Annotated in this window: 99 protein-coding genes, 2 tRNA genes and 1 other RNA gene (2 of these 102 only partly in view); 59 read left to right on the forward strand and 43 right to left on the reverse strand. The window is 65.4% G+C overall.

From position 1 onward, the window contains the following. The 3 genes from NX773_RS01485 to NX773_RS01495 all read right to left on the reverse strand — a co-directional run. Positions 1-1,716, reverse strand: the 5' portion of a protein-coding gene (locus NX773_RS01485) for an ABC transporter ATP-binding protein (protein ID WP_258854637.1). The gene continues 75 nt to the left of window position 1, outside the view; the window shows 1,716 of its 1,791 coding nt (coding positions 1-1,716); the start codon lies at positions 1,714-1,716; its stop codon lies beyond the left edge, outside the window. Beyond that, positions 1,706-3,457 carry an ABC transporter ATP-binding protein gene (locus NX773_RS01490; RefSeq protein ID WP_258854638.1) on the reverse strand — a complete coding sequence of 584 codons (1,752 nt, stop codon included), beginning with the start codon at positions 3,455-3,457 and terminating at the stop codon, positions 1,706-1,708. Before NX773_RS01490 ends, NX773_RS01485 begins: the two co-directional genes overlap by 11 nt. 96 nt (positions 3,458-3,553) lie before the next feature. Continuing rightward, positions 3,554-4,171 carry a phasin family protein gene (locus NX773_RS01495; RefSeq protein ID WP_258854639.1) on the reverse strand — a complete coding sequence of 206 codons (618 nt, stop codon included), beginning with the start codon at positions 4,169-4,171 and terminating at the stop codon, positions 3,554-3,556. A gap of 201 nt (positions 4,172-4,372) precedes the next feature. On the opposite strand from NX773_RS01495, the gene NX773_RS01500 reads away from it, so the two are divergent. Next, positions 4,373-5,647, forward strand: a complete 1,275-nt coding sequence (locus NX773_RS01500) for an amidohydrolase family protein (protein ID WP_258854640.1) — start codon at positions 4,373-4,375, stop codon at positions 5,645-5,647. 74 nt (positions 5,648-5,721) lie between these two features. Next, positions 5,722-6,237, forward strand: coding sequence for a GNAT family N-acetyltransferase (locus NX773_RS01505; protein ID WP_258854641.1), 516 nt, complete (start codon positions 5,722-5,724; stop codon positions 6,235-6,237). Between the two features lie 6 nt (positions 6,238-6,243). Here the strand turns inward: NX773_RS01505 and NX773_RS01510 are convergent, their stop codons facing one another. From NX773_RS01510 to NX773_RS01520, 3 genes are read right to left on the reverse strand one after another with little or no spacing between them, the layout of a single operon-like run. Beyond that, positions 6,244-9,147: an MGH1-like glycoside hydrolase domain-containing protein gene (locus NX773_RS01510; protein WP_258854642.1), complete on the reverse strand. Its 2,904-nt coding sequence runs from the start codon at positions 9,145-9,147 to the stop codon at positions 6,244-6,246. 6 nt (positions 9,148-9,153) lie between these two features. Further along, positions 9,154-11,454 carry an amylo-alpha-1,6-glucosidase gene (locus tag NX773_RS01515; RefSeq protein ID WP_258854643.1) on the reverse strand — a complete coding sequence of 767 codons (2,301 nt, stop codon included), beginning with the start codon at positions 11,452-11,454 and terminating at the stop codon, positions 9,154-9,156. After that, positions 11,451-13,319, reverse strand: a complete 1,869-nt coding sequence (locus NX773_RS01520; RefSeq protein WP_258854644.1) for a glycoside hydrolase family 13 protein — start codon at positions 13,317-13,319, stop codon at positions 11,451-11,453. The genes NX773_RS01515 and NX773_RS01520 overlap by 4 nt, the downstream gene beginning before the upstream one ends. Positions 13,320-13,847: 528 nt before the next feature. Between NX773_RS01520 and NX773_RS01525 the strand changes: the two genes are divergently transcribed. The 3 genes from NX773_RS01525 to NX773_RS01535 all read left to right on the forward strand — a co-directional run bounded on the left by NX773_RS01525 (position 13,848) and on the right by NX773_RS01535 (position 20,206). After that, the gene (locus NX773_RS01525) at positions 13,848-16,622 is read left to right on the forward strand and encodes a TonB-dependent receptor (RefSeq protein WP_258854645.1); all 2,775 of its coding nucleotides are present in this window, start codon (positions 13,848-13,850) and stop codon (positions 16,620-16,622) included. A gap of 138 nt (positions 16,623-16,760) precedes the next feature. Continuing rightward, complete coding sequence (locus NX773_RS01530) at positions 16,761-18,377, forward strand: L,D-transpeptidase family protein (RefSeq protein ID WP_258854646.1); 1,617 nt, start codon at positions 16,761-16,763, stop codon at positions 18,375-18,377. Positions 18,378-18,439: 62 nt separating this feature from the next. Further along, positions 18,440-20,206, forward strand: a complete 1,767-nt coding sequence (locus NX773_RS01535; protein WP_258854647.1) for a DEAD/DEAH box helicase — start codon at positions 18,440-18,442, stop codon at positions 20,204-20,206. Positions 20,207-20,317: 111 nt separating this feature from the next. On the opposite strand, the gene NX773_RS01540 is transcribed toward NX773_RS01535, so the two are convergent. Together NX773_RS01540 and NX773_RS01545 are read right to left on the reverse strand one after the other, a co-directional pair. Beyond that, a complete protein-coding gene (locus tag NX773_RS01540; RefSeq protein ID WP_258854648.1) occupies positions 20,318-21,166 on the reverse strand; it encodes an alpha/beta hydrolase in 849 nt (282 codons plus the stop codon). A 13-nt stretch (positions 21,167-21,179) separates the two neighbouring features. Beyond that, positions 21,180-22,448: an MFS transporter gene (locus NX773_RS01545; protein ID WP_258854649.1), complete on the reverse strand. Its 1,269-nt coding sequence runs from the start codon at positions 22,446-22,448 to the stop codon at positions 21,180-21,182. 207 nt (positions 22,449-22,655) lie between these two features. Between NX773_RS01545 and NX773_RS01550 the strand changes: the two genes are divergently transcribed. The 4 genes from NX773_RS01550 (at position 22,656) to NX773_RS01565 (ending at position 29,328) form a co-directional block, all read left to right on the forward strand. Then, positions 22,656-23,975 carry an MFS transporter gene (locus NX773_RS01550; protein ID WP_258855822.1) on the forward strand — a complete coding sequence of 440 codons (1,320 nt, stop codon included), beginning with the start codon at positions 22,656-22,658 and terminating at the stop codon, positions 23,973-23,975. Between the two features lie 89 nt (positions 23,976-24,064). Then, positions 24,065-25,696 (forward strand): alpha-D-glucose phosphate-specific phosphoglucomutase, encoded by a 1,632-nt coding sequence (locus NX773_RS01555; protein WP_258854650.1) that lies wholly within the window; start codon positions 24,065-24,067, stop codon positions 25,694-25,696. Positions 25,697-25,727: 31 nt separating this feature from the next. Beyond that, entirely contained in the window at positions 25,728-27,377 is a 1,650-nt protein-coding gene (locus tag NX773_RS01560) for an alpha-amylase family glycosyl hydrolase (protein WP_258854651.1), read from the forward strand. Between the two features lie 91 nt (positions 27,378-27,468). Continuing rightward, positions 27,469-29,328: a glucokinase gene (locus NX773_RS01565; RefSeq protein ID WP_258854652.1), complete on the forward strand. Its 1,860-nt coding sequence runs from the start codon at positions 27,469-27,471 to the stop codon at positions 29,326-29,328. 139 nt (positions 29,329-29,467) lie between these two features. On the opposite strand, the gene NX773_RS01570 is transcribed toward NX773_RS01565, so the two are convergent. Next, entirely contained in the window at positions 29,468-32,236 is a 2,769-nt protein-coding gene (locus tag NX773_RS01570; RefSeq protein ID WP_258854653.1) for an alpha-1,6-glucosidase domain-containing protein, read from the reverse strand. A gap of 173 nt (positions 32,237-32,409) precedes the next feature. Between NX773_RS01570 and NX773_RS01575 the strand changes: the two genes are divergently transcribed. Further along, positions 32,410-34,026, forward strand: coding sequence for an alpha-glucosidase (locus tag NX773_RS01575; RefSeq protein ID WP_258854654.1), 1,617 nt, complete (start codon positions 32,410-32,412; stop codon positions 34,024-34,026). Further along, positions 34,026-35,873 (forward strand): glucokinase, encoded by a 1,848-nt coding sequence (locus tag NX773_RS01580; protein WP_258854655.1) that lies wholly within the window; start codon positions 34,026-34,028, stop codon positions 35,871-35,873. Before NX773_RS01575 ends, NX773_RS01580 begins: the two co-directional genes overlap by 1 nt. 139 nt (positions 35,874-36,012) lie before the next feature. Here the strand turns inward: NX773_RS01580 and NX773_RS01585 are convergent, their stop codons facing one another. The 3 genes from NX773_RS01585 to NX773_RS01595 all read right to left on the reverse strand — a co-directional run bounded on the left by NX773_RS01585 (position 36,013) and on the right by NX773_RS01595 (position 38,685). Next, positions 36,013-36,468 (reverse strand): hypothetical protein, encoded by a 456-nt coding sequence (locus NX773_RS01585; RefSeq protein ID WP_258854656.1) that lies wholly within the window; start codon positions 36,466-36,468, stop codon positions 36,013-36,015. 89 nt (positions 36,469-36,557) lie between these two features. Continuing rightward, entirely contained in the window at positions 36,558-38,276 is a 1,719-nt protein-coding gene (locus NX773_RS01590) for a molybdopterin-dependent oxidoreductase (RefSeq protein WP_258854657.1), read from the reverse strand. A gap of 28 nt (positions 38,277-38,304) precedes the next feature. Then, positions 38,305-38,685, reverse strand: a complete 381-nt coding sequence (locus NX773_RS01595; RefSeq protein ID WP_258854658.1) for a DUF488 domain-containing protein — start codon at positions 38,683-38,685, stop codon at positions 38,305-38,307. Between the two features lie 200 nt (positions 38,686-38,885). Between NX773_RS01595 and sdhC the strand changes: the two genes are divergently transcribed. Genes sdhC through NX773_RS01610 form a run of 3 tightly spaced genes read left to right on the forward strand, consistent with a single transcriptional unit; the run spans position 38,886 to position 40,305 of the window. Next, positions 38,886-39,266 (forward strand): succinate dehydrogenase, cytochrome b556 subunit, encoded by a 381-nt coding sequence (gene sdhC / locus NX773_RS01600; protein ID WP_258854659.1) that lies wholly within the window; start codon positions 38,886-38,888, stop codon positions 39,264-39,266. Next, entirely contained in the window at positions 39,263-39,613 is a 351-nt protein-coding gene (sdhD, locus tag NX773_RS01605) for a succinate dehydrogenase, hydrophobic membrane anchor protein (protein WP_258854660.1), read from the forward strand. The genes sdhC and sdhD overlap by 4 nt, the downstream gene beginning before the upstream one ends. Beyond that, positions 39,610-40,305 (forward strand): succinate dehydrogenase iron-sulfur subunit, encoded by a 696-nt coding sequence (locus NX773_RS01610; RefSeq protein ID WP_258854661.1) that lies wholly within the window; start codon positions 39,610-39,612, stop codon positions 40,303-40,305. The genes sdhD and NX773_RS01610 overlap by 4 nt, the downstream gene beginning before the upstream one ends. A 113-nt stretch (positions 40,306-40,418) precedes the next feature. Here the strand turns inward: NX773_RS01610 and groL are convergent, their stop codons facing one another. Together groL and groES are read right to left on the reverse strand one after the other, a co-directional pair. Then, entirely contained in the window at positions 40,419-42,062 is a 1,644-nt protein-coding gene (gene groL / locus NX773_RS01615; RefSeq protein WP_258821331.1) for a chaperonin GroEL, read from the reverse strand. Between the two features lie 42 nt (positions 42,063-42,104). Further along, on the reverse strand, positions 42,105-42,395 hold the full coding sequence (groES, locus tag NX773_RS01620) for a co-chaperone GroES (protein ID WP_258821330.1): 291 nt from the start codon (positions 42,393-42,395) through the stop codon (positions 42,105-42,107). 228 nt (positions 42,396-42,623) lie between these two features. Between groES and NX773_RS01625 the strand changes: the two genes are divergently transcribed. The 7 genes from NX773_RS01625 (at position 42,624) to NX773_RS01655 (ending at position 45,955) form a co-directional block, all read left to right on the forward strand. Then, on the forward strand, positions 42,624-43,340 hold the full coding sequence (locus NX773_RS01625; protein ID WP_258854662.1) for a phosphoribosyltransferase: 717 nt from the start codon (positions 42,624-42,626) through the stop codon (positions 43,338-43,340). After that, positions 43,333-43,527 carry a hypothetical protein gene (locus tag NX773_RS01630; RefSeq protein ID WP_258854663.1) on the forward strand — a complete coding sequence of 65 codons (195 nt, stop codon included), beginning with the start codon at positions 43,333-43,335 and terminating at the stop codon, positions 43,525-43,527. The genes NX773_RS01625 and NX773_RS01630 overlap by 8 nt, the downstream gene beginning before the upstream one ends. Positions 43,528-43,833: 306 nt before the next feature. Further along, positions 43,834-44,067, forward strand: a complete 234-nt coding sequence (locus NX773_RS01635) for a hypothetical protein (RefSeq protein WP_258854664.1) — start codon at positions 43,834-43,836, stop codon at positions 44,065-44,067. Continuing rightward, entirely contained in the window at positions 44,064-44,375 is a 312-nt protein-coding gene (locus NX773_RS01640) for a cell division protein ZapA (protein WP_258821327.1), read from the forward strand. Before NX773_RS01635 ends, NX773_RS01640 begins: the two co-directional genes overlap by 4 nt. 45 nt (positions 44,376-44,420) lie before the next feature. Further along, positions 44,421-44,599, forward strand: a non-coding RNA gene (gene ssrS, locus NX773_RS01645) — 6S RNA. An 82-nt stretch (positions 44,600-44,681) separates the two neighbouring features. Beyond that, the gene (locus tag NX773_RS01650) at positions 44,682-45,149 is read left to right on the forward strand and encodes an EVE domain-containing protein (RefSeq protein WP_258854665.1); all 468 of its coding nucleotides are present in this window, start codon (positions 44,682-44,684) and stop codon (positions 45,147-45,149) included. Then, a complete protein-coding gene (locus NX773_RS01655; RefSeq protein WP_258854666.1) occupies positions 45,149-45,955 on the forward strand; it encodes a sulfite exporter TauE/SafE family protein in 807 nt (268 codons plus the stop codon). Before NX773_RS01650 ends, NX773_RS01655 begins: the two co-directional genes overlap by 1 nt. Position 45,956: 1 nt before the next feature. On the opposite strand, the gene lgt is transcribed toward NX773_RS01655, so the two are convergent. Further along, positions 45,957-46,766 carry a prolipoprotein diacylglyceryl transferase gene (gene lgt / locus NX773_RS01660; protein ID WP_258854667.1) on the reverse strand — a complete coding sequence of 270 codons (810 nt, stop codon included), beginning with the start codon at positions 46,764-46,766 and terminating at the stop codon, positions 45,957-45,959. A 2-nt stretch (positions 46,767-46,768) separates the two neighbouring features. Then, positions 46,769-47,656 (reverse strand): LysR family transcriptional regulator, encoded by an 888-nt coding sequence (locus NX773_RS01665; protein ID WP_258854668.1) that lies wholly within the window; start codon positions 47,654-47,656, stop codon positions 46,769-46,771. 248 nt (positions 47,657-47,904) lie between these two features. Here NX773_RS01665 and ilvD point away from each other — a divergent pair, with 248 nt between their 5' ends. Next, positions 47,905-49,590 carry a dihydroxy-acid dehydratase gene (ilvD, locus tag NX773_RS01670; protein ID WP_258854669.1) on the forward strand — a complete coding sequence of 562 codons (1,686 nt, stop codon included), beginning with the start codon at positions 47,905-47,907 and terminating at the stop codon, positions 49,588-49,590. Positions 49,591-49,700: 110 nt separating this feature from the next. Here ilvD and NX773_RS01675 read toward each other — a convergent pair whose 3' ends face one another. Continuing rightward, positions 49,701-49,922, reverse strand: a complete 222-nt coding sequence (locus NX773_RS01675) for a TIGR04438 family Trp-rich protein (protein WP_258821318.1) — start codon at positions 49,920-49,922, stop codon at positions 49,701-49,703. Positions 49,923-50,096: 174 nt separating this feature from the next. On the opposite strand from NX773_RS01675, the gene NX773_RS01680 reads away from it, so the two are divergent. Continuing rightward, complete coding sequence (locus NX773_RS01680; protein WP_258821317.1) at positions 50,097-50,411, forward strand: c-type cytochrome; 315 nt, start codon at positions 50,097-50,099, stop codon at positions 50,409-50,411. A 220-nt stretch (positions 50,412-50,631) separates the two neighbouring features. Here NX773_RS01680 and NX773_RS01685 read toward each other — a convergent pair whose 3' ends face one another. The 6 genes from NX773_RS01685 to folD form a co-directional block, all read right to left on the reverse strand. Further along, positions 50,632-51,768: a branched-chain amino acid ABC transporter substrate-binding protein gene (locus tag NX773_RS01685; protein ID WP_258854670.1), complete on the reverse strand. Its 1,137-nt coding sequence runs from the start codon at positions 51,766-51,768 to the stop codon at positions 50,632-50,634. A 217-nt stretch (positions 51,769-51,985) separates the two neighbouring features. Beyond that, positions 51,986-52,432, reverse strand: a complete 447-nt coding sequence (locus NX773_RS01690; protein WP_258854671.1) for a DUF2486 family protein — start codon at positions 52,430-52,432, stop codon at positions 51,986-51,988. Then, positions 52,429-52,854, reverse strand: coding sequence for a DNA polymerase III subunit chi (locus NX773_RS01695; RefSeq protein ID WP_258854672.1), 426 nt, complete (start codon positions 52,852-52,854; stop codon positions 52,429-52,431). The genes NX773_RS01690 and NX773_RS01695 overlap by 4 nt, the downstream gene beginning before the upstream one ends. A 1-nt stretch (position 52,855) precedes the next feature. Then, positions 52,856-53,506, reverse strand: a complete 651-nt coding sequence (locus NX773_RS01700; RefSeq protein ID WP_258854673.1) for a glutaredoxin family protein — start codon at positions 53,504-53,506, stop codon at positions 52,856-52,858. Positions 53,507-53,523: 17 nt separating this feature from the next. Continuing rightward, positions 53,524-55,611, reverse strand: a complete 2,088-nt coding sequence (locus NX773_RS01705) for a M3 family metallopeptidase (RefSeq protein ID WP_258854674.1) — start codon at positions 55,609-55,611, stop codon at positions 53,524-53,526. Positions 55,612-55,776: 165 nt separating this feature from the next. Beyond that, entirely contained in the window at positions 55,777-56,619 is an 843-nt protein-coding gene (folD, locus tag NX773_RS01710; RefSeq protein WP_258821312.1) for a bifunctional methylenetetrahydrofolate dehydrogenase/methenyltetrahydrofolate cyclohydrolase FolD, read from the reverse strand. A 462-nt stretch (positions 56,620-57,081) separates the two neighbouring features. Between folD and aceE the strand changes: the two genes are divergently transcribed. The 5 genes from aceE to NX773_RS01735 all read left to right on the forward strand — a co-directional run bounded on the left by aceE (position 57,082) and on the right by NX773_RS01735 (position 65,879). After that, positions 57,082-59,778 carry a pyruvate dehydrogenase (acetyl-transferring), homodimeric type gene (gene aceE, locus NX773_RS01715; RefSeq protein WP_258854675.1) on the forward strand — a complete coding sequence of 899 codons (2,697 nt, stop codon included), beginning with the start codon at positions 57,082-57,084 and terminating at the stop codon, positions 59,776-59,778. Between the two features lie 109 nt (positions 59,779-59,887). Continuing rightward, positions 59,888-61,219 (forward strand): dihydrolipoyllysine-residue acetyltransferase, encoded by a 1,332-nt coding sequence (gene aceF, locus NX773_RS01720; protein ID WP_258854676.1) that lies wholly within the window; start codon positions 59,888-59,890, stop codon positions 61,217-61,219. Between the two features lie 15 nt (positions 61,220-61,234). Further along, positions 61,235-63,040 carry a dihydrolipoyl dehydrogenase gene (gene lpdA / locus NX773_RS01725; RefSeq protein ID WP_258854677.1) on the forward strand — a complete coding sequence of 602 codons (1,806 nt, stop codon included), beginning with the start codon at positions 61,235-61,237 and terminating at the stop codon, positions 63,038-63,040. 156 nt (positions 63,041-63,196) lie between these two features. Further along, a complete protein-coding gene (locus NX773_RS01730) occupies positions 63,197-64,597 on the forward strand; it encodes a hypothetical protein (RefSeq protein WP_258854678.1) in 1,401 nt (466 codons plus the stop codon). A 406-nt stretch (positions 64,598-65,003) separates the two neighbouring features. Continuing rightward, entirely contained in the window at positions 65,004-65,879 is an 876-nt protein-coding gene (locus NX773_RS01735) for an NAD(P)-dependent oxidoreductase (protein ID WP_258854679.1), read from the forward strand. Between the two features lie 117 nt (positions 65,880-65,996). On the opposite strand, the gene NX773_RS01740 is transcribed toward NX773_RS01735, so the two are convergent. Then, positions 65,997-66,182, reverse strand: a complete 186-nt coding sequence (locus tag NX773_RS01740) for a hypothetical protein (RefSeq protein WP_258821306.1) — start codon at positions 66,180-66,182, stop codon at positions 65,997-65,999. 124 nt (positions 66,183-66,306) lie between these two features. Further along, positions 66,307-66,969, reverse strand: a complete 663-nt coding sequence (locus NX773_RS01745; protein ID WP_258854680.1) for a TetR/AcrR family transcriptional regulator — start codon at positions 66,967-66,969, stop codon at positions 66,307-66,309. A gap of 110 nt (positions 66,970-67,079) precedes the next feature. Between NX773_RS01745 and NX773_RS01750 the strand changes: the two genes are divergently transcribed. The 9 genes from NX773_RS01750 (at position 67,080) to NX773_RS01790 (ending at position 78,627) form a co-directional block, all read left to right on the forward strand. Next, positions 67,080-68,228 carry an HlyD family secretion protein gene (locus NX773_RS01750; RefSeq protein ID WP_258854681.1) on the forward strand — a complete coding sequence of 383 codons (1,149 nt, stop codon included), beginning with the start codon at positions 67,080-67,082 and terminating at the stop codon, positions 68,226-68,228. A 9-nt stretch (positions 68,229-68,237) separates the two neighbouring features. Continuing rightward, the gene (locus NX773_RS01755; protein WP_258854682.1) at positions 68,238-69,839 is read left to right on the forward strand and encodes a DHA2 family efflux MFS transporter permease subunit; all 1,602 of its coding nucleotides are present in this window, start codon (positions 68,238-68,240) and stop codon (positions 69,837-69,839) included. A 104-nt stretch (positions 69,840-69,943) separates the two neighbouring features. Beyond that, complete coding sequence (locus NX773_RS01760; protein ID WP_307728421.1) at positions 69,944-71,404, forward strand: efflux transporter outer membrane subunit; 1,461 nt, start codon at positions 69,944-69,946, stop codon at positions 71,402-71,404. An 87-nt stretch (positions 71,405-71,491) separates the two neighbouring features. Continuing rightward, positions 71,492-73,198 (forward strand): DUF8614 domain-containing protein, encoded by a 1,707-nt coding sequence (locus tag NX773_RS01765; RefSeq protein WP_258854683.1) that lies wholly within the window; start codon positions 71,492-71,494, stop codon positions 73,196-73,198. 177 nt (positions 73,199-73,375) lie between these two features. Then, positions 73,376-74,065 (forward strand): hypothetical protein, encoded by a 690-nt coding sequence (locus tag NX773_RS01770; RefSeq protein ID WP_258854684.1) that lies wholly within the window; start codon positions 73,376-73,378, stop codon positions 74,063-74,065. Positions 74,066-74,171: 106 nt separating this feature from the next. Then, on the forward strand, positions 74,172-75,395 hold the full coding sequence (locus NX773_RS01775) for a BON domain-containing protein (protein WP_258854685.1): 1,224 nt from the start codon (positions 74,172-74,174) through the stop codon (positions 75,393-75,395). Between the two features lie 152 nt (positions 75,396-75,547). Then, positions 75,548-76,387 (forward strand): HDOD domain-containing protein, encoded by an 840-nt coding sequence (locus NX773_RS01780; protein ID WP_258821298.1) that lies wholly within the window; start codon positions 75,548-75,550, stop codon positions 76,385-76,387. A gap of 94 nt (positions 76,388-76,481) precedes the next feature. Then, the gene (locus tag NX773_RS01785; protein ID WP_258854686.1) at positions 76,482-77,837 is read left to right on the forward strand and encodes an NfeD family protein; all 1,356 of its coding nucleotides are present in this window, start codon (positions 76,482-76,484) and stop codon (positions 77,835-77,837) included. A 1-nt stretch (position 77,838) separates the two neighbouring features. Continuing rightward, positions 77,839-78,627 (forward strand): slipin family protein, encoded by a 789-nt coding sequence (locus NX773_RS01790; protein WP_258854687.1) that lies wholly within the window; start codon positions 77,839-77,841, stop codon positions 78,625-78,627. Between the two features lie 157 nt (positions 78,628-78,784). On the opposite strand, the gene NX773_RS01795 is transcribed toward NX773_RS01790, so the two are convergent. After that, the gene (locus NX773_RS01795; RefSeq protein ID WP_258854688.1) at positions 78,785-79,693 is read right to left on the reverse strand and encodes a LysR family transcriptional regulator; all 909 of its coding nucleotides are present in this window, start codon (positions 79,691-79,693) and stop codon (positions 78,785-78,787) included. A 109-nt stretch (positions 79,694-79,802) separates the two neighbouring features. On the opposite strand from NX773_RS01795, the gene NX773_RS01800 reads away from it, so the two are divergent. Next, positions 79,803-80,372, forward strand: coding sequence for a cysteine hydrolase family protein (locus tag NX773_RS01800; protein ID WP_258854689.1), 570 nt, complete (start codon positions 79,803-79,805; stop codon positions 80,370-80,372). Here the strand turns inward: NX773_RS01800 and NX773_RS01805 are convergent. The 7 genes from NX773_RS01805 to NX773_RS01835 form a co-directional block, all read right to left on the reverse strand. Beyond that, a complete protein-coding gene (locus tag NX773_RS01805) occupies positions 80,369-80,854 on the reverse strand; it encodes a cupin domain-containing protein (protein WP_258854690.1) in 486 nt (161 codons plus the stop codon). The genes NX773_RS01800 and NX773_RS01805 overlap by 4 nt on opposite strands. 52 nt (positions 80,855-80,906) lie before the next feature. Next, positions 80,907-81,500, reverse strand: a complete 594-nt coding sequence (locus NX773_RS01810; protein WP_258854691.1) for an IMPACT family protein — start codon at positions 81,498-81,500, stop codon at positions 80,907-80,909. 72 nt (positions 81,501-81,572) lie between these two features. Next, a tRNA-Lys gene (locus NX773_RS01815) sits at positions 81,573-81,648 on the reverse strand. A gap of 126 nt (positions 81,649-81,774) precedes the next feature. Further along, a tRNA-Lys gene (locus NX773_RS01820) sits at positions 81,775-81,850 on the reverse strand. 64 nt (positions 81,851-81,914) lie between these two features. Then, on the reverse strand, positions 81,915-83,711 hold the full coding sequence (tfpB, locus tag NX773_RS01825) for a type IV pilus assembly ATPase TfpB (RefSeq protein ID WP_258854692.1): 1,797 nt from the start codon (positions 83,709-83,711) through the stop codon (positions 81,915-81,917). Next, positions 83,712-84,503 carry a spermine/spermidine synthase domain-containing protein gene (locus NX773_RS01830; RefSeq protein ID WP_258854693.1) on the reverse strand — a complete coding sequence of 264 codons (792 nt, stop codon included), beginning with the start codon at positions 84,501-84,503 and terminating at the stop codon, positions 83,712-83,714. Between the two features lie 106 nt (positions 84,504-84,609). Continuing rightward, positions 84,610-85,122 (reverse strand): glycine zipper 2TM domain-containing protein, encoded by a 513-nt coding sequence (locus tag NX773_RS01835; protein WP_258854694.1) that lies wholly within the window; start codon positions 85,120-85,122, stop codon positions 84,610-84,612. 352 nt (positions 85,123-85,474) lie between these two features. On the opposite strand from NX773_RS01835, the gene NX773_RS01840 reads away from it, so the two are divergent. From NX773_RS01840 to NX773_RS01860, 5 genes are all read left to right on the forward strand, one after another. Next, positions 85,475-85,873, forward strand: a complete 399-nt coding sequence (locus tag NX773_RS01840) for a barstar family protein (protein ID WP_258854695.1) — start codon at positions 85,475-85,477, stop codon at positions 85,871-85,873. Between the two features lie 184 nt (positions 85,874-86,057). After that, positions 86,058-86,675, forward strand: coding sequence for a phosphoribosylglycinamide formyltransferase (gene purN / locus NX773_RS01845; RefSeq protein ID WP_258854696.1), 618 nt, complete (start codon positions 86,058-86,060; stop codon positions 86,673-86,675). A gap of 12 nt (positions 86,676-86,687) precedes the next feature. Further along, positions 86,688-87,986, forward strand: a complete 1,299-nt coding sequence (locus NX773_RS01850; RefSeq protein WP_258854697.1) for an RsmB/NOP family class I SAM-dependent RNA methyltransferase — start codon at positions 86,688-86,690, stop codon at positions 87,984-87,986. 3 nt (positions 87,987-87,989) lie between these two features. Beyond that, the gene (locus NX773_RS01855) at positions 87,990-89,324 is read left to right on the forward strand and encodes a mechanosensitive ion channel family protein (protein ID WP_258854698.1); all 1,335 of its coding nucleotides are present in this window, start codon (positions 87,990-87,992) and stop codon (positions 89,322-89,324) included. A 109-nt stretch (positions 89,325-89,433) separates the two neighbouring features. Next, positions 89,434-90,645 (forward strand): DesA family fatty acid desaturase, encoded by a 1,212-nt coding sequence (locus tag NX773_RS01860; RefSeq protein WP_258854699.1) that lies wholly within the window; start codon positions 89,434-89,436, stop codon positions 90,643-90,645. Between the two features lie 183 nt (positions 90,646-90,828). Here the strand turns inward: NX773_RS01860 and NX773_RS01865 are convergent, their stop codons facing one another. The 5 genes from NX773_RS01865 to NX773_RS01885 all read right to left on the reverse strand — a co-directional run bounded on the left by NX773_RS01865 (position 90,829) and on the right by NX773_RS01885 (position 94,817). Continuing rightward, a complete protein-coding gene (locus tag NX773_RS01865) occupies positions 90,829-91,947 on the reverse strand; it encodes a hypothetical protein (protein WP_258854700.1) in 1,119 nt (372 codons plus the stop codon). A 172-nt stretch (positions 91,948-92,119) separates the two neighbouring features. Beyond that, the gene (gene rpmG, locus NX773_RS01870; protein ID WP_258811419.1) at positions 92,120-92,287 is read right to left on the reverse strand and encodes a 50S ribosomal protein L33; all 168 of its coding nucleotides are present in this window, start codon (positions 92,285-92,287) and stop codon (positions 92,120-92,122) included. 17 nt (positions 92,288-92,304) lie between these two features. Then, the gene (gene rpmB, locus NX773_RS01875; RefSeq protein ID WP_258821281.1) at positions 92,305-92,541 is read right to left on the reverse strand and encodes a 50S ribosomal protein L28; all 237 of its coding nucleotides are present in this window, start codon (positions 92,539-92,541) and stop codon (positions 92,305-92,307) included. Positions 92,542-92,713: 172 nt separating this feature from the next. Further along, complete coding sequence (gene radC / locus NX773_RS01880) at positions 92,714-93,385, reverse strand: RadC family protein (protein WP_258854701.1); 672 nt, start codon at positions 93,383-93,385, stop codon at positions 92,714-92,716. A gap of 100 nt (positions 93,386-93,485) precedes the next feature. Then, positions 93,486-94,817 (reverse strand): ferredoxin reductase family protein, encoded by a 1,332-nt coding sequence (locus NX773_RS01885; protein WP_258854702.1) that lies wholly within the window; start codon positions 94,815-94,817, stop codon positions 93,486-93,488. A gap of 208 nt (positions 94,818-95,025) precedes the next feature. Between NX773_RS01885 and NX773_RS01890 the strand changes: the two genes are divergently transcribed. From NX773_RS01890 to NX773_RS01915, 6 genes are all read left to right on the forward strand, one after another. Next, entirely contained in the window at positions 95,026-95,481 is a 456-nt protein-coding gene (locus NX773_RS01890; RefSeq protein WP_258854703.1) for an FKBP-type peptidyl-prolyl cis-trans isomerase, read from the forward strand. A 9-nt stretch (positions 95,482-95,490) separates the two neighbouring features. Further along, entirely contained in the window at positions 95,491-96,438 is a 948-nt protein-coding gene (gene ispH / locus NX773_RS01895) for a 4-hydroxy-3-methylbut-2-enyl diphosphate reductase (protein WP_258854704.1), read from the forward strand. 359 nt (positions 96,439-96,797) lie between these two features. Further along, entirely contained in the window at positions 96,798-97,727 is a 930-nt protein-coding gene (locus NX773_RS01900; protein ID WP_258854705.1) for a branched-chain amino acid ABC transporter permease, read from the forward strand. 14 nt (positions 97,728-97,741) lie between these two features. Further along, positions 97,742-98,953 (forward strand): ABC transporter permease subunit, encoded by a 1,212-nt coding sequence (locus NX773_RS01905; protein ID WP_258854706.1) that lies wholly within the window; start codon positions 97,742-97,744, stop codon positions 98,951-98,953. An 11-nt stretch (positions 98,954-98,964) separates the two neighbouring features. Then, positions 98,965-99,735, forward strand: a complete 771-nt coding sequence (locus NX773_RS01910; protein ID WP_258821274.1) for an ABC transporter ATP-binding protein — start codon at positions 98,965-98,967, stop codon at positions 99,733-99,735. A 1-nt stretch (position 99,736) separates the two neighbouring features. Then, positions 99,737-100,459: an ABC transporter ATP-binding protein gene (locus NX773_RS01915; RefSeq protein WP_258854707.1), complete on the forward strand. Its 723-nt coding sequence runs from the start codon at positions 99,737-99,739 to the stop codon at positions 100,457-100,459. A gap of 198 nt (positions 100,460-100,657) precedes the next feature. Here the strand turns inward: NX773_RS01915 and phaP are convergent, their stop codons facing one another. Continuing rightward, positions 100,658-101,218, reverse strand: coding sequence for a TIGR01841 family phasin (gene phaP / locus NX773_RS01920; protein WP_258821272.1), 561 nt, complete (start codon positions 101,216-101,218; stop codon positions 100,658-100,660). Positions 101,219-101,534: 316 nt separating this feature from the next. Here phaP and NX773_RS01925 point away from each other — a divergent pair, with 316 nt between their 5' ends. The 3 genes from NX773_RS01925 (at position 101,535) to pbpG (ending at position 104,409) form a co-directional block, all read left to right on the forward strand. Next, positions 101,535-102,425, forward strand: a complete 891-nt coding sequence (locus NX773_RS01925) for a DMT family transporter (RefSeq protein WP_258854708.1) — start codon at positions 101,535-101,537, stop codon at positions 102,423-102,425. Positions 102,426-102,433: 8 nt separating this feature from the next. Further along, positions 102,434-103,132: a nitroreductase gene (locus tag NX773_RS01930; protein ID WP_258854709.1), complete on the forward strand. Its 699-nt coding sequence runs from the start codon at positions 102,434-102,436 to the stop codon at positions 103,130-103,132. A gap of 164 nt (positions 103,133-103,296) precedes the next feature. After that, positions 103,297-104,409, forward strand: coding sequence for a D-alanyl-D-alanine endopeptidase (gene pbpG / locus NX773_RS01935; protein ID WP_258854710.1), 1,113 nt, complete (start codon positions 103,297-103,299; stop codon positions 104,407-104,409). A 98-nt stretch (positions 104,410-104,507) separates the two neighbouring features. Here the strand turns inward: pbpG and NX773_RS01940 are convergent, their stop codons facing one another. Continuing rightward, entirely contained in the window at positions 104,508-105,293 is a 786-nt protein-coding gene (locus tag NX773_RS01940) for an IclR family transcriptional regulator (protein ID WP_258821268.1), read from the reverse strand. 145 nt (positions 105,294-105,438) lie between these two features. On the opposite strand from NX773_RS01940, the gene NX773_RS01945 reads away from it, so the two are divergent. From NX773_RS01945 to NX773_RS01975, 7 genes are all read left to right on the forward strand, one after another. Next, positions 105,439-105,825: a diacylglycerol kinase gene (locus NX773_RS01945; RefSeq protein ID WP_258821267.1), complete on the forward strand. Its 387-nt coding sequence runs from the start codon at positions 105,439-105,441 to the stop codon at positions 105,823-105,825. 88 nt (positions 105,826-105,913) lie between these two features. Continuing rightward, positions 105,914-106,552: a peroxiredoxin gene (locus NX773_RS01950; RefSeq protein WP_258821266.1), complete on the forward strand. Its 639-nt coding sequence runs from the start codon at positions 105,914-105,916 to the stop codon at positions 106,550-106,552. A 199-nt stretch (positions 106,553-106,751) separates the two neighbouring features. Continuing rightward, the gene (locus NX773_RS01955; RefSeq protein WP_258855824.1) at positions 106,752-107,525 is read left to right on the forward strand and encodes a sulfite exporter TauE/SafE family protein; all 774 of its coding nucleotides are present in this window, start codon (positions 106,752-106,754) and stop codon (positions 107,523-107,525) included. A gap of 113 nt (positions 107,526-107,638) precedes the next feature. Further along, positions 107,639-108,487: a sulfate ABC transporter permease subunit CysT gene (cysT, locus tag NX773_RS01960; RefSeq protein WP_258821265.1), complete on the forward strand. Its 849-nt coding sequence runs from the start codon at positions 107,639-107,641 to the stop codon at positions 108,485-108,487. Next, a complete protein-coding gene (gene cysW / locus NX773_RS01965) occupies positions 108,484-109,383 on the forward strand; it encodes a sulfate ABC transporter permease subunit CysW (protein WP_258854711.1) in 900 nt (299 codons plus the stop codon). Before cysT ends, cysW begins: the two co-directional genes overlap by 4 nt. A gap of 1 nt (position 109,384) precedes the next feature. Continuing rightward, a complete protein-coding gene (locus NX773_RS01970) occupies positions 109,385-110,458 on the forward strand; it encodes a sulfate/molybdate ABC transporter ATP-binding protein (RefSeq protein WP_258854712.1) in 1,074 nt (357 codons plus the stop codon). Further along, positions 110,455-111,390, forward strand: a complete 936-nt coding sequence (locus NX773_RS01975) for a CysB family HTH-type transcriptional regulator (RefSeq protein WP_258854713.1) — start codon at positions 110,455-110,457, stop codon at positions 111,388-111,390. The genes NX773_RS01970 and NX773_RS01975 overlap by 4 nt, the downstream gene beginning before the upstream one ends. Before the next feature lie 267 nt (positions 111,391-111,657). Here NX773_RS01975 and NX773_RS01980 read toward each other — a convergent pair whose 3' ends face one another. The 3 genes from NX773_RS01980 to NX773_RS01990 form a co-directional block, all read right to left on the reverse strand. Next, a complete protein-coding gene (locus NX773_RS01980) occupies positions 111,658-112,704 on the reverse strand; it encodes an aldo/keto reductase (protein ID WP_258854714.1) in 1,047 nt (348 codons plus the stop codon). Between the two features lie 12 nt (positions 112,705-112,716). Continuing rightward, positions 112,717-113,754, reverse strand: coding sequence for a quinone-dependent dihydroorotate dehydrogenase (locus NX773_RS01985; protein ID WP_258854715.1), 1,038 nt, complete (start codon positions 113,752-113,754; stop codon positions 112,717-112,719). Positions 113,755-113,910: 156 nt separating this feature from the next. Next, positions 113,911-113,974, reverse strand: the 3' end of a protein-coding gene (locus NX773_RS01990; RefSeq protein WP_258854716.1) for an arginyltransferase. The gene runs 665 nt beyond the window's last position; only the last 64 of its 729 coding nucleotides appear in the window; the start codon falls outside the window, past its right edge; its stop codon occupies positions 113,911-113,913.

Raw genomic sequence — 113,974 nt, forward strand, 5'->3', positions numbered from 1 at the left:
GCCGCTTTCGGCGATGCGGCCGTGGTTGAGGACGATGATGCGGTCGGCGCTGCGGATCGTGGACAGCCGGTGCGCAATCGCGATCACCGTGACCCGCCCGCGCAGTTCGTCCAGCGCCTCCTGCACGACCTGCTCGGTCTGGCTGTCGATGTGCGAGGTGGCTTCGTCCAGCAGCAGGATGCGCGGGCTGCCGGCCAGCGCGCGGGCGATCGCCACCAGCTGCTTCTGGCCGGTGGACAGGCGCGAGCCGCTTTCGCCCAGCGGCGTGTCGTAGCCCTGTTCGAGCGCGGCGATGAAGTCGTGGGCGTGCGCGGCGCGCGCCGCTTCCTCGATGCGTTCCTGCGGCAGGCCGCGGCCCATGTCGATGTTCTCGCGGGCAGAGGCAGCCAGCAGGAACGGGTCCTGCGGCACCAGCCCGACCTCGGCGCGAAAGCGCTCGTTGCTGATGGCGGCCAGCGGCTCGCCGCAGATCTCGATGCTGCCGCTGGCCGGGGTGTAGTAGCGCAGCAGCAGCGACAGCAGCGTCGATTTGCCGCTGCCGGTATGGCCGACGACGCCAACAAAGGCGCCTTGCGCGATCTCCAGCGACAGGTCGTGCAGCACCGGCTGCCCCGGCACATAGGCAAAGTTCAGGCCGCGCACGCGTACCGCCGGGGCGTCTTGCCTTGCCACGCGCTGCGGTGCGCCGGCCGCGCGCCCGGCGCTGTGCTCGGTCGCCTCGGGTTCGGCCAGCAGGGCGTTCACGCGCGACGCGGCCACGATGGCCTGCTGCAGGCTGCTGAACTGCATCGTAATCTGGATCAGCGGCTCCACCACGCGGGTGATGTAGCTGATGAACGCGTACAGCACGCCGACTTCGACCGAGCTCATGGCGCGCTGGCCGAAGCTGTAGATCACCACCGCCAGCAGTATCACGTTGAGCAGGTCGAGCGCGGGGCGCAGCAGTAGCGCGTTGGCGCGCAGCTCGGCCACCCGGGCCTTGTAGTGGGCGGCATTGGTGTCGGCAAAACGCTGTCCGAAACGCTGCGCGGCATTGTTCGCCTGGAGCACGCTCATGCCGCCGATCGACTCTGCCATCTGGCCGTTGATGTCGCTGCGCAGGGCGCGCGCGCGCGTCACCGCGGGCGCGGACAGGCGCTGGTACAACCACACGATGAACAGCACCGCCGGCACCAGCGCGAGCACGATCAGCATCAGGCGCCAGTCGAGCCAGGCCATGGCGGCGGTGGTGCCGAGCACAACGATGCCGCTGTCCAGGATCACGAACAGCGCCTGGATGTACAGCCGCTTGACGGCCTCGGTGTCGTTGGTGACGCGGCTGACCAGCTGGCCGGTGATGGCGTGGTCGAAGAACGCCATCGGCAGGCGCAGCACGTGGCCGAACACCCATTCGCGCAGGCGCTGGACCGAGCGCATTGCCAGTCCCGACAGGCGCACCAGCTGCAGGTAGCGCAGCCATGAAGCGCTCCAGCTGAAGACCAGCACGCCCGCCAGCAGCATGGCCATGCGCGGCCAGTCGGCGCGGTGCGGCAGCAGGTGCTCGTCGATCAGCTTTTTGCCCAGCAGCGGGCCAAGCACCTCGAGCCCGGCCGCCACCACCAGCCACAGGATCGCCCAGGCCAGGTGCTTGCGGTCGGGGTGGGCGGCGCGGCGCAGCAGGCCAAAGGCTTGCCGGGCCTGGTTGCGGATATCGGTGCGGGAAGTTTCAGGTTGCATCCAGGCTGGCCTCCAGTTGTTGGTAGCGCCACTGGCTGGCGTACCAGCCGTCTTGCGCGAGCAGTTCGTCGTGGGTGCCCGATTCGGCGATGCGCCCGTCCTTCAGCACCACGATGAAGTCGGCATTGACCACACCCGACAGGCGGTGGCTGGCGATGATCGCGGCCAGCTCGGGGCGGGTGCGCCGTACTTCGGCCAGGTGTTCGAGGATGCGCGTTTCGGTCCCGGTGTCCACGGCCGACAGCGCGTCGTCCAGCAGCAGGAGCGAACTGTCGGCCAGCAGCGCGCGCGCGATCGCCACGCGCTGGCGCTGGCCGCCCGAGAGCGTGATCCCTTTCTCGCCCACCGGCGTATCGTAGCCCTGCGGGAAGCGCAGGATGTCGTCGTGGATCGCGGCCATGTCGGCCGCATGTTCGATCTCGGCGCGCGATGCGCCCGGCCGGGCCAACGCGATGTTCTCGGCGATGCTGGCCGAGAACAGGAACGACTCCTGCGGCACCCAGGCGATCGCCGCGCGCAATGCGGACAGGCGATAGCCGGCCAGCGCGCGGCCGCCCCAGGTGACCGTGCCCGCCTGCGGCTCGGCCTGACGCAGCAGCACCCGCAGCAGGGTGGACTTGCCGGAGCCGGTCGGGCCGACCAGGCCCAGCGTCATGCCCGGCTCCAGCGCCAGCGACACGTTGTCCAGCGCCGGCTTGTCGCCCTCGTGGTAGGCAAAGCGCACGCCGCGCAGCGCCAGCGTGCCGCGCTCGACCCGGGTGGCCGTGCCGTCGTCGGCCACGGCCAGCGGCGCGTCGAGCATCGGCTGCAGCCGCGCGAGTCCGGCCCGGCCCTGCGCCACCAACGACAGGACCCAGCCTGCCGCGAACATCGGCCAGATCAGCTGTCCGAGGTACATCGTGAAGCTGGTCAGCGCGCCGATGGTGAGCTGGTTGTTCCATACCAGGTAGCCGCCCACACCCAGCGTGAGCGCGCTGGCCGCGCCCAGGGTCAGGCCCACTGCGGGCTCGTAGGCCGCCTCCCACTTCTGGTTGTCCAGGCTGGCCTGGGCCGCGCGGCCGGCCAGTTCGGCGAACTGGCGCGCGCTGCGCTGCTCCAGCCCCAGCGCGCGCAGGTTGCGCACGCCGGCAAGGCTTTCCTGCACGTGGTCGTTCATGTGCGCAAAGCGCTTGAGCGCATCGTCCGAGACCACGTAGATGCGCCCCGTGATGCGCCAGAACGCGAGCGCCATGAACGGGAAGGGAATCAGCGCCACCAGCGTGAGGCGCCAGTCCACGCCCAGCGCCATGATGCCCAGCACAGTCACCAGCGTGAGCGTGCCGTCGAAACCGGCCAGCATCGCTTCCCCGGCCGCCTGCTCGATCGAGTCGATGTCGTTGGTGGCCAGCGCCATCAGGTCGCCGGTGCGCTGGCGCTGGTAGAACGACGGCGCCTGCGCGGCCAGCCGTTCATATAGCCTGGTGCGCAGCTCCACGCCCAGCTGGTAGGCCGCCGAATACAGGCGCGTGCGCCAGCCCACCCGCAGCACGTAGATGGCCACGCCCAGCGCAAGCAGCTCGGCGAGCTGGATCAGCAGGTCGTGGCGTGACATGCGCTGCGCCGCCAGGCCGTCGATCATCAACCCGACCTTGCGCGGAATCCAGGCGGTGCACACTGCCACGGCGACCAGCATCACCGCGGACGAAACATAACTTTGCCAGTGCCGGCGTACGAAGCCGCCGACCAGCTGTGCGAGACTCATTAATCGTTGTCCTTGTCCGGGTGGCCCAAAATAGAAAGCGGGCCGAAGCCCGCTAATTTACTATCTTTGCACCGGCCGCGCAGGCCGCCTTGGCAATTACTTCTTGCGCGCCTTGCGCGCGGTGGCCGGCTTCAGTTGGACCACGGCGGCGCCGGCCTCCATCTGCGGCTTCGGGTCGAGCACCGCTTCGATGGCGATGGGCGAGGCGGACGGCTTGGCCGCGCCGCGCTTGCCGGCGACCTTGCGCACGGCCTTGGCGATCGGCTTGGCCTTGGCCGGCAGTTCGGCGGCGGCCTGGCTGTCGGCGACCGCCACCGGCTTGCTCGGCGCCTTCTGCTGCGGCTCGGCGGCGGCAGGGGCGGCCGCCTGCTCCGTCTCAGGCTGCGGCGCGGGCATCTCGCCGGCGCTGCGCGACAGGTTCAAGCGTGCATCCGTGACGATGTTGAACAGTTCGCGGCCGTACTCCAGCATCGACGACAGCTGGTCCTGGGTGGTCGAGCCGAGCGTGAACAGGTCGCGCGGATCGCTGATCGACAGCAGCCGGCGAAAGGTGGAGGCAGTGCGCTCGACCTGGGCGCGCGAGGTGCTGATGTTCAGGGCCAGCACCTGCTCGGCGGTGGCAAACGCCTGGGCCGTCAGGGAGCGGGCAAACTCGAGTTGGGCGTCGAACTGACCCTTGCGTGCTGCGGACAACTGTTCAGAAAAAGCATTCATGTGATCCTCTTGGAGTTATGACGCGCTGCAATATTGTCTAGTGTATCGGCGTTTGTCGGGGTTGAAAAGCGCATTTTGTGGCGTTTTCGTCGCAAAATCTCGCATTGCAGCATTTTACTTGCGTTGGGCAAATTATTGTCGGCATTGAAACGGTGTGGCGCACGGTTACAATGCAGCGACCAGGCCAACCAAAGGACAACCATGCAGCTCGTGATCCGCAATGCCAGCCTGCCCGACGGGCGGCGCGGCATCGACATCGCCATCGACGACGCGCGCATCGTCGCCGTCGCGCCAAGCCTGCCGGTGCAAGGCGCGCGCGAGATCGACGCCGGCGGCGACCTGGTCACAACGCCGTTCGTGGACGCCCACTTCCACATGGATTCGACCCTGAGCTACGGCCAGCCGCGCGTGAACGCATCGGGCACGCTGCTCGAGGGGATCGCCTTGTGGGGCGAGCTCAAGCCGCAGCTGACGCAAGATGCGCTGGTCGAGCGTGCGCTGCGCTACTGCGACTGGGCCGTGGCGCGCGGCCTGCTGGCGATCCGCAGCCACGTGGACGTGTGCGACGACCGGCTGCTGGCGGTGGAAGCCCTGCTCGACGTGAAGAGGCGGGTCGGGCCTTATCTCGACCTGCAACTGGTCGCGTTCCCGCAGGACGGGCTGCTGAGGAGCCCGCACGCGTTCGACAATCTCAAGCGCGCCATCGCGATGGGCGTGGACGTGGTGGGCGGCATTCCTCACTTCGAGCGCACCATGGCGCAGGGCGCCGAGTCGGTACGCCTGCTGTGCGAGTTCGCGGCCGAGCACGGGCTGCGCGTGGACATGCATTGCGACGAGACCGACGACCCGCTGTCGCGCCACATCGAGACGCTGGCGTTCGAGACGCAGCGGCTGGGATTGCAGGGCAGGGTGGCCGGCTCGCACCTGACGTCGATGCATTCGATGGACAACTACTACGTGAGCAAGCTGCTGCCGCTGCTGGCCGAATCGGGCGTGGCGGCGATCGCCAACCCGCTCATCAACATCACCCTGCAGGGCCGCCACGACAGCTATCCCAAGCGGCGCGGCATGACGCGCGTGCCCGAGCTGCTGGCCGCCGGCGTGCCGGTCGCGTTCGGCCACGACTGCGTGATGGACCCGTGGTATGGACTTGGCTCGGGCGACATGCTCGAAGTGGCGCATATGGGCCTGCACGTGGCGCAGATGACCGGGCAAGAGGCCATGCACCAGTGCTTCCTGGCCGTGACCGAAACGCCGGCGCGCATCCTGGGCCTGGAGGGCTACGGCATCGCGCCCGGATGCCACGCCGACCTGGTGCTGCTGGACGCCGCCAGCACGGTGGACGCAATCAGGCTGCGCGCGGCGCGCCGGGCCGTGGTACGGCGCGGCGTGGTGGTGGCGGAGGCGCCGCGCGCGCACGCCGCCCTGCACCTGCAGGGGCGGCCGCAGGCGGTGGATTTCCGGCTCGGCAGCTGAACCGAAGCGGTGCTAAGATCGCGCAACCCAGCAGTATTGACGAACGTGGCCACCAGGCCAGGAACAGGACTCGCATGATCATCGCCGAAACCGAACGACTTCGCCTGCGTACCATCACGCTGGACGAGGAGGACGTCGCCTTCCATCTCGCGCTGCTGAACGATCCGGCGTTCATCGAACATATCGGCGACCGCGGCGTGCGCAGCATGGACGAATCGCGCCACTACATCACCGACGGTCCGGTGGCGATGCACGAGCGGCACGGCCACTCGATGTACATGGTCGAACTGAAGGACAGCGGCACGCGAATCGGCATGTGCGGCCTGATCAAGCGCGACTTCCTGGAAGACGTGGACATCGGCTACGCGTTCATGCCCGAGTACCGCGGCCGGGGCTACGCGCTGGAGGCGGCGCGCGCCACCGTGGAGCACGCGCGCGCCCTCGGCATCAGGCGGCTGGCCGGCATCACCAGCCCGACCAACACGGCGTCGATCGAGCTGCTGCAAAAGCTCGGGCTGCGATTCCAGCGCGTCATGTACAAGTCGCCGGAGGACACCGGCACCAACCTGTACCTCGCCGAGCTGGCCTGACGCCGCTCAGCGCACCCGCAGCAGGCGCACGCCGTAGATGTCGAACCGGTTCGATGGGCCCTCCACGCCGCCGGCCGCGCTGAAGCCGCTGTTGCTGCGCAGGTAGCTCATGTTGTAGAAGTCCGAGAGCTCGAGCCGGTAGCTGCCGGGTGTGAGCGTGGCGGCGATCGGGGTGGAATACACCGTCGGCGTGTCCGCTTTCTCGATGCGCGCGTGCGGCAGCTGCACCACGCCCCCGGCCACGACCCGTCCGCTCGCGTCCTTCAGCGCGAGCCATTTCACGCCGCCGCTGATCCCCAGGTTCACCTGGTTGGCGCTATTGTGGTAGCGCACCTGCACCGCGTATTGGCCGGTCTGCCCGATACGGATCGCATCGACGGCGAACCGGTCGCCAAAGCTGCCCCAGTCCTGGATGTGCGGCTGCGGGAAGCGCTGGCTTGGCGTGGCCCGCGGCACGTTGGACGAGACCCGTGCATCGGTAACAGGCACTTCGATGGCGGCGCCGATGCAGCGAGGGATGCCGTGGTGGCTGTAGTTGTTCGTGTCCGCATACACGGCTTCCACCGCGTAGCAGCCGGTGGCGCCGGTGCGATCGCCGGTCCACGCAGCGCTGGCGATGGCGGCGGCCACCAGCTTGCCGTCCCGGTACACGTTGTAGCGCGCATCGGTATTGCCGCCGTCCGCGATGTGGAGCACCGGCTTGCCGGCCGGCGTGCGTTCCACGCGCGCGATCTGCGGCTCACGCGGGGCAAAGACGGCGCGATCCTCCTCGTACGGGTTCGCGTTGACCCGGCGGATCGCCTGCTCTCCCGCTACGAGCGGGCCGAATTCGACGTCGATCGTACTGCCGTCCTTCAGTTCCTGCCAGGCGATGGCGGCGCGCGCCGGTTGGCCGTCGAGCGCGATGAGCGCCACGCGGTAGTAGCCGTTGCCCTGCTCGGCGCGTGGGAGATGCAGGCGCACCGTGAGCGCCTTGCCCCTTATGCGCAGGTTGTCGAGTGTGGCGAGGCTGGACTCGCCGAACGCGTCGCGCCGCAGCCGGGCCGTGATGAAGGGCTTGATCTCGATGCCGTTGGCGGCCAGGTGAACGCCGAATATGTCCTCGATCACCATGCCAAGGTAGGCGCCGACCGACCACAGTTGCCGTCTGGAGCTGATGACCGGACCGATCAGCGACGGGTGCTGTTCGTCGAGCAGCAGCGGCTGGCCGGACAGCCACTCCAGGTTCTCCATGTTCGACAGGTTCAGGGCGGCGCCGCGCATCAGGGTGGCGTAGGCCGCATCGGCCACGCTCACGTTGCCGGTGCGCGCCGCGGCCCTGAGACCGTACGCGGTGACGAACGGCCAGATCGCGCGGTTGTGATAGACGGGCATTCCTTGCTGCTGGGGCCAGATGACCGGCGCGCCCATCGGGCCGTGCGGATAGCTGGCCACGATGCTGCGCGCGCGGGCGGCGCCGGCCACCCCGGTGTCGATCGCCAGCGCCTGGCCGAGCCAGTCGAACTTGTGCATGGGCGCGCCGTCGAAATGGCCGGCGGTCAGGCTGCTGTACATGCCCGCATCGTTCAGCCACAGCCTGCGATTGATGGATTGCTTCAGTTCGCGCGCCCAGCTTTCGTACCGCCCGGCGCGCGACATGTCGCCCTGTTCGCGCGCCAGTTGCGCCGCCAGGGTCAAGGCCTTGTAGTGGCCCACGTTGGTGGACAGCGCCTTGGCGCTTGCCATCGACGCCAGGTCTGCTGGAATCCACGCGGCATAAGTCTGGTCGCGCCAGTCGAGGAAGGACTCTTCGCCTGTGTACAGCCCGGTGGCCTTGTCGAACGCGGCAAGCCGGTCGTTATCGATCGTGTTGGACAAGGCCGTGAGCGCCGTGCGGGCAAACGCGGCGCGTTCTGCCGGGGGCAGGGTGAGCAGGACCTTTTCGGCCGCGTAGGCCCAGGTGACGCGGTCGGTGCTGACCGGCCAGCTGCCGCCGCTGCCGGTGTCCTGCACGACCTGCAGGCCATCGCTGCCACCTGCAACGTGCGGCGCGCGGGTCACGCCCGGCCGCCAGCCAGAGAGCTTGAATTCGAGCGAATTCCTCACGCGCCGCGGGTCGAGCATGGCGAGCCCAAGGTCGGCCGCGTAGGATAGGTCGCGCGTCCACACGTAGTGCCACTTCTCGCCTGTCTCGAAGCACTCGCAGGGGATCGGCGCGTTGCCGTTGTAGTTGCCATCCCTGATCTCGTGCACCGAGTCCTGCAGCATTTCGGCGCCGGCCAGCGCGAACAAGCCATCGAAAGCGAGGTTCCCGCTGCGCACCCGCGGCAGCGATGCCGATTCGCGGTAGCGCACGTGCTGCGGGCCGGGGTCGCGCAGCTGCATCGTGGTCGATTGGGTGTAGGTCCGCAGCGGCGCGGCCGGGTCATCGGCCGAGAAGCGCGCGGTCTCCCGCTTGCCGTCCCAGGTGGAAAAGTCCATCGACACGGCTGTGTGCCCGGCATGCGGATCGGCGCCACTCACCGGTGCCGGACCCTCGACACGCGCGACGCGCAGCACGGGCCGGGCTGGATCGGACACGTCCACCGTAAAGCGCCAGGTCGAGGTCTGCTTGACGAAGAGGTAGTCCTCCGGCCCGGGGTGGGTGTCCATGCGGTAGGGCTTGCCCGGCTCCACGGCGACGCTGGCGGCCGGGTCGATCACCCATTCCGCGCCCCAGTCGCGGCTGCCGACCTTGAACGCATGGTAGCCGGGGTTGACGAGGATGTCCGCCTGGTAGATGCCGTTGCCGCGCCAGGCCATCACGTTATCGAGGCCCCAGCCGTTGAAGGCGCCGCGGATGTAGATGTCACCCTTCAGCGGCGTGCCGTCCGCGGCCAGTACCGCGGCGGGGATAAGGGCCGCGCCGAGCAGCCAGCGGAGTGGTTTCATATGAGCTTAGCGATATTCGTTTCGTTCGACGATGCCCTTCAGGACATCGCGCCCGCGCAGCATCGGGAATGCCTCGGGGCGGTAGGCCTTCGGTTGCACGAAGTGCAGGTTGCCGATCAGGCCCGCATAAGAAGGCTGCACCGCGGCCGCCTCGAGCCGCGCGCCGTCGATGCTGGCATGGCCGTTGGCGACCAGCAGCGTCGACGCTTCCCCTGGCGTGAGCGTGAACTCGACGCGGGCACGGCTCTTGTCCGGACGGAGAAACTCGAAGCGGACCTTGCGCGCAAGCTGTCCGTCGAGCCGGAAGGTCCAGCGTTCGCCATGCCGGCGCTTGAAGTCGATGCCGAGCGACTCACCCTGGCCAAACGGCAGGACGGCCGCAAAGCTGGTCCAGGCGGCGGGAATCGCGGGCGAGAACGCGAGCACGCCCTCCACCAGGTCCGGGTGAAAGCCCACGTAGTCCTGGTAGGCATTGCGCGTATATTCGGCCACGCTCCACGACTGCGCAAACGTGCCGGACGGCCTGAGCCGGCCGCCCTCGTGCGGCAGGGCGTCGAGCAATTCGCTCATATTGCCAAGGGTGCCCAGGTGCAGAATCTGGTCGCCCAGGTTCTGCGTCAGCTGCCACGACAAGTCCTGGTAACCGAATTTGTTCAGCGCGGTCACGGTGAAGCCTGCGTTCCAGCCCCACACCGTGCCCTGGTGGTAGGCGGCGTCCTTGTGGTGGAAGGCGGGATTCTCGTGGCGCGGGTGGAAGTAGGGATCGTCCTGGCTGAGCGAGGCGATGCCGTAAGGGTAGAGCAGCCGCGAGACCGCATTGCGCGTGACCTGCGCCTGCACGGCGCGCGGCACGAAGTCGTCGAACGGGATCGAGGCCACCATCAGCTGGTTGGGCCGCACCTTGGCGTCGCGGCTGCCGTCTTCGCGCAAGCGGTCCGCCATTGTGCGGCCGTCCCAGAACAGCCGCAGGAAACTGGCGCGTGCATGGTCCGCGCTCATGGTCCACGCGCGCGCGTGCTGCTCGTCCCCGGCTTGCGCCGCGAACCATGCTCCTGCCTGCAGGGCGGTGTACCACAGCGCCTGGATCTCGACCGCACGCGGGCCGCGTGCGGACCATGGCTGCTTGTTCTCGATGCGCGCATCCATCCAGGTGTCGGCCGAATCGTGGCGCAGCAGGCCGTCGCTGTCCACATAGTTGGCGAAGGCGCCGTCGAAGTAGGGCACGGCCAGCTTGAGCATTTGCGCTGCGAACTCGCGGTCGCCCGTGTAGCGCACGTATTCGAGCGCCTCGCGCAGCATCCAGGGCGTGCCGTCCACTGTGTTGTAGATGATGTCACCCAGGCCGACGCGGTTGGGAATGCGGCCGTAGTCGCGCCCGCGCGGCTCGCCCAGGTTCTGGTAGCGCGCAAAATTGGCGAGCACCGCGCGTGCCTGGTCGAACTGGCCGGAGACCAGCAGCGTGCCGGGCAGGGCGATGAAGGTGTCGCGGCCCCAGTTCTCGCGGAACCACGGCAGCCCAGCCCAGATGCCGGGGCCGTATTCATCGACCACGAACATGTACGACGCCGCCTTGGCCCAAATGAGCGCCTTGTTGTAGTCGGCGTCGCTGGTCTGCAGCCAGCTGCGGGTCAGGATCTGGTAGAGCGCCGCCTTTTCGAGTCCGATCGGGTCGCCCTGCGCGAGCGTGCGCGCCTTGCGTGCGGCCTCGTCAGCGGTGGCGGCAAACGCGGCCACGACCGTGAAGCGGCGCGCCGGAGCGGTGGTGCGCAGCACCAGCCGATCGTCATGGGTGAACGGCTGGTCCGCCGCCAGGGCCATGAACAGTGCCGCGCCGGGGCCGGGCGCGACGACGAGCACGCCGTCGCGCATCTCCACGGCGCCGCGTGTTGCCAGCAGCGGCTGCACGCCCAGCGTCTGTGAGGCCGGGCTGGTGACGGTGACCGCGAGCGCCTGCTGCTTGGACAGGAGCGCCATCTCTTCTGTTGCGCCGTTGTCAAAGCGCAGCCGGTGGCCGTAAGGCAGCACCTGCTCCTGCCCGCGCGCGCGGTCGTTTTCAAGATCGCCAGCGAAGGTGGCATAGTCGCGCAAGATCGTCCCGCTCTTGAAGACATAGCCCTCGCCCTTGCCGCGGCTGTGGGTGAAGCCTTCGTAATAGCCGGCCAGGTTGTCGCCCGCCACAAAGCGCGACTGCTGGCCGGCTGGCACGGTGATGGCCATCTGGTCGAACAGCGCGTCCATACCGGGGCGCTCGGCCGCGCCGAGCGGCAGTGCGCAGAGCGCGGCAACAGCAACGGCAACGCGCTTCATCGCGTGCCCGCAAGCTGCAGGATGATTGCGGCGTGGGGCGGCAGGACCAGTTCGGCATCCAGCGCATAGGTCTTGCCGGTCAGGACATCGACACCGGATGGCGCGCCCTGCAGCATCTCCTGGAAGCGGCTGGTGGCCAGCCGGGTTTCCTTTGCGCTGGCGTTCAATGCCACCATCACCTTGTCGTGCTCGTCGTAGCGGAACCAGACGTAGGCGTCGTCCTCGGGACCGTAGTGCATCAGCTTCCCGCGGTGGATCACGGGCTGCGTCTTGCGCCAGTTGACCAGCTTGCGCACGAATTCCCGGGCTTCTCGCTGGCGCGGCGTGAGCCCGGTCCCCGTGAAGGCATTCACCTTGTCGCCGGCCCAGCCACCGGGGAAGTCGCGCCGGTAGCTCGAATCGTCGCGCTCGCCCACGGTGCTGGTCATCAGGATCTCGTCGCCGCTGTAGAACTGCGGGATGCGCGGCATGGTCATCACGAACACCAGGTCCATCTTGTACTTGTCGAAGTCCTCGCCCACCACGCTGTACAGGCGCGCCAGGTCGTGGTTGCCGTCGAAGAGGACCAGGTTGCCCGGGTCGGGATAGAGATAGTCCAGCGACAGCGTCTCGTACACGTCGTTGAAGGTGTTCCAGGCTTCGCCCTTGCCCGACAGCGCCTTGCGCATCGCCTCGGCCAGCGGGAAGTCCATCATGCTCGGCATGTAGCTCGCGTAGCCGTCGAAGTTGGCCTTGCCGCGCTGCCAGCGCGAGACCACCGGCGGCAGCATGCTCCATTCCTCGCCAACCATGTTCAGGCGCGGGTATTCGTCGGTCAGGCGGCGCGTGTAATCGGCCAGGAAGCGGCCGTCCGAATAGCTGAAGGTGTCGATGCGCAGGCCCGACAGCGCGGCGTACTCGATCCACCAGATGTTGTTCTGAATGAGGTAATTGGCCACCAGCGGGTTGGTCTGGTTCAGGTCCGGCATCCCGGGTGCGAACCAGCCGCGCGTGAAGTTCTCGGCGTCCGCGCGCGCGGCGTACCGGTCCTGCACGGCCACCCGGTGGTGATGGGTCGGCACGAATTTGCCGCCGTAATTGACCCAGTCGGGTGTGGGCAGGTCCCTCATCCACCAGTGCCGGCTGCCGATGTGCGACAGCACCACGTCCTGGATCAGGCCGATGCCGTGCTTGCGCGCCTCGCGCGACAGGCGCAGATAGTCCTCATTGCTGCCGTAGCGCGGGTCGATGCGGTAGTGGTCGGTCGCGGCATAGCCGTGGTACGAGGCCGCCGGTTCATCGCTTTCCAGCAGCGGTGTGGGCCAAAGCTGGGTAAAGCCCAGGCCCGCGATGTAGTCGAGATGGTCGATGATGCCCTGGATGTCGCCGCCGTGGCGGCCGTGTCCGAGCGCGCGATCGAGCTTGTCGGGCAGGCCCGCGACGCTGTCGTTGCGCGGGTCGCCGTTGGCAAAACGGTCGGGCATGACCTGGTAGATCGCATCGCGGCTCGAAAAGCCCTGGCGCTGGGCCGAACCCGGCTCGCGCGCCAGCAGCCGGTATGCATGGCGCAGCTTGTGGCGAGCGCCCTGGAACTCGATATCGAAGCTGCCTGGCGCCGCGCTGTCATCGATGACGAGGTTGATGAACACATAGTTGCGGTTTGCCACGCGCGTGACCGACGCGATGCGCACGCCGGGGTAGGCGATGTGCGGCTCCAGGTCCGCGATGCGCTCGCCGTGCGCCATCAGCTGCAGCTCGTGGTGGCGCATGCCAACCCACCAGAACGGCGGCTCCATGTGGTCGATGGCGGGGGCGGGCGTCGCACAGGCGGGAAGGGTGATGCTCGCAAACAGCAGGCTTGCGGCAAGTTTGTTCTTGAAGTCCAAGGCGTCTCCGTTCAACCGGCGCAGCCGCGCAGCAAAAAAGTAGCGTGACTACATCAATCGCCGGTTTCCATAGGCTGGCTGGTCCCAGGCGTTTTTGTTCGTATCATGCTGAGAATACTATAGGAAATTGACAGCATCAACGCGCGAGCGCTGTTGTTGCGCTAGTTTTGTTACACTCCCTGACGGCGCCGGTTGCCCAGCAGCGCCGTCCAGGCAGCGAAAATCTTCGCACCGTTGTAGTGCAGGTCCGCCCCGTGGCGGGGAAAAACACAATGAATGTAGTACGACTACATCAGTATCTGCATGTGTTTGTAGCTGAAATACAACGATAGACGGCTTTCTCTCTAGGGAGCGCCAGAAAAGCCGGGGTATTGACGTAACATGAAGCAAGCCGCGTTGACAGTGCATCTAGTTTTAGTACAGAATCGTTGACGAACGTCTAAGAACGTTTGCTTCAGGCTCCCGCGTTGTTCTGGCCGCCGGCTGTAGTTCGGGAAAACAATAGATATCTGATGAGTGAGGGGACAAATGAATACTCTGGAAGGCAAGCGCGTCGCCAGCATCGATGGCAAGCTTGTGTTTAAGCTGAGCCCGGTGGCAGCAGGTTGCGCCGTGTTCCTGTCGGCGCTCTCCGCCAACGTGTACGCGCAAGAGGCAGCGGTGTCGGCACCGGCCGCTCAGCAGGCCGCAGACGCCAACGGCGCGCCGGTCGAGAAGGTGGTCGTGACCGGCATCCGCCGCGGTATCGAAGATGCCATCTCGGTGAAGAAGAATTCGACCTCGATCGTCGAGGCGATTTCGGCGGAAGACATCGGCAAGCTGCCCGACGTGAGCATCGCCGAATCGATCGCGCGCCTGCCGGGCCTGGCGGCGCAGCGCGTCGGTGGCCGTGCCCAGGTCATCAGCGTGCGCGGCCTGTCCCCCGATTTCTCGACCACCCTGCTCAACGGCCGCGAGCAGGTCAGCACCGGCGACAACCGCAGTGTCGAGTTCGACCAGTACCCGTCGGAGCTGCTCTCGGGGGTGACCATCTACAAGACGCCTGATGCATCACTGGTGGGCCAGGGCCTGTCGGGCACGCTGGACATGCAGACCGTGCGTCCGCTGTCGTTCAGCGGCCGCGCGGTGGCGATGAATGCGCGCATGGAGAAGAACTCGCTCGGCGCAATCGCCAATGCCAAGTCGACCGGCAATCGCTTCTCGATCAGCTACATCGACCAGTTCCTCGACCGCACCCTGGGTGTGGCGATCGGCTTTGCACACCTCGACTCGCCGGTGCTGACCCATGAAACCGGCATGTACGAGCCGTGGAAGACCGACTCGCGTCCGGGCATCCCGGCCGGCACTTACATCATGGATGGGGTCAAGTCGGTGGCCCGCAGCGGCGACAACCGCCGCGACGGCCTGATGGGCGTGCTCCAGTACCGCCCGTCGCGCCAGTGGACCAGCATCCTTGACGTTTATGCGTCCAACTTCCGCCGCGAAGAAACCGCCAACCAGATCGAAGTGAACCTGGGCGGCTGGAACGGCGGCTTCGACCCGGGCCTGATGTACAAGCCGGTCACCACCGCCAACGGCGTGCTGACCGGCGGCGTTGCGCAGAACGTGTACCCGCTGGTGCGCGGCATGTACAACGATCGCCACGACCAGATCCGCGCGACCGGCTGGAGCAACGAATTCGTCTTCGAAGGCTTCAAGCTGCTGGCCGACATGAGCTACTCGAAGGCCGAGCGCAATGAACTGAGCCTGGAGAACAACACCCAGATCAGTACCGTCTCGGCCACGCCGACGCCGTTCCTGGATAACATGACCCTGCGCTTCGGCATGGGCAGCTTCCCGACCATCGCCGGCACCCGCGACTACAGCAATCCGGCCAACCTGTTCGTGCGCGACACGATCTACGGTTCGGGTTACGGCAAGACCCCGCACGTGGACGATGAGCTCAAGAGCTTCAAGCTCAAGGCCAACATTCCGATGGCGGGCGACCTGGCCGGCGTCATCGACAGCATCGACGTTGGCGTGAACTACTCGGACCGCGACAAGCGCAAGCGCCAGCCCGAAGGGAACATCAACCTGAAGGGCGCGCCGTCGACCATCTCGAGCGACCTGCAGTACTCGCCGGTGGACCTGGGCTTCTCGGGCTCGGGCTGGATCCCGGCCTGGAACGTGCCGGCCGTGGTGGCCAAGTACATGACGTTCAATCCGACCGACAGCCAGTCCTACCTGATCTCGAAGGCATGGAACGTCAAGGAAAAGATCACCACCGGCTTCATCCAGGCTAACATCGACCACGACTTCGGTTCGGTCAGCATGCGCGGCAATGCCGGCGTGCAGGTGCAGCGCGCCGACCAGTCGTCGTCCGCCAACTACTGGGACGGCACCGCCGCTGCCGGCAGCCAGGTCAAGCCGGTCGACGACGGCAAGACCTACACCGACGTGCTGCCGAGCCTGAACCTGGCGTTCGGCCTGGCCAACGACCAGACCGTGCGCTTTGCCGCGGCAAAGCAGGTGGCGCGCCCGCGCGTGGACCAGCTGCGTTCGTCGCTCGACTTCGGCGTGAGTAATGTGGACTTCAAACCGGGTGGCAGCGGCGGCAACGCCCAGCTCGACCCGTGGCGCGCCAACGCCATCGACCTGTCGTACGAGAAGTACTTCGGCAAGAAGGCTTATCTGGCAGCCGCTGTCTTCCACAAAAAGCTGACCAGCTATATCTACACGCAGACCAAGACCTACGACTTTTCGAAGTACACCCCGGGTACGATCGCCCAGACCCAGTTCGGCAACTACACCGCGCCGTACAACGGCCAGGGCGGCACGCTCAAGGGCATCGAGCTGTCCGGCTCGCTGCCGCTGAACCTGGTTTCGCCGATGCTGGACGGCTTTGGCGTCATCGCCAGCGCCACCTACAGCGACAGCTCGATCAAGATCCAGGACCCGAGCAGCAGCATTGGCCAGGACATCCCGCTGCCGGGCCTGTCCAAGCACGTCACCAACCTGACCGTGTACTACGAGAAGGCGGGCTTCGAGGCGCGCGTCAGCCAGCGCAAGCGTTCGGACTTCGTTGGCGAGATCGGCAACTTTGCGGCGGACCGCGCCCTGCGTTACGTCGTGGGCGAAAACGTGGTTGACCTGCAGCTCGGTTACACCTTCGATTCGGGCATGTTCAAGAATGTTGGCCTGCTGCTGCAGGTGAACAACCTGACCAATGCCGCGTACGAAACCTACGCCGCGCGCCGCGACCAACAGCTGGAATACCAGAAGTACGGCCGCACGATGCTGGTGGGCCTGAACTACAAGTTCTGATCCGGCACCGGCTGCGTGCCGGGACCAGCGCAAATGCCGTTCAGCCTGGCCTGAACGGCATTTTTTATTTTTAGGCCGGCGACGTAGCCGTAGAATAGCGGGTGGGCTGAACATTGAACCTGGACCCTCCCGCTCATCATGAAGCTTTGCCGTCACCTGTTGTCGTCGCTCTCGCTGGCCGCCATGTTGCTCGGCCAGTCCGCCGTGGCCCTGGCCGCGGACGAATCCCCCACCATCCAGACGCTGGCCGCACGGCCGCTGCTGCCCTCCGTTTCGCATCCGTGGAACGGGCGCGACTGGCTCGACCGTTTTTATGCGCCGCGCGGCTACGCGCCGGCGTGGAACCGCCAGCAGGCCGAGGCCGCGCTCGCGCTGCTTGAGCAGGCGCCCGCGGAAGGGCTCGACCCTGGCGACTACCAGGCCGATGAGCTGCGCCGGCTGCTGGACGACGCGCAGGCCAGCCAGGCCCGCCGCGACGTCGCGTTCACCGCGGCCATGCTGCACTACCTGGCCGACCTGCGGCTGGGCCGGGTGCGCTCTGAATACCACACCGCCGGCACGGACCCGCGCCTTGCGCACTTCGACCCGGTGGAGCTGCTGCGCGGCGCACTCGGCAAGGGCCGCCTTGCCGACGCCGTGGCAGCCGCCGAGCCGCAGGTGCCGTTGTACGGCCGCGTGAAGCAGGCGCTGGCCCGCTACCGCGAGCTCGCGCGCGAGCCGCAGCCGCGCCTGCCGTCGCCGCGCAAAACGGTCGCGGTTGGTGACAATTACGCGGCCGTGGACGAGCTGCATGACCGGCTGGTGCAGCTGGGCGACCTGGCGGGCGACGAACCGTCGCCGCAGGACGGGCTGTACGACGCCACGCTCGCCGAGGGCGTGCGGCGCTTCCAGGGACGGCATGGCCTGCCGGAGACGGGCGAACTTGGCGCCGCCACCGTGGCCGCACTCAACGTGCCGCTCGCCCAGCGCGTGCGCGAGCTGGAGCTCACCCTCGAGCGGCTGCGCTGGATTCCCGACCTGCCGGCCGGCCCCATGGTCGCGGTCAACCTGCCGGCCTACCGGCTGTGGGCCTTCGACCGCGCCAACCCGGCCGCGCAGCCGCTCGAGATGCGCGTGATCGTCGGCCAGGCCGTGAAGACGCCGACGCCGCTGTTCATCGGGCAGATGCGCTACCTCGAATTCAACCCGTACTGGAATGTCCCGCGCAGCATCACGCTCAAGGAAGTGATTCCCAAGCTCGAGCGCAACCATGGCTACCTTGCAACCAACGACATGGAGCTGGTCGGGCAGGGCGGCGTGACGACCACGGTGAGCGCGGAGACGATCGCCGAGCTCAGGTCGGGCAAGCTGCGCGTGCGCCAGCGTCCGGGGCCCAGGAATTCGCTCGGCGCGATCAAGTTCGCCATGCCCAACCCGCAGGACATCTACCTGCACTCGACGCCGAATCGCGAGTTCTTCCTCAAGTCGCGCCGGGACCTGAGCCATGGCTGCATCCGTGTCGAACAGCCGGCCGAGCTGGCGCGCTTTGTGCTGCGCAACGATCCGCGCTGGGATATCGACCAGATCCAGGCTGCGCTGCAGCCCGGCCCGACGCGCCGCGTGGACCTGCCCGCGACGGTGCCGGTGGTGCTGTTCTACGCTACGGCGCTGGCCGGGCGCGACGGCAAGGCGCTGTTCGCGCGCGACATCTACCGTCGCGATCCGGAGCTGGAGCGGGCGCTGAAAGAGCACAGCGACGCGGCGGCGTCCAAATAGTGCCCTCGGTATCGGGCCGACAGAGTAAACTGTCGGTCTTTTAGCACCGAAGAATCACTCCCATGCCCGATACCTCTCCTGCCGCGTTTGCCGAGCTTAATCTTCCCGCGCCCGTACTGAAGGCGCTTCGCGAGCTTGGCTACGAAACGCCTTCGCCGATCCAGGCCGCCACCATCCCTTTGCTGATGCAGGGGCGCGACGTGCTCGGCCAGGCGCAAACCGGCACCGGCAAGACGGCGGCGTTCGCCCTGCCGATCGTGGCGACGCTCGACATCAGGCAGCATGCGCCGCAGGCGCTGGTGCTCGCGCCCACGCGCGAACTGGCGATCCAGGTGGCCGAAGCGTTCCAGAGCTACGCTTCGCACACCAAGAATTTCCACGTCCTGCCGATCTACGGCGGCCAGAGCTACGGCCCGCAGCTGGCGGCGCTGCGCCGCGGCGTGCACGTCGTCGTCGGCACGCCCGGCCGGGTTATCGACCACATCGAAAAGGGCTCGCTCGACCTGTCGCAGCTGAAGACGCTGGTGCTGGACGAAGCGGACGAGATGCTGCGCATGGGCTTCATCGACGATGTCGAGCACATCCTGCAACAGACTCCCGAGGCACGCCAGACCGCGCTGTTCTCGGCCACCATGCCGCCGCAGATCAAGCGCATCGCCAAGACCTACCTGCGCGACGCGGCCGAGGTCACGGTGGCGGCCAAGACCAGCACCGCCGAGAACATCACGCAGCGCTACTGGCTGGTGGCGGGCATGCAAAAGCTCGACGCGCTCACCCGCATTCTGGAAGCCGAACCGTTCGACGGCATGATCATCTTCGCGCGCACCAAGCTGGGCACCGAGGAACTGGCCAGCAAACTGCAGGCGCGTGGCTTTGCGGCCGCCGCCATCAACGGCGACATGGCGCAGCAGCAGCGCGAGCGCACCATCGACCAGCTCAAGGACGGCCGCATTGACATCCTGGTGGCCACCGACGTGGCCGCGCGCGGACTGGACGTGGAACGCATCAGCCACGTGATCAACTACGACGTGCCGTCCGACCCCGAAAGCTACACCCACCGCATCGGCCGCACCGGGCGCGCCGGCCGCAGCGGCGAGGCGATCCTGTTCATCACCCCGCGCGAGCGCGGGCTGCTCAAGGCCATCGAGCGTGCCACGCGCCAGCCGGTGTCGCCGCTCACGCTGCCGACCGTGAAGGCGGTGAACGAGGTGCGCATCGCCAAATTCAAGGACCAGATCACGGAAACGCTGGCCGCCGGCGGGCTGGAGGTGTTCCGCTCGCTGATCGAAGAATACGAGCGCGAGCAGGATGTGCCGGCGGTGGACATCGCCGCCGCGCTGGCCAAGCTGGGGCGTGGGGACATGCCGCTGCTGCTGGAAAAGCCGGAGCGCGAGCCGCGCCCGGAACCCACCTGGGACGAGCGCAACCAGCGTGCCCCGCGCGGCGAAGCGGCGCCTGGCTACAAGCGCGAGCGCGTGGCGCACACGCCGGAGCCAGGGATGGGCACGTACCGCATCGAAGTGGGGCATGTGCACGGGGTCAAGCCGGGCAATATCGTCGGTGCGATCGCCAACGAGGCGGGCATCAACGCCAAGCACATTGGCCGCATCGAGATCTACGACGACTTCAGCATGCTCGACCTGCCGGCCGACCTGCCGCCGGACCTGATGGAGCACCTGAAAAAGGTGTGGGTGGCTGGGCAGCAGCTCAACATCACCCGGGACGGCGAACCGCCTGCGCCAAAGAAGGCCGGCGCCAGGAAGGGCGGCGACCGCCGCTTTGCCGAGAAGGGCAACGGCAAGAAGCCGTACCGCAAAACCCAACCTTAAGTATCGTCGTTCCGGCGAAAGCCGGAACCCATAGACAGTATGCAGAACCATGAAAGTGGAGCAGCAGTCGGCTCACACTCAGCATGGGTCCCGGCTCTCGCCGGGACGACGTTATCTGGTTGCTGGGGCGAAGAGCCAGAGCACAGCGTCTTTGAACTCGCCGCTCCAGAACCCCTCGTTGTGGTGCGCCCCCGGCACGATTTTCAGCACCATGTGGTCCGCTGGCAGTCCTGTCTTGCGCACCACCTGCGCCATGTGCTGCACGTCCGGTACCATGGTGTCGCCTTCGTCCCCGCCCATCAGCATGTACACGCGCGCATCCTTGGGCAGCGGCGTGCGCTCCACAAAGCCGTATGACTGCGGCGCCGTCCAGTAGGCGGGCGAGAACACGCCGGCCTTGCTGAACACCTTGGGGTACTGGTTGATCGCAAAGTGCGAGATCAACCCGCCCATCGAGCTGCCCATGATGGCGGTGTGTTCGCGGTCGGGCAGGGTGCGGTAGCTGCTGTCGATGAGCGGCTTTACGACCTTGACGATGAAGTCCATGTACTGGCGCCCTTCGGCCGGCCCGAAGCGCGGGTTGTCCCAGGCATTGAGCTCGTTCATCCGCTTGTCCTGCCCGTTGTCGATGCCGACCACGATCAGTTCCAGCTTGCCCGCCTTCGCGAGCGCATCGAGCGTTTCGTCCACCTTCCATTCGCCGGCGTACGACGTGGCGTCGTCGAACAGGTTCTGGGCGTCGTGCATGTACAGCACCGGGTAGCGCTTGTGCGAGCTGGCGTAACCGGGCGGCAGGTAGATGCGCAGCTGGCGCTGGCGCCCAAGGCCGGGCATCTCCAGTTGCGTGGGCAGCAGCGAAACCCCGGGCAGGGCGGTGGACGGTCGCGCCGGTACATCGGCCGCATGGGCTTGCAAGGCGACGATGGCCAAGGCGGCAAGGGCTGCTTTGAATGCATTCATGGTCCTGCTCCTTTCAGTGTGCCGATACCGGCTGCGCGGCGGGCGCCGCCACGTTCTTGCTGTCGCTGACCAGGCACCAAAGCAGCGCGGAGATGGCCATGCACGCGGCGCAGATATAGAACAGCAGGCTCTTGTCGGCCGCGTCCTTGAGCGCGAAGCCGACCTGGGTCGAGAGCAGCTGCGGCAGCACCACGGACAGGTTGAACAGGCCCATGAAAAAGCCCATGCGGCTCTTGTCCACCTTTTCGCTCATCACCGCGAACGGCAGGGATACCACGGCGGCCCAGCCGATGCCCACCACCGCCATCAGCACATACAGCATGGCGGCGCTGCGTGCGGCCAGCGCAATGGCCAGGTAAGCCGCTGCCATCGTCGCCACGCACGCTACGTGCACGCGCACGCGGCCGCAGCGCGCCACCAGCGGCGCCAGCACCGCAGCCGGCAGGATGAAGCCGACCACATTCATCACCGCGAACGAAATCGCGATCACCTGCCCGGACTGCCCCGCCGCGTCGGCCGAGCCGGCGGCGACAATGTGCTGCTGAATGAACGAGATGATGTACACGAACATCGACTGCACGCCCAGCCAGGTGAAGCCGTGCGCCAGGAAGATGCGCCTCAACTGGCTCCATTCGGTCTTGGTGGCGGCCTGCGTTTCGGCCGGGCCCAGTTCGCGCGGCTCCTCCACCAGGAACATCGGCAGCACCGAGAATGCCAGCACCAGCACCACGCCCATCGAAATGAGCGCATAGTTGTCGATGAAGGCGCCGACCAGGTAGGCCATCACGCCCCAAAAGCCGGAGATGGTCTGCATCCACGTGTAGCCGCGCGTGCGAGCAATGCCCTCGGGTGTGAGGTCGGCGATCAGTGAACGGGTTGGGTTGAAGCTGATGTTGATCGAGATGTCCAGCGTGAGCGCCACCATCACCGCGACCACCAGCAGGTTGCTCACGCCGAGCATGCTTGCCACAAGGTCGATGCGAGGCAGCAGGAACAGCGACAGCGCCGCCAGCGCTCCACCGATCAGGATGAACGGCCGCCGCCGCCCGCCCCAGAACCACGTGCCATCGCTGATCAGGCCAATGATCATCTGGCCGAGGATGCCCGCGGCCGGCCCTGCCGCCCACACCACGCCGATCTCGTGGATGTCGAGATGGTATTTGGTCGAGAGCAGCCAGGACAGCGCCGAGATCTGGATGCACAGCGCGGTACCCATCGCCGTGGCAGGCAGGCTGATGACCGCGTAGAAGAAGTTCGAGAGGCGCCTTTGCATCGGCAGCATTTGATGTCCCCGTCCTGTTGTTATGTTGTTTGACTACAAAACGCCAGTGTGGCGAAGGTGTCATCCTGATTCTACAATGGAATGTGTTCAATTGACACTCAGAAATCGCCATGTTATTTTGCTACAAAGTCATGGCCCAGGCTGCCAGCGCACGAGATCAAGCGCCCCCGTCCCGAAGGGGCGTCACCGGAGACAAATCAAGTGGAAATGCAAACCAACGCGCTCAAGCCGCGCCTGTCGTTCTGGCAGCTGTGGAACATGAGCTTCGGCTTCTTCGGCATCCAGTTCGGCTTTGCGCTGCAAAACGCCAACACCAGCCGCATTTTCACCACGCTCGGCGCCAACCCCGACAACCTGTCCCTGTTCTGGCTGGCCGCGCCGGTCACGGGCCTGTTGGTGCAGCCGGTGATCGGCTACCTGTCCGATAACACCTGGCATCCGCGCTGGGGCCGTCGGCGCCCGTTCTTCTTCGCCGGTGCGCTGATGGCCGCGCTGGCGCTGTTCCTGATGCCTGATTCGACCGCGCTGTGGATGGCGGTGGCCGTGCTGTGGATGATGGATGCGGCGATCAACGTATCGATGGAGCCGTTCCGCGCTTTTGTCGGCGACAAGCTCGACGAATCGCAGCGCACCGCGGGCTTCGCGATGCAGACCTTCTTCATCGGCGTGGGCGCGGTGATCGCGTCGATGCTGCCGACGATTTTTGCGGACTACCTGGGCGTGTCCAACGTGCCGGTGGGCGGAGGCATTCCCGACACGGTGCGCTACTCGTTCTACATCGGCGGCCTGGTGTTCCTGCTGGCCGTGAGCTGGACCGTGCTGACGGCCGACGAACTGCCGCCGGAGGACCTGGAGGGCTTCAAGGCGCAGCGCAAGCATGCGCGCCGCTTTGGCGTGGCGCTGTCGGAGATTTTCGGCGGCTTCCTGCGCATGCCGCGCACCATGGTGCAGCTGGCCTTTGTGCAGTTCTTCACGTGGATCGCGCTGTTCGCCATGTGGATCTACACCACCAACGGCGTGGCCGAAAACGTGTATGGCACCGCCAACGCGCAGTCGGCACAGTTCCAGGATGCGGCCAACTGGGTCGGGATCATGTTCGCGGTGTATAACGGCGTGTCCGCGCTGGCCGCCTTCGTGCTGCCGGCACTGGCGCGCGCGACCAGCCGCAAGATGGTCCACGCGCTGTGCCTGGCCGTTGGCGGCGCGAGCCTCATCAGCCTGTACTTCATCACGCACAAGCAGACGCTGGTCCTGCCGATGATCGGCGTGGGCCTGGCCTGGGCCAGCATCCTGTCGATGCCGTACGCGATCCTGGCCGGCTCGCTGCCGGCGCGGCGCATGGGCTACTATATGGGGCTGTTTAACTTCTTTGTGGTGATCCCGCAGATCTGCAGCGGCACCCTGCTGGGCTTCGCCAACAAGTACCTGTTCGACGGCCACACGATCCGCCTGCTGGTGCTGGGTGGCGTGAGCATGTTGCTCGCCGCCGTGCTGACCCTGTTCGTGACCGACAAATCGGACCGCTGACCAGTCCTGCGCCGCGATTTTCGCTCCTGTCGTATCGTGAAGGTTTGACAACAAACCATGACGAGACCGAATCGGGACAGGAGCGAAGCATGACAATCCACACCGTAGCGACAAGCCCGTTCAGCGGCCAGCGCCCCGGCACCTCCGGGCTGCGCAAGAAGGTCACCGAGTTCCAGGCGCCTGGCTACCTCGAAAATTTTGTCGAAGCGATTTTCACGACCCTGGGCGCTTGCTCGGGGCTTACCCTGGTGCTGGGCGGCGACGGCCGCTACTTCAACCGCACCGCGATTCAGGTCATTTTGCGCATGGCGGCGGCGCATGGCGTGGCCAAAATGCTGGTCGGGCGGCGCGGGCTCATGTCCACGCCCGCCGTGAGCTGCGTGATCCGCAAGCGCGGCGCCAGCGGCGGCATCGTGCTCTCGGCCAGCCACAACCCGGGCGGGCCGCACGGGGACTTCGGCATCAAGTACAACATCGAGAACGGCGGCCCGGCGCCGGAGAAGATCACCGAGGCCATTTTCGCGAACACCCATGCCCTCACCAGCTACCGCATCAGCGATGCGCCGCCGGTGGACATCGACACCATCGGCACCAGGCGCATCGAGGCCATGGAGGTCGAGGTGATCGACCCCGTGGCCGATTACGCCGGGCTGATGGAAAGCCTGTTCGACTTTGGCGCGATCCGCGCCCTGTTCGCGCGCGGCTTTACGATGCGCTTTGACGGCATGCACGCAGCGTCTGGTCCGTACGCAAAGGCGATCATCGAAGGCATGCTGGGCGCACCCGCCGGCACCGTCATCAATGCCGAACCGCTGGAAGACTTCGGCGGCCACCACCCCGACCCGAACCCGGTCAACGCGGCCGAGCTGATCGAACTGATGGCCGGTGCAAGCGCGCCCGATTTCGGCGCCGCATCCGACGGCGACGGTGACCGCAACATGATCGTCGGCCGCAACTTCGTGGTGACGCCGTCGGACAGCCTGGCCATCATCGCCGCCAATGCGACCGTGGCGCCGGGCTACCGCGAGGGTATCCTTGGCATCGCCCGTTCCATGCCCACCTCGACCGCCGCCGACCGTGTGGCAGAGGCGCTGGGCGTGAGCTGCTTCGAAACGCCCACCGGCTGGAAGTACTTCGGCAACCTGATGGACGCTGGCCTGGCCACGCTGTGCGGCGAGGAGAGTTATGGCACTGGCTCCAACCACATCCGCGAAAAGGATGGCGTGTGGGCGGTGCTGTTCTGGATGAACATCCTGGCCGCAACCGGCAAGAGCGTGCCGCAGCTCGTGCGCGAACACTGGCAGCGTTTCGGCCGCAACTACTACTCGCGCCATGACTACGAAGCCGTGGACGCGGCTGCCGCGGAAGGTGTGATGGCGGACCTGCGCCACAGGCTCCCGCTCCTGGCCGGACACACTTACGGTGGGCACCGCATCGCGCTGGCCGACGATTTCGCCTACACCGACCCGGTGGACAAGTCGGTCGCGACGCACCAGGGTATCCGCATCGTGATGACCGACGGCTCGCGCATCGTGCTGCGCCTGTCGGGCACCGGCACCGAAGGGGCGACCGTGCGGCTGTACCTCGAGCGCTACGAGGCCGACCCGGCGCGCCACGATCTCGATACGCAGGAAGCGCTGGCTCCACTGGCGGCGATCGCCGAACAAATCTCCGGGCTGCGCAAGCGCACGGGACGCGAGCGGCCCAGCGTCATCACATGATTCGACCAACCACAACAACAAGGGACCCTGAATGAAATCAACCGCTCTCGCCGTTTCGCTTGCTTTGGCCTGTGGCTTTGCATCCGCCGCCCCGGCCAGGCCGTTCGCCTGGGAGAACGCGACCGTGTATCTGGTGATGACGGACCGCTTTAACAACGGCGACCCGTCCAACGACCACGCGTACGGACGGCGCGATGACGCGGCCACGCTGCGCGGCTACATGGGCGGCGACCTGGCAGGGATCACGGCGAAAATCAACGAGGGCTACTTCAACGACCTGGGCGTGGATGCGATCTGGATCACGCCGCCGGTCGAGCAGATACACGCCGGCACCGACGAGGGCACGGGCAAGAGCTACGGCTTTCATGGCTACTGGGCGCGCGACTTCACCGCCGTCGATGCCAACCTCGGCACGGAAGAAGATGTACGCAAGCTGGTCGATGCGGCGCATGCGAAGGGCATCCGCGTGCTGCTCGATGTGGTGATGAACCACACCGGCCCAGTCACCGACCAGGACCCGCTGTGGCCGGCAGGCTGGGTGCGCACCACGCCCAAGTGCACATACAAGGACGTGAAGACCATGCGCGACTGCACGCTGGTGGCCAACCTGCCGGACATCCGCACCGACAGCAACGCCAGCGTGCCGCTGCCGCCGCCGCTCGCGGCCAAGTGGAAGAAGGAGGGACGCTACGAGCGCGAAGTGCGCGAGCTTGACCGGTTCTTCACGCGCACCGGCTACCCGCGCGCACCGCGCTACTACCTGGTCAAGTGGCACGCGGACTGGGTGCGCAAGTACGGCTTTGACGGCTTTCGGGCCGACACCGTCAAACACACCGAGCCCGGCATCTGGAACGATCTGAAGAAGCAGGCCAGCCTGGCCTACGAAGAGTGGAAGCGCGCCAATCCGTCCAAACGCGTCGGCGACCTGCCGTTCTTTATGACCGCCGAGGTGTATAACTATTCGATCGCCAGCGGGCGCCTGTTCAGCGAGGGCGGCGAAACCGTCGATTATTACGACAACGGTTTCGACAGCATGATCAACTTCAGCATGAAGTCGGACGCCCGCCAAAGCTACGAGCAGCTGTTTTCCAGCTATTCGGCCGCGCTGAACGGCCCGCTCAAGGGGCGCTCGGTGCTCAACTACGTCAGCTCGCACGACGACGCCACCCCATTCGACGCGCTGCGCGAGCGCCCGTTCGAGACCGCCAACAAGCTGCTGCTGTCGCCCGGCGCCGCCCAGATCTACTACGGCGACGAGACGGCGCGGCTGCTCAAGGTGGACGGAGCTGAAGGCGACGCCAACCTGCGCTCGTTCATGAACTGGGGCGAACTGGCCGCCAATGCGCAGCGCGCCGGCTACCGTGTCGGCGACGTGCGCGACCACTGGGCGCGGCTGGGGCGCTTTCGTCACGCGCACATTGCCGTCGGGGCGGGCGTGCACCAGATGATCCAGGCCAGCCCATACACCTTCAAGCGCACCTACGACAACGGCGGCATCGTTGACCGCGTCGTGGTGGCGCTCGACCTGCCGCGCGACCATCCGGTGCCGATCACGGTGTCCGGCGTGTTCGTGGACGGGCAGACCGTGCGCGAGTGGTACACGGGCCAGACGGCCGTGGTCGCGGGCGGCAAGGTGCAGTTCGCTTCTGCCGGCCCGCTGGCGCTGGTCGCTCAGGACTGAAAGAGGGTGTGCCGGGCCCTGTTCTGGGGCCTGTCGTTCAGTGGTATCCTACGCGCGTTCCGGGACGAGCGTCCCGACCCACAGGGACGCAATGAGCACCGAACACGACAACGAACAAAAAACGACCCGCAGCGCATACCCCGACGGTCCGCGCCTGGTGGCCGATATCGGCGCCACGCATGCGCGCTTTGCGCTCGAGACCGCGCCCGGCCTGCTGCGCGCGGTCGAAGTGCTGCGCTGCGACGACTACACCGGCATCGTTCCGCTGCTGCACGCCTACCTCGCGCACCATCCCGGCACGCGGATCGCGCACGCCGCTTTTGCGCTGGCGAACCCGATCAGCGGCGACATGATCCGCATGACCAACCGCGACTGGCAGTTCTCGACGGACGAGGTGCGGCGCGAGCTGGGCCTGCAGACGCTCCTGATCGTCAACGACTTCACCGCGCTGGCAATGGCGCTGCCGGGCCTGAAGCCCCAGGACCTGATGCAAATCGGCGGCGGCCAGGCGCAGCAGCACGCCGTGGCCGGCGTGCTGGGACCGGGAACGGGCCTGGGTGTCTCGGGCGTGATCCCGACCGTCGATGGCTTCGTCACGCTCGGCAGCGAGGGCGGCCACGTCAACTTTGCCCCGGCCGACGAGCGTGAATTCGCGATCCTGCAGTACGCCTGGCGCGAGTGGCCGCACGTATCGAACGAGCGCCTGATCTCCGGGCCCGGCCTGGAACTGATCCACCGCGCGCTCGCCCAGCGCAATGGCGTGCAGGCGCCGCCGCGCACCGCGGCCGAGATCGTGAGCGCCGCGTTGGAGCAGAACGACAAGCTGTGCCTGGAAGTGCTCGAATGCTTTGCCGGCATGCTGGGCGGGGCCGCTGCCAACCTGGCGGTCACGCTGGGCGCGTTTGGCGGCATCTTCATCGGCGGCGGCATCGTGCCACGCATTGCAGAGTGGTTCGCCGCGTCGCCGTTCCGCGCCCGCTTCGAAGCCAAGGGGCGCTTCACCGATTACATCGCCCAGATCCCGACCTACGTGATCATGACGCCCAACCCTGCGCTGTTCGGGGTGGCCACGATCCTGTCCGAGCACCTGCGCGGGCGCAGCGGCGCCAACACCCTGATGGAGCGCGTGCAGCACCTGCAGCACGAACTCTCGCCGGCCGAGCAGCGCGTCGCCACGCTGGTGCTGGAGCACCCGCGCAAGGTGCTGTCCGAGCCGATCGCCGAAATCGCGCGGCTGGCCGACGTGAGCCAGCCGACCGTGATCCGCTTTTGCCGCTCGCTCGGTTTCTCGGGCCTGGCCGACTTCAAGCTCAAGTTCGCGGGCAGCCTGACGGGCACCATCCCGGTGCGCCACAGCCAGGTGCGCATGAGCGACAGCACGCACGACCTGTCGGCCAAGGTGATCGACAACACGGTCTCGGCCATCCTCAAGTTCCGCGATCAGATGGACGTCAACTCGATCGACCGCGCCATCGACATCCTGCGCAAGGCCAGGCGGGTCGAGTTCTATGCGATGGGGAACGCGCGCGTGGTTGCGCTGGACGGCCAGCACAAGTTCTTCCGGTTCCGCATTCCGACCTCGTCCTACGGCGACTCGCACCTGTTCACGCTGGCGGCAGAACTGCTTGGTCCAGGCGACGTGGTGATCGCGATTTCGACATCGGGCCAGCTGCCGGAGCTGCTGGCGGCCGTGGACAAGGCCCGCGCCGCGGGGGCGGATGTCATCGCCATCACCAGCAGCAAGTCGGCGCTGGCCAAGAAGGCGACGGTGTGCCTGGCGGTCGATCACAGCGAGGACAGTACGACCTTCCTGTCGATGATCTCACGGATCCTGCAGCTGCTGCTCATCGATATCATGGCGGTCGGCCTGTCGCTCGGCGCTCATGGCGAGGCGGCGGTGGAGCCGGATTCGGATCGGCGACGCATGCTCATCTCGCATCTCGATATCTGAGCGCTGCTGCGGTTCGCAGTACCACCACCTCTCGCACGTCGTCCCCGCCCGCGCGGGGACGACGGGTTAAACGCGCTGGTGATGCCCGTGCCGCAGCTCTGGATGCTCAGCATGGGTCCCGGCTTGCGCCGGGACGACGTTAGTGGCGGTTTCTCTTTCTCTTTGACGCCCCCATGTCGGAGGTCTCACCTTCAACGAATACCACCGCCGTCCTTGGCGGAATGCTGAACGTTCCGGTAAAGCTGTCATACCCCGCGCTTGCTGCCCGCTTGTCCGCCGCGCCCGGGGCGCGGTGCACCGGATGCAGCCGCATGCGCTTGCCCTGCGCCTCTCGGTCCACGATCACGTGCGCCACCTTGTCCACGTTGACGAAGTAGCTGATTCCTTCGAAACCGGCGCCAGGATAGCCCTTGCCGTCGATGTGCGCGCCGACCACCGTCGGTTCCTGCCGCGATCCCGTGTTGAAGAAGCGCAGCCGCTGTTTGATGTCCTGCGCGCTGCGCATCCTGAACAGCGTCGAGCTGGCGCGAATGCGCAGCAGGTCGCGGAAGGCGTCACGCGTGAACGCGATGTCGTCAGGCGTCGGCTTGATCGCCGCATTGGCCAGCAGCGGCTTGAGCAAAGGCCAGTCCTTGCCGTTGTCGTCTGCCGGCGGCAGGCCGGTGCCGAAGTAGTTGTCCTGGTAGCTCCAGTCGATGCGGTTGAACCAGTCGCCCGAGTTGAAGCTGTTCCGGTCGAGCGACTTCGAGCGCAGGATGTCGATCCCGGCATGGAAGTAAGCCACACCCTGGCTGAACGCATTGACTGCCATACCCAGCACCTGCACCCGCGCGCGGTCCGCGCTGCTGGTTGCCACGGGCAGCTTGAGCACGTTGATGTCGAAGAGCGTCTGGTTGTCATGGTTCTCGACGTAGTTCACGGTCTCGCCGGGTTCGCTGGCGTAGCCCGCAGGCTGGCCGTTGTAGTCGATCGCTGCCAAAGGGACGCTGCGGTCGTCGAGCGTGACCAGCGGGTAGCTGCGGATGGAGCCGGCAAGGCCCGCGCGCACCAGGTCGGCCGTGCGCATCAGCTCCGCCAGCGGCCGCTCGGCCCCGCTGGTGTTCGGGTCGTAGGTCAAGCCGTTGATGTAGCCCTGGTGCTTGATCATGTCGATTCCCGAGTCGCCCGCCGAGCCGCCGCGTACCGCATCGCGCTCGCGGTCGTTGAAGGTGCCGATGCCGGTGCCGTTCAATGACAGCTGCGAGGCCTGCACGAAGCGCGCGCCCTCGGCCACTTCGCCGAAATTCCAGCCTTCGCCGATCAGCTGCACCTTGCGCCGCGCAGCATTGGCGACGCGCTTCTGCAGTTGCTCCATCACCGCGCGCGGCTGGTGGCCCATCAGGTCGAAGCGGAACGAATCGATCTTGTACTGTGTGGCCCACAGCGCCACCGAGTCGATCATCAGCTTGCCCATCATGAGGTTCTCGGTGGCCGTGTTGTCACAGCAGGTCGAGCGTTCGACCGCGCCGTTGGCGTCGAGGCGATGGTAGTAGCCGGGCACGATGCGGTCGAGGACGGATTTCTCGTTCTGGCCGGCGCTGAAGGTGTGGTTGAACACCACGTCCATGCCCACGCGCAGGCCGGCGCGGTGCAGGCTTTGCACCATCTCGCGCAACTCGATGATGCGGCGCGCGCCGTCTGCCGGATCGGTCGCGTAGCTGCCTTCCGGCGCGTTGTAGTGGTAGGGGTCGTAACCCCAGTTGAAGCAATCGGTCTCCGCCGTCTTTTTCACCAGCGCCTGCTGTGCGCTGCCGTCCGGCGCGCCCGCCGGAGCGGGAACCACGCAGCCCTGTTCGGGCACGCTGCCGATGTCGTACACAGGCAGCAGGTGGATATCGGTCAGCCCGGCCTTCGCCAGCGCGGCGAGGTGGCGAAGGCCGTTCGATTCCGTCTCGGTGAACGCGGCGTACTTGCCGCGGTGCGCCGGGCTCACGCTTGCGTCGTTGATCGAGAAGTCGCGCACATGCAGTTCATAGACGACCATGTCCGTTTGCGCCTTGACGGTGCCTGGCGCCGGCGTCTTGTCCCAGTCCTTCGGCTTGAGCGATGGCGCGGCGAGGTCCGCAATGTAGCTGCGCTTTGAATCGGTCGTCAGGCTGACCGAGTACGGATCGGTGACGAGGTTGCGCACGATCCCTGCGCCGTTGACGGCAACGTCCAGCGCGTACTTGTAGTATTTGCCGCGCTGGTCCCCGGCCAGCGCGGCGTTCCATGCGCCGGTGCGGCCGTCGAACGCCATCGGGAAGACGCCGCGGGCGCGCGAGCTGCCCGTGTCGTAGAGGCAGACTGCGGCCTGCTGCGCCGTCGGCGCCCATAACGAAAAACGGGCTTGTTTGCGGCCGGGCGCGACACCCAGGTTGTCGAGTGTGCCGGCCGCCGCATACAGGTCATCCAGCGCTCCCGCGGCCTGCAAGTCGGTGGCCGCGCGTACCGTCCCGTCCGGCGCCTCCTGGACCAGCACCATCTGGCCCCGGTGCAGTTCGGGCAGGCGCGCCAGGTCCACGGCACGCACCGCGAGCACGGGGCCGGGCTGCACGTATTTGAAGCGCGTGGCCGGCGCTGGCGGAACCGCTCCCGTGAACACATCCAGCGTCAGCGCGCCCGCCGCGCCAAGCACTTTGGACCCCACCGTCGCCACAATTGCCGCAGTGGGCGAGTAGTACAGCTTGAAGCTTGCGGCCGGATCCGCTCCGGGCCATTTGGCCAGCCGCCGGTCAAGCCACACCGCGCGCGCGTCGAGCTTTTGCGAGGACGCGTGCTGGACGATCTGGAACGAAGGGCTGTCGCAAGCGTCGATGGGAATCTCGGCGCGGGCGGCGCATGCCGCGGCGGCAAGGGCGAGCAGGACGGGTGGGCGGTAAAGGCGCATGTGGTGGATTACTGTAGTTTGACTACTGAAAATGTCGTCAATTGTAAGGTTAAATGATCGCAAGTATTTGAAAATAATGCAGTAATTAGACTTGCGCACATTGCAGGCCGGATTTGTAAAAAGGAATTCTCTGCTGTATATTATCTACAATTCAGTGTCAACCGGACAAGCCAATGCAGAACACTTCCCCGTGGTGGCGCGAGGCCATCATCTACCAGGTCTATCCGCGCAGCTATCTCGATACCAATGGCGACGGCGTTGGCGACCTGCCCGGTATCACCAACAAGCTCGACTACATCGCCAGCCTGGGTGTGGACATCGTCTGGCTGTCCCCGTTCTTCAAGTCGCCGATGAAGGACTTCGGCTACGACATCTCGGACTACTGCGACGTGGACCCGCTGTTCGGCACACTGGACGACTTCGACAAGCTGGTCGCCAGGGCGCACAGCCTGGGCCTGAAGATCATGATCGACCAGGTGCTGTCGCACACGGCCGAAGCGCACCCGTGGTTCGTTGAAAGCCGCAAGAGCCGCGACAACCCCAAGGCCGACTGGTACGTGTGGGCCGATCCGCTCCCGGACGGGAACCCGCCCAACAACTGGCTGTCCGTGTTCGGCGGCTCGTCGTGGCAGTGGGACAGCCGGCGCCGCCAGTACTACCTGCACAACTTCCTGACCAGCCAACCGGACCTGAACTTCCACAACCCAGAGGTGCAGCAGGCGCAGCTGGACAGCATGCGCTTCTGGCTTGCGCGCGGGGTGGACGGCGTGCGCATGGACGCCTGCAACTTCCACTTCCACGACCGCCAGCTGCGCAGCAATCCGCCGGCCACCAAGCGTGACACTGCCACCGTCACCGACGTGAACCCCTACGGCATGCAAAGTCACCTGTACGACAAGACCCGGCCCGAGAACATCGAATTCCTGCGCAAGATCCGCGTGCTGCTCGACGAGTTCGGCGCGGTCTCGATCGGCGAAGTGGGCGCCGACGATTCGCTCGCCGTGATGGCGGACTACACCTCGGACGGCGACAAGCTGCACATGGCCTACAGCTTCAACCTGCTCACGCCGCAGTGCTCGGCGGCCTACATCCGCAAACAGGTCGAGGACTTCGAAGCGCGCGTGAAGGGCGGCTGGGCCTCGTGGTCGGTCGGTAACCACGACAGCATCCGCGTGATGACCCGCTGGGGCGGCGGGCAGCCGACGCCTGCGCTGGCCAAGCTGGTGCTGGCGATGCAGCTCTCGCTCAAGGGGACGCCCTGCCTGTACCAGGGCGACGAGCTGGCGCTGGAGGAAGCGGACGTGCCCTACGAACTGCTGCAGGACCCGTACGGCATCACGTTCTGGCCCGAGTTCAAGGGCCGCGACGGCTGCCGCACGCCGATGCCGTGGACGAGCGAGGCGCCGAACGCCGGCTTCACGACCGGCACGCCGTGGCTGCCGGTCGCGCAGCCGCACCTGGAACGCGCGGTCTCGGTGCAGGAGCAGGACGGCGGCTCTGCCCTCAATTTCGCGCGCCGCTTCATCGCGTGGCGCCGCCAGCAGCCGCAGCTCACGCGTGGCGACATCGCCTTCTTCGATGCGCCCGAGCCCGTGCTGGCGCTGCGCCGCATGCTCGATGGCGAACCGGCGGTGCTGGCCGCGTTTAACCTGGGCGACAAGGAAGTCACCTTCGACTGGCCCGAGTCGGCCAGCGCCAGCGAGCTGCCGGGCCATGGCCTGCCGGGTGCGGCCAGCGGCGGCCGCGTGACCCTGCCGCCCTACGGCGCCTGGTTCGGCAAGGCGCGCTGATGACGACTGTCGACGCCGGCGCCGCAGCGCAGCCGGCTTTTGCCGAAGGGCCGCGGCTGGTCGCTGACATCGGCGCCACCCACGCGCGCCTGGCCTTGCAGATGGCGCCGGGCGTGTTCAGCCACGTCGCCTTGCTCAAGTGCGACGACTATGCCGGCATCGTGCCGCTGCTGCGCTTCTACCTGGCCGGTCACGCCGGCCTGCAGCTGCAGCATGCCGCGCTGGCCGTGGCCAATCCGGTCAGCGGCGACAAGGTGCGCATGACCAACCGCGCGTGGGAGTTCTCGACCGACGACGTGCGGCGCGAGCTCGGGCTATCGACGCTGCTGGTGGTGAACGACTTTACCGCGCTGGCGATGGCCATTCCCGGCCTGTCTGGCGCAGACCTGATGCAGGTGGGCGGCGGCGCGCCGGTGCCCAGGGCCGTGATCGGCGTGCTCGGTCCGGGCACGGGCCTGGGCGTGTCGGGCGTGATCCCGACCGAGGACGGCTTCGTTACCCTGGGCAGCGAGGGCGGCCACGTCAACTTTGCCCCCGCCGACGAGCGCGAATTCGCGATCTTGCAGTACGCCTGGCGCGAGTGGCCGCACGTGTCGAACGAGCGGCTGCTGTCCGGCCCGGGCCTGGAACTGATCCACCGCGCGCTGGCCGAGCGCAATGGCGTGGCTGCGCCGGCGCGCAGCGCGGCCGAGATCCTCGCCGGCGCGCTCGAAGAGCGCGATGCGTTGTGCCTGGAAGTGCTCGAATGCTTCTGCGCGATGCTGGGCGGCGCGGCGGCGAACCTGGCGGTGACGCTGGGCGCTTTCGGCGGCGTCTTCATCGGCGGTGGCATCGTGCCGCGCATGGGCGCATGGTTCGCGACCTCGCCATTTCGGGCGCGCTTCGAGGCCAAGGGCCGGTTTTCCAGCTACCTGTCGGATATTCCGACCTACGTTATCACCACGCCGTACCCGGCGTTTCATGGCGTGGCCGCGATCCTGGCCGAGCACCTGCGCGGGCGCGCCGGCGCCAATTCGCTGATCGAGCGCATCCGGCAAATGCGCCCGGGCCTCACGCCTGCCGAACAGCGCGTGGCAGCGCTGGTGCTGGAGCAGCCGCGCCTGGTCCTGAACGAGCCGATCGCCGACATTGCGCGGCTTGCCGAAGTGAGCCAGCCGACCGTGATCCGCTTTTCCCGCTCGCTCGGCTTTTCGGGACTTGCCGACTTCAAGCTCAAGTTTGCCAGCAGCCTGACCGGCGCCATTCCCGTGCGCCACTGCCAGGTGCGCGGCTCGGACAGCACGCACGACCTGTCGGCCAAGGTGATCGACAATACGGTTTCCGCGATTTTGAAGTTCCGCGACCAGCTGGATGTGCGCTCGGTGGACCGCGCGATCGAGCTGGTGAGCCGTGCGCGTCGCGTCGAGTTTTACGCGATGGGCAATTCGCGCGTGGTTGCGCTCGACGGCCAGCACAAGTTCTTCCGCTTTCGCATTCCGACCACGGTGTACGGTGACGCCCACCTGCTCACGCTCGCGGCCGAGTTGCTGCAGCCGGGGGACGTGGTGATCGCGATTTCCAATTCGGGCACCGCGCCCGAGCTGCTGGCGGCGGTGGACGCGGCACGGCATGCCGGCGCGGACGTGATCGCGATTGGCAGCAGCCAGTCGCCGCTTGCGCGCAAGGCGAGCGTGTGCCTGGCAGTGGAGCATGCCGAAGACAGCCACACTTTTCTGTCGATGATTTCGCGCATTCTGCAGCTGCTGCTGATCGACATTATGTCCGTGGGCATTTCGCTCGATGCACAGCAGTCCAACGACCAGGCCGTGATGGAGCGGCGGCTGCTGATTTCGCACCTGGACAGCTGAGCGGCGCCGCCGGCCGGAGGGAGGAGTGGCCGCCACCGGCAAACGGAAAACGGTGGCGGGAAACGGCCAGCGGCTGCCTGCAACGATACGGTGCTCTGCCGCGCCGCCTTTGTGACCGCTCAATCGTGCGCCGGGCGCCTCATTCGGACGTGTTGGCGAGGACCTTGCGAACGGTGCGTCGCCATTCGGTCAGCGTCAACAGCTTGTCGGAAAGAGGATCCTCGACCAGCACTTCGCCGCCCGCTTGTGCGACCAGGAAGCTGGCGCGCCGGTGGACCGTGTCGGGCCGGTTTTCGACGAAGCTCAGTTGCCAGTAGGGCTTGCCGTTGATGATGCGCGGCTGCGGATTGTCCTCGATGATCGCGCCATGCACCTTGCCGCGGGAACTTTTTTCGATCTGCGCTGCCCAGGCTGCGATCTCCGGCACTTCCATCAGCGATGTCATGGCCTGTTCCTTGGTCGGCGCCTGCGCGGCCGGGGCAGCCGCGGGCGCGACCGGTTTGGGCGGCGCCGGCTGCTCGCGCTTGCAGGAGGCAAGCGCGCAAGTCAGCGCGACGGCGGCGGGGATGGCAAACAGCCGGGAAAAGGCGGGCATGGGCATGGTTCCTTGTTTGGCTGCGGCCATACTAAACCATGTGCCAGCCTCGGGCAACGACGAGCTGGGCAGCCATGTATACCGGGACTTCAAATCGGCATGCGGTAGCCGTAGAACTCGTGATCTTCGTTATAGCCGCCCTGTCCGGCCCCAAGCTGCCTGAAATCGTCGACCAGCTCGATCGCCTCGATCCACTTGACCATCTTGAACCCCAGCTCATTCTCGCATCGCAGGCGCAGCGGGGCGCCGTGCATGAAGGTCAGCGGCGCGTCATTCATTTCATATGCGAGCAGCGATAACGCATGGCGCATATTGTCGATTGAGTGGACGTCGTAATAGCGTCCACCCGCTGCGCCGTCCGCGAAGGAATAGAAGACCACGTAATGCGCCGATGGCAGCGGGGCGACCAGTTCAAGCAGGCGGCGTACCGGCACGCCGCCCCATTTGGCCACCCCCGACCAGCCCTGGATGCAGAAGTGCTCCGAGACCTGCACCTGCTTGTCCAGCGCCTTGATCTGGGCAAGCGATAGCGTGCAGGGCCGGGCAACCAGTCCGCCGATGCGCAGGCGGTAATCGGCAAAGTCTTCGCGCCGCAGTGCATCGTAGGCAGCCGAGTTGGGCAGGGTACCGTTCAGCCAGAAGTACGGCGAGATGTCGCTGTCGGCATATTGCACGCGCGGCTCCCAGCGCTCGGCCAGGCCCTTGAGCTTGCCAATCAGGTGTCGCCCGGACTTCTGGACCAGGCGCGCATGCTTGATCGTGAATGGCGATGCCCCAACCCAGGCTATGGCAAGCAGCGCCATGGCGACAGCAAACCAGGCCAATCCGCGCCACGAATCGTCGTTGACGCCAGCGAACATGAAATTCAGGTTGCGGCGCATGCCCGTGACGAACACCAGCGTTACATGGATGAAGATGAACAGCAGGAACCAGCACAGCACAAGGAAATGCACGCTCCGGGCGGCCTGCCGGCTCAAGCGTCGCGATAAGGCGCCGAACCGGTTTGCAATGGCCGGACTTTGCATCAGGCCGGTGATCGCGGCCATGGGTGCTGCAACGAACACGGTGACGAAGTAGGTCAGCTGCTGCAGGCCGTTGTAGCGCGTCCATGCTTGCTCCACCGGAAATTGCAAGGACAGGTACTGCAGCGCTGTCGACAGTGCGTTGGGAAACACCGACCAGCTTGTCGGCACGAGCCTGTGCCATTGGTCCGTCGAGAACAGCAGCACGTAGGACACAAGGCCGTTGACCAGCCAGAGAAGATTCACCGACAGATGCCACCAACGCGCCAGTCCCACCGAGTGGCGCACGCCTGGAAGACCAAGCCATGACGGGATGGTCACCGCGTCGTCCTTGGAAGTCCAGACGCGGTCCCGCGGCACCTCGCGCTGGAACCGGAACCATTCCAGCCCGGGCACCGAACCGCGCGACCAGTACAGGCGCGGGTGGTCGGCCAGGATCTGTATCCCGGACCGGATGATGAAGACCATGAAGAGCAGGTTAAGGAAATGCTGGAGCCGCAGCCACCACGGAAACCCCGTGTGCACGGCGCTCGACAAAGGCGTCAGGCCGGGATAGTTGGCGATGAACGCGGCCACGGCCGGGAGCGCGCGCAACTGCTGCGCGGCCACAATGGCAACGCACAGCGCCACGATAATCAGCGGCAATGCCCACAAGCTGCTGATCCAGCGCTGACCGATGCGAAGACGCGGGACGATGCCATGCTGTGGTGGCAGCCATTGGTCCAGGCGCAGGTTGTCAGGCGCATTGGTCAGGCTGGCCTGGAGCGGATCGTGCCGGCTGTCCATTGCTGCCGCAGCAGGTAATCAGACCCGGTCAGGGTGAGGGCAGGCTGCCCAGCAGCAGCGCGCGCAGCGCAACGGCGTCGTTGTGAAGCTCATCGCGGGCGCCGTACACCAGCGTTACCGTTCCCTTGCGCGCAAGCGCACGCACCCGCCCTAGCGCATCGGCATGCTGGCGCAGTTCGTCGGCATAGCGCGCCTGGAATTCCTCCCAACGGGCAGGATCATGATTGAACCATTGCCGCAGTTCGGTACTTGGAGCAAGCTCCTTTTCCCACAGGTCGAGTGCGGCATCCGTCCTGGCGACGCCGCGTGGCCACAGGCGATCGACCAGGATGCGCGTGCCATCCGCGGGACTGGCAGGTTCGTACGCGCGTTTGAGCTTGATGTGGTCAGCCTTGATTTGTTGGTTCAAGTCCTGCTCCTTGCTTGTGGCCGCGCCACCGTTGGCCGCCGACCTGGTTCGATGATTCCTTGATTCTGCCACCATCTGCGCCGGCCGCGCGTCCGCGTGGTCAGCGGTGTACCCCAGGCCCGTTTGATTCGACTCAATGGGTATGGTGCGGCCTGCAGTAGTGTGGGACGTGTGTGCAAGGCAGATCAGGGAATTCGGTGATGGAGCACGAGCGTCTGCGGCCCCGCTTCTTCAATGTGCTGCAAGTGCAGATGCCGGTGGGCGCGCTCACGTCGATTGCACACCGGGTTTCCGGCATCGTCCTCGCGCTCTGTCTCCCGTTCTACATTTACGTCCTTCAGTTGTCCTTGCAAAGCCCGCAGGGTTATACGCTGGCTGCTGGCATGTTCAGCCGCTGGCCAATAAAGGCCTTGGCGACCGTGACCATCTGGGCGCTGGCGCACCATGTGCTCGCCGGTGTGCGCCACCTTTTCAGCGACGTGGATATTGGCTCGCAACTGCAGGCTGCACGCCGCAGTGCCTGGGCCGTCAACTGCGCGGGAGTGGCCATCATGCTGCTCGGTGCGGGAGCCCTGTTTTGAAAAAGGCGTTCTCCGGGCTGCGCGCATGGCTGGTCCAGCGCTTCACTGCGGTATGGATGCTCTTTTTCCTGCTCTTCGTCCTGCTGCACATGGCACTGTCTCCACCGGGGTCGTATGACGAATGGCGGGACTGGGTTGGCTTGCCACTGGTCCGTTTCGGGGCGACATTATTTTTCCTGTCCTTGCTGTTGCACGCCTGGGTTGGCCTGCGCGACGTGCTGATCGACTACGTACGCGCGCTGCGGCTGCGGTTCATCCTGCTGGCAGCGTTGTGTCTCGCGCTCGTTGGGCTCGGGCTGTGGGTTGTACAGGTCCTGTTCCGGGGCTGGCCCGGGGGGCCTCGATGAAGTTCTCCATCTATCGGTATGACCCCGAACGCGACTGCAAGCCGTACATGCAGGACGTCGACGTCGCGCTTGCGGAAGGCGATCACATGCTGCTGGATGCGATCTTGCGTATCAAGATGCAGGACGATTCGTTGACCATCCGCCGCTCCTGCCGTGAAGGCGTGTGCGGTTCGGACGCGATCAACATCAATGGCCGCAACGGGCTGGCCTGCATCACGCCGGTCAAGACGCTCAAGGAACCGGTCGTCCTGCGTCCACTGCCCAGCTTCCCGGTCATTCGCGACCTGGTCGTGGACATGACCCAGTTCTTCGCACAGTACCATTCGATCAGGCCGTACCTGATCAACCAGGATCCGCCGCCGGAAAAGGAAAGGCTGCAGTCGCCCCGCCAAAGGGACGAGCTCGACGGGCTGTACGAATGCATCCTGTGCGCGTGCTGCTCCAGCCAGTGCCCTTCGTTCTGGTGGAACCCGGACAAATTCGTCGGGCCGGCCGGGCTGTTGCAGGCATACCGCTTCATCGCCGACAGCCGCGACCAGGCGACCGACGAACGGCTGGACGACCTGAACGACGTTTACCGGCTGTTCCGCTGCCGGACCATCATGAACTGCACCGAGGTCTGCCCCAAAGGGCTGGCGCCATCGCGCGCGATCGAAAAGATCCGGCTTCTGCTGGTTGAGCGCGCTTCCTGACATCGTGCGGCGAGGATGAAGAAAAGAAAAAAGCCTGCAAGGCGTTCACCCTGCAGGCTTTTGATGTGGCAGCGAGGCGCCGGTTCGTCCGGCGTCCCGCAGGCCTGGGGCAATTACATCATGCCGTCCATGCCCATGCCGCCCATGCCACCCATGCCGCCCATGCCGCCGGCCGGTTTCTCTTCAGCGATCTCCGAAACCATGCAATCGGTGGTCAGCATCAGGCCGGCGATCGACGCTGCGTTCTGCAGAGCCGAGCGGGTGACCTTGGCCGGGTCCAGCACGCCCATCTCGACCATGTCGCCGTAGGTGCCGTTGGCGGCGTTGTAGCCGTAGTTGCCCTTGCCAGCCAGCACAGCCGACACGACGACCGACGGCTCGTCGCCGGCGTTCTGGACGATCATGCGCAGCGGCTCTTCCATGGCGCGCAGCACGATCTTGATGCCGGCGTCCTGGTCGTGGTTGTCGCCTTTGACCTGCAGGTTGGCGCGGGCACGCAGCAGGGCCACGCCGCCGCCCGGCACGATGCCTTCTTCCACGGCAGCGCGAGTGGCGTGCAGTGCGTCTTCCACGCGGGCTTTCTTCTCTTTCATCTCGACTTCGGTGGCAGCGCCAACCTTGATCACTGCCACGCCGCCGGCCAGCTTGGCCACGCGCTCTTGCAGCTTCTCGCGGTCGTAGTCCGAGGTTGCTTCTTCGATCTGCACGCGGATCTGCTTGACGCGTGCCTCGATCGCTTCAGCGGCGCCGGCGCCGTCGATGATGATGGTGTTTTCCTTGCCCACTTCGATGCGCTTGGCCTGGCCCAGGTCCTGCAGCGCGACCTTTTCCAGGGTCAGGCCGACTTCTTCCGAAATCACCTGGCCGCCGGTCAGGATGGCGATGTCTTCCAGCATGGCCTTGCGGCGGTCGCCGAAGCCCGGAGCCTTGACTGCCACGGTCTTCAGGATGCCGCGGATGTTGTTGACCACCAGGGTGGCCAGCGCTTCGCCTTCGATGTCTTCAGCGACGATCACCAGCGGACGGCCCGACTTGGCCACTTGCTCCAGCACCGGCAGCAGGTCGCGGATGTTCGAGATCTTCTTGTCGCACAGCAGGATGAACGGGTTCTCGTGGATGGCGACTTGCTTGTCCGGGTTGTTGATGAAGTACGGCGACAGGTAGCCGCGGTCGAACTGCATGCCCTCGACGATTTCCAGCTCGTCGTTCAGCGACTTGCCGTCTTCAACGGTGATGACGCCTTCCTTGCCGACTTTTTCCATCGCCTCGGCGATGCGCTCGCCCACCGAGCTGTCCGAGTTGGCCGAGATGGTACCGACCTGGGCGATTTCCTTCGAGGTGGTGCACGGCTTGGCGATCTTCTTCAGCTCTTCGACGGTGGCGGCGACGGCCTTGTCGATGCCGCGCTTGAGGTCCATCGGGTTCATGCCGGCGGCAACGAACTTCATGCCTTCGCGCACGATGGCCTGGGCCAGCACGGTTGCGGTGGTGGTACCGTCACCGGCGTTGTCGCTGGTCTTGGAAGCGACTTCCTTGACCATTTGCGCGCCCATGTTCATCAGCTTGTCTTTCAGCTCGATTTCCTTGGCGACCGACACGCCGTCCTTGGTGACGGTCGGGGCGCCGAACGAGCGCTCGAGCACCACATTGCGGCCTTTCGGGCCCAGGGTGACTTTGACGGCGTTGGCCAGGATGTTGACGCCTTCAACCATCTTGGTGCGGGCGAGATCGCCAAACACGACTTCTTTAGCTGCCATTGTATTTCTCCGTATTTTGGAAGTTTTTTGAACTGGGAAGGATTAGTCGACCAGGACGGCCATGATGTCTTCTTCGCGCATCACCAGCAGTTCCTCGCCCTTGACCTTGACGGTCTGGCCCGAGTATTTGCCGAACAGGACGCGGTCACCGACTTTCACTTCCAGCGGACGAACCTGACCGTTTTCTTGCACTTTGCCGTTACCCACGGCGAGGATTTCGCCCTGGTCCGGTTTTTCTGCCGCTGCATCGGGGATGATCAGGCCGGACGCAGTTTTGGTTTCCTGGTCGAGACGCTTCACGATAACGCGATCGTGCAGAGGGCGAAGGTTCATGCAAAACTCCTTTAGATTCAATGGTTTGACTTGCAAGGCGCAGCATCGGGACAACAGCTGCGATCCGGAAAGTGTTGTTAGCACTCACCGCTAACGAGTGCTAATTATAGGGACGATAATTCAGCATTTCAAGAACTGCTGTTGCTTGTTTGTTTTGCCTGTTTGATCGGCATCAAACCTCAACCGGCCGCCGGAGGCGACAAAGGGTGGGTTCGCCAAGGAGCCGCCATGCACCCGAAACCAGCGCGTTTTCCCTGGGAAGAAGGCTTCCCACCGGTTCTGGTCCACGCACAAAAGTCGGAGGTTACCACCCATCCCTGGTTTACCGCCGCACGATCCGGAGACGTCGATGCGGCCGCGCTGCTGGTCGCCGACACCTGTTGTGGCCAGGTGGTGGACCGGCTGGCCCAGCTGGCCGGGAGCGAAGCGCCGGTGCTGGCCGGCGTGCACGCGCAAAAGCGCGACGGACTGAACGTGCTGCCGGATGTGCTGGCGCAGGGGCTGCAGCAATTGCTCGGCTGGCAGGTCGATACTGAGATCGTGCAGGCCAACATCGTCGAGCACGTGGATGATCCGGCTTTCCTGCACCTGGCGCGCCAGGCCGTGTTCGACGGCACGGTCGAGCCGGGCAGGGCGTATGTGCTGGTGGACGACTTCATCCGGCAAGGGGGAACGCTGGCCAACCTGCGCGGTCACATCATGCGCCAGGGCGGACGGGTGTTGGGAGCGACGGTGCTGACCGGCAATGCGTCGAGCGCGGTGCTGCGGCCGGGGGCCGCACTGCTGCGCGAACTGCGGGATAAACATGGCTCACTTGAAAACTGGTGGGAAGAAAACTTCGGCTATCGCTTCGACTGCTTCACCGCCGTCGAGGCCGGATTCGTCGCCGCCCACCGCGACAGCGACCACGTGCGGGCGCGGATCGAGGCGGCTTGGCGTGCGTGACGAGCCCGGCATCGGCGCCTTCGTGGTGCAGTTGCGGCTGGACCGGACGGCGCAGGTGCGGCTGTTGTCGGCGGCCGAGATCGAACGGTTGCGGGCGGGGCGCCGGATCGTGGCCGAGCGTGCCCGCGCCATCTTCGTGCTGCGCACGGCAATGCCGCCGCCCGTGCGGCAGGCTGAGGACCGCTGAGGCGCGGTCCGGGGTAGGCGGCTGTGACCAGCGCGCTGGCGTGGCTTGCGGTCAGTCAGCATGGGTCCCGGCCTTCGCCGGGACGACGGCGCTACTGGTAACGACTAACGGATGCACGTCGTCCCGACGTAGGCCGGGACCCATAGGCCATGCGCGCAGCCGCACGGCATCCTTGCGGCCTCAAATGCACGCGCCCGCCATCGCCCCGAGCCCCGCGTGGTGTACTATTCGCCCCACGCCTGCATTGCGCGCCCCAGCCCGCCGCAAAATATTGACGGAATTTCTTTTCCAGTCCTATAGTTACGAATGATTTCCGAATTCCAAGACCTATCCGACAAAATCAACCGGCTTGCCGAGTTGACTCAGTCCCTGCGTCACGAGAATGCGCAACTGCGCGAGTCCAACAAACTGCTCAGCGACGAAAACGTCGCCTTCATGCAGCGCCTGAGCGAAGCCCAGCGCCGCGTCGAGGCGCTGCTGGCGCAGCTGCCGGCGCCCGAAGAAGACAACGAGACCGACGAAGCCGAGGCCACCGAATGATCCAGCTCGATGTCACCATCATGGGCCAGCCCTATCGCCTGGCCTGCAAGGAAGGCGAGGAGACCACGCTGCGTGAAGCGGTGCACTATCTCGACGCCAAGATGTGCGCGCTGCGCGACTCGGGCAAGGTCAAAGGCAACGACCGGATTGCGGTCATGGCCGCGCTCAGTGTGGCCGCGGAATTCCTGTCCGTGCGCTCGCCGCAAGGCCCGCTGTCGGACATGTCGATTCTGGAAGTCAAGCAGAAATTGGAGGCGATGCATCACGTGTTGGACAACGCGCTCACGCCCCAGGAAAATTTGTTCTGACGGCCAAATTCGTTTGACATGCCGCTGCAACGGAGTAAACTTTGCACTACCCTGCGGTGTTCGAGATTGCCATATATTCCTTGAACCATTCGTGTGCAACGGTTGTGGAATACGTTCGATGGGCGTGAGCGTCGCTCGTCCGACGAACCCGAAATTGAACTGACTGCGACCACCTGAACCTCAGGTTCGGGATGCCGGCAAAATACGGCACAGGCGGGGCACAAATTCCAAAGAGCGGTTGCGTTTTACGGCGCAGCCGCTTTTTTATGCGCGCACGGTTTGCGCGCTTTCACGGAGTAAAAGCGGATGCGTTATTGGTTGATGAAATCCGAACCGGATGAAGTCAGTTTCGACGATGTGCTGGCCGCGCCAGATCGCACCACGGCGTGGTTCGGCGTGCGCAACTACCAGGCGCGCAACTTCATGCGCGACCAGATGCAGCCAGGCGACGGCGTTCTTTTCTACCACTCCAGTTGCGCCGCGCCGGGCGTGGCCGGCATCGCCGAAGTCGCAAGCGGGCCCTATCCGGATGCATCGCAATTCGACCCCTCCAGCAAATACTTCGATGCGAAAGCCACGCGCGAACAGCCGCGCTGGATTTCAGTGGACGTGCGCGCCGTTGAAAAAGGCCGTTACCTGCCGCTGACCGAAATGCGCGGCGTGCCCGAACTGGACGACATGGTCCTGCTGCGCAAAGGCAGCCGCCTGTCGATTTCGCCAGTCACGCCAGGCGAGTGGAATGCGGTGCTGCGCCTGATCCGGCAGGAGCAGTGATGGACTGGAGTTTGATGCTCGCCCTGCTGGCCATGGGCACGTTCGGGGGTTTCGCCGCGGGATTGCTCGGTATTGGCGGTGGCATGATCCTGGTGCCGTTCATTACCATGATTTTCAGCGCCAGGCATTTCGCGCCGCACCTGATCGTGCACATGGCCATTGCCACCTCGCTGTCCGCGATCCTGTTCACCTCGATGTCGTCGGTGCGCGCGCACCACCTGCACGGCGCCGTGCTGTGGCCGGTGGCGCGCAAGCTGGCGCCGGGCATCCTCATCGGTTCGTGGATCGGGCCGTGGATCGGCAAGCAAATGGACACGCAACTGCTGTCGGTGGTGTTTGGCCTGTTCGTCGCGTTTTCGGCCACACAAATGCTCGTAAACAAAAAGCCGGCCGCCCACCGCGACCTGCCCAAAACGCCAGGCATGCTGGCCATGGGCGGGCTGATCGGCGTGGTGTCGGGATTGGTCGGCGCCGGCGGCGGCTTTATTTCCGTGCCGTTCATGACCTGGTGTAACGTCCGCATCCACAACGCGGTGGCCACCAGCGCCGCGCTCGGTTTTCCGATCGCGCTGGCGGGGACGATTTCAAACATTTACTTTGGCTGGGGCGAGCCGGGCCTGCCGCCGTATTCGCTCGGCTTCATCTACGTGCCGGCGCTGGCGCTCATTGCGCTGGCCAGCGTGACCATGGCGCCGCTGGGCGCGCGCCTGGCGCACCGGACCGCGGTCCGGCGCCTGCAGCGCATCTTTGCCTGCATCCTGTACGCGCTTTCCATCTACATGTTCTGGAAAGCGGCGCACGCCTGAATCAGGCCGGCACGGTGCGCTTGTTGTCGCGGGTGTAGGCCCACACGAGCATGGCGATGCCGGCCACGATCATCGGCAGCGACAGCACCTGGCCGGACGTGATCGGCATGCCGGCCACCGTGGTTTCCCAGTCGGGCACGCGGAAGTATTCGGTGACGAAGCGCGCGCAGCCGTAGAGCAGGGTGTAGAGGGCGCCGACCGCCAGTCGCGGGCGCGGCTTGCGGGCAAACACCCACATGATGACGAACACCAGCAGGCCATCGACCAGCATCTGGTACAGCGGCGACGGATGGCGCGGCCCTTCGACGCCCGGCCACAGCATGGCCCACGGCAGGCTCGGATCGGCCAGGCGCCCCGGCAGCTCGGCGTTGATGAAATTGCCCAGACGGCCGAAGGCATAGCCGATCGGCACCATCGGCGCGATGAAGTCATACACGTCCAGCAGGTTGCGCTGGCGCTTGCGGGCCCACAGCGCCATGGCGATCAGCACGCCCAAAAAGCCGCCGTGGTACGACATGCCGCCGTGCCAGACCTGGAAGATCTCGAGCGGGTGCGAAAAATAGTAAGCCGGCTCGTAGAACAGCACCTCGCCCAGCCGGCCGCCCAGCACCACGCCGAGCATGCCGTAGAACAGCATGTCGTCCAGGTCTTCTGCGGTCCAGCCCTGGGCGGCGATGTGGGGCTGCTTGATGCGTACCCGGCCCAGGATCAGGAACAGGGCGAAGGCGACCACGTACATCAGGCCATACCAGTGGATCTGGACGGGGCCGATCGAAAACGCGATCGGGTTGGGCTGCGGGTGGACCAGCATGTTCAGTTCTTCCTCAAGAGTTCGATAAAACCGCGCAGCACGGGCGAGGGATTGTCGCGGCGCCAGGACAGGCCGGTCTCGACCAGCGGCGTCGGGTCCGCGAGCGCACGGTACTCCACGCCGGGGCGCATCAGGTTGGAAACGGATTGTGGCACAAGCGCCAATCCCATGCCAGCCGAAACGAGGCTGACGATGGTCTGCATCTGTATTGCTTCCTGGCCAATGTCGGGCGTGATGCCGGCCGCGCGGAAGCACGACAGGATCGCGTCGTGCAGGGCGGGCGAGATCGGGCGCGGAAAGATCACCAGCGGCAGGCGCGGCACGTCCTGCAGGCGCACCGGGCCGTCTGCTTGCAGCAAGCCGGCCGGGATGCACAGGATCAAGGGTTCCTCGAGCACCTTCAGGTAGTCGAGCTCGGCCAGGGCCTTGTCGGGCAGGGGCGGGATCAACAGGCCGGCGTCGAGCCGCTGGTGCAGCAGGTCGTCCACCTGCACGTCGGAGGTGGCTTCCTGCAGGGTGATCTGGACGAGCGGGTAGGCCTGGCGGTAGCGCAGCAGGAAGGGTGGCAGCACGCTGTAGTCGGCCGAGGTGACGAAGGCCAGCGACAGGCGCCCGGTTTCGCCGGCGGCGGCGCGGCGCACCAGTTCGGGCAGCTCGGCGGCCTGGGCCAGCATGCGGCGCGCCTCCGGCAGCAGGGCGGCGCCGGCCGGGGTCAGCGCGACCTGGCGGCGGTTGCGCAGGAACAGCGGCGTGCCGAGCTGGTCTTCCAGCGCGGCGATCGCCTGAGACAGCGGCGGCTGCGTCATGTGCAGGCGCTCGGCGGCGCGGCCAAAGTGCAGTTCCTCGGCAACGGTGGCGAAATAGCGCAGTTGTCGCAGTTCGATGTTCATCGACGGTTAACTCCACTACGTCGTCCCCGCGAAGGCGGGACCCATGCTGAGCTTGCAGGCCAGCGGCTCTTGTGCCACTGCTCAACTTGTCCATGGGTCCCCGCCTGCGCGGGGACGACGTTGATATGTGTTTCGACTAATTTACGGTTCGGTGATTTAATCAGCATATCACAGGCACGAATCACCGCTGTTTGACCTGCCTTGCCTTGCGCGGCATGCTGGCCTGAATCGCGTTTGAGGAGCCCGCCATGCCCGACCAGCCCCGCTACAACCGCCGTTCGCGCCACGTCACCGAAGGCGTTGCCCGCAGCCCGAACCGTTCGATGTACTACGCCATGGGCTACCGCAAGGAAGACTTCGACAAGCCGATGATCGGCGTGGCCAACGCCCATTCCACCATCACCCCCTGCAATTCCGGCCTGCAGAAACTGGCCGACGCCGCGGTGGCCGCCATCCGGGACTGCGGCGCCAATCCGCAGGTGTTCGGCACGCCGACCATCTCGGACGGCATGTCGATGGGCACCGAGGGCATGAAGTACTCGCTGATCTCGCGCGAGGTCATCGCCGATTGCATCGAAACCTGCGTCAACGGCCAGTGGATGGACGGCGTGGTCGTGGTGGGTGGCTGCGACAAGAACATGCCGGGCGGGATGATCGCGCTGGCGCGCACCAACGTGCCCGGCATCTACGTGTATGGCGGCACCATCAAGCCGGGGCACTGGAAGGACAAGGTGCTCACCATCGTCTCGGCCTTTGAAGCGGTGGGCGAGTTCAGCGCCGGCCGCATGAGCCGCGAAGACTTCGACGGCATCGAGCGCAACGCCTGCCCGTCCACCGGCTCGTGCGGCGGCATGTACACCGCGAACACGATGTCGTCCTCGTTCGAGGCGCTCGGCATGTCGCTGCTGTACTCCTCGACGATGGCCAATCCGGACGAGGAGAAGGTCGCGTCCAGCGCGCAGTCGGCGCGGGTGCTGGTGGAAGCGGTCAAGCGCGACCTCAAGCCGCGCGACATCATCACCCGCAAGTCGATCGAGAACGCGGTTGCGGTCATCATGGCCACCGGCGGTTCGACCAACGCGGTGCTGCACTACCTGGCGATCGCGCACGCGGCCGAGGTCGAGTGGTCCATCGACGACTTCGAGCGCGTGCGGCGCCGGGTGCCGGTCATCTGCAACCTCAAGCCCTCGGGCCAGTACGTGGCGACCGACCTGCACCAGGCCGGCGGCATCCCGCAGGTGATGAAGCTGCTGCTCGATGCGGGCCTGTTGCATGGCGACTGCATCACCATCACCGGGCGCACGCTGGCGGAGGAACTGGCGCATGTGCCGTCACGGCCGGCGGACGGGCAGGACGTGATCCGCCCGCTGGAGCGCGCCTTGTACGCCGAAGGCCACCTCGCGATCCTGAAGGGGAACCTGGCGCCGGACGGCTGCGTGGCCAAGATCACGGGACTGAAGAATCCCGCCATCACGGGGCCGGCGCGCGTGTTCGACGACGAGCAGGGCGCGATGGACGCGATCCTGGGCGACCGCATCCGTGCCGGGGACGTGCTGGTGCTGCGCTATCTCGGCCCCAAGGGCGGACCGGGCATGCCCGAGATGCTGGCGCCGACGTCGGCGCTGATCGGCAAGGGGCTGGGCGAATCGGTGGGGCTGATCACGGACGGGCGCTTCTCGGGCGGGACCTGGGGCATGGTGGTCGGGCACGTGGCGCCGGAAGCCTTCGAAGGCGGCACTATCGCATTGGTGCGCGAAGGCGATTCGATCACGATCGACGCGCACCGGCAGCTGATCCAGCTGAATGTGCCGGACGAGGAGATCGCGCGCCGCCGCGCGGCGTGGACGCAACCGGCACCGCGCTACACACGCGGGGTGCTGGCCAAGTTTGGCGCGCTGGCGGCCAGTGCGAGCCGGGGCGCGGTGACGGGTTGATGTCCGTTGAACGCGTGGGCGGGAGACCCGCCCACCCTACGGGTGCGGTCGCGGTAGGGTGGGCAGGTCTCCTGCCCACGCGTCCAACCAGCGCAGGAAGATCGCGACGCTCAGCGCTTGTCGAAGCTGTTCTTGATGCGTTCCTTGCGCCGCTTGTCGTGGTCGCGGTGTTCCTTCTTCTTGTCCAGGCCGAGCATCTTTTCGATGAACTCGAACCAGATGAAGGCAAACACCATCAGCCCCACGATGTACCACCACGACAGCTCGGCAAAACGCCAGACTTCGAAAAAACGCAGGGCAACCAGCGCGACAATTAAGAGGATCAGCGGCATAAAAACTCCTTATGGAAAATCATATTACCGCCTGGAAGTGTTACATGGCAAAATTCTGGTACAGAGGTGTGGCGTCAACGCCGCCTCTGTTTCAGTCGTTACAGGCTGTGTCGACACCGCGCCGGCGCGGTGAAACACGCTAGAATGTGGAACATCCCTTTTTGGAGATACACGATGAAACGGTCCCTGATGATTATCGCCGCGCTGTCGGCCCTGGCCACGACGAGCGCCTTTGCGCAGGACGCGGCCGCACTGGCCAAGGCCAAGAACTGCATGGCGTGCCACGCCATCAACAACAAGCTGGTGGGTCCCGCCTACAAGGACGTCGCCGCCAAGTACGCAGGCCAGAAGGATGCCGAGGCCAAGCTCGTGCAAAAGGTCATGAAGGGCGGTTCGGGCGTCTGGGGCCCGGTGCCGATGCCCGCCAACCCGCAGGTGAGCGAGGCCGAGGCGCACACGCTGGTCAAGTGGGTGCTGTCGCAGAAATAAGCGCAGGCTCATAACGACAAAGCGCGCCGCACCGCAAGGTGCCGCGCGCTTTTGTTTTGTCCGCTCGTGCCCGCAAGGCGATACGTCGTCCCGGCGAATCCTCGGCGGCCCCGCCGTGACCCATGCTGACTGTCCGGCCATGCGGCTCGGGGCCGGCGCCGCGGTTGTGCGAAGGGGTTATGGGTCCCGGCCTCGCCGGGACCACGTGCCTGGGTTCCGTTCAGCGGATCACGTCCATCTTGGTTTTCTTGCCGCCCTTGTACGTGAACAGCGTCAGCGGCGCGTCCTTCAGGTCGCCGTTCTGGTCGAACTGGATGGTGCCGGTCACGCCTTCGTACTTGATCTTCTTCAGCTCGGGCAGGTACTTGGCCGGTTCGGCCGACTTTGCGTTCTGCATGGCCTGTGCCATCACCATCACGGCGTCGTACACATACGGCGCATACAGCTGCACGCCCACCCCGAAGCGCTTCTGGAAGCGCGCGCGGAAGTCGTCCATCACCTTTTCCTGCGGCCCCTTCACGCCGCCGGCTTCGGCGCAGATCACGCGGCCTTCGCCGACCGCATCGCCCGCAAGGCGCGGCAGCGCCTCGGTGCACATGCCGTCGCCGCCCATCATCAGCGCGTTGATGCCGAGCGCCTTCATCTGCTTGAGCATCGGGCCGGCCACCGAGTCCATCCCGCCAAAGAAGACCACATCGGGCTTCTTGGCGCGGATCGAGGTCAGGATCGCGGTGTAGTCGGTGGCGGTAGCCTGGGTGAACTCCTTGGCCACGACCTTGACGTTGGTGCCCTTGAGGCCCTTGGTGAATTCGGTGGCCACGCCCTGGCCATAGGTGGTGCGGTCGTCGATGATTGCGATGTTCTTTGCCTTGAGCGTGTTGGCCGCGTACTTGCCCAGGATGCTGCCGAGCTTTTCGTCGCTGGCGACGACGCGGAACGCGCCCGGGAAGTGCTGCCGCGTGTATTGCGGCGCGGTGGTGGCGGGCGAGATTTCGGGGATGCCGGCGTCGTTATAGATCTTCGAAGCCGGAACGGTGGTGCCCGAGTTCAGGTGGCCGATCACGCCGTTGACCTTCGCGTCCACCAGCTTTTGCGCGACCGCGGTACCTTGCTTGGGATCGGCGCCGTCGTCTTCCGGCTGCAGCCGCAGCGTGACCTTCTTGCCGTTGATGGTGAAGGGCTTGGCATTGAGCTCGTCGATCGCCATGTGCGCGGCGTTTTCCATGTCCTTGCCAAGGTGGGCGCTGGGGCCGGAAATCGGGGCGACGTGGCCGATCTTGACGACTTCCTGCGCGCCAGCGCTGCCGGCAAAGGCCATGGCAATGGCAAAGGGGATGAGCTTGGTGGTGGACTGCATTGATATTCTCCGGATGGATTGATCACAGCAAGGCGCGAGCGGCGCCGGCATTTTGTACGCACCGAAAAAAGGTACAACAAATTGCTGGGTTAGCAAAGAGAAAACCTGCGAAAGTTGACCCTCAACCCGTCGTCCCCGCGCAGGCGGGGACCCATGCTGAGCTTGAGCCGGATGCAGCGTCAAACTTGAACTGGCACGCTTTTACAGGGGTGGAGCGTCAGCTCCGTGAGGTCTTCAGGTGCGCCAGCTCCTGCGCCACGGCGCGGCTGACGATCTGCTCGATGGTTTGCGACAGCCCGTTGCGGATCTCTTCGGTCAGCCCGGCCAGGGCGTGCTGCATCACGTCGGCCATGCTGTCGCGCAGGCGCTGCTGCAGCACGAAATCGACCCGGCCCTGCAGGTGCTCCAGGATGTGCTCCGTGAGCCGCAGCTCGAGCGCGCCCCATTCGTCGGCGCTGAGCGCGGTGGCCGCGCGCTCTTCCAGCGATGCCGCCGGCGCGACTTCGGCAGGCGCTGCGGCCGCCGCGACCGGCTCGGCCGGCGCTTCGTCGAGGACCACTTCGGCCACCGCCGCGTCGGCCGATGCCGGCGCGCTCGGCGTCTCGCGTACGACTTCGGTCAGTACGGGAATGCTGGAATCGTCGAAACCCTGATCGTGGTTCATGGCTGTCCCGCGACAAAGTGGGTGAGGGGATAGTCCTGCTTTTTGTAGGCCGCGTAGCGCTTGCGGCCGGCAGCCGCATCCTGCTCGTCGGTGGAGATGATCTCGAACACGCGCGCAAACTGCGCAAAGTGCGCCGGCGTGCGTTGTGTGAGGTTGACCAGCATGTCGTGGTGCGGCAGCGGCGCGTCGTCGCTGTCAGCCACGATCACCGGCGTTTCGCCGGCCAGCGGGTCGCCCGCCATCACGTGCGGGATGAAATCGGTGTCGCCGATCGTCCACAGCGCTTCGTTCAGCTGCGCGGCCTGGGCGGCGTCCCCGGCCAGCAGCACCACCTTGGCGCGCGCGGCGTAGGCCTTGCGCGCCAGCCGACAGGCATAGGTCAGCTTGTCGGCGATATTGGTGTGGAAGTCGATACGCGTCATGTCAGAACTGGAAATCGGGCGTGCCGTTGATGGGCTTGGGCTTGGGCGCGAATTTGGCCTTTTCCTCGGCCTCGGCCGCGGCCCTCGCGGCGCGCTCGGCTTCCTCGGCTTTGGCCAGCTCCACGGGCGACGGCTTGCGTGGCGCGGCCGGCGTCGCCGTGGCGAACTGGTAGCCGCGCGGCAGGATCGATTGTGCCGGATAGCCGGCCGTATCGAGCGCCTCGTTCCAGGCGCCGGCCGCAAAGCCGGTCAGTCTGGCGCGGCCCACCAGCAGCAGGGGCAGCTGGCCGTCGCCGCCGGCTTCCTTCAGCTTTTGCTGGTCGTCGGCGTTGCCGATACTTTTTTCGGTGTAGGGAATACCGCGCCGCTGCAGGAAGCTGCGCGCCTGGTCGCACGGACCGCAGGGCGAGGCCGAATACAGCGTGACCGGGTTGTTGCGCGCGGCCTGGGCCAGCTCGAACGGCAGCGCGGGACCGGAATCCCCGCCGTAGTTCTTCACCTCGGCCTTCTCGCGCGCCGATGGAGGCGGCGTGTCGCTGAAGTGGATGACGCCCCTGGCGTCCTTCCACTTGTACACCTGCGCCCAAGCGCTGGCCGCGCACAAGAGTGCGGCCAGTGTCAGCGCCAATGTTCCAGCGATTGTGCGTCCCATTTCACCCATCCCGCCATTTATTGCTCATGCATTCCACTGTGGCGCATCAGCGCGTCGATCGACGGTTCGCGGCCACGGAAGGCCTTGAACGATTCGAGCGCCGGTCGCGAGCCGCCTACCGACAGGATCTCGCGCTGGAAGCGCTTGCCGGTTTCGGCGGTCAGTTCGCCACCGCCGGCTTCCACGGCTTCTTCGAAAGCCGCGTACGCGTCGGCCGACAGCACCTCAGCCCATTTGTAGCTATAGTACCCTGCGGCATAGCCGCCGGCAAAGATATGGCCGAACGAGTGTTGGAATCGGTTGAACGAGGGCGGCACCAGCACGGCGAACTTGCTGCGCACGTCGTCGATCAGCTGCTGGACGGTCCGCTCGCTGTTCGGGTCGAAGTCGTAGTGCAGGTGCATGTCGATCAGCGAGAACTCGACCTGGCGCAGCATCTGCATCCCGGACTGGAAGTTCTTCGCCGCCAGCATCTTGTCGTACAGCGCGCGCGGCAGCGGCTCGCCCGTTTTCACGTGCCCGGTCAGGTGCTGCAGCACGTCCCACTCCCAGCAGAAGTTTTCCATGAACTGCGAGGGCAGCTCCACCGCATCCCATTCGACGCCCGAGATGCCCGAGACCGACAGCTCGTCCACCTCGGTGAGCATGTGGTGCAGGCCGTGGCCGAATTCGTGGAACAGGGTGATGACTTCGTCGTGCGTGAACAACGACGGTTGCGGTTTGCCGTCCACCATGGCGGGCGGCGTGAAATTGCAGGTCAGGTAGGCCACCGGCGTCTGGATGATGCCGCCCGTGGTGATGCGGCGACCGCGCGCGTCGTCCATCCATGCGCCCTGGCCTTTGCCGGCGCGGGCATACAGGTCGAGGTAGAACTGGCCGACCAGCTGGCCGTCGCGCTCGATGCGGAAGAAGCGCACGTCCGGGTGCCACACCGGCGCCTGGTCCGGCGCGATGGTGACGCCGAACAGCGACGAGACCAGCTTGAACAGGCCGTCCACCACCTTCGGTTCGGGGAAGTACTGCTTCACTTCCTGTGCCGAGAACGCATAGCGCTTCTCGCGCAGCTTTTCGGATGCGTAGGTCACGTCCCAGGCCTGCATGTCCTCGATCTGAAGTTCGTTCTTCGCGAATTCGCGCAGCTCGGCCAGGTCCTTCTCGGCGAATGGGCGGGCGCGGCGCGCGAGGTCTTCAAGGAATTCGATCACGTGCTCGGGGCTGGGCGCCATCTTCGGCACCAGCGACACTTCGGCGAAGTTGCGGTAGTCGAGCAGCTTGGCTTCTTCGTCGCGCAGCTTCAGGAGCTGGGCGATGTTGGAGGTGTTGTCCCACTTTTCCAGCTCGCTGAACACCACGCCCACGTCGGACGCCTTGGTCGCGTTGGCGCGGTAGATCGTCTCGCGCAGCTGGCGGTTGTCGGCGAACTGCAGCACCGGAAAATAGGACGGGAAGTGCAGCGTGAACTGCCAGCCCTGCTTGCCGTCCTGCTCAGCCGAAGCGCGCGCGGCCTGCCTGGCGTCGTCGGGAATGCCGGCCAGTTCGGCTTCGTTCTCGACCAGCAGCTTGTAGTCGTTGGTCGCGTCGAGCACGTTTTCCGAAAAGCGGGTCGAGATGGCGGCGTGCTGCTCCTGGATCTGGGCAAAGCGCTCCTTCTTCTCCGGCGGCAGCTCGGCGCCGCCCAGGCGAAAGTCGCGCAACGCGTTTTCGACGATGCGCTTGCGCGCCTCGGACAGGTTCACGAACTCGGGGCTCGAGCGCAGCATCTTGTACTTGTCGAACAGTGCCTCGTTCTGGCCCAGAGATGTCCAGAACTCGGTCACCTTCGGCTGGTTTTCGTTGTAGGTCGCGCGCAGCTCGGGCGTGTCCATCACGTTGTTCAGGTGATTGACGATGCCCCAGGCGCGGCCCAGATGCTCGGTCGCTTCTTCAAGCGGGACCACGAAGTTGTCCCAGCTGACGATGTCCATCGGCGCTTCCAGCTTCTGCACGACAGCCTTGGCGTCGGCGATCAGCTGCTCGATGGCCGGGGTCACGTGCTCCGGCTTGAACTGGTCGAAGCGGGGCAGGCCCGAAAAATCGAGGAGGGGATTGCTGGTCTGCGTGTTCATACGATTCCTTCCTTGTTTCGTTTAAGGGCAGCGGGTCCGCATGCCTGGTCTGAACGCGTGGGCAGCAGAGCTGCCCACCCTACCTGTTGAGGCGGTAGGGTGGGCAGGTTCTCCTGCCCACGCGTTCAAACGTCGTTCGCATGGCCAGGACAACCCCGCAGCGGATCAGCGTTCCGCTGCTTCCAGCGTATTCATCAGCAGCATCGTAATCGTCATCGGGCCGACGCCGCCGGGCACCGGGGTGATGTACGAGGCCACTTCGCGCACCGAGTCGAAGTCCACGTCGCCGCACAGCTTGCCTTCGTCGTTGCGGTTGATGCCCACGTCGATCACGATCGCGCCGGGCTTGACCATGTCGCCGGTGAGGGTGTTGCGGCGGCCGACGGCCGCCACCACCACGTCCGCCTGGCGCGTGTGGTAGCCGATGTCGGCGGTCGCGCTATGGCATATGGTCACGGTGGCATTGGCTTGCAAGAGCAGCAGTGCCATCGGCTTGCCGACGGTGTTGCTGCGGCCGATGACGACCGCATGCTTGCCGCGCAGGTCCACACCCGTGCTTTCGATCAACTTCATGCAGCCATACGGCGTGCACGGGCGCAGGCCCGGCAAGTTGGCCATCAGCTCGCCGGCGGACATCACCGAGTAGCCGTCCACGTCCTTCTTGACGGAAATGGCTTCGATGACCTTTTGCGGGTTGATGTGGCGCGGCAGCGGCATCTGCACGAGGATGCCGTGGATGGCCGGGTCGTTGTTGAGCGCTTCGATGCGCTCCAGCAGCGCGGCCTCGGTCAGGTCGGCGTCGTACTTTTCGAACACGCTGTGGAAACCGACGTCGCCGCAGGCCTTGACCTTGTTGCGCACATACACCTGGCTGGCCGGGTCTTCGCCGACCAGGATCACCGCCAGGCCGGGCTGTTTGCCTTGGGCCGTAAGGGCGGCCGCGCGTTGGGCGATTTCGGCGCGCAGTTGTTGGGAAAGTTTGACTCCGTCGATCAGTTGGGCGGGCATGGTGGGATTCACTAGGCAAAAACGAAATTATAAGGCTCCGCCCCCTATTGCGCGCCGCGCGCGAGGGAAGCGCGTCATATTTATCGACGGGGTACGGTGCCAAGGGCCGTCGCCGGTAGGGTGGGCAGATCCTGCCCACGCGTTCCACCAGCCTCTGCACAGCCATTTCCTCATTTATATAGACAAACCGCCGCGTTCGCGCCTTTTTGCGCACTGCGGCAAAACAACGGCCGCCTGAACCCGTGGGCGGGGGACCCGCCCACCCTACAGCACAATGCCTTGATCCATATTGTGCATTCGCAGCATGTTGTTTCGCATTATGAAATCGAATACCGTAATTTGAAAAATGAAGAAGCTGCTGCTAGAATCCAGCGGACTTTTAGCCTGTCAAAGTATTTACTGAAATTTGTAATCGCCGCCAACCACGGATCGGGTGGGGCGCCAACTCTAGGAGACGCATCAATGTCAGCTCAACTCGACCAGTTGACGGCGCTAGCCGCCAACGACCCGGATTCGCTCGAGACCCACGAATGGCTCGACGCACTGGAATCGGTCCTTGAAAATGAAGGGCCGGAGCGCGCCCACTACCTGATGGAGCGTCTGGTTGACCTGGCGCGCCGTCGCGGGGCATTGATCCCGTTCTCCAGCAACACCGCCTACGTCAACACGATCCCGGCGCACCTGGAAGAGCACTGCCCGGGCAACCTGGAGTATGAAGAGCGCCTGCGTTCGTGGATGCGCTGGAACGCGATGGCGATGGTGGTCAAGGCCAACCGCGCCGACGGCGACCTGGGCGGCCACCTGGCCTCGTTCGCGTCGCTGGCCAACATGCTGGGCATCGGCTTCAACCACTTCTGGCACGCCCCGACCGAAGAGCATGGCGGCGACCTGCTGTACCTGCAGGGCCACAGCTCGCCGGGCATCTACGCGCGCGCCTTCCTGGAAGGGCGCCTGACCGAAGAGCAACTGCTCAACTTCCGCCGCGAGGTGGACGGCAAGGGCCTGTCCTCGTACCCGCACCCGAAACTGATGCCGACCTTCTGGCAGTTCCCGACCGTGTCGATGGGCCTGGGCCCCTTGATGGCGATCTACCAGGCGCGCTTCCTGAAGTACCTGCACGCGCGCGGCATCGCCAACACCGAAGGCCGCAAGGTCTGGGTGTTCTGCGGCGACGGCGAGATGGACGAGCCGGAATCGATGGGCGCGATCGGCATGGCCGCGCGCGAGCAGCTCGACAACCTGGTCATGGTCGTGAACTGCAACCTGCAGCGCCTGGACGGCCCGGTGCGCGGCAACGGCAAGATCATCCAGGAACTGGAAGCGGACTTCCGCGGCGCCGGCTGGAACGTCGTCAAGGTCATCTGGGGCTCGAACTGGGACCCGCTGCTGGCCAAGGACAAGGACGGCATCCTGATGCGCGTGATGATGGAAACCGTGGACGGCGAATACCAGAACTACAAGGCCAAGGACGGCGCCTACGTGCGCAAGCACTTCTTCGGCAAGCATCCCAAGCTGCTGGAGATGGTCGCCAACATGAGCGACGACGACATCTGGCGCCTGACCCGCGGCGGCCACGACCCGCACAAGATCTACGCCGCCTTCAAGAAGGCGCAGGACAACAAGGGCACCCCGACCGTCATCCTGGCAAAGACCGTCAAGGGCTTCGGCATGGGCCGCTCGGGCGAGGCGCGCAACACCGCGCACCAGACCAAGAAGCTGGACGACGAGGCAGTGCGCGAGATGCGCGACCGCTTCAACATCCCCATCCCGGACGACAAGCTGAAGGAAATCCCGTTCTTCAAGCCGGCCGACGACGCGCCCGAAATGCAGTATCTGCACGAGCGCCGCAAGGCCCTGGGCGGCTACCTGCCGCAGCGCCGCACCGAGGCTGACGAAAAACTGCCGGTGCCGCCGCTGGACGCCTTCAAGGCCGTGCTCGACCCGACCGCGCCGGGCCGCGAAATCTCGACCACCCAGGCCTACGTGCGCGTGATCTCGACCCTGCTGAAAGACCAGGCGCTGGGCAAGCGCGTGGTGCCGATCCTGGTCGACGAATCGCGTACTTTCGGCATGGAAGGCCTGTTCCGCCAGATCGGCATCTTCAGCCAGCAGGGCCAGCTGTACGAGCCGGTCGACAAGGACCAGGTGATGTACTACCGCGAAGACAAGGCGGGCCAGATCCTGCAAGAGGGTATCAACGAAGCGGGCGGCATGTGCTCGTGGATCGCGGCGGCGACCTCGTACTCGTCGAACAACCGCGTGATGATCCCGTTCTACACGTACTACTCGATGTTTGGCCTGCAGCGCGTGGGCGACCTGGCCTGGCTGGCGGGCGACATCCGCGCGCGCGGCTTCCTGATGGGCGGCACCGCGGGACGCACCACGCTCAACGGCGAGGGCCTGCAGCACGAGGATGGCCACAGCCACGTGGTCGCGGCGACCATCCCGAACTGCCTGCCGTACGACCCGACCTTTGCGCACGAAATCGGCGTGATCATCCATGACGGCCTGCGCCGCATGGTGGCGGAACAGGAAGACGTGTTCTACTACATCACGATCATGAACGAAAACTACGAGCAGCCGGGCCTGAAGCCGGGCACCGAAGAGGGCATCCTCAAGGGCATGTACCTGCTCCAGGAAGGCGACAAGGCCGCCAAGCACCGCGTGCAGCTGATGGGCTCGGGCACGATCCTGCGCGAGTCGATCTTCGCCGCCGAACTGCTCAAGAACGACTGGGGCATCGCCGCCGACGTATGGTCGTGCCCGTCGTTCACGCTGCTGGCGCGCGACGGCCAGGACGCCGAACGCTGGAACATGGTTAACCCGAACGAGGAACAGCGCGTACCGTATGTGACCGAGCAACTGGCCGGTTCGTCGGGTCCGATCGTGGCGACCACCGACTACATGCGCCTGTTCGCCGAGCAGATCCGCGCGTACATGCCGAAGGGCCGCAACTACAAGGTGCTCGGCACCGACGGCTTCGGCCGCTCGGATTCGCGCGCCAAGCTGCGCGAATTCTTCGAGGTGAACCGCTACTACATCACCGTGGCAGCATTGAAGTCGCTGTCGGAAGAAGGCGTGATCTCGGCGTCGGTGGTGCAGCAGGCGGTGGCCAAGTACGGCATCAACCCGAACAAGCCGAATCCGGTGACCCAGTAATGCTCAAGAGCTGAACGGCGGCCGCAGCACGTCGTCCCCGCCTGCGCGGGGACGACGGTGCAGCTGCTGACGAAACTCTTAGCTGATCAAAAATACGGAGCTAAAAAACATGAGCATTGTTGAAGTCAAAGTCCCGGATATCGGCGACTTCAAGGACGTTGAAGTGATCGAACTGATGGTCAAGCCTGGCGACACGATCAAGGTCGACCAGTCGCTGATCACGGTGGAGTCGGACAAGGCCAGCATGGAGATCCCCTCCAGCCATGCCGGCGTCGTGAAAGAATTGAAGGTCAAGGTCGGCGACAAGATCAACCAGGGCGACGTGGTCCTGATGGTCGAAGCTGCCGAAGGCGCAGCGGCCGCGCCGGCAGCCGAAGCCGCCCCCGCGCCGGCCGCTCCCGCAGCCGCCGCACCGGCGCCTGCAGCCACGCCGGCACCGACCGCAGCGCCGGCACCGGTCGCCGCAGCACCGGCTGCTGCCGCGCCGGTTGCCACCGCGCCGGCAGGCAAGGCGCACGCCTCGCCGTCGATCCGCAAGTTCGCGCGTGAACTCGGCGTGGACCTGACCCGCGTGCCGGGCAGCGGTCCGAAAGGCCGCATCACCCAGCAGGACGTGCAGAACTTCGTCAAGGGCATCATGGCCGGCGCCGCCGTGCCGGGCGCGGCACCGGCCGCCGCCGGCGCAGGCGTGGGCGGCCTGAGCCTGCTGCCGTGGCCGTCGCTGGACTTCTCCAAGTTCGGCCCGACCGAACTGGTGCCGCTCTCGCGCATCAAGAAGATCAGCGGCCCGAACCTGCATCGCAACTGGGTGATGATCCCGCACGTGACGCAGTTCGACGAAGCCGACGTGACCGACCTCGAGCAGTTCCGCGTCGATTCGAACGCCGCCTACGCCAAGGCCAAGCAAGCGACCAAGCTGACCATGCTGGCGTTCGTGATCAAGGCCAGCGTGACCGCGCTGAAGAAGTACCCGCAGTTCAATTCGTCGCTCGACGAAGCCGGCGCCAACCTGATCGTCAAGCAGTACTACAACATCGGCTTTGCGGCCGACACCCCGAACGGCCTGGTGGTCCCGGTGGTCAAGGACGCCGACAAGAAGTCGGTTTCGCAGATCGCCGCCGAGATGACCGAGCTGTCCGCGCAGGCGCGCGAAGGCAAGCTGGCGCCGACCGCGATGCAGGGCGCGACCTTCACCATCTCGTCGCTGGGCGGCATTGGCGGCACCGCATTCACGCCGATCATCAACGCGCCGGAAGTGGCCATCCTGGGCCTGTCCAAGTCGTCGATCAAGCCGGTGTGGGATGGATCAAGCTTCCAGCCGCGCCTGATGCTGCCGCTGTCGCTGTCGTACGACCACCGCGTGATCGACGGCGCCGGCGCCGCGCGCTTCACCGCCTACCTGGCCGAAGTGCTGGCCGACCTGCGCAAGACGCTGCTGTAATTGGGAGGCCAGTCAATGAGTACTGTCGAAGTTAAAGTCCCGAATATCGGCGACTTCAAGGATGTCGAAGTCATCGAGCTGCTGGTCAAGCCGGGCGACACCGTCAGCGTGGACCAGTCGCTGGCGACCGTCGAATCGGACAAGGCCAGCATGGAGATCCCGTCCAGCCACGCGGGCGTGGTCAAGGAACTGAAGATCAAGGTTGGCGACAAGGTCAACGAAGGTTCGCTGCTGCTGACCCTGGAAGAGACCGCAGGCGCCGCCGCTGCTGCTCCGGCAGCGCCGGCCGCAACCGCAGCCGCCGCCCCGACCGAATCGCAGGCCCCGGCCAAGCCGGCCGCCCCCGCGGCGCCGGCTGCCGCTCCCGCACCGACGGCGTCGAGCTACAGCGGCAACGTGGATGTCCAGTGCGAGATGCTGGTGCTCGGCGCCGGCCCCGGCGGCTACTCCGCCGCATTCCGTTCGGCCGACCTGGGCATGGAAACGGTGCTGGTCGAGAAGTACGCGACCCTGGGCGGCGTGTGCCTGAACGTGGGCTGCATCCCGTCCAAGGCGCTGCTGCACGTGGCCGCCGTGATCGACGAGACCTCGCACATGGCCGACCATGGCGTCACCTTCGCCAAACCGCAAGTGGACATCGACAAGCTGCGCGGCTACAAGGACAGCGTCATCAAGAAGATGACCGGTGGCCTGGCCGGCATGGCCAAGGCGCGCAAGGTCAACGTGCTGCAGGGCGTGGGCCAGTTCGTCAGCCCCAACCACCTCGAGGTGACTGGCGCTGACGGCAGCAAGAAGGTGGTGCAGTTCCAGAAGGCGATCATCGCTTGCGGCTCGTCGGTGGTGAAGCTGCCGTTCGTGCCGGAAGACCCGCGCATCGTCGATTCGACCGGCGCGCTCGAGCTGCGCCAGGTGCCCAAGAAGATGCTGGTCATCGGCGGCGGCATCATCGGCCTGGAGATGGCGACCGTGTACTCCACCCTTGGCGCGCGCATCGACGTGGTCGAGATGATGGACGGCCTGATGCAGGGCGCGGATCGCGACGCGGTCAAGGTCTGGCAAAAGCGTAACGAGTACCGCTTCGACCGCATCATGACCAAGACCAAGACCGTTGGCGTGGAAGCGCTGGCCGAAGGCATCAAGGTCACGTTCGAGTCGGCAGAAGCAGGCGGCACTGCGCCGGAACCGCAGCTGTACGACATGGTGCTGGTGGCCGTGGGCCGCAGCCCGAACGGCAAGAAGATCGCCGCGGACAAAGCTGGCGTGACGGTGACGGACCGCGGCTTCATCCCGGTCGATGGCCAGATGCGCACCAACGTGCCGCACATCTTCGCCATTGGCGACGTGATCGGCCAGCCGATGCTGGCGCACAAAGCCGTGCACGAAGCGCACGTGGCGGCCGAGGCGGCGCATGGCGAGAAGGCGTTCTTCGACGCCAAGGTGATCCCGTCCGTAGCCTACACCGATCCGGAAGTGGCATGGGTCGGCGTGACCGAGGACGAAGCCAAGGCCAAGGGCATCGCTGTCGAGAAGGGGCACTTCCCGTGGGCCGCGAGCGGCCGCGCGACCGCGAACGATCGCACCGAGGGCTTCACCAAGCTGCTGTTCGACAGCGAGACGCACCGCATCATCGGCGGCGCGATCGTGGGCCCGAACGCGGGCGACATGATCGGCGAGATCGCGCTGGCGATCGAGATGGGCGCGGATGCCGTCGACATCGGCAAGACCATCCACCCGCACCCGACGCTGGGCGAGTCGATCGGCATGGCCGCGGAAGCTTTCGAAGGCGTCTGCACCGACCTGCCGCCGCCGCGCAAGCGTTGAGCGTTCCACAGCTGCAGACGAGACCGGGGCCGCGTGCCCCGGTTTTTTTGATCGGCGACTACTCCGAACAAAATTCTGGTTCGTACAGCCGCATTCCTACACAGCACATAGGAGAAATGCTATTCTCACCGGCAACTTTTGGTTTCCGGAGGCGTGATGCTGTCGTTTTCAACAGAATTTCCAGTGCCCGAGACAGTCATAGCGGACGACGTATGTGAGGCCGTGCGGGAATGGATATCAGGTTCCCCGCACACACGATTCAATGCAGCGCATCTCACGGGCTTAGGTTCTGGCGAAGTATGGGATGCCGCGGAAGGTCTGGAGTTTATCGAATCAATTCGCGAAGATGCGGCAGATGCTTGTACTGTCGCGATAATCTATAGACGTGATGAAGAAGACTTTGAATGGATCACGACCATCGTCTTCGCTGCTCAAACGGTTTCCAAATGGATTAGTGTCCGAGTTGAGTGCGAACCAAGGCATCCACGAGCAAAAGTTCCGGCGGCAAGAAAACCGATTCTAATTCGAACCCTTCTACGCAAGCTTGGTGGAGGTGTTGATGGCGAGTTCAAAATGGCGGTGGCGCCAATCGTTTTGGCGTCCTCCGAGGTTGAGCTTGCGGCTAGGTGCATTAATGGCGATGTTAGCTCTTACTTGCCGATTGTTTATGTGTCTAGCCAATTTAACGGCCACTATGCCGTTAATCCAAATAATTTGGCTGCACTGCTTTTCGGCATGGCCCATGTTGTCGTTGAGCCAAATCGTGCCTTTTCAATAGAATTGATGAAGGCGGTCGATGGGATCAACGTTTATGGCGGAACTATTGCCTTGTACTGGCCTGAGGGTGGCGGTCGTCGCAGCTTCTTTAAGCGAGAGAATATAAGTGCCGGAGAACTGGAACGCGCGATCTTCGAAGAAGTCAGGCGTTCCTTGGTTAATCGAAGGCCGTTGCTTCGTTGCACTCTTGCGGCAGTGAAAGAACAGAAGTCACGCCGCCACATTAATGCGCTCAAAGACGCGGGCTCGAAGGCGGTAGATGAGTATGTATCTGCTTTCGAAGAGGAAAATAGGGCAAAGGATGCAGCCCTTGCCGCCGCAGAAGCTGAGATTGTTCGATTGAAGGGCGAACTGCGACACATAGACGCGCAGAGTGACCCCAGTGGCGGCCTACAGCTTGACCTTGGCGGCGAACGAGATTTCTATGAAGGGGAAATCCGCGAGATTGTGCGCGAAGCATTGAATGCACAGATGTCTATGGTGGCTCCCGATGGAAGAAGGCAACACATTTTGTATTCAATCGTGCTTGCAAATGCGGTGCCAACGGAGCGAGAGAGGTTGCGCGACCAGATTAAAATGTTGTTGCGCGACTATCAAAGTATGGATGGACGTACGAAGCGCGAGTTGGAACAGCTGGGATTTTCGATAAGTGAAAGCGGAAAACACTATAAGTTGGTTTTTCAGGGAGATCCCCGCTATACGTTTACGTTGTCAAAGACAGGAAGTGATTTCCGGGGGGGGAGGAACGCAGCTAGCGATCTCTGCCGTCTATTGTTTTAGTTCATCATCAATTGTTAAGTCGGAGAAAGAAAAGCATGATCGTCGCCACGTTCGTATTTCTGCACCGGCCATGCTCTTAGCCACCATTGGAAGGACCGCCTTCCTAGGCAAGAGCACTTCATGAGCAATTGAGTGAGGGATCCGAACTGCCTCGGTCGCCCTCTCGGAGATGGACCTGGTGACGCATGTCCGGCTTTGCGCTCCGCACCGTTGGGGCAGGCAGCCAGTTGTCGCGCTGCAGGGGAAATAGTTGAAGCAGCGGGATGCGTCAGCAGTGCGGCCAACGACATAATGGGCTGTTTCGAGGCACGTTACCGGGAACTGGGACCGGTAATTGCCCTTACCCGGCGACAGGCACATATCATTGCTGGCCTAATCGCGCTAACATGTATTTGGAGGCACATAGATGAGCATCGGATTTATTGGCTTGGGCGCCATGGGGCGGGGCATGGCGGCGAACCTCTTGAAGGCGGGCGAGCCGCTGGTGGTCTGGAACCGCAATCCCGGCCCGGTGCAGGAACTGGTGGACAAGGGCGCGCAGCGCGCCGCGAATGCTTCGGACGCGGGCAGGGTGGACGTGTTGTTCACCATGCTGTCCGACGACGCCGCCGTGCGCGCGGTGCTGTATGACGATGGCGTGTTCGACGCGCTCGCGCCCGGCAGCGTACACGTGAACATGGCCACGGTTTCGGTCGAGTTCGCGCGCGAGATGGCGCGGGTGCATGCGGAAAAGGGCATCGGCTACCTGGCCGCGCCGGTGCTGGGCCGTTCCGACGTGGCAGCGGCCGGCAAGCTGAACATCCTCGCTGGCGGGCCGATCGACCTGATCAAGCGGGTGCAGCCGTATTTCGACCTGATGGGGCAGAAGACCTGGCCTTTCGGCGACTTGCCGGAACAGGCCAACGCGGTCAAGCTGGGCGCCAATCTCACGCTGGCGCTGGCGGTCGAGGCGATGGGCGAATCGTCCGCGCTGGCACGGGCGTACGGGATCGCGCCGGCCGATTTCCTGGACCTGCTGGCTTCCACGCTGTTTGCCGGCTCGCCCGTGTACAAGGGGTATGGCGGCATGATCGCGCAGGAGCGCTACAGCCCGGCCGGGTTCAAGCTGGCGCTGGGCCTGAAGGACGTGAACCTGGCGCTCGATGCCGGGCGTGACAAGGGTGTGCGGATGGCAGCCGGGCAAGCGGTGCGCGACAACCTGCAGCGTGCGGTGCAACAGGGGGACGGTGAACTGGACCTGGCGGCGCTGGCAAGGAGGTCGGCGCCAATATCCGCTGCTTGAACGCGTGGGCAGGAGGACCTGCCCACCCTACAATATCCGGCGCTGTTCCGCGGACGGGCAAGAAAAATGCCGCCCGGCGTAACGCGGAGCGGCATGGTTCTTGGCGCTTTGACCCGATCAGTTGAAACTGACGAAGCGCTGCGGAATTTCGATGTTGCCCGACTGTGCGGCTGCGGCATAGGCCCGCATTTCGGCCACCACGGCGTCGAGTTGTTCCTTGCCTGGATTTTCCAGGAACCCTTTCATGCGCTCATGCAGCGCGGCCTGCTGGTCGCGCCATTCGTAGCGGGCCGACTTGCTCATGCAGCCTCCCCGCGGCGCCCCGCCTTGATCTTGTTGTCCATGACATCCTCCTGTAAAGGTCTTCAGGATGCCGGGGCGGTCCCTGCGTGTCGGTGCGATGACTAACATTGACCGCAGAGAGACCTCAGCTTTCTTTCAGCACGGCCCGGTAGAACAGCGACAAGCGCTCGTCCAGGGCGCGCTGCATTTCCTCGGGCGATTGTTTCGGTTGCGGCGACAAAAAGCGCATCAGCAGGTCGCCCGCGACGCAGTTCAGCAAAAAGGTCGGCAGCGCGTCGAACGGCAGGTCGGGCCGCAGCTGGGCCCGGATGTCGGGACGCGCGAAGAAGCGGCTCAGCATCTCGCGGGTCGGCTTGGGGCCGGCATTCTCGAACGTCTCGGCCAGTTCCGGGTTGGTCGCGGCCTCGGCGATGATCACGCGCTGCATGCACAGTGCTTCCGGCGCCCACAGCAGGGCCAGGAAGTGGCGCCCGAAATCGTCCACGATTTCCTTGAAAGGGCGGCTGTCCGTCGCCATGTCGCGCACGTTGAAGAAGCGGTCGCGGCGGGACTGGATCACGGCGTTCAACAGCCCGGCCTTGCCGCCGAACTTGACGTAAATAGTGCGCACGGCTACGTGCGCCTCGCGTGCAATCGCTTCCAGGCTGACCTTGGTGTACCCCTGGCTGAGGAATAGCGCGCCCGCCGTCTCGATCAGGTCGTGCATGCGCGCTTCGACCTCGGCTGCCTTGGGCCGGCCTGCCCCCTTGAGGCAAGCGTTGCTGCAATCTTGCGATGGTTTGCTCATGGCCGCACTTTAGATCAATTAGGAATGAAATGCAATCGTTTCATTTCTTGACTTTCGGTTCGGGATGTCCAATAATGCGCCGAAACCATTTCATTTTCTGGAGTCGTTCCATGGCACAAACGCAAGCCGCAGGCGAGCAAAAGAACTTATCCGCGGTCCAGCCCGCAGCGCAGGCTGCGCCCGGCGCGCCGGCGCCGGCGGGCAAGAGTCCGCCGAACAAGCGCGTGCTGGTGATCGTTGGCCTGATCGCGCTGGTTGCGCTGACCGCCGGCGGTCGCATGTGGTACCGCAGCCATTATTACGTCGAGACCGACAATGCCTACGTCACCGGTCATGTGCACCCGGTGTCCTCGCGCATTGCCGGCGTGGTGACGCGCGTGCTGGTGGAGGACAACCAGGTGGTCAAGGCGGGCGACCCGATCGCCGAGCTGGACCCGGCCGACCAGCGCGTGCGCATCGAGCAGATCGAGGCGCAGATCGCCAGCGTGCAGCAGCAGATCGCGCAGTCCGACGCCCAGCTGGCGCAAACCCGCGCCCAGGCCCAGGCTGCGCAGGCGCAGGTGGCCCAGGCCCAGGCCCAGGCGCTGCGCGCCAAGCAGGATGCCGAGCGCTTCAGCCAGCTGTACACCGACCAGATCAAGGCCGTGTCCAAGGCCGAAGTGGACGCCGCCAACGCCGCCCGCGCCAGCGCCGCCGCCGACGTGGCTGCACGGCGCGACACCGCCGCTGCCGCGCAGGCGCAGATCGCCGCCGCCGGCGCCGGGCGCGACGTGCTCAAGGCGCAGGTCAAGGTGCTGCAGGCGCAGCTCAAGGACGCGCAGCAGCAGCTCGGCTACAACAAGGTCGTCTCGCCGGTAGCCGGCCGCATCGGCAAGCGCAGCGTGGAAGTGGGCGCGCGCGTGCAGCCGGGCCAGCAGCTGGCCGCGGTGGTGGAGGACAACGTCTGGGTCACCGCCAATTTCAAGGAGACCCAGCTGGCCGGCCTGCAGCCGGGCCAATCGGTGAACCTGGAAGTGGACGCGCTGCCGGGGCAGCACCTGGTCGGCCATGTGGAGAGCTTCTCGCCGGCCTCGGGCAACCAGTTCGCGCTGCTGCCGGCCGATAACGCAACCGGCAACTTCACCAAGATCGTGCAGCGCGTGCCGGTCAAGATCACGCTCGAGCAAGCGGACCTGAAGCGCCTGTCCGGGCGCCTGGTGCCGGGCATGTCGGTGGTGGCCGAAGTGCCGCTCAAGCAGTCGTCGCAGTCGGCGCACTAAGGGACGCCCATGACCAGTTCGACCAAGAGCCTGCCCACGGCCGTCCCCGGCGCTCCGCCGGTCGGAAGCAAGGTCGGGGCGCGCACATGGATTGCGGTCGCGGCAGGCATGCTGGGCGCCTTCATGGCGGTGCTCGACATCCAGATCACCAACTCGTCGCTCAAGGATATCCTGGGTGCGCTGTCGGCCACGCAGGAAGAGGGCTCGTGGATCTCCACCGCCTACCTGTGCGCCGAGATTGTCGTGATCCCGATGACCGCCTTGTTCACGCTGGCCTTCGGCGCGCGCCGCTACCTGATCGGCACCACGGCGCTGTTCCTGCTCTTCTCGACCCTGTGCGGTGCAGCCTGGAACCTGCCGAGCATGATCGTGTTCCGCATGCTGCAGGGCTTTACCGGCGGCGCGCTGATCCCGATGGCGATGACGCTGGTGATGACGCGCCTGCCGGCCAACAAGCGCGCCGTGGGCCTGGCCGTGTTCGGCCTGACCGCCACGCTGGCGCCGGCGATGGGGCCGACGCTGGGCGGCTACCTCACCGAGCTGTATGGCTGGCCGTCGATCTTCTACATCAACTGGGTGCCGGGCGTGCTGCTCATGGCCGGCATGTGGTGGGGCATGGACCGTGAGCCGCTCGACCTGTCCAAGCTGGTGGACGCGGACTGGCTCGGCATTGCGCTGATGGCGCTGGGCTTGGCCAGCCTGACCATCTTCCTGGAAGAGGGCAACAGCAAGGACTGGTTCGAGTCGGGATTCATCCTGACCTTCGCCGCGCTGGCCATCTTCGGCATCCTCGGCTGGGTGGCGGTGAGCTTCTGGCGCCCGCACCCGTTCGTGAACCTTTCGCTGTACGGGCATCGCAACTTCCTCGTCGCGACCGCGCTGTCGGCGGTGATCGGGATGGGTCTGTACGGTTCGTCGTTCCTGCTGCCGCTGTTCCTTGGCCAGATCGCCAACTACACGCCGATGCAGATCGGCGAGGTGATCGCGTGGATGGGCTTTCCGCAGCTGCTCGTGATGCCGTTCGCGGCGGCGCTGTCCTCGCGCGTGGACAACCGCATCATGTGCTCGTTTGGACTGTTGATGTTTGGCGGCTCGTGCGTGATGAACGCGTTCATGGATGCGAGCACCGGCTATGACCAGCTGATCGTGTCGCAGGTGATCCGCGCCATCGGCCAGCCGTTCGTGATGCTCACGCTGTCGAATTTCGCGATGCAGGGCATCAAGCCGCAGGACATGCCGTCCGCATCGAGCCTGTTCAACATGACCCGCAACCTCGGCGGCTCGATCGGCATTGCGCTCTTGGCCACCGCGCTCACCAATCGCGAGCACTTCCATTCGGCGCGGCTGGGCGAGTCGGTGTCCGACTACTCGCTGACGACCCAGCAGCGCCTGGACGGACTGACACAGAACTTCATCGCGAACGGCATCGACCCGGCGGACGCCGCCAACAAGGCAGTGCGCGTGGTGGACAACCTGGTGCGGCGCGAATCGTACGTCATGGCCTACAACGACAGCTTCCTGATCGTTGGCCTGGTGCTGCTCGGCTGTATTGCCGTGATCTGGTTTGCCGACAAAGTGAAGTCGCCCGGCGGCGCCCCCGGCGCACATTGAACGAACAACAGACGCTAAACAACGTCGTCCCCGCGCAGGCGGGGACCCATGCTGAGCTCGCGAAAGCCGCAGCGTCGGCCATGGCCGAAAAAAATGAAGGACCAATGATGACCAAGCTTTTCGTCCGCACCACCCTGGCACTCGCCATCGCCGCCGCGCTGACGGCATGTGGCACCGTCGGCAAGGACTTCGTCGCCCCGCAGGGAGCGGAAACCCCGACCTGGCGCCACGCCGCAACGCAGAACGACGCCGCGCGCCTGCCGGCTGCCTGGTGGACCGTGTACGGCGACGACACCCTGAACGCGCTCGAACAGCGCGCGCTGCGCGACAACCCGAGTGTGCTGGCCAGCGCGCAGCGGCTGCTGCAGGCGCAGGCGCAGCTTGGCGTGTCGCGCGCGGGCCAGGCGCCGCAGGTGTCGGTGAGCACGTCGGTGGCGAACTCGCGCACCTCGGCCGAGACCGCGCAAGGCATCGCGCTCGGCCATCGCTCCATTTCCGGCAACGAGTACTCGTTCGGCGGCTCGCTGTCGTGGGAGCTGGACCTGTGGGGCCGCGTGCGCCGTGTGGTGGAAGCGGCCGACGCGCAGGCGCTGGCGGCGCAGTACGACCGCGACGGCGTCATGCTCATGCTGTCCGGCCAGGTGGCCAGCGCTTACTGGCAACTGCGCGGGCTGGACGCGGAACTGGCGATCCTGCGTGATGCCGCGGGCGCGCGGGTAGAGGCGCAACAGCTGGTCGAAGCGCGCTTCAACGCCGGCCTGACCAATGAGCTGGACGTGTCGCGCGCGCGCGTCGAGCGCGCCAACGCCGAGGCCGACCTGCACGAGGTGCAGCGCCAGCGCAACCAGGTCGAGCATGGCCTGTCGGTGCTGGTCGGCGCCTCGCCCAGCGTGCCGCTGGTGGCGGCCACGCCGCGCGCCCAGCTGCCGCAGCCGCCGATGATTCCGGTCGGCCTGCCGGCCAGCGTGCTCGGCCAGCGTCCGGATCTGGCCGCCAGCGTGGCGGGTCTGAAGGCGTCCAATGCGCAGGTCGGCGTGGCCGAAGGCGCGTTCTATCCGTCGGTGTCGCTGACCGGGCGTTACGGCTTTGCCTCCGAAAGCCTGCACGACATCACGATGGCGGACTCGCGCCAGTTCTCATTCGGTCCGCTGGCGCTGTCGCTGCCGCTGTTCGACGGTGGTCGCAACAAGGCCAACCTGGCGCTTGCCAAGGCGCGCTACGACGAAGCGGTGGCGAACCACCAGGGCCGCCTGCTGACGGCGCTGCGCGAAGTGGAAGACGCGCTGTCGGACGTGCAGCAGCGGCAGCAGCAGGGCGCGGTGCAGGAGCAGGCGCGCCAGGCGGCCGATCGCGCGCTGGTGGTGGCGCAGGCGCGTTACGAGCGTGGCGTGTCCACTTACCTGGACGTGACCGATGCGCAGCGCAGCGCGCTGGCGGCGGATCGGGCCGGCGTGCAGATCTCCACCCAGCGGCTGCTCGCATCCGTGGCGGTCGCTCGCGCGCTGGGCGGTGGCTGGATGCAGCAGGCTTCTTCGCCCGCTGTCGCGCAAGTCGCCGCCAAATAACCGTCGTTTCCGGCGCGGCCGGGAACGACGTTGTTGGGTGTGGTTAGGATTACAATGCTCCGGTTGCAATCCTTAACCCAGGGACCCATGAAAAAAATTCTCGCACCCGTCATGCTGGCAGCCGCCATGAGCACTGCCTTTGCCGCCACCGCACCGGCCACCCCGGACGTGCCGCAGCTGAACGCGATGGCCAAGCGCTTTTCGCCCACCGAGCTGCGCGCCGACACCGCGTCGCTGTCCGCCGGCGACCGCATCGCGATCGCCAAGCTGATCGAAGCGGCCAAGATCGTCGACACCCTGCAGCTGCGCCAGCGCTGGTCTGGCAACGAGGCGCTGTGGGCCGCACTCCAGAAGGACAAGACGGCGCTCGGCGCCGCTCGCCGCAACTACTTCTGGCTGAACAAAGGCCCGTGGTCGATCATCGACGACAACAAGTCCTTCATGCCCGCCGAGTACGCCGGCATCCGCATCCCCGCCACCAAGCCGGCCGCCGCCAACTTCTACCCGGAAGGCGCGACCAGGCAGGAGCTCGAAGCGTGGATGAATTCGCTGCCCGCCGACCAGAAGGAGCAGGCGCAGTGGTTCTACACGGTGATACGCAAGGGCAGCGACGGCAAGTTCAAGACTGTGAAGTACTCCGACGAGTACAAGCCGGAGCTGGAAAAACTGGCCAGGCTGCTGCGTGAAGCGGCCGCCGCCACCGGCAACGCCTCGCTCAGGAAGTTTTTGAACCTGCGCGCCGACGCCTTCCTGTCCAACGATTACCTGGCCTCGGACTTCGCGTGGATGGACCTGGATTCGCCGGTGGACGTGACCATCGGCCCGTACGAGACCTACAACGACGAGCTGTTCGGCTACAAGGCCGCCTTCGAGGCGTATGTGAACATCCGCGACGCCAAGGAAACGCAGAAGCTGAACTTCTTCGGCAAGCACATGCAGGAGCTGGAAGACAACCTGCCGCTCGACGCCAAGTACCGCAACCCGAAGGTGGGCGCGCTGGCGCCGATGGTGGTGGTGAACGAGGTCTATGGTGCCGGCGACGGCAACATGGGCGTGCAGACCGCCGCCTACAACCTGCCCAACGACGAACGCATCATCAGCCAGCGCGGTTCGAAGCGCGTGATGCTCAAGAACGTGCAGGAAGCGAAGTTCGATTCCACCCTCAAGCCGATCACCAGGCTGGTGCTGCGAGCGCAAGACCAGAAGGACCTGGACTTCGACTCGTTCTTCACCCACATCCTCGCGCACGAGATCACGCACGGGCTGGGCCCGCACATCACCAAAAGCGGCGGCAAGGAATCGACGCCGCGCCAGGACCTGAAGGACGCCTACTCGACCATCGAGGAAGCCAAGGCCGACATCACCGGCTTGTGGGCGCTGTCGTACATGATGGACAAGGGCCAGCTGAAGGACACGCTGGGGCAGGGCGCCGCGGCCGAGCGGAAACTGTTTAACACGTTTCTGGCATCCGCTTTCCGCACGCTGCACTTCGGCCTGACCGATTCGCACGCGCGCGGCATGGCGATCCAGATGAACTACCTGCTTGACCACGGCGGCTTCGTGTCGCATGGCGACGGCACGTTCTCGGTCGACTTTGGCAAGATCAAGCAGGCCGTGGCCGACCTCGACCGCGAGTTCCTGACCATCGAAGCCACCGGCGACTACGCCCGCGCCCAGGCGATGATGAAGAAGTACGTCGTCATCCGCCCGGACGTGCAGAAGGCGCTGGACAAGATGAAGGACGTCCCCAACGACATCCGCCCGGCCTTCATCACCGCCGCCACCCTCAAGTAAATAGCATCGTCGCCCCGGCGAAAGCCGGGGCCCATGCCGAGCTTGCGGCGTGCACGCCGCTTGCAACCCCGACACCTTTGCCTTCTTTTCTACAGCGAAAAATTTTCTCGATTCCACAGGTTCTCTGGACCGTAGAATTGCCTTACGGCATTTCTCCACCCCTCCGGAAACCTCGCCATGCGTACGCTCCTCCCGCTATTCCCGATGCTGCTGGCATGCCATGCTGCATCCGCCGCCGATCTTACTGAACAGGAAACCCGCTGGCTCCGCGCGGCCGCTCCGGTTCTGTCGTATTCGCAACAGCTGAAACTCCCGCTCGACATCATCGTGCAGCCGCAAGCCAAATCGGGCGACGTGCCGCTGGCGATGGGATTCGACGGCGGCCGCTGCAAGCTGGTGCTGTCCCTACGTGGCAATGCCGACGCCGAGGCGGTGCTGGGCAGCGTGCCCGAGGCCTCGCGCGCCGAACTGATCGAAGCGATGGCTGCGCACGAGATCGGGCATTGCTGGCGCTACGCACAGGGCGTCTGGCATGCGCTGCCGGCCGGCTTTGTCGAGGTTGGCGAGCAGAGCGCGTCCGACCAGTCGCTGCTGGCCGAGGCCAGGGCGATCCGTGAAAACCGCCGCGAAGAAGGCTACGCCGACCTGGTGGCGCTGGCCTGGACGCGGCACAGCCACCCCGGCGACTATGGCCGCATCTACGGCTGGCTCGCCTCGGTGCGCGCCACCCAGCCGGTGTCCGGCGCCGGCCACGATACCCGTGCCTGGGTGAACCTGGCCCGCGACGGGGACGCATTCGGCGCCGCCGACAAGCCTTTCGAGGACGCGCTGCCGTTGTGGCGCAAGGGCTTGCTGACCGACGAGTAACAGCGGGCGGGTGGTTTTTTCGACAAGTGTTCGATGTCGCACAGATGACGCCGTTGCGCAGGCGTTAAATCATGGTATTAACAACAACGGACGCAAGGGACACCACATGAAAACGCTTATCGCCGCCCTGCTGGCGACTGCCGCCGGCTCCAGCCATGCATTCGCACCCACCGCCGCGCTCAACCACGACCCGGCCACCTACCGCGCAGTGACCCAGAAGGCCGCCGCCGAGTACAAGGCCGCCGCCGCCAAGTGCAATGGCATGAGCGGCAATGACAAGGACGTGTGCATGGCCGAGGCAAAGGCGGCGCGAGCGCGCACCGAGTCCGACGCGCTGGCCAAATACAACCAGACCAGCGAAAGCCGCACCAAGGCGCGCGAGCGGGTGGCCGATGCCGACTACGCGGTGGCCAGGGCCAAGTGCGGCGCGATGAGCGGGGCCGACAAGGACAGCTGCCTGAACAACGCCAAGTCCACCCACACCGCGGCGCTGGCCGATGCGAAGAGCGGCCGCGACGTGAGCGCAGCCGGCGCCAGCGGCAGCGGCGGCACCGTGATCGCGGGCACCGGCAATGCCAACGCATCGAAGGCCATGGAGAAGTGCGAGCAAGCCGGCGGCGACGCGCGCACCGGCTGTCTGGTCCAGACCAAGCCGGGTCCGGCGACTGCGGCGGCCCGGGCCGGCAACGAGGTTGCGGCGCACACCGAGAACGCGGCCGCCGACACGCGTGATGCGGCGGCGGTTGCGGCCGACAAGACCCGCAGTGCCGCTTCCACCGCCGCCGAGAAGACGAAGGAGCTGGCACAGGCCACGGTGGAAAAGACCAAGGAGGTGGCCCATACCGTCGCCCAGAAGACCGAGACCGCCCTGGACAGGGCTGGCGAGAAGAGCCGCGAGGTTGCCTCGACTGCGGCGCAAAAGACCGAGAACACGATGGAGCGCGCTGGCGACAAGACCCGCCAGGCCGCATCGACTGCGGCGCACAAGACCGAAAACGCGATGGAGCGGGCTGGCGAGAAGACGCGCGACACCGCAGCTACCGTTGCCGACAAAGCTGACGGCGCCACCGACACCGCCGCCGCCAACACGCGCGAGGCCGGCAAGAAGACCGCGGTCGCCGCTTCCGACACCGCCATCACCACCAAGGTCAAGGCCAGCCTGTTCAAGGAACCGGACCTCAAATCGCTGGCCATCCACGTCGAGACCGAGAAGGGCGTGGTGATGCTGAGCGGCTTCGTCGATTCCAAGGCCGAGGCGGACAAGGCGGTCAAGGTGGCCAAGGAAGTGGACGGCGTGGCCAACGTGAAGAGCGCCATCAAGGTGAAGTAGGGGCATGCGGTATGCATATGTGTGACGGTTCCGCGGGCGGCTGACACACACTGTCGCGCCGCGTCCACGGAACCGCGCCTGTCACGGCACGGTTCCCGCCATCGCATGAGATGCGAGGCAACCAGTTCACCTTGCGAGCGTATAATCGAGCGGTGAACAGAATCGAAGCCTTTGGTTACATCGCCGCCCAGGCAGCGCGCGGCGACATGACCTTCCCAACCAGTGTCAACGCCGTCCTGCGCCTTCAATTGGCGCTGGAGGATCCCGATTGTCATCTGGAAGACGCAATCCGCCTGGTGCTGGGCGAGCCGCAGCTGGCGGCGCGTACCGTGGCGCTGGCGAACACCGCTGCCTATAACAGTGCGGCTGGCCCGCAGATCACCAACGTGCGCGCGGCCGTCGCGCGGATCGGCTACCGGCGCCTGCAGGCGCTCGTGGCCAGTCTGGTGGTGCGCCAGTTCGGCAGCCGCATCGTGGACCCTGGCCTGCGCGCCAAGGCCGAGCAGCTGTGGGCGCATACCGCCCACGTGGCGGCGCTGGCCGAGGCGTTTGCGCGCCGGGTCACCTTCGTCAACCCCGACACCGCCCTGTTCGCCGGCATCGTGCACGAGGTCGGCGGGTTCTACCTGCTCTCGCGCGCCGACGAATTCCCGGGCCTGTTGGACGAAGATCCCGAGAACTGGGCCGAGCTGTGCGAGGACGTGGTCAGCCGCGAGGTGCTGCGCAAGCTGGCCGTGCCGGCGCCGGTGGCCGAAGCGATCGTCGAACTGCGTGGCGCGTGGCTGGGCATGCCCCCCGAAACCCTGCGTGACACGCTGCTGCTGGCCAACCAGTACACCCCCGTGGCCTCGCCGCTGGGCACGCCGCCGCCCCCGCCGCCGGAGCACGCCGAAAGCGCGCTCGACTTCGTGCTCGACGAAGACACGCTGCGCGACATCCAGCGCGAAGCGGCCGAGACCTTCATCTCCATGGACGGGCCGCCCCTGGCCTGAGCCGTTTGCCTGGGGTTCCCGCTTGCGGAACCAAGGCCGAAGCCAGCACTTCTAACCCCTTGGGAGGGACACCCGTCCGTCGCGAGGTGCTGGCATGTTCCCATCATGGCCGGCAAGGCTGGCTTGTTCGTTGCTGATGGCGCTGGCGGCGCTGGCCCCGGCGCGCCTGTCCGGGGTGCCGCGTGCGGTTGACCTGGCGGGCACGGCCAAGGTCGTCGTGCTCACCGTGGACGGCGCCATCGGCCCGGCCTATGCCGACTACGTCGCCCGCGGCATCGCCCGCGCCGCAAGCCAGCGCGCCCAGCTCGTCGTGCTGCGGCTGGACACCCCGGGCGGCCTGGACACGTCCATGCGCACCATCATCCGCGCGATCCTCACGGCGCCGCTGCCGGTGGCGAGCTACGTCGCCCCTGGTGGCGCGCGCGCGGCCAGCGCCGGCACCTACATCCTGTACGCCAGCCACATCGCCGCAATGGCGCCTGGCACCAACCTGGGCGCCGCCACGCCGGTCGCCGTGGGCCCGGGCGGCGCCGAGCCGGCCAGGGAAAAGACGCCATCGACGATGGAACACAAAGAAGTCAACGATGCCGCCGCCTACATCCGCGGGCTGGCCCAGATGCGCGGCCGTAATGCCGACTGGGCCGAGCAGGCGGTGCGCGAAGCCGTCAGCCTGTCCGCGGAGGAGGCGCTCAAGGCGCACGTGGTCGATGACGTGGCGCCGGACCTGCCGCGGCTGCTGGCGCTGCTCGACGGCAGGACCGTGACCGTGCTCGGCCAGCCGAAAACGCTGCACACCGCGCGCGCTCCCGTCGAGGACGCGGCCCCGGACTGGCGCACGCGCCTGCTCGCCGCCATCACCAACCCGAGCGTCGCGCTGATCCTGATGACCGTGGGGATCTACGGGCTGGTGTTCGAATTCATGAGTCCCGGCGCGGTCGCGCCCGGCGTGGCGGGGACGATCTGCCTGCTGCTCGGCCTGTACGGCCTGCAGCTCCTGCCGGTCAACTACTCGGGCCTGGCGCTCATCCTGCTCGGGCTTGGGCTGATGGTGGCTGAGGCCTTCCTGCCCACGTTCGGCGCGATCGGGATCGGCGGCGTGATCGCGTTCGTGATCGGCGCACTGATGCTGGTCGAGACCGACCGGCCCGGCTTTGGCATCCCGCCAGTCCTGGTCGGCACGCTTGGGGTGGCGGCGGGCCTGCTGGTCACGGCAACGGCGAACGTGGCCTTGCGCACACGCCGCCGCAAGCCGGTCAGCGGGGCCGAGGCGCTGGTCGGCAGCGTGGGCGAAATGCTGGAGGGCGCCACGCGCGAAGGCTGGGCCAACATCGGCGGCGAGACCTGGCACGTCGTCACCGACACGCCGCTCGCGCGCGCCCAGCGCGTGCGCGTGGTCGCGATGCGCGGCCCCGTGCTGCATGTGGTGCCTGAAAATGAACGAGGAGCCTGAGATGCTAATCGAGTTCAGTTTTTCGATCGGCCTGATCATCGTGCTGCTGGCCGTGCTGCTGGCCATGTCGGTGCGCATCTTGCGCGAATACGAGCGCGGCGTGGTGTTCCAGCTCGGGCGCTTCTGGGCCGTAAAGGGACCCGGACTGTTCCTGCTGATCCCGGTGCTGCAGCAGATGGTGCGGGTGGACCTGCGCACCATCGTGCACGACGTGCCCAAGCAGGACGTGATCTCGCGCGACAACGTGTCGGTGCGGGTGAGCGCGGTGCTGTACTTCCGCGTGATCGACCCGGCCAAGGCCATCATCCAGGTCGCGAATTTTTTCGAGGCTACCAGCCAGCTGGCGCAGACGACGCTGCGCTCGGTGCTGGGCAAGCACGAACTCGACCAGATGCTGGCCGAGCGCGAAAAGCTCAATATCGACATCCAGCAGGTGCTCGACGCGCAGACCGACGCCTGGGGCATCAAGGTGGCCAACGTCGAGATCAAGCACGTGGACCTGGACGAATCGATGATCCGCGCCATTGCGCGCCAGGCCGAGGCCGAGCGCGAGCGCCGCGCCAAGGTGATCCACGCGGAGGGCGAACTGCAGGCGTCCGAAAAGCTGATGCAGGCCGCGCAGGTGCTGGGGCGCCAAAGCGGCTCGATGCAGCTGCGCTACCTGCAGACCTTGTCCACCATCGCCAGCGACAAGACCGCCACCATCGTGTTCCCGCTGCCGGTGGATTTGCTCGGCTCCTTTATCCAAGCGGCAGAAAACCGTCGTTCCCGCGAAGGCGGGAACCCATAGACCGCCTGCGCAACCCGGCCATGCGACAAGCCGACCAGCCGCGTAGGGTGGGCGGGTTTCCCGCCCACGCGTTCAGGGCATGTTTGAAGCATGGACGGTTCGAGTTGTCGCTGGACGCGTGGGCAGGAAACCTGCCCACCCTACGTGTCCTCCGCACTCACTCCCAGCTGACGATGCCACCCTGGTAGGCCCGCGTCCTGGCCACGATGCGCTTGTCGCGCAGGAAGCGCAGCACCGCCTTCACGGCCGGTGCGCGCATGGTCCCGGGCAGGGCGGCGATGACGAATTCGCGCCGCGCGGCAATCGGCAGCGCAAGCGTGCGCACCTCGTCGGGCTTGGGGAACACCGACAGCTCGGGCAGGATCGAGAACCCCATGCCGCGGCCGACCATGGCGGCGATGCTCGTGTCGTTGGCCATCGTGCGGCTTGGCCGCGCTGCGAAACCGGCCGCACGGCAGCGCTCCAACACGGCGGCCGCACCCGAGCACGCCAGCGCGATGAACGGCAGGCCATCGACCGCCGGCCAGCCCGCGTCGATGCGCGGCGCCAGCGAAGCGGGCAGCACCAGCCGGTAGCTGTCGAACAGGTAGGGCTGCCACGCGAGCGCGTCATCCACCGGCAGCTGCGCAATGCCGACGTCGGCGCGGCCCTGCAGCACCGCTTGCGCCACATCGTCGCGCTCGTCGCAGCCGTCGTCGATCTCGATCTCGATGCCCGGATATTCCAGCGCCAGCGCCTCGAGCGCGTGCGGCAGCAGGTGCGTGCCCACGCTGCGAAAGCACGCGATGCGCACGCGTCCCGCCAGCGCCTGGCTGTCGCGCGCGGCGTCGAGCAGGCTGGCCTCGATCCGCAGCATCTGCCGCGCCTTGTCCAGAACCCGGTGGCCCGCGTCGGTCGGCGCCGAGCCATCGCGTCCACGCGCGAGCAGGCGCACGCCGAGCTCGCGTTCGAGCTCGCCGATCGCGTGGCTGATGCGCGATTGCGTGCAGTCGAGCTGCGCGGCGGCCGCGCTGAAACTGCCGTTATCCGCGACCGCCACCAGCATCCTGAGTTGGCTGAGCTTCATGGCCATCGAAATCCTTCATGGATGAGCTGGCAATTATCGGGCATTTCGGTTGGGCTTGCAGCAACGCGCGGGCGAAGATGGCGGCTCATCCATTCGAGAGGAGTACCCGATGCAGCAACTGCCCGCCAACGCCGCGCTGATCGTCATCGACGTGCAGCAGGCATTCAACGACCCGAGCTGGGGAGAGCGCAACAATCCGCAGGCCGAGCAGAACATCGCGCGGCTGCTGGCCGGCTGGCGCGCAACCGGCAGGCCGATCTTTCATATCCAGCACCGTTCGCAGCGGCCCGGCAGCCTGTTCCACCCGGACGCGCCGGGCTTTCGCGTGAAGCCGGAAGCGGCGCCGCTGGCGGGCGAACCGGTCCTGTACAAGAACGTGAACAGTTCGTTCATCGGCACCGACCTCGAACAGCGCCTGCGCGCGGACGGGATCGGCACGCTGGTCATCTGCGGCATCACCACCGACCACTGCGTATCGACAACCACGCGCATGGCCGGCAATTTCGGTTTCGAGGTGTTCTTCGCGGCCGATGCGGCGGCGACCTTCGAGCGCACCGGCCCCGACGGCCGCCACTACGGCGCGCAAGTGATGCACGATACCGCGCTGGCCAGCCTGCACGGCGAATTCGCCACGGTAGTGCCGACGGCGGACATGCTCGATGCGCTCTCGCAGCCTTAGTCCAATGGCCCCAGTGGCTTGCCGTCCGCGAGGCTGTAGATGGCGACCTCGTCGCCCATCCTGACCATCCGCTTGCCCAGGCGCGGGAAGTCGGCGATCTCGGTGTCGAGGTTCTCTCCGCCCATCAGGTAGACCAGGTCCTCGTTAAATGGATTGCGCATGTGGTGCGCGACCGAGGTGGGAAAGCCGATGAAATCTCCTGCCGCGACCTCGTACTGCTTGTCGTCGACATCGGCCATGCCGCGGCCGGAGAGGACATAGATCCACTCTTCTTCGCGATGGTGCGCGTGGTAGGCGAACGACTCGTGCCCGGCCGGGATGCGCACGATGCTGACCCCGGCGCGCTGCAGCCCGGCGGCCTTGCTCAGGTGGGTGCCGATGAGGCGCGACTTCGGATTCCATGGGTGCGAGAATTCGCCCTCGGCTGACTTCACTTCGGCAGCGCGAATCAGGTGCGGGTTGCGTTCGTTGTTGGCGGACATGGCTCCTCCCTGTGGTTAGGATGAGCCGAGTGTAGCACCGAAGAGTGCGCCGTCAGTCGTCTTCGCGGTGCCAGGTGAGCCGGCCGTGGCCGGCATCGTTCAGCCGGGACACCAATCCGGCCGCCGCCGCTTCCGGCAGCGTAAATGCAAGGCTCACGGTGTCGCCGTGTTCGACGTCGGCGAGGGTGGCGCCCGCAGCCTCCAGCTCGCGCCGCACCATCCCTTCGAGGGCGTACGGCACAAGGCAGCGCAAGGTCCGGGTACGCACGATGGCGACTTTCTCGGCCTGGAGCAGCGCCTGCGCCACCGCGTCGGTGTAGGCGCGCACCAGACCGCCGGCGCCCAGCTTCACGCCGCCAAAGTAGCGCACCACGGTGGCGAGCACGCCTTCCAGATCCTGGTGACGCAGCACGTCCAGCATCGGGCGACCGGCGGTGCCGCTTGGCTCGCCATCGTCCACCGCCGCGGACTGGCCGCCGGCCAGCAGCGCCCAGCACACATGGTTCGCGCCCGGGTGCTGCGCCTTCAGGGCAGACACCACCGCCTGCGCGCCGGCGCGATCGGCCATCGGCTGCACGCACGCGATGAAGCGGCTCTTCTTGATGACCAGGTCGTGGTGGACGGGGGCGGCGATCGTTTGCGGCATGCGGGGCAGGGCGGGTAAAACAAAAAAGGCGTCACGATCACTCGCAACGCCTTGTCTGTTACTGCTAAATTCTGGTAGGCCGTGCTGGGCTCGAACCAGCGACCAACGGATTAAAAGTCCGCTGCTCTACCAACTGAGCTAACGACCCGAAGAGCTCGCTATTATAGCGGCAGTTTTGCGGTTGCGCCAGTCTTTACTGCGCGCCCGCCCTACGGCGACCTGGCCGAGGAATGAAAAAGGGGTTTCGATTGCTCGAAACCCCTTTTCCTGATTCTGGTAGGCCGTGCTGGGCTCGAACCAGCGACCAACGGATTAAAAGTCCGCTGCTCTACCAACTGAGCTAACGACCCGAAAGAGGTCGTCATTATAGCGACAGCTTGCCGTTTGCGCCAGTCCTGTTTGGGGTCAGGCCGTCTAGGCCATCGCCGAGGTTACCTTGAGCACTTCCTCGGCCGTGGTCACGCCCTCGATGATCTTGTGGGCGCCGGCCATGCGCAGCGGCTTCATCCCGTCGGCCATGCTCTGCTGGCGCAGCGCCTGCAGGTCGGTCTGTTCGCCGATCAGGCGCGTGAACTGTTCGGTGACGGTGGCCAGCTCGTACAGGCCGGTGCGCCCGCGGTAGCCGGTCTGGCGGCACTCGGGGCAGCCGACCGGGCGGTACACGGTGGCCGGCTTCGGCAGGTTCCACGCGCCGCCGATGCTCTGCCAGACGTCGTCGGACAAGTCGCCGCCGGTGGCCTTGCAGTGCACGCACAGCGTACGCACCAGGCGCTGCGCCATGATGCCGATGAGCGTGGCTTCGAGCAGGTAGTAGGGCACGCCCAGTTCGAGCAGGCGCATCACCGCCGACGGCGCGTCGTTGGTGTGCAGCGTCGAGAGCACCAGGTGGCCGGTCAGCGCGGCCTGGATCGCCATCTCGGCCGTGGCCAGGTCGCGGATCTCGCCGACCATGATGATGTCCGGGTCCTGCCGCATCAGTGCGCGCACGCCGTCCGCGAACGACAGGTCGATACCCGGCTGGACCTGCATCTGGTTGAACGACGGCTCGACCATCTCGATCGGGTCCTCCACCGTGCACACGTTCACCTCGCTGGTGGCGAGCGCCTTGAGGGTGGTGTACAGCGTGGTGGTCTTGCCCGAGCCGGTTGGACCGGTGACGAGGATGATGCCGTGCGGGCGCTGGGTCAGGGCGTCCCAGCGCGCCGCGTCGTCGGCCGGGAAGCCCAGCTCGGGCAGCGTCTTGACCACCACTTCCGGGTCGAAGATACGCATCACCAGCTTTTCGCCGAACGCAGTGGGCAGCGTGGACAGGCGCAGCTCGACCTCCTGCCCGGTGTTGGTGCGGGTCTTGATGCGGCCATCCTGCGGGCGGCGGCGCTCGATCACGTCCATCCGTCCCAGCAGCTTGATGCGCGCGGTCATCGCGATCATCACCGCCGTTGGCACCTGGTACACCTGGTGCAGCACGCCGTCGATGCGAAAGCGCACCAGTGCGAACTCGCGCTTCGGTTCCAGGTGAATGTCGGAGGCGCGCTGCTCGAACGCGTAGCTCCACAGCCAGTCCACGATGTTGACGATGTGCTGGTCGTTCGCGTCGAACTGGCGGTCCGACTTGCCCATCTCGACCAGCTGCTCGAGGTTGTTGCGCAGCGTCGTGTTCTGGCTCGACGACTTGTTCGCGTCGCGGATCGACTTGGCCAGGCTGAAGAACTGCGAGATGTACTGCGCGATGTCGAGCGGGTTGGCGATCACCAGTTCAACCCTGCGGCGCGAGATGCGCGCGATCTCGTGCTCCCATTCCTTCACGAACGGGTCGGCCGTGGCCACCACCAGCGTGGTCGGGGTCAGCTCGACCGGCAGCACGTTAAAGCGCGCCGCGTAGCTGGCCGACATCACGTCCGCCACCTTGGTGAAGTCGATCTTGAGCGGGTCGATGCGGATGAAGGGCAGGCCGACCTTGGCGGCGCACCACTCGGACAGCACGTCCAGCGTCAGCAGCCGGTGCGGCGCCAGGGCCGAGGTGAGCTTGCACTGTGCGACCGCGGCCAGCGGGTGCATGGCGCCCGGCGCGTTCTTCAGGATGCCCTGGGCCTGCGCGAAGTTGGCCTTGACGTGTTCCTTGGTGACGATTCCGTCCGCCAGCAGCCACGCGAAAATGGCCTGCAGGTCGAGGCGTTTGATGCGTGGCTTGGCGTCGGAATGGTCGTCCATTTATTTTGCGGCCAGTGCCGTGGCAATGCCCTTGACCCAGGATTTGGCGGGCAGTTTGGTGGAGGCCTGGATCTGCGCGGCGCGCGCGGCCAGCGCCTCCAGGTCGATCTTGCGGCGCTCCCTGAAGCACAGCGCGACCACGTTCCCTTCGTGGACTTCGGGCAGGCAGATCACCTGGTCGAACGCGAACTTCATCGCCTTGATGTTCCTGGCGAAGCTCGGATGGTCGCCGAACAGGTTCACGGTCATGATGCCGCCCGGCGCGAGGCAGGCGTTACAGGCCGCGTAGAACTCCGGCGTGTCCAGCACCGGGCCGCGCGCGGTGGCGTCGTACAGGTCGCACTGCAGCACGTCGAACGCGCCGTGGCTGGACGGGTGCAGCACAAAGTCGAAGGCGTCCATCTCGCGCACCTGCAGGCGCGCGTCGTCCTCGGGCAGCTTGAACATCGAGTGGCAGATGTCGATCACCGACGGGTTCAGTTCGATGGCGGTGACATGCGCCTCGGGGAACTGGCGGTAGCAAAACTTGGTGAGCGTGGCCGCACCCAGGCCCAGCTGGCAGATGGTGCGCGGGGCGTCGATGAACAGCATCCACGACATCATCTGCTGCGCATATTCGAGTTCGGGCCAGTCCGGCTTGCGGATGCGCATGGCGCCCTGCACCCACTCGGTGCCGAAGTGCAGGTAGCGTACGCCTTCCTGTTCCGATAGCGTCACGGGCGCGAATTTCGGCTTGCGCACGGGACGGCGGGACGATTCGGCTTGTTCGATGGATTTTCGTTTGATGAGCATAGGACGGCCTGGGAAAACCGCCCTATTATCAGGCGACGGGTTCCTGCAGCGCAAGCACTAGCGGGAACCCGGGGAGAAGGGCAGGAACCTGCCCGTCCGAAAGCGATCAGTAGCGGTCGGCGACCACCGAGACGCGCAGGTGGACGCGGTCGCCCGGGTCGCGGCTCATGATCTCGGTGTACTGGTGGCCGCGGTACTCGTAGGTGACCTCGTAGCCGGCGTTGCGGGTTTCCACCACTTCGATGGTGCGGCACTGGCGCACGGCTTGCTCCTGCACGCCGGGGCCATAGTTGCGGCCGTCGTTTTCGACATGGTCGCCCACCATCGCGCCGGCGATCGCACCGGCCGCGGCTGCGGCTACCTTGCCGTTACCACCGCCCACCTGGCTGCCCAGCAGCGCGCCGGCGATGCCGCCGACGATCTGGCCACCCGAGCCGCGCTGCGGCTGGGCCTGCGCCTGCACATATTCGGTGCGGCACTCCTGGCGCGGCACACGCACCTGCTCGGTACGCGGCTGGACGCGCACCACGCGGCCGAAGTCGTCGAAGTCGCCGGCATGCGCCAGCGGGAGCGCGGCGACGAAGAGGGCGGAGATCAAAAGTTTGGCTTGCAGTTTCATGTTTACCTCGTTTTTGGGTGGTGCTAAGTCGTCAATATGCTAGTGCCACGAGCTTATGGTACTTCCAGCCGAGTACGCCGTGCGATCTGCGTGGCAACAAAATGTAACAGCAGGCATTATGCGACTTCGGCGGACAGAAGCGGGAAAATCCTTGTTAAATCAAAGGTTTTTTTGAAAAATTGGCGCTAGGAGTCAACATTCGGGTTGCTTCCACTACCACAAAACGTTACCCTTAGAAAAGTTAGGGTTTATTGGCGTGTGTAAATCGATAGCAGGAGAGTAAGTAATGCGCGTGCTCCATGGTCCGGGCGCGGGTTCCCCTCCCAACACACTAGGTCAACTTGAGGGAAAAATGAGTTTGTTGATGACAGTGGCGCCCAATCTTGTGCAGTCCATTCGTGCGTTCCGCGTCGTGGAGCTGCAGGAAGAGGCTGGCAGGCTGGGGCATCACTTCCTGTACGCGCACTGTGCCACTGCCCTGACCAAGCAGCAGGTGTGCGCGAAGATCGGCGAGAGCTTCCATTTTCCCAAGCCGTGCAGCAAGAATTTCGACGCGCTGCGCGAGTGCCTGACCCACACCATCCACAAGGCCGGGCCGCAACCGGGCTTCATCGTCGTGCTCGAGCAATTGCCCAACACGCAAAAATTCGACAAGGAAGCGCGCGAGAACCTGCTCGACGTGTTCCGCGACGCGGCCGATTTCTGGGCCGAGAAGAAAGTGCCGTTCCGCGTCTTCTATTCGTTCGAGTAATCCGTAGGGTGGGCGGGTTTCCCGCCCACGCGCTCAGCCAGTGCGTGACGGGCCGGTGCGTCTGCGTGAATCGGTGCGCGTGCGCCGGTTGAACGCGTGGGCAGAATCTGCCCACCCTACGAACAGCCGACGCCCCGATGTTTCCGTTGGGCCTGACTTGACGCCTCAGGTACAATGGCGGGCTATGAAAAACATCGTGATCCTCATTTCTGGCCGTGGCAGCAACATGGAAGCAGTGGTGCGCGCCTGCGAAGCCGAGAAGTGGCCGGCACGGGTGGCCGCAGTGATCAGCAACAAGGCCGACGCCAAGGGACTCGCGTTCGCTACAGCGCACGGCATTCCGACGGCCGTCGTGTCGAATAAGGATTACCCGACGCGCGAGGCTTTCGACGCGGCGCTGCAGACAGTCATCGATGGCTTCCAGCCCGACCTGGTGGTGCTGGCCGGCTTCATGCGCATCCTGACCGCCGGCTTCGTCGAACACTATGCGGGCCGCCTGCTGAACATTCACCCGTCGCTGCTGCCGGCCTTTCCGGGCCTGGCGACGCACCGGCAGGCGCTGGAGGCGGGCGTGCTGGAACATGGTGCGACCGTCCACTTCGTGACGGCCGAGCTGGACCACGGTCCGGTGGTCGCCCAGGCGCGCGTGAACGTGCTGCCCGGCGACACCGAAGAGACGCTGGCCGCGCGCGTGCTGGTGGAAGAGCACAAGCTCTACCCCTATGCGGTCCGCCTGTGCGTCGAAGACAGGGTCACGATCGACAACGGGCAAGTGACCGTTGCCGGAAACAACAGAATCTAAACAAGGAATTTCATGAGATTGCCTCCAGCAATTCTCGCCAATACCGAAGAGGTGTTGCGCGAGATCCTGCGTTTTACCGCGCCGGCCGACGTGACGCTGTCGCGCTACTTCAAGGATCACCCGCGCCTGGGTGGCCGTGAACGCGGCGCCGTCGCCGAGGGGGTGTATGCCGTGCTGCGCAACAAGTCCTTCTTCACCGATTTCGCCGGCTCCGGCAATGCGCCGACCATCCGCCGCCTGGCCCTGCTGGGCATGGCCGAGGCGGTGGGCGCCGAGTCGCTTGGCGGCTTGAGCGAAGAGGAAAACCAGTTCCTGGCCCGCGTTACGCAGATCGACCGCAAGCTGCTGTCGCCGCTGTTGCGTTCGAACCTGCCCCAATGGCTGTACGACAAGCTCGTGGCCCAGTTCGGCGAGCAGGAAACGCTGGAGCTGGCCGCTGTGCTGAACACGCCGGCGCCGCTCGACCTGCGCGTCAACTCGATCAAGGCCAACCGCGACGACGTGATCGCCGAGCTGGCCACGGCGCCGATCATCGCCGAGCCGATGCCGTACGCGCCGCTGGGCCTGCGCGTGCACAAGAAGCCGGCGCTGCAGAACCTGCCGCTGTTCAAGTCCGGCGCCATCGAGGTGCAGGACGAGGGCAGCCAGGTGCTGGCCCAGCTGGTGGGCGCGCGCCGCGGCGAAATGGTGGTGGACTTTTGTGCGGGCGCGGGCGGCAAGACGCTGGCGCTGGGCGCGATCATGCGCAACACCGGCCGCCTGTACGCGTTCGACGTGTCGGAAAAGCGCCTGGCCAAGCTCAAGCCGCGCCTGGCGCGCTCGGGCCTGTCGAACGTGCATCCGGTGGTCATCGCGCACGAGCGCGACGCCAAGGTCAAGCGCCTGGCCGGCAAGATCGACCGCGTGCTGGTCGATGCGCCGTGCAGCGGCCTGGGCACCCTGCGCCGCAACCCGGACGTGAAATGGCGCCAGCAGCCACAGGCGATCGCCGAGATGCAGGAAAAGCAGCTGTCGATCCTGGACGGCGCCTCGCGCCTGGTCAAGAGCGGCGGGCGCCTGGTGTACGCCACCTGCAGCCTGCTGAACGAAGAGAACGACGCGGTGGTCGAGCAGTTCCTGGCCACGCACGACGACTTTGCGCTGGTGCCGATGAGCGCCGCGCTGGCTGAACAGAAGATCCCGCTCGAGATGGACAAGTACCTCAAGCTGCTGCCGCACAAGCACAACACCGACGGCTTCTTCGCCGCCGTGCTGGAGCGCAAACCGATGGCCGCGAAACCGGCCAAGGCGCAGGCGGAAACGGAGGAATAAGCGATGACGGCGGTGCCCCTGTCCAACCTGCTGCCCGACCTGATCGAGGATCTCGCCCGGCCCGGCATCAAGTGGCAGGTGGTGGCGGTGGTGGCGAGCGCCGCGCTCGGCTGGCTCGCTGCGCGCGTGATCCGCCGCTTGCTGCCGCGCGCGCGCGACGGCGAGGGCGGCTTCCTGCGCATCGGCGCCGAGAGCTTCCTCGCGGTGCTGGCCCCGCTGATCGTGGTCGGGCTGCTGGACGCTGCCAAGTACATCCTCATCGCCAACCACATCCACATCAACCTGGTGCGGGTGGCCATGCCGGTGTTCACTTCGCTGGCGGCGATCCGGGCCGTGTTCTACCTGCTGCGCCGCGTGTTCGGCCGCAGGGGCGAGCTGGGCGCGGCCTTCGTCACGTTCGAGAAGATGTTCGCGCTGCTGGTGTGGCTGGGTGTTGCGCTCTACATCACCGGCATGTGGGACGACGTCTACGCCTTCCTCGACAGCCGCGAAATCCGCATCGGCAAGCTGCATCCGTCGATCGCGGAGATCCTGCAGGGCGGCCTGTCGGTCGTGGTGCTGCTGATGCTGGCGCTGTGGGCCGGCGCCGCGCTGGAAGAGCGCCTGATGGGCATGGCCGGCCTGCACACTTCGCTCAAGGTGATGCTGGCGCGCATGAGTCGCGCCTTGCTGATCCTCGTTGCCGTGCTGCTGTGCCTGCCGCTGATGGGGCTGGACCTGACCGTGCTGTCCGTATTCGGCGGCGCGTTCGGCGTGGGCCTGGGCCTGGGCATGCAGCGCATTGCCAGCAACTACGTGTCGGGTTTCATCATCCTGCTCGAGCGCAGCCTGTCGATCGGCGACATGATTTCGGTGGATAAGTACACTGGCAAGATCACCAACATCAACACCCGCTACACCGTGCTGCAGGGGCTCGATGGCGTGGAAACGGTGCTGCCGAACGAGATGCTGATTTCCGGGCCGGTGCAGAACCAGTCGCTGTCCAGCCGCTGCGTGCGCGGCTTCACCCGCATCCTCGTCGCGCACGGCAGCGACCTGACCGTGGTGATGCCGTTGCTGCTGCAGCAGGCGGTCGGCACGCCGCGCGTGCTGGCACAACCGGCGCCCGGCGTCGGCCTGAACCGCTTTGCGCCGGAAGGCTACGAGGTCGAACTGGGTTTCTGGATCGGGGACCCCGAGAACGGACTGGGTGGCGTCGTGTCTGAGGTGAACAAGAAGATCTACGCGCTGGTCCAGTCGGGACAGATCAAGCTGGCAACGAATGTGCTCGATGTTCGTCTGCTTGATAAAGAGCTGCCAACGCCGGTGTCGCGAATGGCGCAAACCGAGGCCACTTGATTGCTCCAGTTGGTGCCCGCGGGCAGTAGTTGCGCGTAAAATGTGAAGTGCGGCGCTGGTCGGGTTTTCGAACGGCGTGGGCAGTTTCGCCATCCCCTTTGGAGCATCAATGAATTTGTTTAGCAACACCTTGCACGCGGTGCTGAGTTTCCTCGACACGGGCCTGGTCGGCCTGTCCGGCTGGGAACTCGTGCTGTACACGCTGGTCGTGACGCACATCACCATCGCCAGCGTGACCATCTTCCTGCACCGGCACCAGGCGCACCGCGCGCTGGAACTGCACGCCATTCCCAGCCACTTCTTCCGCTTCTGGCTGTGGCTGACGACCGGCCAGGTGACCAAGGAGTGGGCCGCGATCCACCGCAAGCACCACGCCAAGTGCGAGACCGAAGACGACCCGCACAGCCCGGTCACCAAGGGCGTGATGAAGGTGCTGCTCGAAGGCGCCGAGCTGTACCGCGCCGAAAGCAAGAACCAGGAAACGCTGGACAAGTACGGCCATGGCACCCCGAACGACTGGATCGAGCGCCACGTGTACACCCCGTACAGCTGGGCCGGCGTGTCGGCGCTGCTGGTGATTAACGTGGTCCTGTTTGGTGTGATCGGCCTGACGATCTGGGCCGTGCAGATGTTGTGGATCCCGATCTGGGCCGCAGGCGTCATCAACGGCATCGGCCACTTCTGGGGCTACCGCAACTACGACTGCAACGATGCGGCAACCAACGTGTTCCCGTGGGGTATCCTGATCGGCGGCGAGGAGCTGCACAACAACCACCATACCTTCGCCACCTCGGCCAAGCTGTCGAACAAGTGGTACGAATTCGACATCGGCTGGACCTATATCCGGATGATGGAAGTGGTGGGCCTGGCCAAGGTGAAGAAGGTTGCGCCGAAACCCAAGCGCGTCAAGAACAAGGCGGAGGCGGACTTCGATACGCTGCAGGCCGTGATCGCGAACCGCTATCACGTGATGGCCAAGTATGCCAAGTCGGTCAAGCACGCGTTCCGCGAGGAAGTGGAGCAGCTGAAGCACAAGGCCGAGCTGGAGCCACGCTTTCTGAAATCGGCGCGCAAGCTGATGCAGCGCGAGCCGGCCAAGCTGGAAGCGCCGCAAAAGCAGCAACTGGTTAAGCTGTTCCAGCACAGCAAAGTGCTGGAGACGATGCACCAGATGCGCGTGGAGCTGAGCGCGATCTGGGAGCGTTCGCACTCGACCCGCGACCAGCTGCTGCAGCAGTTGCAGGACTGGTGCGCACGCGCGGAAGCGTCGGGTATCAAGTCGCTGCAGGAATTCTCGATGCGGCTGCGCACGTACGCGTAAGCGAACGGCGTCAACGAAAAGCGGCTCCTTCGGGAGCCGTTTTTGTAGGGTGGGCGGGGTGAAGCCGGGCAGTGCCCGGCTGAACGAACGCCCACGCGTTCAGATCCCGCTTGCGCCGCTTGGACGCGTGGGGTGAAGCTGGCCAGTGGTCAGCTGAAAAAGCTGCCCACCCTACGGAAATCTTCAATTGCACGCCTTCGACCGCGGCCAGCCGCAGGCGATCATGCCGCCCACGTCAGGGTTCTTCAGGTAGTCCAGGTGAGCGCCGAACGGGTCTTCCAGCAGCCCGAACCAAGTCGATGAATTCGACACCAGCACGTCCGCGATCGTGACGTCGGGCCCGGCGTAGCGCGTGGGCATGAGCTGGTACGACAGCAAATCGTTCGGGTCGGTGAACGCCACCACGGCCAGCTTGGACAGATTCTCGCGCTTGGGACTCTGTTGCCCCGCGCGGCGCAAGGTCAGGAAGCGCTGCAGCGCATCCGGCGGGCCAAAGTTGGTGGCGCCGGGGGCGAGCGTCTGCTCGGCCAGCCCCAGGATCGGCAGCTGGTTACCGACCATGAACACGATCGCCATCCGCTGCGCCGCGCGCTGCCCCAATTCGTGCAAGTGGGCCGGCGCCTCGGGCCGTAGCATGTCGCTGAGCGCGTCGAACAGCAGTTTGCTGCCCAGGCTCTCGGCCACCACGATCAGCGGCCCCGGCGCCTGGCCCGACCGCTGTTCCGTACCTTCGAGTACCTTGGCCACCGCGTCGATCATGCTCTGCTTGATATAGACGTGGCTCTGCCCTTGGTAGATCATCGCGTCCGACAGGCAGTCGTTGAGCAGCGTGTCCTTGAGCAGCCCGTTGTAGTGTGCGCGTTTGGGCCGGCACGCTTCGTCCTTGCCGCAGTCGGTGGGTTTGCCGGTCTTGTCGTAGGCCAGCTGTTGCTTGAGCGTGGCCGACATCGGCGACCACAGCAGCGTATGGAAATTGACCAGGCCGCCCGCCGTCTTGTCCGACCGTTCCACCACCTGGATCTGGCTGGCCGCCGCAAGCGCTGCCTGGTCGGGTTCGGTGCCGGTGTTGGTGCGGATGGTCCTGGTGATGTTGTCCATCGTCGCGTGCGCCCAGGCGGCGTCGTGCGTGCACATGCCGTGCACCAGCACCACGTCCACGGGGCGGGCCGCATCCTGCTGGATGACGTTGGCAATGCCGGGGAAGGGCGTGCTGTCGCGCACGACGACCGGCGAGTTGTAGGGTGTCGAACAGGCCGCCATGAGCGTGAATCCGGCGGTCATCACCACTGCATGAAGTCTCATGTCGCTTCCTTCCGAGAAAGCCGTGACCTACGGCAATCTAACCAGTCTACGCATTCTGGTTTTCAGGAAACGACGAATTGGCGTGGCGGTTGAGTTGCCTCAAACGCGTGGTCGACAATAAAAAAGCCGCGCACTGTCGTGGGCGGCTTTCTTTGTACGGAACCGGATCAGATTACTTGATCTTGGTTTCTTTGTACTGAACGTGCTTGCGTGCCTTCGGGTCGAACTTGATGATTTCCATCTTGCCCGGCATGGTGCGCTTGTTCTTGGTGGTGGTGTAGAAGTGACCGGTACCTGCGGTCGATTCCAGCTTGATCTTGTCGCGGCCAGTTTTTGCCATGTTTGCTGCTCCCTAAATTAGATTTTCTCGCCGCGGGCACGCATGTCGGCGAGGACAGCGTCGATGCCCAGCTTGTCGATCACGCGCAGGCCGGCATTCGAAACGCGCAGGGAGACCCAACGGTTCTCGGATTCGACGAAAATGCGACGGTTCTGCAGGTTGGGCAGGAAACGGCGTTTGGTTTTGTTGTTAGCGTGGGAAACGTTGTTGCCAACCATCACTCCCTTGCCGGTAACTTGGCAGACACGTGCCATAGCGCACTCCTTAGTAATGTTCCAAAATCGGAAAGATGAGAGTATAGCCGGAAAACCGCCGGGGAATCAATCACTTGCGAAAAAAAATTGTTTCTCGGTCCGTGGGCGTGATTTAACAATCGTAAAATCGAGACATTCCCGTTGTAACCACAGGGTTTACCGGGACCGGCAGCTAGAGCTGGCCGTGCTCGGCGAACGAGTGGACGTGTGGTCCGGCCACCACAAAATGGTCGAGCACGCGCACGTCCACCAGCGACAGCGCCTGCACCAGCGCGCTGGTCAGGTGCAGGTCGGCCTCGCTTGGCTCGCACACGCCCGAAGGGTGGTTATGCGCCAGTACCACGCCCGAAGCGTTGCGGCGCAGGGCCGCCTTGACCACCTCGCGCGGATACACGCTGGTCTGGGTGAGGGTGCCGGTGAACATTTCCTGGTGGTCGATCAGGCGGTTCTTAACGTCGAGGAACAGGACGACGAAGGATTCGTGCGGCTGGCAGCCGAATTTCATGCGCAGGTAATTCTTGGCCACGTCGGGCGAGCAGATCGATTCGCGCGCCAGCTCTTCGTGCGCGGCGCGCCGCGCCAGTTCGAGCACGGCCTGCAGCTGGGCGTACTTGGCCAGGCCCAGCCCGTTCACTTCGCTGAACTCGTCCAGCGTCGCGTGAAACAGGCGGTGCAGGCAGCCGAAATGGTCCAGCGCATCCTGCCCGAGCGCGACCGCGCTTTTGCCGCGCACGCCCACGCGCAGGAAGATGGCGAGCAGCTCCGCGCTCGACAGCGCGGCCGGCCCTTCGCGCACCAGCCGTTCACGCGGGCGCTCCTGTTCCGGCCAATCGCTGATTCCCATGCACGGCGCTCCCGTTCAAGCCCAGCGGCGCCATTGGCGGCTGCGGCGAAGCAGCATTATGGGCATGGCCGCCGTTGCAGGCTTGAACGTGGCGCAAGGCTCAGCGCATCTGGAACAGCTCCTGGTGGAAGCGTTGTTCGGGCAATCCCATCGCCGCCAGTCCTTGCTTGATGGCTTTTCCGAAGCCGGCCGGGCCGCAGAACCAGATATCGGCCTGGCGCCAGTCCGGCACCTCGTCGGTGATACGTTGCAGATCCAGCCTGCCGTCGCGCTCGTCCCACAGCACATGCAGCCGTACGCCGGCCTGGGCCGCATCGTGCGTGAGCCGCCCGATGGCCTGCGCATCGTAGGTCGCCGTGGTGTGGAACAGGTCGATGATGCGCCAGTCGCGGTGCCCGGCCAGCGCCTGCATGCGCGCGATGAAGGGCGTGATGCCGATGCCGCCGCCGATCCAGATCTGGCGCCGTGCCGGGCCGTCGAAGTTGAAGCGGCCGTACGGACCCTCCACCTTGACCGCGTCCCCGGTCTTGAGCAGCGACGGCAGCCGGCGCGTGAAGTCGCCCAGCCCTTTGACGATGAAGCGCAGCCGGCGGTCGCCTTGCCACGCCGAGGCGATCGTGAACGGGTGCGCACCCTCGCGCCCCGGCAGGGTCAGGAAGGCGAAATGCCCGGCCTCGTGTCCCGGCCAGTTGCCGTCCAGTTCGATGTCGATCGCGACCACGCCCACCACGGGCTGGTGTTCGACGCCCACGATATGGCCCGCTACCGGGGTGCGGCCGGCACGGCGCCTGAGCAGGGACATCACCGCGGCCGCGCTGCCGAGCGCCATCAGCAGGGCGACGGCAATGCCGGCCGGCCCCGTCCAGTAACTGAACTTGAGAAGGAATACCGAGTGGAACACCAGTACGAGGTAGGCTGCCGCCAGCAGCTTGTGGACCGGCACAAAGCGGTGATACGGAAAGCGCTTGATGAGCGCGAGCGCGATCAGCACCACCGCCGCGTAAAACGCCCATTCGCCGACCGATTCGGCAAGGTGGCGCTGCTGCAGGAACAGGCGCTCTACCGGGGCGTCGGGCAGCACGCGCGGCCCGCGCGCCGGGCGCGTGAGAAGGCCCAGGTCAATCAGCCAGTGCGGCCCCTTGGCGATGGCCCAGTGGCTGACCGAGATGACCAGGCCTGAAATGCCGAGCCATTTGTGCAGCCGGAACATCTTGTCCAGCCCGCCCAGCCAGGGCTCCAGCACAACCGGCCGCACGGCAAGGATCATGGCCAGGCTCATCACGCCGATGCCGATCACGCCGGTGTTCTGCATGAGCACATCGCGCCACTGGAAAAAGTTCTGCTGGCTGGACAGGGCGCCCGGGTCGGTGACCCACCACACGCCGAACAGCAGGGCCAGGGAGCCCCAGAACACGCGTTCGATACTTCTCATGGCACAACTCCGTCTTGTTTCCACAACCTGAAAGCCTACGCCGCCATTTCCACGAGGATAAATCGCTTTTCACCTTGTTACAGGTGTGGTCATGCGAAACCAAACCCAGGTCAAGAATCGAGGCTGGCTGGGCCAAAAAAACAGGCAGCGGCGGGCGGCAGGCCCCGCCGTGGCTTACAATAAGGGTTTGCCCGCCAGAAGAACGAATATGTCCAACGCAACTACCGCAGTCGTCAACGAAACTTCCTACCTGACCCTGCATTACCGCCTTGCCGCCGCCGACGGCACCGATATCGTCACCACCTTCGGCGGTACGCCCGCAACCCTGCTGATGGGCCAGGGCCAGCTGGCGCCGTTCCTGGAGCAGCGCCTGCTCGGCCTGCCGGAAGGGACGCACCAGACCTTCACCTTGACCGCGCTTGAGGGCTTCGGCGAGCGCAATCCGGACCTGATCCAGGCTGTGTCGAAGGCGACCCTGGCCGACAATTCGGTGCCGGACGAGGAATACAGCGTCGGCGACCTGGTCACCTTCAATGCGCCGGGCGGCGGTCAGTTCGCCGGCGTGCTGCGCGAGCTGCGCGGCGACACCGCGATTTTCGACTTCAACCACCCGCTCGCCGGCCAGACCCTGCAATTCGAAGTACAACTGATTTCGGTTCTGTAAAGGACACGCATGGAAAACGAAATTCTGCTTGCCCAGCCGCGCGGCTTTTGCGCCGGCGTTGACCGCGCAATCGAGATCGTCGAGCGCGCGCTGCAGCAGTTCGGCGCTCCCATCTACGTGCGCCACGAGATCGTGCACAACGCCTACGTGGTCAACGACCTGCGCAACAAGGGCGCGATCTTCATCGAGGAACTGGACGACGTACCGGCCGGGAACACGCTGGTGTTTTCGGCGCACGGCGTCTCGAAAGCGGTGCGCCAGGAAGCCGAAGCGCGCGGCCTGAAGATCTTCGACGCGACCTGTCCGCTGGTGACCAAGGTGCACGTGGAAGTGGCCAAGATGCGCAAGCAGGGTTGCGAGATCGTGATGATCGGCCACAGCGGCCATCCGGAAGTGGAAGGTACGATGGGGCAGGCGGACGAGGGCATGCACCTGGTCGAGACGGTCGAGGACGTGGCCGGGCTGCAGGTGGCCAACCCCGACCTGCTGGCCTACGTGTCGCAGACCACGCTGTCGGTGGACGACACCGCCGGCATCATCGCCGCGCTCAAGGCGCGCTTCCCGAACATCATCGAGCCCAAGAAGGGCGATATCTGCTACGCGACCACCAACCGCCAGGAAGCGGTCAAGTTCATGGCGCCGCAGGTGGAGGTGGTAATCGTGGTCGGCAGCCCCAACAGCTCGAACTCGAACCGGCTGCGCGAAGTGGCCGAGAAAAAGGGCACACCGGCCTACATGGTGGACAATGCGGACGCGATCGATCCGAACTGGGTCAAGGGCAGGCACCGCGTTGGCGTCACCGCCGGCGCGTCGGCGCCCGAGGTGCTGGTGGCGGCGGTGATCGACCGCCTGAAGGCGCTGGGTGCGGCAAGCGTGCGCACGCTCGACGGCGCGATCGAGAACGTGACCTTTCCGCTGCCGAAAGGGCTGGACGGCGGCAAGGCCGACGCGGCCTGACTTCACCCGATTTCGTAGGGTGGGCAGCTTGGCTGCCCACGCGTTCAAACACGGTTGGCAGGCGTTGAACGCGTGGGCAGGAAACCTGCCCACCCTACGGGCATTCCGTGCATCCGGCTGGTGCACCGGCACTCGCTCCCGCACCAGCACCTCCCACTGTTGCGCCGCGCCATAGTTTATTCCCTACAATTCTTAATTTCCGATATTAGTTTTTGCGAAACCTCGCTATGATGGCAACGCTCGGAATTCTGTCGTTCGCGCAATAGCGGACGGTTGCGGTAACACCACTTTGTCAGGCCAGAGCGGCACTTCGGGAACGGGGTGCCGTTTTTGTTAGTTGAAGAAAAGGCAAGCAATCCATGGAGACTTTCATCCAGCAGATCCTCAACGGTCTGGTGCTAGGGAGTATGTACGCCCTGGTCGCGCTCGGTTACACGATGGTGTACGGGGTGCTGAACCTGATTAACTTCGCCCACGGCGACGTCCTGATGATCGGCGCCATGGCCGGCCTGTCGATCCTCAAGCTGTTGGAAGCCTACGCGCCCGGCCTGCCGGGCTATGTGCAGCTGGCCATTGCGATCCTTGGCGCCATTCCGGTGTGTGCGCTGGTGAACGTGCTGATCGAGCGCGTCGCCTACCGCCGCCTGCGCAACGCGCCGCGCCTGGCGCCACTCATCACCGCGATCGGCGTGTCGATCCTGCTGCAGACCATCGCGATGATGATCTGGGGCCGCAGCCCGCTGCCGTTCCCGCAGCTGCTCTCGTCCGAGCCGATCGTGATCGCCGGCGCCATGATCTCGCAGACCCAGGTGCTGCTGCTGGTGCTGGCCGCCGTGGCGATGTTCGGCCTGGTGCTGCTGGTCGAGCGCACCCGCCTTGGCCGCGCGATGCGCGCGGTGGCCGAGAACCCGCGCGTGGCCGGCCTGATGGGTGTGGATTCGAACCGCGTGATCGTGGCCACCTTCGGCATCGGCGCGGCGCTGGCCGCGGTGGCGGGCGTGATGTGGGGCGCAAACTATGCGTCGATCCAGTTCGCGATGGGCACCGTGCCCGGCATGAAGGCCTTCTCGGCCGCTGTCCTGGGCGGCATCGGCAACATCTACGGCGCCATGATCGGCGGGATCGTCCTGGGCATCATCGAAAGCCTGGGCGCCGGCTACATCGGCGACTTCACCGGCGGCTTTTTGGGCAGCCACTACCAGGACATCTTCGCATTCGTCGTGCTGATCCTCGTGCTCACCGTGCGCCCGTCGGGCATCATGGGCGAGCGGGTCGCCGACCGCGCCTGAGGGAGGAATCGCACATGGCTCTTCTCACATTCGACACCCAGCACAAGCCGCGCCAGTCGTACGCCAGCATGGCGGTACTGCTGGCGGTGATGATCGCGTTCCCGTTCTTCGCCAGCCACTACGGCAACTCGTGGGTGCGCATCCTCGACATGGCGCTCCTGTACATCATGCTGGCGCTGGGCCTGAACATCGTGGTCGGCTTTGCGGGCCTGCTGGACCTGGGCTACATCGCGTTTTTCGCGGTGGGCGCCTACCTTACGGGCCTGTTGGCGTCGCCGCAGTTCGCCACGCTCTTGCAATCGATCGTCGATAACTACCCGGCGCTGGGCGAGGCCCTGGTGGCATGGATGGGGCCGGAGATCGTCCAGAACGGCATCCACCTGTCGGTGTGGTTCATCGTGCCGCTGGCCGCGGCGATCGCTGCGCTGTTCGGCGCGCTGCTGGGGGCGCCCACGCTCAAGCTGCGCGGCGACTATCTGGCCATCGTGACGCTCGGCTTCGGCGAGATCATCCGCATCTTCATGAACAACCTGAACGACCCGATCAACTTCACCAACGGGCCGCAGGGCATCAACATGATCGACCCGATCCGCATCGTTGGCGTGTCCCTGGCGGGCGAGGCCGGCTCGGGCGCGACGGTGAACGTGTTCGGCATGTCCATGCCGTCGGTGAACGCCTACTACTTCCTGTTCCTGCTGCTGTGCATTGCGACGATCTTCATCACCGGCAGGCTGCAGCATTCGCGCCTGGGCCGCGCGTGGGTGGCGATCCGCGAGGACGAGATCGCGGCCAAGGCGATGGGCATCAACACCCGCAACGTCAAGCTGCTCGCGTTCTCGATGGGCGCGTCCTTCGGCGGCGTGGCGGGGGCCATGTTCGCGGCCTTCCAGGGTTTCGTGTCGCCCGAATCGTTCTCGCTGACCGAATCGATCGCCGTGCTGGCGATGGTGGTGTTGGGCGGCATTGGCCACATCCCGGGCGTGGTCATGGGCGGCATGCTGCTGGCCGCGCTGCCGGAAGTGTTGCGCCACGTGGTCGAACCGGCGCAGCAGGCGGTGTTCGGCAAGGTCGTCATCGAGGCCGAGGTGCTGCGCCAGTTGCTCTATGGCCTGGCGATGGTCCTGATCATGCTGAACCGTCCGGCCGGGCTGTGGCCGTCGCCGAACAAGGAAGACCGGCCGACCGCCGCGACCCAGGACGATGACGTCGAGACGTCGGCGGCGTGAGGGAGAAGACGATGAGTGACCAGATCCTTCTGAACATCGCCGGCGTGAACAAGCGCTTCGGCGGCCTGCAGGCGCTGACCGATGTTGGCATCACGATCAACAAGGGCCAGATCTACGGACTGATCGGCCCGAACGGCGCCGGCAAGACGACGTTCTTCAACGTGATCACCGGGCTGTACCAGCCGGACAGCGGCACCTTCGAGCTGGACGGCAAGCCGTATTCGCCTTCGGCCCCGCACGAGGTGGCCAAGGCCGGCATTGCGCGCACTTTCCAGAATATTCGCCTGTTCGGCGAGATGACCGCGCTCGAAAACGTGATGGTGGGCCGCCATGTGCGCACCCGGCAGGGCGTGTTTGGCGCGATCTTCCGCCACAAGGCCGCGCGCGCGGAAGAGGCGGCGATTCGCCAGCGCGCGCAGGAGCTGCTGGACTTCGTGGGCATCGGCCGGTTTGCCAACCGCACTGCCAAGTTCCTGTCCTACGGCGATCAGCGCCGGCTGGAGATCGCGCGTGCACTGGCGACCGAACCGAAGCTGCTGGCGCTGGACGAGCCGGCGGCCGGCATGAACGCGACCGAGAAGCTGGCGCTGCGCGAGCTGCTGGTGAAAATCAAGGCCGATGGCAAGACCGTGCTCCTGATCGAGCACGACGTGAAGCTGATGATGGGCCTGTGCGACCGCATCACCGTGCTCGAATACGGCAAGAAGCTGGCGGAAGGGCTGCCGGCCGAGATTCAGAAGAACCAGGCCGTGATCGAGGCCTACCTGGGAGGTTCGCACTGACATGAGCGAAACGATTCTGAAAGTCGCGGGCCTGAAGGTGGCCTACGGCGGCATCAAGGCGGTCAAGGGCGTTGACCTGGAGGTGCGCCGCGGCGAGCTGGTGACGCTGATCGGCGCCAACGGCGCGGGCAAGACCACCACGCTCAAGGCGATCACCGGCACGCTCCCGCCGTGCAAGGTGGACGGCACGATCTCGTACCTGGGCCAGCCACTGGCGGGCAAGCAGTCGTTCCGGCTGGTCGAGCAGAAGCTGGCCATGGTGCCGGAAGGGCGGGGCGTGTTCACCCGCATGACGATCCACGAAAACCTGTTGATGGGCGCCTACACGCGGCGTGACCAGGCCGGGATCGATGCCGATATCGAGAAATGGTATGCGGTGTTCCCGCGGCTGAAGGAGCGCTCGGCGCAGCTGGCCGGAACGTTGTCCGGCGGCGAGCAGCAAATGCTGGCGATGGCGCGCGCGCTGATGTGCCATCCGACCTTGCTGCTGCTGGACGAGCCGTCGATGGGACTGTCGCCGATCATGGTGGAGAAGATCTTCGAGGTGATCCGCGATGTGAGCCGGCAGGGTATCACGATCCTGCTGGTGGAGCAGAATGCAAAGCTGGCGCTGCAGGCGGCGCATCGCGGCTACGTGATGGATTCGGGCGCGGTCACCATGACTGGCAATGCGCGGGACATGCTGGACGATCCGCGGGTGCAGGCGGCCTATCTGGGCGAGTAAGCAGGAGCGGGCCGCGTAGGGTGGGCGGGTTTCCCGCCCACGCGTTCAACCGGCGGCTGAATTCGTGCACAGTCCAACCGGCGGCTGAACGCGTGGGCAGGAGACCTGCCCACCCTACGTTCCTTTATGGCCAACGATGAAAAAACGGGGCGGAACCGCGAAGGTCCCGCCCCGTTTTCGTATAAACCGTTTGGCCGATTACGCGGCAGCGGCGGTCGCCTTTTTCGCAGCCTGGTTGAACTGGGCAAAGGCGGTGTTGAAGTTCGACTCCATTGCTTCGGCAGCCTGCTTGGCGGTCTTGGTGAACTGCTCGTAGCCGGCGTTGGCGTTGCTGATCGCGGTCTTGACCGCGGCGACAAAGTTCTCCGAACCGGCCGGGGCGTTCTTGCTCACTTCGTCCACCAGCGAGATCACCTTGCGGTTCGCTTCGACGATCTGGTTTTCGGCCGCTTTCGACAGCTCTGCGCCGGCGCCAACCGCGATCGATGCGAGCTGGCGGCCGTACGACAGTGCCTTCTCGGCGGTCGGCTGGGCCTGGGCTGCGGTCAGCGAGAAGAATTCTTGCGGGTCTTTCGCTTGCAGCAGCTGGCGGGCGGCAGCCGAGGATTCTTCCAGCGTGGCCTTGGCGGCGCTGATGTTCAGGTCGACCAGCTTCTCCATGCCCTCGAAGGTCTTGGAGGTGAGCGAAGACAGCATGGCGAACTGGGTTTCGAGGTTGGCCTTGGTGGCGTTCGAGAACTGCTCAGGGATTGCAAACATGTGGTTCTCCAATTCTAGGCATTGAGGGATGATTGCCGTGTACTCGGTGAGGCAGAAAACAGCGTTGCTACCTGGCGGCGCGTTATTGTGCACCGCAACAGAATCAATTTTTACTGAGATTGCCGAACACGTCAAGAAGATTTTGATGCGCCGCACAATGTTAAGTTCAAGTGTTGCAAACTTGCATCGGAAACAACGCTTTCTGCATAAGAAGTAACTGCAGAGCAACATCGAGCGCGACCGCCGCGGCGCCAGCCCGCCGGGGGCAGGATATGCTCATGCTAGACTGCAATCTTTTCCGTCTGTTAGCTCGTCTGTGACCATCCCCGCCGCCCGCGCGACGCACGCCTGGCTCTCACCCGTCCCGATCTTCTTCGTGTTCCTGTGGAGCACCGGGTTCATCGTTGCCAAATACGGTTTGCCGTATGCGCCGCCGCTGACCTTCCTGATCCTGCGCTGCGGCGCGGCGGTGCTGGCGCTGCTGCCGGCTGTGCTGGTCGCGCGCGCCCCATGGCCGACGGGCCGCATCGGGCACGTGGCGGTGGCCGGGCTGCTGCTGCAGGCGGGCTACCTGGGCGGGGTCTGGTCCGGCATCAAGCTGGGCATGCCGGCCGGCCTGACCGCGCTCATCGTTGGCATGCAGCCGATCCTGACCGCGTTCGCGGCGCCGCTCATCGGCGAACGGGTGCGCCCGCGCCAGTGGCTGGGCCTGCTGCTCGGATTGTCCGGCGTGGCGCTGGTCGTGTATGCGAAGATCAGCCTTGCGGGGCTTTCGCCGGCGGCCATCGCGTATTGCGTGTTCGCGCTGCTGTCGATCACGGCGGGAACGCTGTACCAGCGGCGCTACTGCCCCCGGTTCGACTTGCGCACCGGCACCGTCGTCCAGTTCAGCGCCACCGTGGCCGTGCTGGTGCCGCTGGCAGTGGTGCTGGAGGGCCTGGATCTGCGGCTGTCGCAGGTCCAGTGGAACATCCACTTCGTCGGTTCGCTGGTGTGGTCGGTGTTTGCGCTGTCGATCGGCGCCATCTTCCTGCTGTTTAAGCTGATCAGCCGCAACGAAGCGACGCAAGTCACGAGTTTGCTTTACCTGACGCCGCCAACGACGGCCATCATGGCATGGTTGATGTTCGGCGAAGCCTTGAGCCCGGCCGGATTGCTGGGCATGGCCATCGCTGTGGCCGGCGTCGCTTTTGTAGTCAAGAAATAGGAGAAACAATGATTCACAACCCCCAGCAGGAAGCGGTCGATGCCGCGATCACGTCGCGCCGTTCGATCCGCGCGTACCTGCCCACCCCGGTCGCGCGCGAGGATCTCGAGAGGATCCTGGAGGTCGCCGCCCGCGCGCCGTCCGGCACCAATATCCAGCCGTGGAAGGTGTATGTGCTGACCGGGGCGAAAAAGGAGGCGCTGTCGAACGCGATCCTGGAGGTGTACAACGACCCGGAAAAGAACAAGGAGCATGACCAGGAGGCGTATTTCTACTACCCGCGCCAGTGGGTGTCGCCGTTCATCGAGCGGCGCCGCAAGGTGGGCTGGGATTTGTACGGCCTGTTGGGCATCACGCGCGACAACAAGGCCGGAATGGCCCACCAGCACGGGCGCAATTTCCGCTTCTTCGATGCTCCGGTGGGCCTGATCTTCACGATCGACCGCGTGCTCGAGCAGGGTTCGTGGATCGATTACGGGATGTTCCTGCAGAACATTATGGTCGCGGCCCGTGCGCGCGGGCTGGACACCTGCCCACAAGCGGCCTTCATCCACTATCCGCGCATCATTGCCGAGCACCTGGGCCTGGGCGAGAACGAAACGGTCGTGTGCGGCATGTCGCTCGGCTGGGCCGACCCGGACAAGGTGGAAAACTCGCTGGTGACCGAACGTGAGCCCTTGGACGCATTCGTGCGCTTCATCGAGTAGGGCATACTAGCGGAGGCCGCCGCGTCAAGCTTTCCCTGCTTGTTTGACGGCGGCTGTTGCAGCCTGGCAAAAGGCGACGTTCAATAGGAATTTCGCTTGCGCTCGCATCCTGTTTGGATACACTTTCATGCAGTACTCATCAGTTCGCATCGAGGGTTTTTCAGATGTATAAGCTTGCGTTCGCCACCGTCGCCTTTTTGCTGTTTGCCGCCGAGCCTGCCGTGGCGGCGGGCACGTCCGCCAAGAGCGCAGCCAGTGCCAAACCGGCCCGGCACCACATCCACAAGGCCAGCGCCAAACGCAAGGACCTGGCGCAGCAGATCGCCGACGACAACCGCGAGCGCATGGTGCGCCGGATCGAGATGGTCCACGGCAAGCGCAAGGTGACGTGGCAGCGCGTGCGCCGCGCGGCGCCGGCCGTGGCGGCCCTCAGCGCCGGCGACCTGGCGGGCCTGAACCTGACCCATGATCCGCTCGACCTGCGCTCCAACGTGGCCCTGGTGCTCGATCAGGAAACGTCCGAGGTGCTGTTCGAAAAGAATTCAAGCGTGGCCCTGCCGATCGCGTCGATCACGAAGCTGATGACCGGCCTGGTCGTGGTGCAGGCGCACCAGGACATGGACGAGATGCTGACGGTGACCGAGGCCGATGTCGACCGCCACAAGTTCACCAGCTCGCGCCTGCGCGTGGGCGCGCGCATGAGCCGGCGCGACCTGTTGCACATTGCGTTGATGAGCTCCGAAAACCGCGCCGCCGCTGCGCTCGGGCGCAATTATCCGGGTGGCATCTCGGCTTTCGTCGCGGCAATGAACGACAAGGCGCGCGAGCTGGGCATGCAGGACACGCACTATGTCGATTCGAGCGGGCTGTCGAGCGATAACGTGTCGAGCGCGCGCGATCTGGCCAAACTGGTCGCGGTCGCGCACCAGGAGCCGACGCTGCGCGACTACACCACCTCGCCCAACTACGTGGTAACGGCGAACGGGCGGCCCATGCGGTTCGGTAACACCAACTACCTGGTGTCGCTGCCGGACTGGAATATCGGGCTGCAGAAGACCGGCTTCATCAACGAAGCGGGGCGTTGCCTGGTGATGCAGGCGCTGATCCAGGGCCGCAACGTGATCATGGTGTTCCTGGATTCCAAGGGCAAGATGTCGCGCACCGCCGACGCGGGTCGCATTCGCCGCTGGCTGGAGGCGCTGCGGCCGTCCAGCTTCTCGGCTGCGGAACCGGCCACCACGCTGTCGTCGGTGACGACGGCGCCTGACGTCCGGTGATTCGGTAGGGGGCGGATATCCCGCCCACGTGTTCAATCAGTGCAAAAGTTGTTGAACGCGTGGGCAGACAAGCTGCCCACCCTACGCTGCGTGGCTGTTCAGGCCGCGCTGGCCGGGCGGTAGCCGAGCGTCGCCGAGATCTGCGCGGCGGTGCTGACCAGATCTTCCAGCCAGTCTTCCTGCAGGCGGTCGGCCGGGGCCGAGATCGACAGACCGGCAACCAGTTTGCCGGTGTCGTCGTGGATGCCGGCCGCCATGCAGCGTACGCCCAGTTCCAGCTCTTCGTTGTCGCGCGCATAGCCGCGCGCGCGCACCAGCGACAGCTCGCGTTCCAGCTTGGCCAGATCGGTGATCGAATTCTTGTTGTGACCCGCCAGGCCGGTGCGGGTGGCGTAAGCGCGAATCGCCTTGGGCTCATCGACCGACAGGAACAGCTTGCCGGTGGAGGTCAGGTGCAGCGGGGCGCGCCCGCCGATCGCGCGCACTACCTGCATGCCCGAGCGCTCGGAAAACGAGCGGTCGATGTACACCAGCTCGTCGCCCTGGCGGACCGACAGGTTGATGGTCTGCTGGGTTTTTTTGTGTAGCGCGCGCATGAAGTCCACGGCGGCTTCGCGTACCGACAGACGGCTCTTGACCACGTTGCCCAGTTCGAGCAGGCGCATGCCGAGGCGGTAGGTGCCCGGCTCGACCCGATCGACGAAGCGGGTCACGACCATGTCGTTGAGGATGCGGTGGGCGGTGGAGGGATGGAGCCCGGAGATCTTGGACAGTTCCTTCAGGCTTACCGGGTCCGGATAGGCGGCCAGCGCATCGAGCAAGGCTACCATGCGCTCGATCACCTGGATCGATGTCTTGGCCGGTTCTACGGTGTCCATTTTCATGATGTGGTTGGTGCACTGCAGTAAATCTGCTTCTTTATACCATATGCTGAAACGCGAAGGCAAACACTTAGCCGTTTGACCAGCATGGACTGCCCGGCCACGCCGCGCACAGGCATAATGGGAGTAGTGCATAATCGGAAAACCCATGGACAACCTGACCAGCGAATTCAAGAGCAAGAGCGGGCTGCGGCGCATCCTCAACGCTTTCTACAACTCGTTTGACGGCTTCAAGGCCGCCTGGAGCACGGAATACGCGTTCCGGCAGGAGATCCTGGTGTTCACCATTGCGACCGCGGTGGCGCTGTCGCTGCAGGTGTCGGGCTTCCAGAAGCTGGTGCTGATCGGGGTGCTGGTGGTGGTGCTGATCGTCGAGCTCATCAATTCGGCGCTGGAGGCAGTGGTGGACCGCATTTCGCTGGAGCGCCACCCGCTGTCGAAAAAGGCCAAGGACATCGGCAGCGCCGCGGTGGCGCTGTCGATCGGGCTGGCCGCGGTAACCTGGGCGGTGGTGCTGTACACCCGTTACTTCTAGCAGGTTTGCGCCGGTTCGATCTGGCGCACAATGCCGGTCCGGCTTCACGGCATGATGGCGTTTTACCCTTTCACCTGAGGAGATGACCATGAGCTTACGCTTGGGCGATACCGCCCCCGATTTCGAGCAGGATTCCTCCATCGGCAAGATCCGTTTCTACGACTGGGCCGGCGACTCCTGGGTCGTTCTGTTCTCGCATCCGGCCGACTTCACGCCGGTGTGCACCACCGAACTGGGCCTGACCGCCAAGCTCAAGCCCGAGTTCGACAAGCGCAACGTCAAGGCGATCGCGCTGTCGGTCGACCCGGCCGAGTCGCACAAGCTGTGGACGCGCGACATCGAAGAGACGCAGCAGTGCGTGGTGGGCTTTCCCATCATCGCCGACCAGGACCAGAAGGTCGCCAAACTGTACGACATGATCCACCCGGAGCAGTCGCAAACCGCCACGGTGCGCACCCTGTTCGTGATCGACCCGCGCAAAAAGGTGCGCCTGATGATCGCGTACCCGATGAGCACCGGCCGCAACTTCGACGAGGTGCTGCGCGTGATCGACGCGCTGCAGCTGACCGACAGCCACAACGTGGCCACGCCGGGCAACTGGAAGCAGGGCGGCGACGTGATCATCCCGCTGTCGGTCAAGGACGAGGAAGAGATCAAGCGCAAGTACCCGAAGGGATATACCGCACCGCGGCCCTACCTGCGCATGACGCCGCAGCCGAACAAGTAACCAGCCGGTAGGGTGGGCAGATTCTGCCCACGCGTTTAAGCAAAGCATGCCACGCGACTGGGCCACCGCTACCTGGACGCGTGGGCAGCAAAGCCGCCCACCCTACCGTTTTTGCACAGGCCGCATAAGCAAATAAGGAAGCTGTAGTTTGCATAAGGCCAGCAGCCATTTACCCTTGAGCTAAACTTGAGGGTAAATGATGTCGTTGACTTACGTTATGAGTGGTTTTGCAGTCGGCCTGCTGGTCGGAATGACCGGCGTGGGCGGCGGATCGCTCATGACCCCGCTCCTGACCCTGCTGTTCGGCGTCACGCCGTCGGTCGCCGTCGGCACCGATTTGGCCTTTGCCTCCCTGACCAAGACCGCAGGTACCATCACCCACCGCTCCAAGGGCAACGTGCAGTGGGGTATCGTGCTGCGCCTGTGCGCCGGCGCCTTGCCGGCCGCCCTCGTCGCCACCTTCGCCTTGCATCGGTTTGGTGCGCTCACTCCGGCCATTGGCCTGGTGATCCGCTATTCGATCGCCGTTTCCGTGCTGCTGACGGTGGTGGCGTTGATGTTCCGGGCGCGCATGCTTGCCTGGGTTCATGCCAGCCCTGGCCGCCAGCTGCACGGGCGTGCGCTGTCGCTGGCTACCGTGTTTGCCGGCGCCGTGCTGGGCACACTCGTGACCATTTCTTCCATTGGCGCGGGCGCGATTGGCGCCACCATCCTGCTGATGTTGTACCCGCGCTTGAGCCCGGCGGAAATCGCGGGCACCGACATCGCCTACGCGGTCCCGCTGACCGCCATCGCCGCCGCCGGGCATTGGTGGCTGGGCTCGATCGACTGGCTGCTGCTGGCCACCTTGCTGGTGGGCTCGGTGCCCGGCATCACGCTCGGCGCCTGGGCCTCGCGCGCGGTGCCCGAGCGGGTGGCGCGCACGCTGCTGGCTGTCACGCTGACGGGTGTTGCCGCAAAGCTCATTTATTGACGACTTCGCTACATAGCCAATTCGTCATATGCAAATGAAGAATGCTTCGTTTGTTTTATGAGTTGACAGTGGGATGATGAGGGTCTCTTAGAAGGAAATGTAATAAGGTCCCCATGTCCCTGTTTTCCGCGCCGCGCAGCAGCCCCGGCCGGGTCATCCCCGGATTCGGGCTGTCGCTCGGCTTCACGTTGTTCTATCTCGCGCTGATCGTCCTGATCCCGCTGTCGGCGGTCTTCCTCAAAACCTTTACCCTCACCTGGGATGCGTTCTGGAGCGCGGTCAGCTCCGAGCGGGTGGTCGCGTCGTATCGCCTGAGCTTCGGCGCCGCGCTGATCGCCGCGTTCCTGAACGTGATCTTCGGCGGCATCGTCGCGTGGGTGCTGGTGCGCTACCGCTTTCCCGGCAAGCGCTTCATCGATGCGCTGGTGGACCTGCCGTTCGCGCTGCCCACCGCGGTGGCGGGCATTACGCTGACTGCGCTGTATTCACAAAACGGCTGGATCGGCCAGTACCTGACCAAGTTCGGCCTGAAGGTCGCGTTCACGCCGCTGGGCGTGGTGGTCGCACTCACCTTCATTGGCCTGCCGTTCGTCGTGCGCACGGTGCAGCCGGTGCTGGAGGAGTCGGAGCGCGAGCTCGAGGAAGCGGCCGCCAGCCTGGGCGCCTCGCCCTTGCAGACCTTCGTGCGCGTGGTGCTGCCGTCGATCGTACCGGCGCTTCTCACCGGCTTTGCGCTGGCGTTCGCGCGGGCCACCGGCGAATATGGCTCGGTGATCTTCATCGCGGGGAACATCCCGATGGTGTCCGAGATCACGCCGCTGTTCATCATCACCAAGCTGGAGCAGTACGACTACGCGGGCGCCACGGCGATCGCCGTGGTGATGCTGATTGCGTCATTCATCATGCTCCTGACGATCAACCTGCTGCAGTCCTGGGCACGCAAACGGGCGGGCAAGAAATGAGCGCGGTCATCGATCAACCAACCGCGGCCGCGCCGGCCCGCCAGGCGAACACCGACCTGCTCGAGCCGGGCTGGGTGCGCTACGCGCTGCTCACGGTGGCGTTGCTGTTCCTGACCCTGTTCCTGTTCGTGCCGCTGGTGGCCGTGTTCACCGAGGCGCTCAAGGGCGGCTGGCATACCTATGTCGAATCGATCCTCGACCCGGACGCCATTTCCGCCATCAAGCTGACGCTGATCGCGGCCGGCATCTCGGTGCCGCTCAACCTGGTGTTCGGCGTGGCCGCGGCCTGGTGCATCGCCAAGTTCGATTTTCCGGGCAAGAGCGTGCTGCTCACGCTGATCGACCTGCCGTTCTCGGTATCGCCGGTGATCGCGGGCCTGATCTACGTGCTGCTGTTCGGTGCGCAGGGCTGGCTCGGTCCGTGGCTTTCGGACCACGACATCAAGATCCTGTTCGCGGTGCCGGGCATCGTGCTGGCGACGATCTTCGTGACCTTTCCGTTCGTGGCGCGCGAGCTGATCCCGCTGATGCAGCAGCAGGGCACCGAGGAAGAGGAAGCTGCGCTGGTGCTGGGCGCATCGGGCTGGACCACCTTCCGCAAGGTGACGCTCCCGAACATCAAGTGGGGCCTGCTCTACGGCGTCATCCTGTGCAATGCGCGCGCGATGGGCGAGTTCGGCGCGGTGTCGGTGGTCTCCGGCCACATCCGCGGCGAGACCAACACGATGCCGCTGCAGGTCGAGATCCTCTACAACGAATACAACTTCACCGCCGCGTTCGCGATCGCGTCGCTGCTGGCGCTGCTGGCGCTGGTCACGCTGGCGGTCAAGTCCTTCATCGAATGGCGCCTGCACACGGCCGGCCAGCCGGGCGCCGACGGCAATACGGAGCAATAGCATGACGATCGAAGTCCAACACATCCGCAAGCAGTTCGGCCAGTTCACGGCGCTGGACGACGTGTCGCTGCAATTCCCGGACGGGCAGCTTACCGCGCTGCTCGGGCCTTCCGGCTGCGGCAAGACCACGCTGCTGCGCATCATCGCGGGCCTGGAACATCCGGACGCGGGCAGCGTGCTGCTCGACGGGCACGATGCGTCGCGCCGCCATGTGCGCGAGCGCCAGGTCGGCTTCGTGTTCCAGCACTATGCGCTGTTCAAGCACATGACGGTGTTCGAGAACGTCGCGTTCGGCCTGCGCGTCAAGCCGCGCAGCGAGCGGCCGAGCGAAGCGCAGATCCGCCAGAAGGTGAAGCAACTGCTGGAGCTGGTGCAGCTGGACTGGATCGCGGACCGCTACCCGCCGCAGCTGTCGGGCGGCCAGCGCCAGCGCATCGCATTGGCGCGCGCCCTGGCGGTGGAGCCGCGCGTGCTGCTGCTTGACGAGCCGTTCGGCGCGCTGGACGCCAAGGTGCGCAAGGAACTGCGCCGCTGGCTGCGCCGCCTGCACGACGAACTGCACGTGACCTCGATCTTCGTCACGCACGACCAGGAAGAAGCGCTGGAAGTGGCCGACCAGGTGGTCCTGATGAACAAGGGACGCGTGGAGCAGCTGGGCACGCCGGACCAGGTGTACAACCAGCCGGCGTCGCCGTTCGTGTACGGCTTTTTGGGCAACGTGAACCTGTTCCACGGCCGCGTGCACGAAGGCGTGCTGGCCAGCGGTGGCGTGGAGCTCGAGGCGCCGCAGCATGCGAATGTGGCGGATGCGCAGGCCGTCGGCTACGTGCGGCCGCACGACCTGGAGGTGGAGCGCTACACGCCGGACGCGGAGGGCATCGTGGTCACGCTGCGCCGCGCGCACGCGATCGGCCCGCTGGCGCAGCTGGACCTGGAGCGGCAGGATAACGCGGAGCTGATCGAGGCCGTGATCCCGAACGAGCGCTACGGCAAGCTCGCGCTCAAGGAAGGCGAGAAGCTCGTGGTGCGGCCGCGCCGCATGCATGTGTTCGTGGACGAGGGCAGCAACATATGAACTTCCAGCAGTTGCGCTCCGTGCGCGAGGCTGCGCGGCGCGGCTTCAACCTGACCGAGGTGGCCAATGCGCTGTTCACGTCGCAGCCTGGCGTGTCGCGCCAGATCCGCGAGCTGGAGGAAGAGCTCGGGGTGGTCATCTTCGAACGCAACGGCAAGCGCCTGACCGGGCTGACCGCGCCCGGCAAGGGCATCCTGAAGATCGTCGAGCGGCTGCTGGTGGAGGCCGAGAACCTGCGCAACGCCAGCGCCGAATACGCGGCCCAGGACAGCGGCACGCTCACCGTGGCCGTCACGCACACGCAGGCGCGCTACGCGCTGCCCGAGGCGGTGCAGGCGTTTCGCACGGCGTTCCCGAATGTGCGCATCGCCTTGCAGCAGAGCGCGCCGGAGCACATCGCCGAGCTGGTGCTGTCCGGGCGTGCGGACATCGGGATCGCGACCGAGGGCCTGTCGGCGTTCCCGGAGCTGGTGTCGTTCCCGTGCTACCGCTGGAGCCACCTGGTGGTGGTGCCTGAAGGGCATGAGCTGCTATCGAAAACGCCGCTGCGGATCGAGGACCTGGCGACGTACCCGATCATCACTTACGACGTCGGTTTCACCGGGCGCGGGCACATCGACTCGGCGTTCGTAGAAGCCGGGATTGCGCCGGACGTGGCGCTCACGGCGATGGATTCGGACGTGATCAAGCAGTATGTCGCGCTGGGCATGGGCGTGGGGATCGTGGCCTCGATGGCGTTCGACCACGGGCGCGACAAGGGACTGCGCGCGATCGGCGCGTCGCACCTGTTCGCGCCCAATGTGACGCGGCTGGCGCTGCGGCGCGGGGCGTACCTGCGCGACTATGCGTATCACTTCATCGAGCGGTTCGCGCCCAAGGTAACGCGCGACGAGATCGAGAAGGCGCTGCTGCCGATGGGCGAGGCGGCCTGATTTCATACCGTCGTTCCGGCGAACGCCGGAACCCATGCCGAGTTTGCGGACACCCGAGTTGGTCCCCGAAGCTCAATCTTGCAACGTCGTCCCCGCGCAGGCGGGGACCCATGGACCGTTTGCACGATATGGAAAAGCGCCGCCAGTCCGCGTGCTCAGCATGGGTCCCCGCCTGCGCGGGGACGACGGCTTTAGGGCGGTCGCTTGTGCGGACGCAGGTTGGCTTCACGTTCAGCATCGGTCCCGGCTTTCGCCGGGACGACGGTTTTACTGGCCGGGGTTGGTGTAGCGCGCGTGGATGGCGTCGATCTGGTCCAGCACCTGCTGCGGCAGCGTGATCTGCTCGGCGTCGATGTTTTCCTTCAGCTGCATCAGGTTGGTCGCGCCGATGATGGTCGAGGCCACGAACCAGCGCGAATAGCACCATGCCAGCGCCATCTGCGCCGGGCTCAAGCCGTTGGCGCGCGCCAGCGCCGCATATTCCTTCGTCGCCTCGATCACGGCCGGGCGCAGGTAGCGCGGGCTCCACGTGGGCGGGAAGATCGACAGCCGCCCCACTGCCTTCGGGTCGTCGATGTACTTGGCCGTCAACTGGCCGAACGCGAGCGGGCTGTAGGCCAGGAGGCTCACCCTCTCGCGGTAGCAGGCTTCGTCCAGCAGACTGGTCTCGAACGCGCGCGCGGTCAGGTTGTACAGGTTCTGGATGGTGGCGATGCGCGGCAGGCCCTTGGTCTCGGCCTGCTTGACGTACTCGCACACGCCCCAGGCGCTCTCGTTGGAGACGCCCACGTGCCGGATCTTGCCGGCCTTGACCATCTGGTCCAGCGCCGCGAGCGTCTCTTCGATCGCCACGCCGGGCCGTTCCTTCTCCGGCACGAAGGCGTTGGCGCCGAAGATCGGCAGGTTGCGGCTGGGCCAGTGGACCTGGTACAGGTCGATGTAGTCGGTCTGCAGGCGGCGCAGGCTGTCCTCGACCGCCTGGCGCACGTCGGCCGCGCCCAGGTTGTGCTGTGCGCCGCGAATCCAGTCCATGGACGGATTCGGTCCGGCGATCTTGGAGGCGAGGATGATCTGGCTGCGTTTGCCGCTCTTCTTGAGCCAGCTGCCGATGAAGCGCTCGGTTGAACCCTGCGTCTCGGCGCGGCCGGGCACCGGGTACATCTCGGCGGTGTCGATGAAGTTGATGCCACGTTCGAGCGCGTAGTCGAGCTGGCTGTGGGCGTCGCCTTCGGTGTTCTGCTGGCCGAAGGTCATCGTGCCCAGGCAGACCCGGGTGACGTGCAGGTCGGTGCTGCCAAGCTGGTTCTTTTTCATGGGGTACTCCAATCAGGCCTTGAGGGCTGCCGCGCATTCGCGCACGAGGGCCGGGCCGGCATAAATCAGGCCGCTGTACAGCTGCACGAGCGAGGCGCCGGCGTCGATCTTGGCGCGCGCGTCCGCGCCGCGCATGATGCCGCCCACGCCGATGATGGGGATCTCGTTGCCGAGCTCTTTCTTCAGGCCGCGGATCACGGTGTTGGACAGCTCGAATACGGGCGCGCCGGACAGGCCGCCGGTCTCGCTCCCGTGGCGCATGTTCTGCACGGCGTCGCGCGAGAGCGTGGTGTTGGTGGCGATGACGCCGTCGATCTTGTGGCGCAGCAGCGCGTCGGCGATGTTGCGGACCTGGTCGGCGTCGATGTCGGGCGCGATCTTGAGCGTGATCGGCACGTAGCGGGCGTGCTGGTCCGCCAGGCGCGCCTGCTCGCTCTTGAGCTGCGCGAGCAGCGCGTCCAGTTCGGATGCGCCCTGCAGCTGGCGCAGGTTCTTGGTGTTGGGCGAGGAGATGTTGACCGTGACGTAGCTCGCGTACGGATAGACCTTGCGCAGGCAGATGAGGTAGTCGTCGGCGGCGCGCTCGATCGGCGTGTCGGCGTTCTTGCCGATGTTCAGGCCCAGCACGCCGAGCTTTTCCTGGTAAAAGCGCGAGGCCTGGACGTTGGCGACAAAGGCGTCCACGCCACCGTTGTTAAAGCCCATGCGGTTGATGATGCCGTGCGCCTGCGGCAGGCGGAACATGCGCGGGCGCGGGTTGCCCGGCTGCGCGCGCGGGGTCACGGTGCCCACCTCGATGAAGCCGAAGCCGAGCGCGGCCAGGCCGTCGATGTAGGCGCCGTCCTTGTCCAGGCCGGCCGCCAGGCCCACCGGGTTGGGGAAGGTGATGCCCATGACGGTGCGCGGATCGGGCGCCGGGCGCGCGTGGTGGCGCAGCAGGCCGAGGCTTTCGGCGCGGCGCAGCGCCGGCAGGGTCAGGTTGTGGGCCGTTTCGGGGTCGAGGGAAAACAGCAGCGGGCGGGTGAGGGCGTACAGGAGCTTGTCGGACATAGGGCACTCGAAAAAGAATGCCCGACATTTTACCGTAGGGTGGGCAGGTCTCCCGCCCACGCGTTCAACCCCCGTCGATGATGCTCATGGCCACCGTCTTGCACGCGCCTGCTGGACGCGTGGGCAGGAAACCTGCCCACCCTACCGTGCAAGTGTTCAGCGCTCCAGCACGCCCCAGACGCCGTCGATGCGCGCTTCCAGCGGGCGGAAGTTGATCTTG

The organism is Massilia solisilvae, assembly GCF_024753215.1.
Classification (GTDB): Bacteria; Pseudomonadota; Gammaproteobacteria; order Burkholderiales; family Burkholderiaceae_D; genus Telluria; species Telluria solisilvae.

Excerpts from the sequence above, each read along its gene's own strand:
- NX773_RS01490 (WP_258854638.1), bottom strand. The coding sequence starts at position 3,457 with ATGAGTCTCGCACAGCTGGTCGGCGGCTTCGTACGCCGGCACTGGCAA.
- NX773_RS01495 (WP_258854639.1), bottom strand. The coding sequence starts at position 4,171 with ATGAATGCTTTTTCTGAACAGTTGTCCGCAGCACGCAAGGGTCAGTTC.
- NX773_RS01500 (WP_258854640.1), top strand. The coding sequence starts at position 4,373 with ATGCAGCTCGTGATCCGCAATGCCAGCCTGCCCGACGGGCGGCGCGGC.
- NX773_RS01505 (WP_258854641.1), top strand. The coding sequence starts at position 5,722 with ATGATCATCGCCGAAACCGAACGACTTCGCCTGCGTACCATCACGCTG.
- NX773_RS01510 (WP_258854642.1), bottom strand. The coding sequence starts at position 9,147 with ATGAAACCACTCCGCTGGCTGCTCGGCGCGGCCCTTATCCCCGCCGCG.
- NX773_RS01515 (WP_258854643.1), bottom strand. The coding sequence starts at position 11,454 with ATGAAGCGCGTTGCCGTTGCTGTTGCCGCGCTCTGCGCACTGCCGCTC.
- NX773_RS01525 (WP_258854645.1), top strand. The coding sequence starts at position 13,848 with ATGAATACTCTGGAAGGCAAGCGCGTCGCCAGCATCGATGGCAAGCTT.
- NX773_RS01530 (WP_258854646.1), top strand. The coding sequence starts at position 16,761 with ATGAAGCTTTGCCGTCACCTGTTGTCGTCGCTCTCGCTGGCCGCCATG.
- NX773_RS01535 (WP_258854647.1), top strand. The coding sequence starts at position 18,440 with ATGCCCGATACCTCTCCTGCCGCGTTTGCCGAGCTTAATCTTCCCGCG.
- NX773_RS01540 (WP_258854648.1), bottom strand. The coding sequence starts at position 21,166 with ATGAATGCATTCAAAGCAGCCCTTGCCGCCTTGGCCATCGTCGCCTTG.
- NX773_RS01545 (WP_258854649.1), bottom strand. The coding sequence starts at position 22,448 with ATGCTGCCGATGCAAAGGCGCCTCTCGAACTTCTTCTACGCGGTCATC.
- NX773_RS01550 (WP_258855822.1), top strand. The coding sequence starts at position 22,656 with ATGCAAACCAACGCGCTCAAGCCGCGCCTGTCGTTCTGGCAGCTGTGG.
- NX773_RS01555 (WP_258854650.1), top strand. The coding sequence starts at position 24,065 with ATGACAATCCACACCGTAGCGACAAGCCCGTTCAGCGGCCAGCGCCCC.
- NX773_RS01560 (WP_258854651.1), top strand. The coding sequence starts at position 25,728 with ATGAAATCAACCGCTCTCGCCGTTTCGCTTGCTTTGGCCTGTGGCTTT.
- NX773_RS01565 (WP_258854652.1), top strand. The coding sequence starts at position 27,469 with ATGAGCACCGAACACGACAACGAACAAAAAACGACCCGCAGCGCATAC.
- NX773_RS01570 (WP_258854653.1), bottom strand. The coding sequence starts at position 32,236 with ATGCGCCTTTACCGCCCACCCGTCCTGCTCGCCCTTGCCGCCGCGGCA.
- NX773_RS01575 (WP_258854654.1), top strand. The coding sequence starts at position 32,410 with ATGCAGAACACTTCCCCGTGGTGGCGCGAGGCCATCATCTACCAGGTC.
- NX773_RS01580 (WP_258854655.1), top strand. The coding sequence starts at position 34,026 with ATGACGACTGTCGACGCCGGCGCCGCAGCGCAGCCGGCTTTTGCCGAA.
- NX773_RS01585 (WP_258854656.1), bottom strand. The coding sequence starts at position 36,468 with ATGCCCGCCTTTTCCCGGCTGTTTGCCATCCCCGCCGCCGTCGCGCTG.
- NX773_RS01590 (WP_258854657.1), bottom strand. The coding sequence starts at position 38,276 with ATGGACAGCCGGCACGATCCGCTCCAGGCCAGCCTGACCAATGCGCCT.
- sdhC (WP_258854659.1), top strand. The coding sequence starts at position 38,886 with ATGGAGCACGAGCGTCTGCGGCCCCGCTTCTTCAATGTGCTGCAAGTG.
- NX773_RS01610 (WP_258854661.1), top strand. The coding sequence starts at position 39,610 with ATGAAGTTCTCCATCTATCGGTATGACCCCGAACGCGACTGCAAGCCG.
- groL (WP_258821331.1), bottom strand. The coding sequence starts at position 42,062 with ATGGCAGCTAAAGAAGTCGTGTTTGGCGATCTCGCCCGCACCAAGATG.
- groES (WP_258821330.1), bottom strand. The coding sequence starts at position 42,395 with ATGAACCTTCGCCCTCTGCACGATCGCGTTATCGTGAAGCGTCTCGAC.
- NX773_RS01625 (WP_258854662.1), top strand. The coding sequence starts at position 42,624 with ATGCACCCGAAACCAGCGCGTTTTCCCTGGGAAGAAGGCTTCCCACCG.
- NX773_RS01635 (WP_258854664.1), top strand. The coding sequence starts at position 43,834 with ATGATTTCCGAATTCCAAGACCTATCCGACAAAATCAACCGGCTTGCC.
- NX773_RS01640 (WP_258821327.1), top strand. The coding sequence starts at position 44,064 with ATGATCCAGCTCGATGTCACCATCATGGGCCAGCCCTATCGCCTGGCC.
- NX773_RS01650 (WP_258854665.1), top strand. The coding sequence starts at position 44,682 with ATGCGTTATTGGTTGATGAAATCCGAACCGGATGAAGTCAGTTTCGAC.
- NX773_RS01655 (WP_258854666.1), top strand. The coding sequence starts at position 45,149 with ATGGACTGGAGTTTGATGCTCGCCCTGCTGGCCATGGGCACGTTCGGG.
- lgt (WP_258854667.1), bottom strand. The coding sequence starts at position 46,766 with ATGCTGGTCCACCCGCAGCCCAACCCGATCGCGTTTTCGATCGGCCCC.
- NX773_RS01665 (WP_258854668.1), bottom strand. The coding sequence starts at position 47,656 with ATGAACATCGAACTGCGACAACTGCGCTATTTCGCCACCGTTGCCGAG.
- ilvD (WP_258854669.1), top strand. The coding sequence starts at position 47,905 with ATGCCCGACCAGCCCCGCTACAACCGCCGTTCGCGCCACGTCACCGAA.
- NX773_RS01675 (WP_258821318.1), bottom strand. The coding sequence starts at position 49,922 with ATGCCGCTGATCCTCTTAATTGTCGCGCTGGTTGCCCTGCGTTTTTTC.
- NX773_RS01680 (WP_258821317.1), top strand. The coding sequence starts at position 50,097 with ATGAAACGGTCCCTGATGATTATCGCCGCGCTGTCGGCCCTGGCCACG.
- NX773_RS01685 (WP_258854670.1), bottom strand. The coding sequence starts at position 51,768 with ATGCAGTCCACCACCAAGCTCATCCCCTTTGCCATTGCCATGGCCTTT.
- NX773_RS01690 (WP_258854671.1), bottom strand. The coding sequence starts at position 52,432 with ATGAACCACGATCAGGGTTTCGACGATTCCAGCATTCCCGTACTGACC.
- NX773_RS01695 (WP_258854672.1), bottom strand. The coding sequence starts at position 52,854 with ATGACGCGTATCGACTTCCACACCAATATCGCCGACAAGCTGACCTAT.
- NX773_RS01700 (WP_258854673.1), bottom strand. The coding sequence starts at position 53,506 with ATGGGACGCACAATCGCTGGAACATTGGCGCTGACACTGGCCGCACTC.
- NX773_RS01705 (WP_258854674.1), bottom strand. The coding sequence starts at position 55,611 with ATGAACACGCAGACCAGCAATCCCCTCCTCGATTTTTCGGGCCTGCCC.
- folD (WP_258821312.1), bottom strand. The coding sequence starts at position 56,619 with ATGCCCGCCCAACTGATCGACGGAGTCAAACTTTCCCAACAACTGCGC.
- aceE (WP_258854675.1), top strand. The coding sequence starts at position 57,082 with ATGTCAGCTCAACTCGACCAGTTGACGGCGCTAGCCGCCAACGACCCG.
- aceF (WP_258854676.1), top strand. The coding sequence starts at position 59,888 with ATGAGCATTGTTGAAGTCAAAGTCCCGGATATCGGCGACTTCAAGGAC.
- lpdA (WP_258854677.1), top strand. The coding sequence starts at position 61,235 with ATGAGTACTGTCGAAGTTAAAGTCCCGAATATCGGCGACTTCAAGGAT.
- NX773_RS01730 (WP_258854678.1), top strand. The coding sequence starts at position 63,197 with ATGCTGTCGTTTTCAACAGAATTTCCAGTGCCCGAGACAGTCATAGCG.
- NX773_RS01735 (WP_258854679.1), top strand. The coding sequence starts at position 65,004 with ATGAGCATCGGATTTATTGGCTTGGGCGCCATGGGGCGGGGCATGGCG.
- NX773_RS01740 (WP_258821306.1), bottom strand. The coding sequence starts at position 66,182 with ATGAGCAAGTCGGCCCGCTACGAATGGCGCGACCAGCAGGCCGCGCTG.
- NX773_RS01745 (WP_258854680.1), bottom strand. The coding sequence starts at position 66,969 with ATGAGCAAACCATCGCAAGATTGCAGCAACGCTTGCCTCAAGGGGGCA.
- NX773_RS01750 (WP_258854681.1), top strand. The coding sequence starts at position 67,080 with ATGGCACAAACGCAAGCCGCAGGCGAGCAAAAGAACTTATCCGCGGTC.
- NX773_RS01755 (WP_258854682.1), top strand. The coding sequence starts at position 68,238 with ATGACCAGTTCGACCAAGAGCCTGCCCACGGCCGTCCCCGGCGCTCCG.
- NX773_RS01760 (WP_307728421.1), top strand. The coding sequence starts at position 69,944 with ATGATGACCAAGCTTTTCGTCCGCACCACCCTGGCACTCGCCATCGCC.
- NX773_RS01765 (WP_258854683.1), top strand. The coding sequence starts at position 71,492 with ATGAAAAAAATTCTCGCACCCGTCATGCTGGCAGCCGCCATGAGCACT.
- NX773_RS01770 (WP_258854684.1), top strand. The coding sequence starts at position 73,376 with ATGCGTACGCTCCTCCCGCTATTCCCGATGCTGCTGGCATGCCATGCT.
- NX773_RS01775 (WP_258854685.1), top strand. The coding sequence starts at position 74,172 with ATGAAAACGCTTATCGCCGCCCTGCTGGCGACTGCCGCCGGCTCCAGC.
- NX773_RS01785 (WP_258854686.1), top strand. The coding sequence starts at position 76,482 with ATGTTCCCATCATGGCCGGCAAGGCTGGCTTGTTCGTTGCTGATGGCG.
- NX773_RS01790 (WP_258854687.1), top strand. The coding sequence starts at position 77,839 with ATGCTAATCGAGTTCAGTTTTTCGATCGGCCTGATCATCGTGCTGCTG.
- NX773_RS01795 (WP_258854688.1), bottom strand. The coding sequence starts at position 79,693 with ATGAAGCTCAGCCAACTCAGGATGCTGGTGGCGGTCGCGGATAACGGC.
- NX773_RS01800 (WP_258854689.1), top strand. The coding sequence starts at position 79,803 with ATGCAGCAACTGCCCGCCAACGCCGCGCTGATCGTCATCGACGTGCAG.
- NX773_RS01805 (WP_258854690.1), bottom strand. The coding sequence starts at position 80,854 with ATGTCCGCCAACAACGAACGCAACCCGCACCTGATTCGCGCTGCCGAA.
- NX773_RS01810 (WP_258854691.1), bottom strand. The coding sequence starts at position 81,500 with ATGCCGCAAACGATCGCCGCCCCCGTCCACCACGACCTGGTCATCAAG.
- tfpB (WP_258854692.1), bottom strand. The coding sequence starts at position 83,711 with ATGGACGACCATTCCGACGCCAAGCCACGCATCAAACGCCTCGACCTG.
- NX773_RS01830 (WP_258854693.1), bottom strand. The coding sequence starts at position 84,503 with ATGCTCATCAAACGAAAATCCATCGAACAAGCCGAATCGTCCCGCCGT.
- NX773_RS01835 (WP_258854694.1), bottom strand. The coding sequence starts at position 85,122 with ATGAAACTGCAAGCCAAACTTTTGATCTCCGCCCTCTTCGTCGCCGCG.
- NX773_RS01840 (WP_258854695.1), top strand. The coding sequence starts at position 85,475 with ATGAGTTTGTTGATGACAGTGGCGCCCAATCTTGTGCAGTCCATTCGT.
- purN (WP_258854696.1), top strand. The coding sequence starts at position 86,058 with ATGAAAAACATCGTGATCCTCATTTCTGGCCGTGGCAGCAACATGGAA.
- NX773_RS01850 (WP_258854697.1), top strand. The coding sequence starts at position 86,688 with ATGAGATTGCCTCCAGCAATTCTCGCCAATACCGAAGAGGTGTTGCGC.
- NX773_RS01855 (WP_258854698.1), top strand. The coding sequence starts at position 87,990 with ATGACGGCGGTGCCCCTGTCCAACCTGCTGCCCGACCTGATCGAGGAT.
- NX773_RS01860 (WP_258854699.1), top strand. The coding sequence starts at position 89,434 with ATGAATTTGTTTAGCAACACCTTGCACGCGGTGCTGAGTTTCCTCGAC.
- NX773_RS01865 (WP_258854700.1), bottom strand. The coding sequence starts at position 91,947 with ATGAGACTTCATGCAGTGGTGATGACCGCCGGATTCACGCTCATGGCG.
- rpmG (WP_258811419.1), bottom strand. The coding sequence starts at position 92,287 with ATGGCAAAAACTGGCCGCGACAAGATCAAGCTGGAATCGACCGCAGGT.
- rpmB (WP_258821281.1), bottom strand. The coding sequence starts at position 92,541 with ATGGCACGTGTCTGCCAAGTTACCGGCAAGGGAGTGATGGTTGGCAAC.
- radC (WP_258854701.1), bottom strand. The coding sequence starts at position 93,385 with ATGGGAATCAGCGATTGGCCGGAACAGGAGCGCCCGCGTGAACGGCTG.
- NX773_RS01885 (WP_258854702.1), bottom strand. The coding sequence starts at position 94,817 with ATGAGAAGTATCGAACGCGTGTTCTGGGGCTCCCTGGCCCTGCTGTTC.
- NX773_RS01890 (WP_258854703.1), top strand. The coding sequence starts at position 95,026 with ATGTCCAACGCAACTACCGCAGTCGTCAACGAAACTTCCTACCTGACC.
- ispH (WP_258854704.1), top strand. The coding sequence starts at position 95,491 with ATGGAAAACGAAATTCTGCTTGCCCAGCCGCGCGGCTTTTGCGCCGGC.
- NX773_RS01900 (WP_258854705.1), top strand. The coding sequence starts at position 96,798 with ATGGAGACTTTCATCCAGCAGATCCTCAACGGTCTGGTGCTAGGGAGT.
- NX773_RS01905 (WP_258854706.1), top strand. The coding sequence starts at position 97,742 with ATGGCTCTTCTCACATTCGACACCCAGCACAAGCCGCGCCAGTCGTAC.
- NX773_RS01910 (WP_258821274.1), top strand. The coding sequence starts at position 98,965 with ATGAGTGACCAGATCCTTCTGAACATCGCCGGCGTGAACAAGCGCTTC.
- NX773_RS01915 (WP_258854707.1), top strand. The coding sequence starts at position 99,737 with ATGAGCGAAACGATTCTGAAAGTCGCGGGCCTGAAGGTGGCCTACGGC.
- phaP (WP_258821272.1), bottom strand. The coding sequence starts at position 101,218 with ATGTTTGCAATCCCTGAGCAGTTCTCGAACGCCACCAAGGCCAACCTC.
- NX773_RS01930 (WP_258854709.1), top strand. The coding sequence starts at position 102,434 with ATGATTCACAACCCCCAGCAGGAAGCGGTCGATGCCGCGATCACGTCG.
- pbpG (WP_258854710.1), top strand. The coding sequence starts at position 103,297 with ATGTATAAGCTTGCGTTCGCCACCGTCGCCTTTTTGCTGTTTGCCGCC.
- NX773_RS01940 (WP_258821268.1), bottom strand. The coding sequence starts at position 105,293 with ATGAAAATGGACACCGTAGAACCGGCCAAGACATCGATCCAGGTGATC.
- NX773_RS01945 (WP_258821267.1), top strand. The coding sequence starts at position 105,439 with ATGGACAACCTGACCAGCGAATTCAAGAGCAAGAGCGGGCTGCGGCGC.
- NX773_RS01950 (WP_258821266.1), top strand. The coding sequence starts at position 105,914 with ATGAGCTTACGCTTGGGCGATACCGCCCCCGATTTCGAGCAGGATTCC.
- NX773_RS01955 (WP_258855824.1), top strand. The coding sequence starts at position 106,752 with ATGTCGTTGACTTACGTTATGAGTGGTTTTGCAGTCGGCCTGCTGGTC.
- cysT (WP_258821265.1), top strand. The coding sequence starts at position 107,639 with ATGTCCCTGTTTTCCGCGCCGCGCAGCAGCCCCGGCCGGGTCATCCCC.
- cysW (WP_258854711.1), top strand. The coding sequence starts at position 108,484 with ATGAGCGCGGTCATCGATCAACCAACCGCGGCCGCGCCGGCCCGCCAG.
- NX773_RS01970 (WP_258854712.1), top strand. The coding sequence starts at position 109,385 with ATGACGATCGAAGTCCAACACATCCGCAAGCAGTTCGGCCAGTTCACG.
- NX773_RS01975 (WP_258854713.1), top strand. The coding sequence starts at position 110,455 with ATGAACTTCCAGCAGTTGCGCTCCGTGCGCGAGGCTGCGCGGCGCGGC.
- NX773_RS01980 (WP_258854714.1), bottom strand. The coding sequence starts at position 112,704 with ATGAAAAAGAACCAGCTTGGCAGCACCGACCTGCACGTCACCCGGGTC.
- NX773_RS01985 (WP_258854715.1), bottom strand. The coding sequence starts at position 113,754 with ATGTCCGACAAGCTCCTGTACGCCCTCACCCGCCCGCTGCTGTTTTCC.